Source organism: Mycobacterium bulgaricum, from assembly GCF_041287165.2.
GTDB classification, from domain to species: Bacteria; Actinomycetota; Actinomycetes; order Mycobacteriales; family Mycobacteriaceae; genus Mycobacterium; species Mycobacterium bulgaricum.
Genome location: NZ_JBGGKV020000008.1, coordinates 169,452 through 265,024, shown reverse-complemented (window position 1 = coordinate 265,024; position 95,573 = coordinate 169,452). Strand labels below are relative to the sequence as shown.

At 66.9% G+C, this 95,573-nt stretch carries 85 protein-coding genes and 2 tRNA genes (1 of these 87 only partly in view); 41 read left to right on the top strand and 46 right to left on the bottom strand.

The features are described from left to right. Positions 1 to 129 precede the first annotated feature (129 nt). Positions 130 to 741 carry a class I SAM-dependent methyltransferase gene (locus ACAG24_RS21440; protein ID WP_370474430.1) on the bottom strand — a complete coding sequence of 204 codons (612 nt, stop codon included), beginning with the start codon at positions 739 to 741 and terminating at the stop codon, positions 130 to 132. Positions 742 to 777: 36 nt separating this feature from the next. Then, entirely contained in the window at positions 778 to 1,845 is a 1,068-nt protein-coding gene (locus ACAG24_RS21435) for a glycosyltransferase (RefSeq protein WP_370474429.1), read from the bottom strand. 102 nt (positions 1,846 to 1,947) lie between these two features. Between ACAG24_RS21435 and ACAG24_RS21430 the strand changes: the two genes are divergently transcribed. Genes ACAG24_RS21430 through ACAG24_RS21420 form a run of 3 tightly spaced genes read left to right on the top strand, consistent with a single transcriptional unit; the run spans position 1,948 to position 5,257 of the window. Next, positions 1,948 to 2,901 (top strand): WcbI family polysaccharide biosynthesis putative acetyltransferase, encoded by a 954-nt coding sequence (locus ACAG24_RS21430; RefSeq protein ID WP_370474428.1) that lies wholly within the window; start codon positions 1,948 to 1,950, stop codon positions 2,899 to 2,901. Further along, positions 2,898 to 3,893: a glycosyltransferase family protein gene (locus tag ACAG24_RS21425; protein ID WP_370474427.1), complete on the top strand. Its 996-nt coding sequence runs from the start codon at positions 2,898 to 2,900 to the stop codon at positions 3,891 to 3,893. Before ACAG24_RS21430 ends, ACAG24_RS21425 begins: the two co-directional genes overlap by 4 nt. Beyond that, the gene (locus ACAG24_RS21420) at positions 3,890 to 5,257 is read left to right on the top strand and encodes a glycosyltransferase (RefSeq protein WP_370474426.1); all 1,368 of its coding nucleotides are present in this window, start codon (positions 3,890 to 3,892) and stop codon (positions 5,255 to 5,257) included. Before ACAG24_RS21425 ends, ACAG24_RS21420 begins: the two co-directional genes overlap by 4 nt. A gap of 5 nt (positions 5,258 to 5,262) precedes the next feature. Here ACAG24_RS21420 and ACAG24_RS21415 read toward each other — a convergent pair whose 3' ends face one another. Both ACAG24_RS21415 and ACAG24_RS21410 read right to left on the bottom strand, forming a co-directional pair. Then, positions 5,263 to 6,129 carry an alpha/beta fold hydrolase gene (locus ACAG24_RS21415; protein ID WP_370474425.1) on the bottom strand — a complete coding sequence of 289 codons (867 nt, stop codon included), beginning with the start codon at positions 6,127 to 6,129 and terminating at the stop codon, positions 5,263 to 5,265. A gap of 62 nt (positions 6,130 to 6,191) precedes the next feature. After that, a complete protein-coding gene (locus tag ACAG24_RS21410; protein WP_370474424.1) occupies positions 6,192 to 6,956 on the bottom strand; it encodes a TetR/AcrR family transcriptional regulator in 765 nt (254 codons plus the stop codon). A gap of 76 nt (positions 6,957 to 7,032) precedes the next feature. Here ACAG24_RS21410 and ACAG24_RS21405 point away from each other — a divergent pair, with 76 nt between their 5' ends. From ACAG24_RS21405 to ACAG24_RS21380, 6 genes are all read left to right on the top strand, one after another. Then, the gene (locus ACAG24_RS21405) at positions 7,033 to 7,443 is read left to right on the top strand and encodes a nuclear transport factor 2 family protein (protein ID WP_370474423.1); all 411 of its coding nucleotides are present in this window, start codon (positions 7,033 to 7,035) and stop codon (positions 7,441 to 7,443) included. 92 nt (positions 7,444 to 7,535) lie between these two features. Further along, complete coding sequence (locus ACAG24_RS21400) at positions 7,536 to 8,288, top strand: dienelactone hydrolase family protein (protein WP_370474422.1); 753 nt, start codon at positions 7,536 to 7,538, stop codon at positions 8,286 to 8,288. A 7-nt stretch (positions 8,289 to 8,295) separates the two neighbouring features. Further along, a complete protein-coding gene (locus ACAG24_RS21395) occupies positions 8,296 to 8,895 on the top strand; it encodes a class I SAM-dependent methyltransferase (protein ID WP_370474421.1) in 600 nt (199 codons plus the stop codon). Between the two features lie 6 nt (positions 8,896 to 8,901). After that, positions 8,902 to 9,663 (top strand): acyl-[acyl-carrier-protein] thioesterase, encoded by a 762-nt coding sequence (locus tag ACAG24_RS21390; protein WP_370474420.1) that lies wholly within the window; start codon positions 8,902 to 8,904, stop codon positions 9,661 to 9,663. Between the two features lie 94 nt (positions 9,664 to 9,757). After that, the gene (locus ACAG24_RS21385; RefSeq protein ID WP_370474419.1) at positions 9,758 to 11,095 is read left to right on the top strand and encodes a histidine phosphatase family protein; all 1,338 of its coding nucleotides are present in this window, start codon (positions 9,758 to 9,760) and stop codon (positions 11,093 to 11,095) included. A gap of 97 nt (positions 11,096 to 11,192) precedes the next feature. Next, entirely contained in the window at positions 11,193 to 12,035 is an 843-nt protein-coding gene (locus tag ACAG24_RS21380; RefSeq protein WP_370474418.1) for an IclR family transcriptional regulator, read from the top strand. Positions 12,036 to 12,041: 6 nt separating this feature from the next. On the opposite strand, the gene ACAG24_RS21375 is transcribed toward ACAG24_RS21380, so the two are convergent. After that, positions 12,042 to 13,154 carry an acyl-CoA dehydrogenase family protein gene (locus ACAG24_RS21375; RefSeq protein ID WP_370474417.1) on the bottom strand — a complete coding sequence of 371 codons (1,113 nt, stop codon included), beginning with the start codon at positions 13,152 to 13,154 and terminating at the stop codon, positions 12,042 to 12,044. A 59-nt stretch (positions 13,155 to 13,213) separates the two neighbouring features. Between ACAG24_RS21375 and ACAG24_RS21370 the strand changes: the two genes are divergently transcribed. Together ACAG24_RS21370 and ACAG24_RS21365 are read left to right on the top strand one after the other, a co-directional pair. After that, positions 13,214 to 14,020: a hypothetical protein gene (locus ACAG24_RS21370; protein WP_370474416.1), complete on the top strand. Its 807-nt coding sequence runs from the start codon at positions 13,214 to 13,216 to the stop codon at positions 14,018 to 14,020. Positions 14,021 to 14,024: 4 nt separating this feature from the next. Beyond that, positions 14,025 to 14,777: an enoyl-CoA hydratase gene (locus ACAG24_RS21365; protein ID WP_370474415.1), complete on the top strand. Its 753-nt coding sequence runs from the start codon at positions 14,025 to 14,027 to the stop codon at positions 14,775 to 14,777. Here the strand turns inward: ACAG24_RS21365 and ACAG24_RS21360 are convergent, their stop codons facing one another. Genes ACAG24_RS21360 through ACAG24_RS21340 form a run of 5 tightly spaced genes read right to left on the bottom strand, consistent with a single transcriptional unit; the run spans position 14,778 to position 20,776 of the window. Continuing rightward, positions 14,778 to 15,581, bottom strand: a complete 804-nt coding sequence (locus ACAG24_RS21360; protein WP_370474414.1) for an HpcH/HpaI aldolase/citrate lyase family protein — start codon at positions 15,579 to 15,581, stop codon at positions 14,778 to 14,780. Then, a complete protein-coding gene (locus tag ACAG24_RS21355) occupies positions 15,578 to 16,078 on the bottom strand; it encodes a MaoC family dehydratase (protein WP_370474413.1) in 501 nt (166 codons plus the stop codon). The genes ACAG24_RS21360 and ACAG24_RS21355 overlap by 4 nt, the downstream gene beginning before the upstream one ends. Continuing rightward, positions 16,079 to 17,239 (bottom strand): acyl-CoA dehydrogenase family protein, encoded by a 1,161-nt coding sequence (locus ACAG24_RS21350; RefSeq protein ID WP_370474412.1) that lies wholly within the window; start codon positions 17,237 to 17,239, stop codon positions 16,079 to 16,081. It lies immediately after the preceding gene. After that, entirely contained in the window at positions 17,236 to 19,218 is a 1,983-nt protein-coding gene (locus tag ACAG24_RS21345) for an ATP-binding protein (protein ID WP_370474411.1), read from the bottom strand. Before ACAG24_RS21345 ends, ACAG24_RS21350 begins: the two co-directional genes overlap by 4 nt. Before the next feature lie 7 nt (positions 19,219 to 19,225). Continuing rightward, positions 19,226 to 20,776: a carboxyl transferase domain-containing protein gene (locus ACAG24_RS21340; RefSeq protein ID WP_370474410.1), complete on the bottom strand. Its 1,551-nt coding sequence runs from the start codon at positions 20,774 to 20,776 to the stop codon at positions 19,226 to 19,228. A 93-nt stretch (positions 20,777 to 20,869) separates the two neighbouring features. On the opposite strand from ACAG24_RS21340, the gene ACAG24_RS21335 reads away from it, so the two are divergent. Then, a complete protein-coding gene (locus ACAG24_RS21335; protein ID WP_370474409.1) occupies positions 20,870 to 21,493 on the top strand; it encodes an SACE_7040 family transcriptional regulator in 624 nt (207 codons plus the stop codon). 3 nt (positions 21,494 to 21,496) lie between these two features. Here the strand turns inward: ACAG24_RS21335 and ACAG24_RS21330 are convergent, their stop codons facing one another. The 3 genes from ACAG24_RS21330 to ACAG24_RS21320 all read right to left on the bottom strand — a co-directional run bounded on the left by ACAG24_RS21330 (position 21,497) and on the right by ACAG24_RS21320 (position 23,807). Then, on the bottom strand, positions 21,497 to 21,652 hold the full coding sequence (locus ACAG24_RS21330) for a hypothetical protein (protein ID WP_370474408.1): 156 nt from the start codon (positions 21,650 to 21,652) through the stop codon (positions 21,497 to 21,499). 35 nt (positions 21,653 to 21,687) lie between these two features. After that, positions 21,688 to 21,891, bottom strand: a complete 204-nt coding sequence (locus ACAG24_RS21325) for a hypothetical protein (RefSeq protein ID WP_335331227.1) — start codon at positions 21,889 to 21,891, stop codon at positions 21,688 to 21,690. 89 nt (positions 21,892 to 21,980) lie between these two features. After that, positions 21,981 to 23,807, bottom strand: coding sequence for an alpha/beta hydrolase family protein (locus ACAG24_RS21320; protein ID WP_370474447.1), 1,827 nt, complete (start codon positions 23,805 to 23,807; stop codon positions 21,981 to 21,983). 133 nt (positions 23,808 to 23,940) lie between these two features. Here ACAG24_RS21320 and ACAG24_RS21315 point away from each other — a divergent pair, with 133 nt between their 5' ends. Continuing rightward, a complete protein-coding gene (locus ACAG24_RS21315; RefSeq protein ID WP_370474407.1) occupies positions 23,941 to 24,762 on the top strand; it encodes an MmpS family transport accessory protein in 822 nt (273 codons plus the stop codon). Between the two features lie 12 nt (positions 24,763 to 24,774). Here the strand turns inward: ACAG24_RS21315 and ACAG24_RS21310 are convergent, their stop codons facing one another. After that, a complete protein-coding gene (locus ACAG24_RS21310; RefSeq protein ID WP_370474406.1) occupies positions 24,775 to 26,097 on the bottom strand; it encodes an MFS transporter in 1,323 nt (440 codons plus the stop codon). 25 nt (positions 26,098 to 26,122) lie between these two features. On the opposite strand from ACAG24_RS21310, the gene cmrA reads away from it, so the two are divergent. After that, positions 26,123 to 26,929: a mycolate reductase gene (gene cmrA, locus ACAG24_RS21305; RefSeq protein WP_370474405.1), complete on the top strand. Its 807-nt coding sequence runs from the start codon at positions 26,123 to 26,125 to the stop codon at positions 26,927 to 26,929. Between the two features lie 4 nt (positions 26,930 to 26,933). On the opposite strand, the gene ACAG24_RS21300 is transcribed toward cmrA, so the two are convergent. Beyond that, complete coding sequence (locus tag ACAG24_RS21300; protein ID WP_370474404.1) at positions 26,934 to 28,499, bottom strand: helicase HerA-like domain-containing protein; 1,566 nt, start codon at positions 28,497 to 28,499, stop codon at positions 26,934 to 26,936. 93 nt (positions 28,500 to 28,592) lie between these two features. Between ACAG24_RS21300 and orn the strand changes: the two genes are divergently transcribed. The 5 genes from orn (at position 28,593) to ACAG24_RS21275 (ending at position 32,374) form a co-directional block, all read left to right on the top strand. Continuing rightward, positions 28,593 to 29,228, top strand: a complete 636-nt coding sequence (gene orn / locus ACAG24_RS21295) for an oligoribonuclease (RefSeq protein ID WP_370474403.1) — start codon at positions 28,593 to 28,595, stop codon at positions 29,226 to 29,228. A 30-nt stretch (positions 29,229 to 29,258) separates the two neighbouring features. Further along, a tRNA-His gene (locus ACAG24_RS21290) sits at positions 29,259 to 29,331 on the top strand. 364 nt (positions 29,332 to 29,695) lie between these two features. Next, complete coding sequence (locus ACAG24_RS21285) at positions 29,696 to 30,613, top strand: alpha/beta hydrolase fold domain-containing protein (protein ID WP_370474402.1); 918 nt, start codon at positions 29,696 to 29,698, stop codon at positions 30,611 to 30,613. Positions 30,614 to 30,714: 101 nt separating this feature from the next. Next, positions 30,715 to 31,563, top strand: a complete 849-nt coding sequence (locus ACAG24_RS21280; protein WP_370474401.1) for an SDR family NAD(P)-dependent oxidoreductase — start codon at positions 30,715 to 30,717, stop codon at positions 31,561 to 31,563. Positions 31,564 to 31,588: 25 nt separating this feature from the next. Next, positions 31,589 to 32,374, top strand: a complete 786-nt coding sequence (locus ACAG24_RS21275) for an SDR family NAD(P)-dependent oxidoreductase (RefSeq protein ID WP_370474400.1) — start codon at positions 31,589 to 31,591, stop codon at positions 32,372 to 32,374. An 8-nt stretch (positions 32,375 to 32,382) separates the two neighbouring features. On the opposite strand, the gene ACAG24_RS21270 is transcribed toward ACAG24_RS21275, so the two are convergent. Beyond that, positions 32,383 to 33,723 carry a PucR family transcriptional regulator gene (locus ACAG24_RS21270; protein WP_370474399.1) on the bottom strand — a complete coding sequence of 447 codons (1,341 nt, stop codon included), beginning with the start codon at positions 33,721 to 33,723 and terminating at the stop codon, positions 32,383 to 32,385. Between the two features lie 116 nt (positions 33,724 to 33,839). Between ACAG24_RS21270 and ACAG24_RS21265 the strand changes: the two genes are divergently transcribed. The 4 genes from ACAG24_RS21265 (at position 33,840) to ACAG24_RS21250 (ending at position 39,972) form a co-directional block, all read left to right on the top strand. Continuing rightward, positions 33,840 to 35,366, top strand: a complete 1,527-nt coding sequence (locus tag ACAG24_RS21265) for a WS/DGAT/MGAT family O-acyltransferase (protein WP_370474398.1) — start codon at positions 33,840 to 33,842, stop codon at positions 35,364 to 35,366. Continuing rightward, positions 35,363 to 36,970 (top strand): long-chain fatty acid--CoA ligase, encoded by a 1,608-nt coding sequence (locus ACAG24_RS21260; RefSeq protein ID WP_370474397.1) that lies wholly within the window; start codon positions 35,363 to 35,365, stop codon positions 36,968 to 36,970. The genes ACAG24_RS21265 and ACAG24_RS21260 overlap by 4 nt, the downstream gene beginning before the upstream one ends. An 11-nt stretch (positions 36,971 to 36,981) precedes the next feature. Further along, complete coding sequence (locus ACAG24_RS21255; protein ID WP_370474396.1) at positions 36,982 to 37,581, top strand: hypothetical protein; 600 nt, start codon at positions 36,982 to 36,984, stop codon at positions 37,579 to 37,581. A 63-nt stretch (positions 37,582 to 37,644) separates the two neighbouring features. Beyond that, a complete protein-coding gene (locus tag ACAG24_RS21250; RefSeq protein WP_370474395.1) occupies positions 37,645 to 39,972 on the top strand; it encodes an arylsulfatase in 2,328 nt (775 codons plus the stop codon). Between the two features lie 234 nt (positions 39,973 to 40,206). Here ACAG24_RS21250 and ACAG24_RS21245 read toward each other — a convergent pair whose 3' ends face one another. Then, positions 40,207 to 41,427, bottom strand: coding sequence for a L,D-transpeptidase (locus ACAG24_RS21245; protein ID WP_370474394.1), 1,221 nt, complete (start codon positions 41,425 to 41,427; stop codon positions 40,207 to 40,209). Between the two features lie 156 nt (positions 41,428 to 41,583). Between ACAG24_RS21245 and ACAG24_RS21240 the strand changes: the two genes are divergently transcribed. Then, a tRNA-Lys gene (locus ACAG24_RS21240) sits at positions 41,584 to 41,659 on the top strand. Between the two features lie 52 nt (positions 41,660 to 41,711). On the opposite strand, the gene ACAG24_RS21235 is transcribed toward ACAG24_RS21240, so the two are convergent. Beyond that, complete coding sequence (locus ACAG24_RS21235; protein ID WP_370474393.1) at positions 41,712 to 44,393, bottom strand: S15 peptidase family protein; 2,682 nt, start codon at positions 44,391 to 44,393, stop codon at positions 41,712 to 41,714. 419 nt (positions 44,394 to 44,812) lie between these two features. Continuing rightward, positions 44,813 to 45,187: a hypothetical protein gene (locus tag ACAG24_RS21230; protein WP_370474392.1), complete on the bottom strand. Its 375-nt coding sequence runs from the start codon at positions 45,185 to 45,187 to the stop codon at positions 44,813 to 44,815. A 373-nt stretch (positions 45,188 to 45,560) separates the two neighbouring features. On the opposite strand from ACAG24_RS21230, the gene ACAG24_RS21225 reads away from it, so the two are divergent. Further along, a complete protein-coding gene (locus ACAG24_RS21225) occupies positions 45,561 to 45,731 on the top strand; it encodes a hypothetical protein (protein ID WP_370474391.1) in 171 nt (56 codons plus the stop codon). A 6-nt stretch (positions 45,732 to 45,737) separates the two neighbouring features. On the opposite strand, the gene ACAG24_RS21220 is transcribed toward ACAG24_RS21225, so the two are convergent. Further along, positions 45,738 to 45,965, bottom strand: coding sequence for a DUF3618 domain-containing protein (locus ACAG24_RS21220; protein WP_064281971.1), 228 nt, complete (start codon positions 45,963 to 45,965; stop codon positions 45,738 to 45,740). A 164-nt stretch (positions 45,966 to 46,129) separates the two neighbouring features. Here ACAG24_RS21220 and bcp point away from each other — a divergent pair, with 164 nt between their 5' ends. Beyond that, on the top strand, positions 46,130 to 46,603 hold the full coding sequence (bcp, locus tag ACAG24_RS21215) for a thioredoxin-dependent thiol peroxidase (protein ID WP_370474390.1): 474 nt from the start codon (positions 46,130 to 46,132) through the stop codon (positions 46,601 to 46,603). Here bcp and ACAG24_RS21210 read toward each other — a convergent pair. The 5 genes from ACAG24_RS21210 to ACAG24_RS21190 form a co-directional block, all read right to left on the bottom strand. Beyond that, entirely contained in the window at positions 46,580 to 47,929 is a 1,350-nt protein-coding gene (locus ACAG24_RS21210) for a dipeptidase (protein WP_370474389.1), read from the bottom strand. The two genes, bcp and ACAG24_RS21210, sit on opposite strands and share 24 nt — an antisense overlap. 10 nt (positions 47,930 to 47,939) lie before the next feature. Continuing rightward, positions 47,940 to 48,776 (bottom strand): formate/nitrite transporter family protein, encoded by an 837-nt coding sequence (locus tag ACAG24_RS21205; protein WP_370474388.1) that lies wholly within the window; start codon positions 48,774 to 48,776, stop codon positions 47,940 to 47,942. A gap of 206 nt (positions 48,777 to 48,982) precedes the next feature. Further along, positions 48,983 to 49,375, bottom strand: coding sequence for a holo-ACP synthase AcpS (gene acpS / locus ACAG24_RS21200; protein ID WP_278041417.1), 393 nt, complete (start codon positions 49,373 to 49,375; stop codon positions 48,983 to 48,985). 22 nt (positions 49,376 to 49,397) lie between these two features. Beyond that, entirely contained in the window at positions 49,398 to 58,667 is a 9,270-nt protein-coding gene (locus tag ACAG24_RS21195) for a fatty acid synthase subunit beta domain-containing protein (protein ID WP_370474387.1), read from the bottom strand. A 660-nt stretch (positions 58,668 to 59,327) separates the two neighbouring features. Next, positions 59,328 to 60,065, bottom strand: a complete 738-nt coding sequence (locus ACAG24_RS21190) for a MerR family transcriptional regulator (RefSeq protein ID WP_370474386.1) — start codon at positions 60,063 to 60,065, stop codon at positions 59,328 to 59,330. 353 nt (positions 60,066 to 60,418) lie between these two features. Between ACAG24_RS21190 and ACAG24_RS21185 the strand changes: the two genes are divergently transcribed. Next, complete coding sequence (locus ACAG24_RS21185; protein WP_370474385.1) at positions 60,419 to 61,672, top strand: MFS transporter; 1,254 nt, start codon at positions 60,419 to 60,421, stop codon at positions 61,670 to 61,672. 7 nt (positions 61,673 to 61,679) lie between these two features. On the opposite strand, the gene ACAG24_RS21180 is transcribed toward ACAG24_RS21185, so the two are convergent. Beyond that, positions 61,680 to 62,894, bottom strand: coding sequence for a low temperature requirement protein A (locus ACAG24_RS21180; RefSeq protein WP_370474446.1), 1,215 nt, complete (start codon positions 62,892 to 62,894; stop codon positions 61,680 to 61,682). Between the two features lie 166 nt (positions 62,895 to 63,060). Between ACAG24_RS21180 and ACAG24_RS21175 the strand changes: the two genes are divergently transcribed. After that, complete coding sequence (locus ACAG24_RS21175) at positions 63,061 to 63,777, top strand: IspD/TarI family cytidylyltransferase (RefSeq protein ID WP_370474384.1); 717 nt, start codon at positions 63,061 to 63,063, stop codon at positions 63,775 to 63,777. Here the strand turns inward: ACAG24_RS21175 and ACAG24_RS21170 are convergent. The 6 genes from ACAG24_RS21170 to ACAG24_RS21145 form a co-directional block, all read right to left on the bottom strand. Further along, positions 63,743 to 64,405, bottom strand: coding sequence for an IspD/TarI family cytidylyltransferase (locus ACAG24_RS21170; protein WP_370474445.1), 663 nt, complete (start codon positions 64,403 to 64,405; stop codon positions 63,743 to 63,745). The genes ACAG24_RS21175 and ACAG24_RS21170 overlap by 35 nt on opposite strands. 26 nt (positions 64,406 to 64,431) lie before the next feature. After that, complete coding sequence (locus ACAG24_RS21165) at positions 64,432 to 65,091, bottom strand: hypothetical protein (protein WP_370474383.1); 660 nt, start codon at positions 65,089 to 65,091, stop codon at positions 64,432 to 64,434. Further along, positions 65,088 to 65,942: an Rv1363c family protein gene (locus ACAG24_RS21160; protein WP_370474382.1), complete on the bottom strand. Its 855-nt coding sequence runs from the start codon at positions 65,940 to 65,942 to the stop codon at positions 65,088 to 65,090. Before ACAG24_RS21160 ends, ACAG24_RS21165 begins: the two co-directional genes overlap by 4 nt. Positions 65,943 to 66,094: 152 nt before the next feature. After that, positions 66,095 to 67,567, bottom strand: coding sequence for a FadD3 family acyl-CoA ligase (locus ACAG24_RS21155; RefSeq protein ID WP_370474381.1), 1,473 nt, complete (start codon positions 67,565 to 67,567; stop codon positions 66,095 to 66,097). Then, positions 67,564 to 68,754: an amidohydrolase family protein gene (locus tag ACAG24_RS21150; protein WP_370474380.1), complete on the bottom strand. Its 1,191-nt coding sequence runs from the start codon at positions 68,752 to 68,754 to the stop codon at positions 67,564 to 67,566. Before ACAG24_RS21150 ends, ACAG24_RS21155 begins: the two co-directional genes overlap by 4 nt. 35 nt (positions 68,755 to 68,789) lie before the next feature. After that, entirely contained in the window at positions 68,790 to 70,358 is a 1,569-nt protein-coding gene (locus ACAG24_RS21145) for an AMP-binding protein (RefSeq protein ID WP_370474379.1), read from the bottom strand. Between the two features lie 127 nt (positions 70,359 to 70,485). Here ACAG24_RS21145 and ACAG24_RS21140 point away from each other — a divergent pair, with 127 nt between their 5' ends. The 7 genes from ACAG24_RS21140 (at position 70,486) to ACAG24_RS21110 (ending at position 75,406) form a co-directional block, all read left to right on the top strand. Next, positions 70,486 to 71,202: an enoyl-CoA hydratase/isomerase family protein gene (locus ACAG24_RS21140; RefSeq protein ID WP_370474378.1), complete on the top strand. Its 717-nt coding sequence runs from the start codon at positions 70,486 to 70,488 to the stop codon at positions 71,200 to 71,202. A 117-nt stretch (positions 71,203 to 71,319) separates the two neighbouring features. Continuing rightward, on the top strand, positions 71,320 to 71,754 hold the full coding sequence (locus ACAG24_RS21135; protein WP_370474377.1) for a Zn-ribbon domain-containing OB-fold protein: 435 nt from the start codon (positions 71,320 to 71,322) through the stop codon (positions 71,752 to 71,754). Positions 71,755 to 71,773: 19 nt separating this feature from the next. Further along, positions 71,774 to 72,919, top strand: a complete 1,146-nt coding sequence (locus ACAG24_RS21130; protein ID WP_370474376.1) for a thiolase family protein — start codon at positions 71,774 to 71,776, stop codon at positions 72,917 to 72,919. Between the two features lie 101 nt (positions 72,920 to 73,020). After that, positions 73,021 to 73,767 carry a hypothetical protein gene (locus ACAG24_RS21125; RefSeq protein ID WP_370474375.1) on the top strand — a complete coding sequence of 249 codons (747 nt, stop codon included), beginning with the start codon at positions 73,021 to 73,023 and terminating at the stop codon, positions 73,765 to 73,767. Continuing rightward, on the top strand, positions 73,764 to 74,510 hold the full coding sequence (locus ACAG24_RS21120; RefSeq protein WP_370474374.1) for a hypothetical protein: 747 nt from the start codon (positions 73,764 to 73,766) through the stop codon (positions 74,508 to 74,510). The genes ACAG24_RS21125 and ACAG24_RS21120 overlap by 4 nt, the downstream gene beginning before the upstream one ends. Next, the gene (locus tag ACAG24_RS21115; protein WP_370474373.1) at positions 74,507 to 75,115 is read left to right on the top strand and encodes a cytochrome c oxidase subunit 3; all 609 of its coding nucleotides are present in this window, start codon (positions 74,507 to 74,509) and stop codon (positions 75,113 to 75,115) included. Before ACAG24_RS21120 ends, ACAG24_RS21115 begins: the two co-directional genes overlap by 4 nt. A 3-nt stretch (positions 75,116 to 75,118) precedes the next feature. After that, on the top strand, positions 75,119 to 75,406 hold the full coding sequence (locus ACAG24_RS21110) for a cytochrome C oxidase subunit IV family protein (RefSeq protein WP_370474372.1): 288 nt from the start codon (positions 75,119 to 75,121) through the stop codon (positions 75,404 to 75,406). A 7-nt stretch (positions 75,407 to 75,413) separates the two neighbouring features. Here the strand turns inward: ACAG24_RS21110 and ACAG24_RS21105 are convergent, their stop codons facing one another. Then, on the bottom strand, positions 75,414 to 76,043 hold the full coding sequence (locus tag ACAG24_RS21105) for a TetR/AcrR family transcriptional regulator (protein WP_370474371.1): 630 nt from the start codon (positions 76,041 to 76,043) through the stop codon (positions 75,414 to 75,416). 196 nt (positions 76,044 to 76,239) lie between these two features. On the opposite strand from ACAG24_RS21105, the gene ACAG24_RS21100 reads away from it, so the two are divergent. Further along, positions 76,240 to 77,526, top strand: a complete 1,287-nt coding sequence (locus ACAG24_RS21100) for a cytochrome P450 (protein ID WP_370474370.1) — start codon at positions 76,240 to 76,242, stop codon at positions 77,524 to 77,526. A 43-nt stretch (positions 77,527 to 77,569) separates the two neighbouring features. Beyond that, positions 77,570 to 78,010, top strand: coding sequence for an Rv2576c family protein (locus ACAG24_RS21095; protein WP_370474369.1), 441 nt, complete (start codon positions 77,570 to 77,572; stop codon positions 78,008 to 78,010). A 10-nt stretch (positions 78,011 to 78,020) separates the two neighbouring features. On the opposite strand, the gene ACAG24_RS21090 is transcribed toward ACAG24_RS21095, so the two are convergent. Next, a complete protein-coding gene (locus ACAG24_RS21090; protein ID WP_370474368.1) occupies positions 78,021 to 78,449 on the bottom strand; it encodes a hypothetical protein in 429 nt (142 codons plus the stop codon). A gap of 77 nt (positions 78,450 to 78,526) precedes the next feature. Here ACAG24_RS21090 and ACAG24_RS21085 point away from each other — a divergent pair, with 77 nt between their 5' ends. Then, positions 78,527 to 79,051 (top strand): Rv2253/PknI dimerization domain-containing protein, encoded by a 525-nt coding sequence (locus ACAG24_RS21085; RefSeq protein ID WP_370474367.1) that lies wholly within the window; start codon positions 78,527 to 78,529, stop codon positions 79,049 to 79,051. 24 nt (positions 79,052 to 79,075) lie between these two features. Here the strand turns inward: ACAG24_RS21085 and ACAG24_RS21080 are convergent, their stop codons facing one another. Genes ACAG24_RS21080 through ACAG24_RS21025 form a run of 12 tightly spaced genes read right to left on the bottom strand, consistent with a single transcriptional unit; the run spans position 79,076 to position 93,638 of the window. Continuing rightward, positions 79,076 to 80,767, bottom strand: a complete 1,692-nt coding sequence (locus tag ACAG24_RS21080; protein ID WP_370474366.1) for an MCE family protein — start codon at positions 80,765 to 80,767, stop codon at positions 79,076 to 79,078. Next, positions 80,767 to 82,104 carry an MCE family protein gene (locus ACAG24_RS21075; protein WP_370474365.1) on the bottom strand — a complete coding sequence of 446 codons (1,338 nt, stop codon included), beginning with the start codon at positions 82,102 to 82,104 and terminating at the stop codon, positions 80,767 to 80,769. The genes ACAG24_RS21080 and ACAG24_RS21075 overlap by 1 nt, the downstream gene beginning before the upstream one ends. Then, on the bottom strand, positions 82,101 to 83,588 hold the full coding sequence (locus tag ACAG24_RS21070; protein ID WP_370474364.1) for an MCE family protein: 1,488 nt from the start codon (positions 83,586 to 83,588) through the stop codon (positions 82,101 to 82,103). The genes ACAG24_RS21075 and ACAG24_RS21070 overlap by 4 nt, the downstream gene beginning before the upstream one ends. Continuing rightward, positions 83,572 to 84,675 carry an MCE family protein gene (locus tag ACAG24_RS21065; RefSeq protein WP_370474363.1) on the bottom strand — a complete coding sequence of 368 codons (1,104 nt, stop codon included), beginning with the start codon at positions 84,673 to 84,675 and terminating at the stop codon, positions 83,572 to 83,574. The genes ACAG24_RS21070 and ACAG24_RS21065 overlap by 17 nt, the downstream gene beginning before the upstream one ends. After that, positions 84,675 to 85,700, bottom strand: a complete 1,026-nt coding sequence (locus ACAG24_RS21060) for an MCE family protein (RefSeq protein WP_370474362.1) — start codon at positions 85,698 to 85,700, stop codon at positions 84,675 to 84,677. The genes ACAG24_RS21065 and ACAG24_RS21060 overlap by 1 nt, the downstream gene beginning before the upstream one ends. Continuing rightward, positions 85,697 to 86,890, bottom strand: coding sequence for an MCE family protein (locus tag ACAG24_RS21055; RefSeq protein WP_370474361.1), 1,194 nt, complete (start codon positions 86,888 to 86,890; stop codon positions 85,697 to 85,699). Before ACAG24_RS21055 ends, ACAG24_RS21060 begins: the two co-directional genes overlap by 4 nt. 9 nt (positions 86,891 to 86,899) lie before the next feature. After that, on the bottom strand, positions 86,900 to 87,757 hold the full coding sequence (locus tag ACAG24_RS21050; protein ID WP_370474360.1) for an MlaE family ABC transporter permease: 858 nt from the start codon (positions 87,755 to 87,757) through the stop codon (positions 86,900 to 86,902). A gap of 6 nt (positions 87,758 to 87,763) precedes the next feature. Further along, positions 87,764 to 88,573 carry an MlaE family ABC transporter permease gene (locus tag ACAG24_RS21045; RefSeq protein ID WP_370474359.1) on the bottom strand — a complete coding sequence of 270 codons (810 nt, stop codon included), beginning with the start codon at positions 88,571 to 88,573 and terminating at the stop codon, positions 87,764 to 87,766. Further along, positions 88,563 to 89,726 carry a thiolase C-terminal domain-containing protein gene (locus tag ACAG24_RS21040; RefSeq protein WP_370474358.1) on the bottom strand — a complete coding sequence of 388 codons (1,164 nt, stop codon included), beginning with the start codon at positions 89,724 to 89,726 and terminating at the stop codon, positions 88,563 to 88,565. The genes ACAG24_RS21045 and ACAG24_RS21040 overlap by 11 nt, the downstream gene beginning before the upstream one ends. Further along, positions 89,723 to 90,898 carry an OB-fold domain-containing protein gene (locus ACAG24_RS21035; RefSeq protein WP_370474357.1) on the bottom strand — a complete coding sequence of 392 codons (1,176 nt, stop codon included), beginning with the start codon at positions 90,896 to 90,898 and terminating at the stop codon, positions 89,723 to 89,725. The genes ACAG24_RS21040 and ACAG24_RS21035 overlap by 4 nt, the downstream gene beginning before the upstream one ends. Positions 90,899 to 90,922: 24 nt before the next feature. Next, a complete protein-coding gene (locus tag ACAG24_RS21030; protein WP_370474356.1) occupies positions 90,923 to 92,131 on the bottom strand; it encodes a CaiB/BaiF CoA transferase family protein in 1,209 nt (402 codons plus the stop codon). Position 92,132: 1 nt separating this feature from the next. Beyond that, positions 92,133 to 93,638, bottom strand: a complete 1,506-nt coding sequence (locus tag ACAG24_RS21025) for an aldehyde dehydrogenase family protein (RefSeq protein WP_370474355.1) — start codon at positions 93,636 to 93,638, stop codon at positions 92,133 to 92,135. Positions 93,639 to 93,921: 283 nt separating this feature from the next. Here ACAG24_RS21025 and ACAG24_RS21020 point away from each other — a divergent pair, with 283 nt between their 5' ends. The 3 genes in view from ACAG24_RS21020 to ACAG24_RS21010 are tightly spaced (at most 35 nt apart) and all read left to right on the top strand, a layout consistent with a single transcriptional unit that may run on beyond the window. After that, positions 93,922 to 94,623, top strand: a complete 702-nt coding sequence (locus ACAG24_RS21020) for an SDR family NAD(P)-dependent oxidoreductase (protein ID WP_370474353.1) — start codon at positions 93,922 to 93,924, stop codon at positions 94,621 to 94,623. Between the two features lie 35 nt (positions 94,624 to 94,658). Next, the gene (locus ACAG24_RS21015) at positions 94,659 to 95,519 is read left to right on the top strand and encodes a mycofactocin-coupled SDR family oxidoreductase (protein WP_370474352.1); all 861 of its coding nucleotides are present in this window, start codon (positions 94,659 to 94,661) and stop codon (positions 95,517 to 95,519) included. 12 nt (positions 95,520 to 95,531) lie between these two features. After that, a protein-coding gene (locus tag ACAG24_RS21010; RefSeq protein WP_370474351.1) for a ferredoxin crosses the window boundary here: on the top strand, positions 95,532 to 95,573 show its 5' end (the start). The gene runs 153 nt beyond the window's last position; 42 of the gene's 195 nt are visible here — the first part of the coding sequence; the start codon lies at positions 95,532 to 95,534; the stop codon falls past the right edge of the window.

Here is a 95,573-nt window from a genome sequence, read left to right as displayed (position 1 = left end):
GCGGTGATGACCAGGCGAGCCTTCGACACCAGCTGAAACTGGCTGATTCACCTATGCCGATGTCTTGAGACACCCTATTCCGATGTCCTGAAACAGCACACTGCCGGGGGCGCTTCTGGCGCCTGCTGCCTACGGCTTGAGCCAGCGCCACTGCGCCGTGCACCACGGCGTGGCGCCGTCGAGACTGTCGGCAACGGCCTGCACCACGCCAGGCCAGTTCCAGCTGTCGTAGTCGTCACCGGACAGCCACCCGCCGGGCCGCACCTTGGGGCGCCAGGCCTCGATGTCCGCCCGGACACTGTCGTAATCGTGCCGTGCGTCGAGATGCACCCACGCCAGGGACTCGTCGGGGAAGAGTCTCGAGGCCGAGACCGAATCGTCGATCAGGAGATGGACCGAGTCGGCGGCACCGCAGGCGATCAGATTGCGATGCAGCAGTCCGGCCATGGTGCCCCCGCCGAACTCGACGGCGGGCCCGTGGGCGTTGACCTCAGCCGGGCCTTCGGGCCCGCTTCCGCGCGCCCAGTCGACGCCGATGATCTCGACGTCGAGACCGGCCGCACCCACCACCTCGGCCAGGGAGCAGATGCTGCGGCCCAGGTAGCAGCCCACCTCGACGAACCGGTCGCCGTCGGCGAAAAATTCTGCGGCTTCCTCCTGCCCTTCCCGCCACTGAAACCACCCGGGGATGTCCCGCCACGTCTGCACTGGTCGATCGAAACCTGACATCGCGTCATTCACTGCCGACACACCTTCCTGTTTCCCGGCCGCGACCGGTCACGCTGCGTTGCGTGCGGCCAGGGCACGCCGATAGATGTCGGCGACGTGATCCCGAACCACACTGCGCTCTCGGACCCGCCGATCTCGACGGGCACGGTCCTCGAACCCGTGCGCTGCGCGCACCGCTGACGCGGCATCCTCGACCGTCCGCCTCAGGCCGGCCGGATCGAACCTTCCGGGTCCGAACACGAAAGTGCCCGATGCATGCTGCTCGTCGAAGAACCCGCAATCGGGGACCACCGACAGGACGCCGGCGTCGAAACAGGCCTCCACCCAACCGGAATGTGTGCCGAACCGGTACGGAAGCACCATCACATCGATCTCGTGGAGGTAGTCGACGAGTTCGGCGTCGGCGAACGGCGGATGCACTCGCACGTCGACCCCGGCAGCGTCGTAGGCCGCCAACCGATCCGGCAGTGCCTCGTCGGCCCGCCGCGACCTCAAAGCATTCTCGTCCATGTCCAAACGCAGGGCGACAGGAGCGGCGGCCCACTCGGTGGCCACCAGCGCATCCATGATCGGCCACGGGTCGACGTTGGCGCGCAGGAACTTCGCGTGCACGGCGACCACCGGGGCCGCCCTCGTGGCCCGCCGCACCCCGACGCACTCGACCGGCAACAGGTGCGGGTGAGGTAGTACCACCGACTCGACCCCCCATCGCTGCGCGATGACACGTGCCGCTCCCCTGGTCAAGGTGATCACGGTGCCGGCTTCGCTCAGCAGCAGACCGAGTGCCGCCTCGTGCGTCGTCTGGTCGGCCAGGTGTGGGTTGGCCAGGTCGTGCACCGTGACGACAAGCGGCACCCGGTGTGCACGCAGCAGTCCGGTGACCGCGCGCAGGTCGCCCAGAGCGACGGCTTCGAACCCGAAATGGACGTGCAGAACGTCGATTTCGTGAATGTGCTCGCGCAGGTAGCCCGGGTCTAGCCAGCGCGGCGGCCACCACTGTCCGGCGAGCGTGGCGCCGGGAGGCACCGGATCGGGAAGCAGTGCGACGAGCCCGGGATCGGTCGTGGCGCGGACGAAGGGGTGGCCGGCGGGAACCGATGCCAGTCGAATCAACACATACCTCCGGCAGACGACCCGGGCAGAAACAACGGCCGCCGCTGTCTCGACGAATGCGTTACCAGAGATATACCACGGGCCGTCGACAAGTAACCTCGCTGCGTGACCTCCGACACCGGACGCCGGAAGCATTACGGCGTCTTCTACGGCGAGGACGACGCCGCGCCGGTCGACGACCGTCCGCTGTGGCTCGTCGTCGGCAACTGTCAGGCCGAAGCGCTCAGGCAGGTACTCGACGCCGTGCCCGACCGGCGGTACCGCACCGTGCGTATCCCGCCGGTGCACGAAATCGAGCGTAGCGATCTGCCATATCTGGACTCGCTGCTAGCCGCGTCGGCCGTGCTGGTGAGCCAGCCGATCCGTGCCGGCTACCGGGATCTTCCACTCGGCACTTCCGAACTCGCAGAACGACTTTCGTCATCAGCAACATGCATCCGGTGGCCGGTCATCCGCTATGCCGGGCTGTACCCTTTCCAGGCCATCGTCCGGCACCCCGCCGACCGCTCGGTGGTCCCGCCCGTGGTGCCCTACCACGACCTGCGCACCGTGGCCGCCGCACGGGCCGGCCTGTCACCGTCCTCGGTGTGGGACGTCGATGTGAGCGCGGACCAGTTGCGCGCCGCTGCCGAGGCCAGCCGCGACGAACTCGCGCGGCGTGAGCGGCGCGACTGCGACGTGGGCGTCTCGGATGTCCTGGGACCGTGTGGGGCCCAGGCCGCGCACACCATCAACCATCCCGGCAACCGTGTGCTCGAAACGCTGGCGCGCCGAATTCTCGATGCCGCCGACGTGCGTCTGTCGGTGCCCGCTATCAGCCGCACCCTCCTCGATTCCGTCCATGCGCCACTGGAACCGCGCGTGCTCACCGCACTCGGTCTCGACGCGGCGCCTCGCTACCACTGGGTGCACCACGGCGATCGTCTCTCTGTCGACGATGTCCATGCGGCACAACTCAATTGGTATGCCGCCAACCCCGATTACGTCGAGTTGGCGATCACCAGACATGCGCACATGATGGACATCCTCGGGCTGCTGAAAGTCTCCACGCCGTCGTGACGGTCACGCATCTTCTCGTCGGGCCGCGACCGCACGGGGTCGTCCGGTTCGGATGGGACCTGTACCGGCGCATGCAGCAGGATGGCTTCGACGTGCACCGGCAGTGGACCGCCCATCACGGCGACGTGTCGACGCCTTCGACCGCCGGCGTCGTCCATCTCCAGTTCACCGATCGGCTGTTCGGGGACAGTCCCGAATGCGCGGCCAGAAACGTCGCGGCACTCGGGGCGCGAACCATGGGAGCGATGACTGCGACGCTCCACGACGTGCCACAACCGTCCGACGGCAAGAACTTCGCCCGCCGGACCGCGGCATACGCCGAGGTGTCGGCCGCCTGCCGTGCAATCGTTGTCAGTAGCCACCACGAGCGTGAACTGTTGCGGGACTGCGGGATCGAGCCATCACGCTGCGCGGTGATCCCGCTTCCGGTCGGTCCGCAGGCCGTGGCCCCCGCCACCCGGGGCCCGGGCCGGACAGTGGGCGTGTTCGGTTATGTCTACCCCGGCAAAGGGCATGCCGAGGTCCTCGCGGCGCTCCCCGACCACGGCGGTGTCGAGATGCTCGCGATCGGCGAAACCTCCTCCGGCCACGACGATCTGGCGCTCGATCTGCAGGAGGCGGCCCGCCGCAAAGGCGTTAAGTTCACTCTCACCGGTTACATCGCCGACTCACGGGTGCAGCCGCTGTTGCAACGGGTCACCGTCCCAGTCGTCGCCCACCGGCACATCTCCGCGTCGGGCTCGCTCAATTCGTGGTTGTCGGCGGGCCGCCGTCCGCTGGCGCCCACCCACCGCTACACCGTGGAGTTCGAGAATCGGAATCCCGGCTCGCTGGCGCTCTACCCGGATACCGCCGACGGCTTGCGGTCCGCCATCGACAATGCTTTGGACGCCCCGGAATCGACGTGGCTCGAGGCCGGCATGCTTCTGAGCCCGGCGCCCTCCGACGTCGCCCGCCACTACGCCGACTTCTTCGCCGACTGTCACCCATGACCCGCGTAGAACTCTTGTCGTTGACCGACGGCCGATATGTCGTCCCAGAAAACCGCTGGGACCTGCTGGACGAGCGCCCGGCCCGTCAGGCAACCGTGGCGGTGGTGGTGCCCTACTACGAACAGCAGACCGAGCTCGACCTCGTCCTGGCCGCCCTAGCGATTCAGGACTATCCGCACGACCTCATCGAGGTCGTCGTCTGCGACGACGGTTCCGGGCAACCGCCCGATGTTTCAGCCGCGCCACTGCGATGCTCGGTGGTCAGCCAGCAGGACAAGGGCTTTCGCGCCGCGGCAGCCCGCAATCTCGGCGTCCGCCACACCGAATCCGAGGTCCTCTGCTTCCTGGACGCCGACACCGTGCCGGAGCCGCAGTACGTGAGCGCCGCCGTTCGGCTGCCGTCCGTGCTGCCCGACGCGCTCGTGGTCGGGCGGCGCCGCCACGCCGATCTGACCGGCTGGACGCCGGCGCGGTTGCCGCAGTGGTGGTCGGGACACAGCGTCCCGCGCGAACTCGACGAACCGCGCTGGCTCAGCGACGCGTACCGCCGAACCTCGAACCTGCTGAACATCGATCACCGTTCCTACCGTTACGTGATCAGCTCGGTGATGTGCTGCAGTCGCGAATTGTTCGACTACTGCGGAGGATTCGACGAATCCTTCGACCGGTACGGCGGCGAGGACTGGGAGTTCGCGCACCGCGCGCTCACCTGCGGCGCCGTACTGCACCATGCGCGCGACGCCGTCGCGTGGCACAACGGAGCCGATTGGGCAGGGCGCGACGTCGCCGACCGCGCCACCGCGAAGAACGCCGAAGCACTGGCCGTGGCGCGGCTGGTCCCCGACCCCGAGGCACGAGTCCACGGACTTCGCTACGACATTCCCGACGTCGCCGTCGAGATCGACGCCGCAGACCACGGCCCGGGGTCTCTGGTGCGCACCGCGGCGTGTTTCCTCGGCCAGGACGTGGGCCTGTTCGTCAACGGCGCGGGCGCAGAGACCCTCGTGGGCTCCCTCCGCACCGACGATCCGCGAATCCGCGTCGGCCCCGTCCCCGACGCGGTCCGCCGTCGCTGCCGTGTCCTGATCACGCTGAGCGGACGGCCGGTTCTGTCCAGGGAGGCCGTCGCCGACATCGTCACGCGCGCATCGGCACCCGGGGTGGCGGCCGTCGAGGTCCGCCACGATGCAGCCACACTGCTGTGCCGTGCCTCGTGGGCGATCCATCGAGCCGAAAGGTGGAGCACCGGAACGGTCCGGTTCCGCGACGAACGCGACCGGAGTCGGCTGGGCACGTCGCTCACTTATCGCGGCCACGCGTTCGACATGGATGTCGTACCGCGCGACGCGACCGTCGCCTGGTGACGCCCCTACCCTGCGGTGACCGCGCGCGAGGAAGGTTCTTCGGCGAGGAACGTCAGCAGGGCCTCGTTGAATTCGTCGGGGTGGCTGATCGGAATACCGTGGGGCCCACCGGCAATCACATGCAGGCGGCTGTCCGGGAGCGCCTCGTGTGTGCGCCGGCCCGAACCCTCGAACGGCACCGTCGCATCGCTGTCTCCATGTATGACCAGACTCGGGACCGTCACCTTCGGTAGATCTTCGCGAAAGTCGGTGCCGCCGAACGCCGCCATGCACGCGAGAGCGGCCGCCTTGCTCGCCTCGCCACACATCGCGAGGGCCCACTGCCGCTGCTCCTCCGTGATGAGCAGTCGGCCGTCTGCGGAGAAGACGTCGGTCATCATCTGCTCGTAGAAGGCGTCCTGGTTCGCGGTCAGCGACGCGGCCATCTTGGCGGCCTCGGCCTTGCCGAGCGGACCGTCAGGATTGTCCTTGCGGTGCTGCACGAACGGCGTGACCGACGCCGCGAACACGGCACTTCGGATGCGCTCCACCCCTTTGCGGGCACAGTAGCTCGCGACCTCTCCGCCGCCCATCGAGAAGCCGACGAGAGTCACATCCCGCAGGTCGAGTTCCTCCAACACCGCGGACAGGTCATCGGACAAACTCTCGTACGTATAGCCGATCAGCGGCTTGTCACTGCGTCCGAACCCGCGGCGGTCGTAGGTGACGACGCGGTACCCGGCGTCGCGCAACGCGTCGACCTGGGGGGCCCACGAGTCGGCGTTCAGCGGCCATCCGTGGATCAGCACCACGGGTCGACCGTCGCCTCCGGTGTCGTCGACATGCAGATTGGTGGTGCGCAGCGGCCCGCGGTAGGCGGTGATCGCAGTCATGAAGGCCGGGTCCTCTCCTCGACATGGTTTGTTGCACAGGTACCCACCCCTGCGCGACACCCTCACCCCGGTGTGCGGTCGATCACTGGCGCGAGCCCGTCCAGCACCCGCGCGAGCCCGAACTCATAGGCGTGATCCGCGCTGTAGGCGCTGTCGTACGCGCGCCCCGCTGCCGCGCCCACCCGCGCAGCCAGCGGGTACTCCTGTGGACTGAAAATTTTGGCCAGCAGCGGTTCGGCGCGTTCCCACCACGCGCTGTCGTTCATCCCGCTGTCGGTCTGGGCGTTGCGGGTGTCGATCGCGATGCGCGCCACTGCTGTCACGAATCCGAGCACGTACGTCAGAGCCGAATCCATTTCCAGCTCGCTGAGGCCTAGGCCGTCGAAGGCGCGCAGTTCGTGGTCGTACTTCGCGGACGTGCCGGGCCCCAGCGGCGGACGCGTGATAGCCAGCTGCACCACCCACGGATGTTTGTCGAGCATTGCCCGGTTCTCCGCGGCAATCGTGGAAACCCGTTCCCGCCAATGCAATTCAGACAGATCCGCGCGCGGCATCTGCAGGTAGACGGAGTCCAGGATCAGGTCGAGCAGTTCGGCCTTTCCCGGCACATACGTGTAGGTCGCCATCGGCGCGATCCCCAGTTTCGCCGCCACCGCGCGGATGGTCAGAGCCGCCAACCCGTCGGTGTCGGCAATCTCAATCGCCGCGGCGACCACCGCGTCAACCGACGTACGCGCCCTTGGCCCGCGGCCTGCCCGGACCTCGCCGGGGACTCTCCACAACAACTCCAGAGTGCGCACCGGGTCCCCGGCGCTGCTTCTCTCCACGCGAGCGATCGTAGCCCGTCCCGGCTCTGTGTACACTGTACGGTGTACTTTGTACGCAGATTGTGAGGAGAACGACATGGCATCGCTACCTGCACATGGTGGCTACGCACCATCGCCGGCCGACATCGACGCCGTGCTGGACTGGTTCACGCGGTACGACACGCTGGCCGTCGGCAAGGAGGTCGAAGCCATGGCCGACCAGGCGATGTTCCCACTCAACGAGGTGACCGACGGCTATGCGGCGTCGTGCGACCGCGAGAAGTTCGTGGCTCAGATGCGTGAACAACTCGGCGAGGCCGGGGACGTCTCGATGGATTCGGTACGCACACCGCATTTCATCAACGAGAACCTGGTATTCGTGATCACCGACGCCATCATCACAGCAGGCGAGCACAGCCAGCACGTGCGCTACGGCGACCTGCTGGTGAAGACGGGCGACGGCTGGAAGTTCCAGACGATGGTCCAGGGCGGCTGGGGCGAGTTCTAGCACCACGACCTTGATTTTCGGCGCGCGCATCCCGGTTCTGCGGGCAGCGAACGCCGTCGCGCGGCACCCGACGACGTGGAAACGTCAGCCCGGTGACGGTGCACCACACATCTTTGCGACACGACATCGACGGCAGCTACTTCGACTCGGTCCTCGTTCACGACGACACTCATGTCGACAATCACCACGACCTTCACGACGCGCAGACCCGTCCGACCGTGCTGGTCTTCCACGGCATGGAAGGGCGCAGCGACGCGCAGATGCAGTTCGCGACGCGCCTCGTCGAACAGGGTTACCAGGCCATCGCGGTGGATCTGTTCGGTGAGGACGTCAGCCGCGGCGGCATCGAGGCCACCGGCGCCGCGATGGCGGGCTTCGTCGAGGATCGTGTCGCGCTGGCCGCGCGTCTTGCCACCGTGTTCGAGACCCTGACCGCGGCGGCGCAGGTGGACCCGCAGCGCGTGGCCGCCATCGGCTTCTGCTTCGGCGGCCTGTGCGTGCTCGACCTGGCGCGTCACGGCCAACCGCTGGCAGGTGTCGCGAGCTTCCACGGGTTGCTGAAGCCACCTCCGGAGGCCGAGAAGCGCGACGTCACCGCCAAGGTGATCGTCTTCCACGGCTGGGATGACCCGTTCGCTCCCCCGGAAGACGTCGTCGCACTGGGCAGGGAGTTCTCCGGCAGGGGCATCGACTGGCAGTTGCACGCCTACGGGAACACGTTGCACGCCTTCATGGCGCCGTTCGCCGACGATCCGTCGCGCGGTGTGCTGTTCAGCGAGTCCGCCTCCGCGAGGGCGTGGACGTCGGCGACTCACTTCCTCGCGGAATGCTTCGGCGGCCGCTGAGTCGCGCATGGCCGACTACTGGAACCACAACACTGCCTACCACCCGTGGCTCACGGGTATCGCAGGCGAGCATCGCGGTGACGTCCTCGACGTCGGCTGCGGCGACGGCCTCCTGGTCGAGCGCCTGGCCCCGGTATCGCGGTCGATCGTCGGGATCGATTCCGACCCCGGCGCGGTACGACGTGCGAGGGATCGGCTCTGCGGCCGGGCGAACGTTTCGATCTCCGAGCACGCGTTCCATGCCTTCGATCCGGGCGACGTCCGCTTCGATCTGATCACGTTCGTCGCGACGATCCACCACATGGACCTGCGCGGCACTCTTGGCAGGGCCCGTGATCTGTTGCGCCCGTCGGGTGAGATCGCGATCGTCGGCCTCAGCGCGAACAAGACTGCATCGGACTGGGTTTGGGCCGGTTTGTGCCTGCCCGCCGTCCGCATCGGTTCCCGCCTGCATCGCGAGACACCCGACGTCGGGCTGGTGATGACGGACCCCCGCGAAAGCCTCGCGGAGATCCGCGCCGTCGCCGACGAGGTGATACCCGGAGCGACGGTGAGGCGCGCGTTGTACTACCGGTACCTGCTTCGCTGGCGCCGAACCGTAGGCTGACCGTCGATGGTTACCGAAGACGTGCACCGTCGCCTGGCTGCGCTGCCGGAATCCGGCTACGTCTATCGCACGGCGTGGCGGGTGGCCACCGGTGACATCGGCAGTGATCTGAACCTTCGACTCGACGGCGTGGCCCGCTACATCCAGGAGGTCGGCGCCGAGAACCTCGTCGACGCCGGTGAGGCCGAAGACCACCCGCACTGGCTGGTCCAACGCACGGTGATCGATGTGATCGAGCCGATCGAATTCCCCAACGAGGTCGCGTTCAGCAGATGGTGCTCGGCGCTGTCGACCCGCTGGTGCACCATGCGTGTCGACCTCGTCGGCAGCGATGGCGGGCGCATCGAGACCGAGGGATTCTGGATTGCGATCAACGCGAAAACCCTGACGCCGCAACGGGCCACCGACTCACTCATCGAGCGGTTCTCGACGACGACCGACGAATACCGCCTCAAATGGCGCCCCTGGCTCAAAAATCCGGACGGCGCCGACGACGCGATCCCGTTCGCGCTGCGCCGCACCGACATCGACCTTTTCGAACATGTCACCAACACCGCGTACTGGCACGCGATCCACGAGGTGATGGCTGTGGTCCCCGAGGTGTGCACACCGCCCTATCGCGCCGTGATCGAGTACCGCAAGCCGATCAAGTACGGCGAGCACGTGACACTCGGGTGGCGTCGGACAGGTGCGGCTGTCCCGGCCCTCGACATCGCCTTCACTGTCGGCGGCGAGGTCCGCGCGGCCGCTGTGCTGACAAAGCTCTGATCCGAGTCTCGCTGAGTGAGACCGCGCCTTGTTGCGTGTTAACCCACCGTTCACCGTGGGCGCTGTCCTGAACAACAGCGGGAGGAACTGTTCCATGAATGATGCGTCTTCGTCGGGCGCGGCACGAAGCAGAACGTGGCATCGCAACGCCCTGCTGCGCGTCCTAGGGGCGGCGGCCGTGGCGGCAGCCGTGCTGGTCGGTGCGGCTCTGCCCGCCTCGGCCGCCGAACTGATGCGGGTCACCTTCGTGCGCCACGGCCAATCCGCGGGCAATGCGTCGGGCCTGATCGACACGTCGACGCCGGGGCCGGTGCTGACCCCGACGGGCCAACAGCAGTCCCAGGCCATCGTCGGCGTCCTCGGCGACAACAACTACGACGCGATCTATGCCTCGACGATGGTGCGCACCCAGCTGACGGCGGCACCGATGTCCCAGTACCTCGGATTGCCCATCCAGGTGCTCGCGGGGTTGCAGGAGATCGAGGCGGGCGTCTTCGAAGGCACCCCCGAAAGCCAGGCACAGACCGGCTACGGCCTCTTCCCCCTTGCATGGGCGATCCAGGGCAACCGCGATCTACGCATTCCAGGGTCGATCGACGGAAACGAGTTCGACGCCCGGGTCGACGGCGCTCTGCAGACGATCTACGACAACGGCGACCGCAACCCGGTGATCTTCTCCCACGGTGGAGCCATCATGTTCTGGACGATGATGAACGCACAGAACCTCACCGCGGCCGAGAAGATCGACCTGCTGCGGACCGCACCGTTGAGCAACACGAACTACGTGATCGTCGAGGGCAACGCCGAGGACGGCTGGACCCTTGTCAACTGGAACGGCAAGTTGTTCAGCCCCGAGCCGACACTGAGCGCCGAGGTCCGCCGCCAGTGGCGGACGCTGAACCGTCAGCTCGCCGCCAGCGGCAGGGAGTTCTTCGAATCCTTCGCCTCACGTGATTTCGTCACCATCGCAACGGCGTTCAACCGCAGCGTCGCCGAGGCCAAGTTCTCGATCGCGAAGTACCACCGTGCGGTACAGGCCAAGATCATCAGCGATTGGAGCACGAAGTTCGAGCGGCCCGAACCCGAGCAGCCGGCCGCGACAGCGGTGTCCGCAGCGACGGTCGAGCAGGACGAGGCGACCGAGGTCGTGGAGGCCGACACCACAGCCGCGCCCGACGATGCCCAGCCGGCGCACCGATCCACCTCGAAGGCGGACGCCGACCGGGTCGGCGACGACGACAGCACGATCGACGAGACGAAACTCGACGACGAGGACGGCACGGAACCGGAATCGGATGAGATGTCCGATGCCGGCGATGCGAACGACGCTGATTCGGCCGAGGACGCCGATGAGTCCGCCGCGGAGGACTCATCGGAGGCTGACGACGCCGCTGACCGAGGCGGTGAGGACGCCCAGCGCGACGCCGCCTGACCGGCACTGACATCGGCCCCCTCCCACAGCGGGAGGGGGCCGATGCATGTCGGCCGTTTCGACTCCGCCGCACAGGCCGCGGCCCTACCGTGACCGGGTGGTCCTTCACGCTGATGCGCCTGCGTCGATGGTGGCTCGAGTCGCGCTGATCCTCGGGTGCTTCGACCAGGCCGGACGCGTGCTGCGACTCGACCAGGTTGCTGCCCGCGCCGGGCTGCCCCGATCGTCGGTGCACCGCATCCTCACCCAACTACACGGCGCGGGACTGCTGCAGCATCGCTCCGACGGATATTGCCTGGCCGCGTCCTCGCTGCCGGGAGCAGGCTCCGGCGATCACTCCGCCCTGCGTGCCGCCGCGGCGCCGGTGCTGGAACGCTTGCAGAGCGACACCATGCTCGTCGTGCAGCTCGGCGTGCTGATCGGCTCGGATGTCGTTTATCTGGACAAGTTCTCGGGCACCAGCGGCGTCGCCGTCCCGGTCGGTGTCGGGGACCGGACACCGGCCCACGCGAGCGCCCTCGGCAAGGCCATCCTGGCGACGCTTCCCGCCGAGACCGTGGACGAATTGCTCGGCTGCCCACTGCGCAAGAGCACTCCCGCCACGGTCGCCGACCTGCCGTCGCTGCACTCGGAGCTGGTCCGCATCCGCTCCCGGCACGGGCTCGCCTACGACGACCAGGAACTCGTCGCGGGCCTGGCCGGTATCGCAGCACCCATCCTGGGCGCGGACGGCCTGGTGGCCGGGCTCTCGCTGACGGGACCCGCGCCGGCCGAGCGCCTCACCCGGATGGCGCCGTTCCTGACCCGGGCCGCGCGCAGCATCGCCGAACGCATCGGATCCACGTCTCATGCCGCCGGCCGCCGTTCCGACCTCGCCGCCGTCACCGACGACATGCTGTCACGGGTGCTACGCACCCTGTCGTCGGACGACTGGGTGTGAGACCCGCTACCAGATCAGGTCATCGACGTTGAGGCCCAACGCAAATCGACCTGCGACGGCGAGCACCTGCTCGACATTGCTCGACACGTGCTTGCAGGCGGTCTGCATGTCACGCCATACCCGTTCGAGCACTTCGGCATCATCGCTGCCGCCCGTGTCGGAGACGACGGCGCCGACCGCCCGCAGTGCCCGTTCGCACGCCATCACCTGATCTCGGCGCGTACGCAGCACCATCTCTGCGTCTGGCTGGGCGCCGGAACGGACACAGTCGACCAGGTCGGCCACGTTGCGACGAATTTGGAGCAGCGACAGTTCGATATCGCTGTGGGACATCGCGACCCGGCTCAACGGCGCCGACCCGTTGTCGACGGCCTGGGTCGCCAGCACCCGCTGCGCCCCGCCGAGTAGCGGCATGGTTCCCGCGAGCGTGAACACGGTCGGTTGAGGAAGCCTGTCCAGGGGTGTCGCGGTAACGCTCTGCCCGCCATGCAGCCAGCTGAAGGTGCGATGGTCAGGCACGAACGCCCCCTGCACCAGAACGTCGTCGGCGCCGATACCCCTGAGTCCGAGGCCATTCCACGTCGGCTCGATGACGAAGTCGGTCCGCGGCACCAACACGGCCATGAAGTCCTGCGCCGCACCGTCGCCGCCGACGCGCAGTGCCGCAACGCTCAGCCACGCGCAGTGGCGTGCACCCGTGCACCTGGCCCATCGACCTGACAGCCGGAACCCCCCGTCCACGCGCTGCAGCCGGCCGGTAGGAGCGTACGACGAACAGAGCAGCGCCCGGTCATCGGCTCCCCAGATCTCTTGCAACACAGCCTCTTCACGGATCGACAGGCCCCAGCTGTTTACACCGAGCCACCCCGCCAACCAGCCGGTCGACATACACGATCTGGAAAGCTCGCGTGTCGCGGTCAGGTACACCTCCGGTGCGCTGTCGAGGCCGCCGAAGGCTGGCGGTTTCAGCAGAGAGAAGTATCCGGCGTCGTGCAGCGCGTCGATCACCTCCGGTTCGACCGCACCACTGCGGTCGACCGCGGCCGCGGAGGCGCTGATACCGGGAAGGAGGTCGCGCACCGCGCCGAGAACGGACTCCGGCGTCGGAGTTCGTCTCACTGTGCCGCGCTTCGTGCCACGATCATGCTTACCATCTGATGCGATCGGGAAGGATGCAGATGGCCGGCGCCGGTACCCGCGAGTTCGTCTCGCAAGTACTCGAACTCGCCGTCGCCGACAGCGCCGGGGCGTGGCTGCGGGTCGCGTTCGACTCCGACGCCGACGTCTCCGCTGCCGCAGGCCCGCATGCAGCGATCGCCGTCTGCAGGCACGGACGCGGTCGACTGGAGAACGGCAGGCTCATCGGCCGATGGACTACCGTCGTCGGCGCCCTGTCGGCGGACTGCGTGCTGCTCCCCGCCCATGAGATGAACCGGGGCGGGGAAGCGCGCCGAGTACTCGTATCTCGCGAAGATGCGGGTATCGAGGGCACCGCCGACGGGATCGCGGCGGGCGCCGTCGACGTGACCATTTCCGATCTGCGCGTCGACACCGCACGCATCTTCCAGGCCGACGACGCGCCGGGCATTCGCGAGGCCGTCGGAGTGTCCGCAGTGGTCGTCGGATCGGCCGACGGAATGCTGCAGCAGCACATCCGCCAGCTGCGGACGCAGCTCGCGGTGTCGTCGGGCGCGGCTGCAGTCACCGAGGCCGTTGCCGCGCAGATCGCGCGGGCGGCTTCCGACATCGATGCCTCGAAGCTACAGATCAACCAATCTCTTTGTGAAATGCCGGATTTGGAGATCGTCATTAGATCCTGCCGACAGGCCGTGGCCAGGGCGCGAGCGGCGGCCGATCACCTGCTCGAGCACAGCAGGCACGCGCTCGACGCCTCGGATCCCGCGACGCAGCGGTGGCGTGACGTCGATGCAGGCAGCCGCGTTGCCGTGCGCGTGCTCGACGGGCTGGGCGCGCCGTTAGGCTGACCGGGTGTCCGATCTTGTACTGACGCAGGTCGAAGACCGCGTCGCACTCATCACCATCAACGATCCCGACCGCCGCAACGCGGTGACCGCCGAGATCTCGGCGGCATTGCGCGCCGCGGTCGACGCCGCCGAGGCGAACCCGGACGTTCATGCCGTGATCGTCACCGGTGCAGGCAAGGCGTTCTGCGCCGGTGCCGACCTCACCGCACTGGGTGCCGCCACCGAGGACGGGCTCCGGGTGATCTACGACGGCTTCCTCGCTGTCGCCGACTGCACACTGCCGACGATCGCGGCCGTCAACGGCCCCGCGGTAGGGGCAGGCCTGAATCTGGCTCTCGCCGCCGACGTTCGGATCGCCGGACCCGCCGCGGTCTTCGACCCGCGCTTCCAGAAGCTCGGTATCCACCCCGGCGGTGGCGCCACGTGGATGCTGCAGCGCCTCGTCGGGCCTCAGGTCGCCCGGGCCTCGCTGCTGTTCGGCATGCGCTTCGACGCCGAGGCCGCGGTGCGCCACGGCCTCGCGCTCGAAGTCGCCGAGGAACCGGTGGCGACAGCACGCGCGTTGGCGGCGGGCCCCGCCGGCGCACCCAGAGAGGTTGTCGTCGCCACCAAGGCCTCCATGCGCGCCACCGCGAATCCCGGCACCGTGGATTCCGAGCAGCATCGGCTTGCCGTCGATGTCGAGATCGGCCCGCAGGCAACGTCGATCGAATCGCCTGAGTTCGCCGCCAGGTTGGCTGCTGCCAAACGCAAGTAGCTAACCGGCCAGCGCGACGATCCGCTCGGCGCGCCGGAGCACCGGCATGTCCACCATCTGGCCCTCGAACTGGAACACCCCACGCTCGTCGCGGGCCGCAGCCAGGACACGTCGGGCCCAGTCCGCTTCCTCGTCGGTGGGCGCGTAGCCCTCTCGGATGACGGCGATCTGGGTGGGGTGGATCGCGACTTTGCCGTCGAAGCCGACGGCCACCGCGTCGTCGACTTCGACCCGCAGGCCCTCGAGGTTCTTGATGTCGAGGAAAACCGAGTCGAAAGCCAACCGCCCGTAGGCTTTTGCGGCCAGGAGAGTCTGCGACCGCACGTGCCGGGCGACCTCGCGATAAGAGCCGTCCGGGTACCTGTTGGCCGTGCCGCCGAGTACGGCGAAAAGATCCTCGGCGCCCCACATCAGTGCGTAGGTGTTCTCCGCACGAGCGAGCTCCACGACATTGAGCGCGGCGAGGGGCGTCTCGATGAGGACGAAGACGTTCAGCGGCGCCAGCGCGGTCACCTGCGCGGCGGTCTCCGACTTGGCCAGCATCACCGTCGTATAGGCCGTCTTTGCAACGGCTTCGAGGTCCAGCTCGTGGTCGGGAGTACCGCTGGGGTTGACCCGCACCACCGTCCGCTCGGGGTCGAGTGGGGTGTCGATCAGCGCCTGACGCGCTGCGGGACGGTCCTTGGCCGCGACACCGTCCTCCAGGTCGAGGATCGTGATATCGGCGACCGCCGCGGCCTTCTGGTAGCGCTCCGGACGATCCGCCGGGCAGAACAGCCACGCGGTTCCGGCTGCCAGGCTCACTGGGCTTCCCCTTCAGGACGCTTGCGCACCATCGTCTTCCGCGACGCCGTCGCCACGATGTCGCCGTGTTGGTTGCGGCCGACGTGACTGAACGTGACGATCCCCTCCCCCGGCCGGCTCTTCGATTCGCGCTTGTCGGTGACCTCGGTCTCGGCGTAGAGCGTGTCGCCATGGAACAGAGGTTTGGGGAACGCGACCTCGCCGAATCCGAGGTTGCCGACGATCGTGCCCTGCGTCAGCTGCGCGACCGAGAGTCCAACCAGCGTCGACAGCGTGAACATCGAGTTCACCAGCCGCTGGTTGAACGGCGGCAACGCATCCGAGAACGCCGCGTCCAGGTGCAGCGCCTGGGTGTTCATGGTCAGCGTGGTGAACAGCACGTTGTCGGCCTCGGTGATCGTGCGGCCGGGCCGGTGCTGGTACAGCACACCGGTCTCGAACTCCTCGAACCAGAGACCCCGCTGAACCACAACCTTTTTCGGTGTCGTGTCGCTCATCTACAGGCCCAACTCGCGGCTGACCAGCATCAGTTGCACTTCCGTTGTCCCCTCGCCGATTTCGAGGATCTTGCTGTCCCGGTAATGCCGCGCCACCGCGTACTCGTTCATGAAGCCGTAGCCACCGAAGATCTGCGTCGCGTCGCGGGCGTTGTCCATCGCCGCCTCGCTGGCGACAAGCTTGGCGATCGCGGCCTGCTTCTTGAAAGGCTTGCCGGACAACATGAGAGCGGCCGCGTCGTAGTAGGCGGCGCGCGCGACGTGGGCCCTTGCCTCCATGCGGGCAATCTTGAATGCGATGGCCTGATTGCTGCCGATCGAACGGCCGAACGCCTCGCGCTCCTTGGAGTACTTGACGCTCTCGTCCACGCATCCTTGCGCCGCGCCGACCGACAGCGCAGCGATCGCGATGCGGCCCTCGTCGAGGATGCGCAGGAAGTTGGCGTACCCGCGTCCGCGCTCTCCCAGCAGGTTCTCCTGCGGCACCCGGACATCGTCGAAGCTCAGCGGGTGGGTGTCGGAAGCGTTCCAGCCGACCTTGTTATAGGCGGGCTCGGCGGTGAACCCCTGCGTCGGAACCGGCACCAGGATTGCCGAGATCTCCTTCTTGCCGTTGTTCTCCCCCGTGACCGCGGTGACCGTGACGAGCTTGGTGATGTCGGTACCGGAGTTGGTGATGAACTGCTTGGAGCCATTGATAATCCACGATGACCCATCCGATCTTGCCGTGGTTTTGGTCGCCCCGGCGTCGCTGCCGCCGCCGGCCTCGGTCAGACCGAACGCGCCGAGGGCCTTGCCGGAAGCCAGGAGCGGTAGCCATTCCTGCTTCTGCTCCTCGTTGCCGAACCGGTACACCGGCATCGCGCCCAGCGATACCCCGGCCTCCAGCGTGATCGCCACACTCTGGTCGACCTTGCCGAGTTCCTCCAGCGCCAGACACAGCGCGAAGTAGTCGCCGCCCATGCCGCCGTACTCCTCCGGGAAGGGCAGGCCGAACAGGCCCATGTCGGCCATTCCCGACACGACTTCGTACGGGAACGAGTGCTCTTCATCGTGTTTGGCCGCGACGGGGGCGACGACGCTCTGGGCGAAGTCGCGCACGGTCTTGGCCAGCTGCTCGTAGTGGTCGGGCAGCGTCCCGGTCGAAAGAAAATCAGTCACTGTGGCTCCTCGGTTGCCGTTATCCGGGCCAGTACCTGGCCCACCTTCACCTGTTCGCCCGCGCCGACCAACAGTTCCACCACCCCGTCGACGGGTGCGGTCAGCGCGTGCTCCATCTTCATCGCCTCGACGGTCACCACGACGGTTCCCGCCGTGACGGCCGCCCCGTCGTCGACGCCGACCGCGACGACGGCCCCCGGCATCGGACTCGCCAGTTCGGCGTCGCCGCCGAGCTCGTCGTCGGGACGCACCGGGGCCTCCCGCACCTCCTCGACCATCACGACGCGCCCCGCACCTGCCAGCCACACCTGCCCGCCGATCTCGGCGACCAGGTGGTCGCTACGCAGACCGTCGATCGTCACCGCCAACACGTCGCCGGCCAACACGGCTCGAAGCGTGCGGGTTTCGCCGCCTTCGACTGCGGCCGTGGCGTCCTCCGGCGTGCCGGTGAGATAGACGTGGTCGGTCCTCTCCCTGGCGCGCAGCCTCATCGGCGTCGCCGCGCGCCCGGCGATGCGCCAGCCGGACGGCACGTCCCACGGATCGGATGCCGTTGCCGGCCAGGACTTCAGCCACCGATACGCCGCCGCGGCCACCAGATCGTCGTCGGACGGCGGCGCGGGAACGAAATCGGGAAGCCGCCGGTCGAGAAGTCCGGTGTCCAGGTTCCCGGCCGCGACGTCGGGATCGGCGAGGAGGAAACGCAGGAATTCGACGTTCGTCGTCAGCCCGAGCACCGCGGTGTCGGCCAGTGCCGAGTCCAGAGCGCGCAGCGCCGCCGGCCGATCTTCGGCGTGCGCGATCACCTTAGCCAGCATCGGGTCGTAGTCACTGCCGACGACTGTGCCGCGCGCCAATCCGGAGTCGACGCGGATTCCGCGACCGACCGCCTCGCGAAGTCCGATCACGTCGCCGCCGGTGGGCAGGAATCCGCGGGCGGGATCTTCGGCGTACACCCGCGCCTCGATGGCGTGCCCGTCCAGGCGGATGTCGTCCTGGGCGATGGGCAGCTTCTCCCCCGCGGCGATCCGGACCTGCAACTCCACCAGATCGAGCCCGGTCACCATTTCCGTCACCGGATGCTCGACCTGCAGGCGGGTGTTCATCTCCATGAAGAAGAACTCGTCGGGCCGATCGGCGGACACGATGAACTCGACGGTGCCGGCCCCGGTGTAGTCGACGCTGCGTGCCGTGTCGCAGGCCGCGGCGCCGATGCGGGCGCGGGTCTGCGCGTCGAGCAGCGGGGACGGCGCCTCTTCGATGACCTTCTGATGACGGCGCTGGAGGCTGCATTCGCGCTCGCCGAGGTGCACCACGTTGCCGTGATCGTCGGCGATCACCTGCACCTCGATGTGCCTGGGATTCAACACGAACCGCTCCAGGAACAGGGTGTCGTCGCCGAACGACGATGCGGCCTCGCGACGGGCACTTGCCAGTGCCGCGGGGAGTTCCGACGGGTCGTGCACGACGCGCATGCCCTTGCCTCCGCCGCCGGCCGACGGCTTGACCAGCACCGGGAAACCGATGTCGGGGGCGCCTGAGATCAAGTCGTCGTCGGTCAGGCCGGGCCGCGAGATCCCGGGCACCACAGGCACACCGAATTCGGACACCGCGGCCTTCGCCGAAATCTTGTCGCCCATCGTCTGGATGGCGGTGACGGGCGGGCCGATAAAGACCACGCCGGCGGAACTCAGCGCGTCCGCGAATTGGGCGTTCTCGGAAAGAAATCCGTATCCGGGGTGTACCGCTTGGGCGCCGGTGCGCGCAATCGCCGAGAGCAGCGCGTCGATCGACAGATAGCTCTGACGCGCCGGCGCGGGTCCGATGTGTACTGCCACGTCGGCTTCGGCGACATGGCGGGCGTGAGCGTCGGCGTCGCTGAACACCGCGACCGAGCGGATTCCCATCGTGCGCAACGTGCGGATCACACGAACCGCGATCTCGCCGCGGTTGGCAACCAGAACTGTATCGAAGGTCACGAGAGACTCACATCCTGAAAACGCCGTAGGACACCGGCTCCAGCGGAGCCTGGCCTGCCACCGAGAGTGCCAACCCGACAACAGCTCTGGTGTCAGCGGGGTCGATGACGCCGTCATCCCAGAGTCGCGCGGTCGAGTAGTACGGATTGCCCTGATCCTCGTACTGGGCACGGATGGGGGCCTTGAACGCCTCTTCCTCCTCCGGCGCCATGTCCCCGCGCACGGTCGCCAGCACCGACGCGGCCTGCTCGCCACCCATCACCGAGATCCTGGCGTTGGGCCACATCCACAGGAACCGCGGCGAGTAGGCCCGACCGCACATCGAATAATTGCCTGCGCCATACGATCCGCCGATCACCACGGTCAGCTTCGGCACCCGCGCACACGCGACCGCGGTCACCATCTTCGCGCCGTGCTTGGCGATACCACCCGCCTCGTAGTCGCGGCCGACCATGAACCCGGAGATGTTCTGCAGGAACAGAAGTGGCGTGTTGCGCTTGTCGCACAGCTCGATGAAGTGTGCGCCCTTGACCGCCGACTCACCGAACAGCACACCGTTGTTGGCGATGATGCCGACCGGATGGCCGTGGATGCGCGCGAACCCCGTCACCAGCGTGGTGCCGTATTGGGCCTTGAATTCGGCGAAATCGCCGCCGTCGATGATGCGGGTGATGACCTCGTGCACGTCATAGGGCACCCGGGAGTCGACGGGCACGACGTCGTAGAGCTCGCGCTGATCGGCGACCGGATCGACGGTCGGGGCGACGTCCCACGGCGCCGAAGCCTTCGGTGCGAGTGTCCCGACGATCGTGCGGACGATGCGCAGCGCGTCGCGGTCGTCGTGGGCCAGGTGGTCGGTGACGCCGGAGACCTTGGAGTGCAGGTCGCCGCCACCGAGTTCCTCGGCGGTGACCACCTCGCCGGTGGCGGCTTTCACCAGCGGCGGGCCACCGAGGAAGATCGTGCCCTGGTTGCGCACGATCACGGCCTCGTCACTCATCGCCGGGACATACGCGCCGCCGGCGGTACAGGACCCGAGGACGGCCGCGATCTGGGCAATTCCCTTGGCGCTCATGGTCGCTTGGTTGTAGAAGATGCGTCCGAAGTGCTCGCGATCGGGGAACACCTCGTCCTGGCGCGGCAGGAATGCGCCGCCGGAGTCGACCAGATACACACACGGAAGCCGGTTCTGCAACGCGATCTCCTGGGCGCGCAGATGCTTCTTGACCGTGATCGGGTAGTACGTTCCGCCTTTGACCGTCGCGTCGTTGGCCACGATCATGCACTCGCGGCCCGAGACCCGCCCGATGCCGGCGATCATGCCCGCGCCGGGGCACTCGTCGTCATACATGCCATCGGCGGCCAGGGCCGCCAGTTCTAGGAACGGGCTGCCAGGGTCGAGCAGCCCATCGACGCGGTCACGCGGCAGCAGCTTGCCTCTGCCCACATGCCGTTCACGTGCCTTTTCGGGCCCGCCCAGCGCGGCCGTGGCGAGCTTCGCCCGCAACTGCTCGACCAGCGCGACGTGATCGTCGCGATGAGATGCCCGCGCTGCCATCGCTGAACCCACCTTAAGTTAATGGCGACTAACCGGATGGTATGTTAAGCACCATTAACTGATGCTGTCCACCACCGGCGGGAGGTTCACGACATGACCACTCGAACCGCCGACGCCGTCTCGTCACGGAGCAGGGCGAAATCCGACCGCCGCGGCCAACTCGCCGCCGCGGCGGAGCGATTGTTCGCCGAACACGGTTATCTCGCCGTACGACTCGAAGACATCGGTGCGGCCGCCGGTGTCAGCGGGCCCGCGATCTACCGGCACTTCCCCAACAAGGAGGCGCTGCTCACGGAGCTGCTGGTGGGTATCAGCACCAGGCTGCTCGCCGGTGCCACCGAGGTGGCAGGTGAGGCGACAGACGCCGATGGCGCGCTTGCTGCCCTGATCGACTTCCATCTCGACTTCGCGCTCGGCGAGTCCGACCTGATCCGTATCCAGGATCGCGATCTCGGCAACCTGCCGCCGGCGGCCAAGCGTCAAGTGCGGCGCAAACAGCGGCAATATGTCGAGATCTGGGTGGAGGTGCTGCGCCGCCGCGATGCCACCCTCACCGAAACCGACGCCCGCATGATGGCCCACGGAACCTTCGGCCTGCTCAACTCGACGGCGCACAGCATGAAGCCCGGCACGACGAAAACGGCCGAGGCCAACTCGCGAACCGTCCTCCGACAGATGACGGTCGCGGCGCTGACCTCGGCCGCTGAGCGCGATTAGGCGCTAGTACCAGGCTCTCCGACCTGCGACGGGGCGGCCGACCGACCCGAGAACCCAGAACACCGCGCCGATCACGAGAAGCACGACGCCGATGTACGTCAGGATCGACATCCCGAAGATGAGACCCAGGATGAGCAGGATCGCTCCGAAGACGATCATTTCCATTCCATTCCTCGCGACGACCAGTCAGCGGGCTACTGACTGGGTTCCGGGACGTTGCAATCCGTCACCTTCGGATTGACTCCCGCGTAGTTCAACGGCCCCGCCACCACCGTCAGCGCGATACTTCCCGCTGTGGCGCAATTGGCTTCGCCACCGGTGAAGTAGTCACGCTGATAGGCGGCGAAGACGCCGATCAACAACCAGACGAGCACAATGACGCCGAGAATTCCTCGCATGCCGTGCCTCCTCCGTCCGCGCACTCCGTAGTGGCGCGCGAAGAAGTTTTACCCCGCTGAAAATTCAAGTAAACCTCTGCGCGGGCAGGTCAATTGGCGAACGCGGCGGTGAGCCAGTCGCACATCGTCTTCCGCAGCACCGCACGGTTCTCGCGCTTGTCGATCTCGTGGCCGTCGTCCTCGAACGCCAGCATCTTGGTTTTTCGTCCGAGCGCTGTCAGCGCCTCGCACATCTGCTGCGATTCGCTGGGCGGGACATTGGTGTCGTTGAGTCCGTGCACCAGAAGCAGCGGTGCGGTGATCGCGTGCGCTCGCGGCAGCGGGGACAGCTTCTCCAGAAGATCCTGATCGCTGACCGGATGCCCGTATTTCGGATAGGCGGCGGCCGCGATCCACTGCTCGGTGTTGCGGTACCAGGTGTTCAGGTCGCTCATCCCGCAGATGCTGATGCCGGCCGCGAAGTCTTCGGGATGGAATGCCAGCGCAGCCTGTGTCAGGTAACCGCCGTAGGACCACCCACAGCACGCCACCTTGCCCGCGGGAGCGTGTCCGTTGTCGACGAGAAACCGCACCGCATCGGATACGTCGTCGATGGCGGCGAATCGGCGCTCACGGTCGTCGGCGTGCATGAAGGACCTGCCGAACCCTCCCGACCCGCGCACGTTGGGAAGAAATACGCAGATGCCCTCGTCGAGCAGTGCGGGAAAGAATTCGTTGTAGCCGGGGCGGCCCTGGCCTTCGGGTCCGCCGTGCAGGAACAGCATCGCGCCGATCGTCTCGACGCCGTCGGGCGGGCGGAACAGCCAGCCCGTGAACGTCAATCCGTCGCGCGCGGTGATGGTTTCCAACGTGGGGTCAGCCGACACCGGGCCGCTGCTCGGCTCGCGGTCGACGAGTTCCCACTCTCGCGTCCGCGGGTCCACGAGTTCGACGGTCGGCGGTTTCGACGGCCCTTCAACCGTGAGCGCCAGCATGGAGCCGCCCGCGCTGATACTGAGCTCACTGGCCACCATCCCCGGCAGCGGAATCGGGTCGTACAGGGTGCCGTCGGCGTATTCGAGGATCTGTAACTCGCTGGCGCCGTGCAGGTTCCACAGGATCGCCACCGTCGACAGGTCGTCGCTGACGGTGAATTCGTCGAGCTCACACCCGGGCCGTTCGGCGATCACCTGGTAGGACACACCCTCTGCCGAGACGGTCACCTCGAGCAGGCGTGCGTGCTCGGCACCGTTCTCGCTGCGGATCAGCGCGCGGACATAACCCTCGGTGCTGTTGACGCCGTACTCGTTGGCCGGGTGGTACAGCTCGGTGAGCTCTCCTTCTGGGCCCGACCGCAGCCGACGCGGGTGGTGGTCGTCGAGGATGACGCCGGTGTCGGTGGTCGATCCGGGGTCGTAGGGCAACAGGCCGACCTCGGTGAGCCCGCGCAGCATGATGAGATCGCGGTAGCCGCGCGGGCCGACCCGGACCAGTGACGCGCCGGCCCACGCGTCCACCAGCCTGCCGCCCGACCGTCGGTCCAGCACGGTGGTGGTATCGCCGGACGGGTCGATCAGACACGAGCTGCCGACGCCGTCCTCTCCGGTCAGGATTGCCGCGACCAAGGTGCCGTCCCAGCCGATCAGCTCGGCGGTTCCCTCCACACCCGTGGGCCAATAGTCGATTCTGCGGGCCGCACGGTCGTCGGGATCCGTTGTCACAACCCAGATCTGGCTGCGGGTGCCACCTTCGGGCGCCACCTGGCAGGCCAGCCAGTGGCCGTCTGCGGAGTGCATGACCCGCGTGACGGGACCTTCGATCGGCAGGTCGACATCGCGCGACGAGCTCGCCCGCCAGCCTCGCAGGAACCGCTGCACCGCCCTCGGATATCCGCCGTCGTCGACGAGATGGGCGAACGCGGTGGCGTCAGGAGACATCGACGCGCCGTAGATTCGACGGACCTGTTCTGCCACGGTTCACGATTGTGCACGGTCGGCGGCGGCCGTGACGGGTGGGCCGGTGCGGATGCACTGAGCGGCTGCACAGGTACCCTGCAGCCATGAGGTGGGCATGACGGATTCACCTGACCGCGGACGCAAGGAGCAGTACGGCCGGGGCGGACCTGACGACCAGTGGGGTTTCCGCGCACGCGAGGAGCAACCAGGCGGCGGCGGCGACCCCGGCTACCCGGGGTACTCCGATCCTGCGTACGCGAGCCAGGCGCCCTACGGCTCCCCGTACCAGCCGCCACGCCCGACCGAACGCCTCCCCGCGTACTCGCCGTACGGCTTCGACCCGTACGCGACCGGCCAGTATCCGCCCCAGCCCCCACAGGGTTACGGCTCGGAGCCGCCACCTGAGGGACCGAAGTCACCGCGCTGGCTGTGGATCGTCGCCGGTGTTGCCGTCGTCATGGTGATCGGGCTGGTGATCGCGCTGGTCATCGTGGGTAGTTCAGAGCAGCAAACGGTGAGGGCACCACTGCCCTCGCAACCCGAACCGTCCTACACTCCCTCCCCCACCACGACGTCGCGGACTCCGACCACGAGGCCCTCGACTCCGGTGCTCCCGCTCCCCACGCTGCCGAGTTCGCCCACCACACCGACCACACCGACGGTTCCCGGCGCCACCGACACCGTCGTCTACACGGTCGAGGGCACCGGCCGCGCCATCAACATCACCTACGTCGACACCGGCGGGCTGCTACAGACCGAGTTCAACGTGATGCTGCCGTGGAGCAAGGAAGTGTCGCTGCCCCAGCCGGGAGAGTCGTCGGCAAGCATCAGCATCATCAATGTCGGCCGTGAGGTGACCTGCTCGATCTCGGTCAACGGCGACCAGCTGGACATGCGGACGGGCGCAGGCCTGACGATCTGCACGCCGGAGGGGTAGCGGGTCGACGACTCACGCCGAGTCGGTCCGCCGGTGCGGCGCGTGCACGGGCAGGAACAGCACCAACCCGAGGACGAGCACGAGCACCAGCCCGCCCATTCCGGCGCGGTAGCTGTCGAAAACGTCGATGAACACCGAAAACAGCCACGGCGCCAGAAAAGTCGCGGCGCGCCCGGCCGTCGTGTAGAGCCCGAACGTGACGCCTTCCTTGCCGTGGGCGGCCATCCGCATCATCAGCGTGCGCGCCGATGACAGCGTCGGACCGATGAACAGGCACAGCAGCAGGCCGCACGCCCAGAACGCCATCACACCCGAAAGCACCATCAGAGTCAGGCCGACCACGATCATCGCCACCAGCGAGGCGACGATCACCGGCTTGGAGCCGACCCTGTCGTCGGCGCGGCCGCCGACCACCGACCCGAGCGCGGCGACGACGCACGCGGCGACCCCGAACAGCAGCACATCGGCCTCGGACACCCCGTAGACGTTCACGCCGAGCACGGCCCCGAAGGTGAACACCCCGGTGAGGCCGTCTCTGAACACCGCGCTGGCGCCCAGGTAGTAGACGACGTTGCGGTCGCGGCGCCACTCGGTGCGCACCTCCTGCCACAACCGTCGGTAGGCACCCAGGAAGCCGACCCGGGGAGGCTTCTCCTGCGCGCGGCCGGGCGTCAGGATCAGCAGCGGCAGAGCGAACAGCGCGAACCAGGCCGCCACGAGCAGCATCGCGGCGCGCACGTTCTGTCCGTCGTCGATTGACAGGCCCAACAGGCCACGGGTGTCTCCGTCGCCGGAGATGAACCCCAGATAGACGACGAGCAGCGCCAGCACACTGCCGAAATAGCCCAGTGCCAAACCGAATCCGGAGATCCGGCCCGACGTCTGCGGCGTGGACAGTTCGCGCAGCATCGCGTTGTAGGGCACCGTCGCCAACTCGCTGCACGCCGCAGTACAGGCCAGCAGGACCAGCCCCGGCCACAGATAGCGATGATCATCGCGGATCAGGCTCAGCGACGCGGTCAGCAGGACCACCAGTCCGGTCAGGATTGCCAGTGCTTTGCGCCGCCGGGACGGCGCGTCCACCCAGACCCCGGTCACCGGGGCCAGCAGCGCCACCACGAGTCCGGCCAGCGCCAGCGCACGTCCCAGCCAACTGGCCGGAGTCGTCTCACCCGGCAGATCGTCGCCGACCGTCGTCGTCAGGTACACCGTGAACACGAACGTGATGACGATCGCATTGATGGCGGTGGCCCCGAAATCCCACATCGCCCAAGCCACCACGCGCGAGCGGGTCGCGGCGGCGGGGGAACCGGTCGTGGGCGACACCTCGCTCATGAGCGCCCACGATATAGTCCGGCCCATGCCAGTACCCGCTCCCGGCGCGGACGCCCGAGCCGTCGTCACCGGCGCATCACAGAACATCGGCGAAGCGCTGGCCGTCGAGCTCGCACGCCGCGGCCACCATCTGATCATCACGGCGCGTCGCGAGGAAGTGCTCAACGCGCTTGCCGAGCGACTGCGCGCCGAGTACGGCGTGACAGTCGAGGTGCGTGCCGTCGACCTCGCCGACCCCGCCGCACGCGACATCTTCTGCGAGGAGCTCGCGGCACGCGACATCTCGATCCTGTGCGCCAACGCAGGCACGGCGACGTTCGGGCCCGTCGCCGCACTCGATCCCGCGGAGGAGCGAAAGCAGGTGCAGCTCAACGTCCTCGGCGTGCACGACCTCGTGCTGGCGGTGCTCCCCGGCATGGTCGGGCGCCGGGCGGGCGGGATTCTCATCTCGGGGTCGGCGGCAGGCAACTCCCCCATTCCGAACAACGCCACCTACGCCGCGACGAAGGCGTTCGCGAACACTTTCAGTGAATCGCTGCGCGGGGAGGTCAAATCGGCGGGCGTGCACGTCACCGTGCTCGCGCCCGGCCCGGTGCGCACCGACCTGCCCAACCCTGACGAGCAGTCACTCGTCGAGAGGTTGATCCCCGACTTCCTCTGGATTGACACCGAGTACACGGCGAAGGTCTCGCTGGATGGGCTGGAGCGCAACAAGATGCGCGTCGTGCCCGGTGTGACGTCGAAGGCGATGTCGGCGGCCAGCGGTTACGCACCTCGCTCCGTCGTCGCCCCGATCGTCGGCGCGGTGTACAAGAAGCTCGGCGGCGACTGACCTTTCAGCGCCTGCGCCTCCGGCGGCCTGTACCGAAGATGCTGCGGGTGATCTCGCGGCCGATGACGGTGCCCGCCGAGCGCATCGCGCTCTTGAATGCGGGGCTCTCCATCATCTGGTCGAGGAAGCCGGGTTCCTCCCGCTGCGCGGGCGCCGGCATCGGCGGCACCTCGACCGTCGGCGGCACAGAGACCGGCGGCTGCGGTGGCGGTGCGAGCTTCGCGGTCAGGCGTTCGTAGGCCGAGTCCCGGTCGATGGTCTGGCCGTACTCCGCGTAGAGCGGGCTGGCTGTGGCGGCGGCTGCCATCGCGTCCGGGCCGATGGTGTCCATCAGCGATCGCGGGGCGCGCATCCTGGTCCACGCGACCGGTGTGGGGACGCCGTTCTCGGAAAGCACGGTGACGACGGCCTCGCCGGTACCCAGTGACGTCAGCGCCGACTCCAGGTCGTAGACATCGCTTTTCGGGTAGGTGCGCACCGTCTTGGCGAGCGCCTTCTGATCGTCGGGCGTGAAGGCGCGCAGCGCGTGCTGAACTCGCGCGCCGAGCTGGCTGAGCACTTCTTTCGGGATGTCGGTCGGCATCTGTGTGCAGAACAGCACCCCGACCCCCTTGGAGCGGATCAGTTTCACCGTCTGCTCGACCTGCTCGAGAAACGCCTTGGATGCATCGGCGAACAGCAGGTGCGCCTCGTCGAAGACGAACACCAGCTTGGGTTTCTCGACGTCACCCACTTCGGGCAGCGTGGTGAAAAGTTCGGCGAGCACCCACATGAGGAACGTCGAGAACATCACCGGGCGCGTGGCCTGGCTGCCCAGCTCGAACAGTGTGATTATGCCGCGGCCCGAGCTGTCGACGCGCAGCAGGTCGCCCGGTTCGAGTTCGGGCTCACCGAAAAAGGCGTCGCCGCCGTCGGCTTCGAGGTTGACCAGGGCGCGCAGGATCACCCCAGCCGTCGTCGTGGAGACCGCGCCGAGTGCCTTGAGTTGCGGCTTGCCCTCATCGCTCGTCAGGTACTGGATGACCGAGCGCAGATCCTTCAGGTCGAGCAACGCGAGCCCCTGCTGATCGGCCCAGTGGAAGATCAGACCGAGCGTCGATCCCTGAGTTTTGTTGAGTCCCAGCACCTTCGACAGCAGGATCGGCCCGAAGCCGGTGATCGTCGCGCGGACTGGCACCCCGACTCCGGATGTGCCGAGCGACAGGAACTCGACGGGGTACGCGGTGGGTGTCCAGTCGTCGCCGGTGTCGGCGGCCCGCTCGGTGATCTTCTCGCCGGGCTCGCCTGGCCGCGACAGTCCGGACAGATCTCCTTTCACGTCGGCCATCACAACCGGCACGCCGGCCGACGACAGCTGCTCGGCGAGCACCTGCAGCGATTTCGTCTTCCCTGTTCCGGTGGCGCCCGCAACCAGACCGTGCCGGTTCAGCATCCCCAGCGGGATACGCACCCGCGCCGACGGGTCACACACGCCGTCGACGACGACCGCTCCGAGCTCCAGCGCCGCGCCGTCGACGGCATAACCCGCGGCGATCTGCTGCGCGGGAGTAGCCGTCGGCTCGGTCGTCATGCGACGAACCTTATCGGGGCAACGCCTCCTTTCGACGGGTGTCAGCGGCCCGTGTACAGCCCCGGGTCGAAGCGGGGCTTACTGTTGAGCGCTGTGCGCGATGAACTTGTGTGGATCGACTGCGAGATGACGGGCCTGGACCTCAAGTCCGACCGGCTGATCGAAATCGCTGTGTTGGTGACCGACTCCGAGCTGAACATCCTGGGCGATGGCCTCGACGTGGTGATCCACGCCGAGAACGACGCGCTCGACTCGATGATCGACGTCGTTGCGCAGATGCACACCAAGTCCGGCCTCATCGACGAGGTGCGCGCGTCGACCGTCGACCTCGCCACCGCCGAGGACATGGTGCTGACCTACATCCGGGAACACATCAAGACGGCCAAGACGGCACCGCTGGCGGGCAATTCGATCGCCACCGACCGGGGCTTCATCGCCCGTGACATGCCCAAGCTCGACGACTACCTGCACTACCGCATGATCGATGTCAGCTCGATCAAGGAGCTGTGCCGCCGCTGGTATCCGCGGATCTACTTCGGCCAGCCGGACAAGGGGCTCGCCCACCGGGCGCTGGCCGACATCCACGAGTCGATCCGCGAGCTGAGCTACTACCGGCAGACGGCCTTCGTAACGCCCCCGGGTCCGTCGACCAGTGACATCGCCGCGGTCGCGGCAGAATTGGGACCCGCCGCGACCAACGATTCGGCTCCGAGGGACTCGACCGGCTAGTATGACCAAGCCGCTTTCCGAGCGGCGATGGTGGCTGTAGTTCAGTTGGTAGAGCACCAGGTTGTGATCCTGGCTGTCGCGGGTTCGAGTCCCGTCAGCCACCCGAGGTGAGACATCGCCCCACCTGCACATTCGCGGGTGGGGCGGCGTCGTTCCGGGCCCATGTCATCGCGAAACCCGAGACGCATCGGCTGTTCTTCGGCACGTGGCGGCTGCCCTTGTGCAATCACCACAAGAGGGTCTCGTCCTCTCGTCCAACCAAGACAAGCCAACGCCGCGTACCTCACCCAACACTTGACGGGCAAGCGAACCCGAGCCCCCCGGCTCCGCAGAGATTCGAGTCTCGATGTCGTCGTACCGTTCAGGCCTGCCGACCCTTCTGGTAACCGTCGAAGCCGCCACCAACAGATGCGGAAACCGAATGAGGCCGGTACGCGAGGACAATCCGCGCCGGCGAAGCCACCGGTATGGCTGCTAATCCCCAGCGTCGGGTCGCTGCATGGGTCGGAGCTCACGCTGCACAACGTGTCCTACCCCTGGTCGCGGCGCCGCCGCGCTTCCGCCTCGCCAGCCGCCGCATCGCCGAACCGGAGTGTGCCGATGTGCCCACCCGACACGGCAAGGTCAAGTGCCTGATCTATCGGCCCAACCCCGAGGCCCCGCTGGCCCGAAGCGGTGTGGGTCGCCTTCCGGTCGATCTCCATCTTCACGGCGGTGCGTTCATCGTGCGCCACCCGCGGCACGAGGAGTACATCGCCGAGTACATCGCCTCGGAGGTCGGTGCGGTGGTGGTGCTGGCCGACTATGCGACCGCGCCTCAAATCCAGTATCCCGTCGCAGAAGAACAATGCTTCGACATCGCGCGCTGGATCCGCACCGCGGCGGGCGAGCGCGGCTGGGACGCCGCTCGGATGTCTGTGTCGGGAGCCAGCGCAGGCGCGAAGCTGGCGATCAACGTATGCCAGCAGGCACACCCTGGGCGCGAAATCCGGCTGCGGGCAGCCGCGTTGGCCTTTCCCGTCCTCGACCTGTCGCGCGCCGACCGGACCTCCGCCAAGAAGTATCCGCGCATATCGCGTCCGGTTCAGCGTCTCGCTATCGACGCTTACGTGGCCGACCCGCGCGCCCGTTCTCAACCTTTGGCATCGCCGGTGTTCGATGCAAGCCTGGCCGACGCCATGCCGCCGACACTGATCATCACCGGCGAGCTCGACACGCTGGGCCCCGAAGGTGACCGCCTCGCCCACGACCTGACCGGCCGGGGAGTCGCGGTCACGCACCACCGCCTACCATCGATCGATCACGGCTTCACCCGATCCCAGGCTTCGTCGGCGCACGCGGTCCTGCGGATGATCGGCTCCCACCTCATGACGAATCTCGCGTAGCGGCTTGGTTGAGCGCTTCTGTCGCGTTCGCACAATAGGCGTGGACCGTCTTGGCGCTTTCACACGAGCAGAAAACCATGGCTCCGCCGTACGTTTCCGGCATGCCCAGAAAATCAACCCGCTTGAGAACGGCGGATCTCACCGACCGCGTCGCGGTCATCACCGGCGCCGGCAGCGGTATCGGCCGCGAGCTGGCGCTGTTGTGTGCACGGCGCGGCGCCAACCTGGCCCTGTGCGACATCAACGACATCGGTCTCGCCGACACCGCCGCAACGGCGCACAGCTTCGGTGGCCGGATTGTGACCCGACGCGTCGATGTCGCTGACTCCGAAGCGATGTCGCGATTCGCGCAGGAGACGGTCGACCTTTACGGTGCGGTGGACCTGCTGATCAACAACGCCGGTGTAGGGCTGGTCGGCGGATTTCTGGACACCAGCGTCAAGGATTGGGACTGGTTAGTCGGCATCAACCTGATGGGCGTGGTACACGGCTGCAACGCTTTCTTGCCTACGATGATCGATGCCGGCCGCCCAGGTCACGTGGTCAATCTGTCGTCGGCTGCGGGTCTGCTGGCCAATCCGCAGCTGACTGCCTACAGCGCAACGAAATTCGCGGTGCTGGGGTTGTCCGAGGCACTGAGCATGGAGTTGGCCCCACATCGCATCGGTGTCACTGCGGTATGCCCCGGAGTCATCAACACTGCCATCACACAGAACAGTGCCATCCGCGGTGACGGCGACGCCGAGCAACGGCGCAACCGTCTGATGTCGACATACCAGAAGCGCGGCTACCCGCCGGAACGGGTGGCACACAACATTCTTCGTGCGGTTGACAGGAACCAGTCGGTCGCCCCCATCGCGCCAGAGGCGCATCTGATGTATCTGCTCTCGCGCGCCGCGCCGCCGCTGGCCCACTGGGCGGCCACCCGGCTCGCCGAGCTGACGAAATGACTTTGCAAGGGAAGAGGTATCGACAATGAAGCTCGACGGACGCAGCGTATTGGTGACAGGTGCGACCGGCGGGATCGGCCGCGCCATTGCCCGCGAAATGGCCTCACGGGGCTGCCGTCTCACGGTCACAGGTAGGCGGGAGCCGGAACTGCGCCGGCTGGTCGGCCTGCTCGGCCCTTCCGCCCGCGCGGTGACCGCCGACCTCACCGATCTCGACCAGGTACGCGCCCTGGTCGACCGCGCAGGGGCGGTTGACGTGCTCGTCGCCAACGCCGGCGTGGGCGTCCCAGAGGATCTCGGCATGTTGAGTGACGAGCAGATAGAGCATGCGGTCCGCGTCAACCTATTAGCCCCCGCGGCCCTCGCGCGCGCGGCGATGGAGCCGATGCGCAGGCGCGGCCGCGGTCACATCGTCTTCATCTCGTCGGGGGCCGGGCTCGTCGCGACATCGGGTAACGGCACCGTCTACACGGCCACTAAGTGGGGACTGCGTGGACTCGGGCTGGCCCTGCGGCAGGAACTCCGTGGCTCGGGCGTCGGTGTCTCGACTGTCTTCCCCGGACCGGTCCGCGACGCCGGCATGCTGGCCGATACGGGCGTATCACTCCCCCGACTATTCGGCACCAGCTCCCCGCAGGATGTCGCCCGTGCGGTCGCTGACGCGGTCGAGCGCGGCCGGGCGGAAACAACCATCGCGTCGGCCGGCCTACGGATGCTGGTGGGCATCGGCGCAATAGCGCCTCTGCTCATCGGCGACCTCGCCCAATGGGCGGGTGCGGGGCGGGTCCGCGATGCGATGTTGAACCGCTAGCTGGTCGATCACGACATCGGCAGTGCTGAACCAAGCCGGGTTTCGGCTCGGTCGATGCTGGCTATCGCTAAAGCCCCCGCCTGTTCCCCGACCAGATCGGCGAGAACCAGTGCCGCGCGGAGTTCGAGGGTGCGCTTGTCGATCGGACGGCCCAGCATCTCCTCCGCCTGCCGAATTCGGTACGCGACGGTGTTCTCGTGGACGTGCAGCCGCTTGGCCGTTCTGCCGCGACTGCAGTTCTCGTCGAGATACGTGCGCACGGTGGCAGCGAGCCGGCGGGTGGTTTCGTCCGTCTCGCCTAACCGGCCCAGTTCGCGCCGCACGAAAGTCCGGGTCTGTTCCACGTCGACCGTGGCGATCGCGCGCAACGAGACCGTTTGGTATCTGGTCACCGTACCCACCGGCCACTGCGCCAGCCGCGCAATCCGTTGCGCTTCAAGAGCCTCGACGTGACTCGATCTCAGGCCGGTCAGCCCGCGGCCGGGCTCGCCGATCGCAACACGGACTCCCGGTGCAGCCGTTGTGCGGAAGCGCAACTGATCCAACACCTTTGATGGAATTTCACTGTGCGTACTGACCCATGCCGCAACCGACAGGATGCCAAGGGGGTACAGCAGCGGATTCTGATTGCCGATCGCGGAACCGATGTCGCGGACCGCTGATTCGAGGATCGCCTGCGTATTCCGGCCCTCCTCGTGGGTATCGAGCCAGGCGATCACGGCCACGTGCCACCGGCGGACTTCGTGACGCAGCCGGCGCGTGGCCACCTCGGTGTCGATGGGTTGGCCCGCCAGGATCGTCCTGATGGTGTCAACTTGACTGGCCGCCGCGCTACGTACCCAGCGGTCGCGTTCGGCGGTGTAGACCTGCTCAGCCTGGCATAGGGCGGCGTCGACGTAAGCGAACATCCACGCCGAACCCAACTCCGCGGCCAGCTTTCGATCATCGGCGTTGTCCGCGTGCGCATCGAGGATCTCGACGAAGCAGCGCGCGATCGCGGCGTGCGCGAGTCGATAGCTGCGCATCAAGGTGGTCAGTTCGACGCCGTGTTGTGCACCGTCGCGGGCGTAGGCGAGGGTCGGCGCGGGCAGGTCGGCTGCATCAGCCGGATCGGCTCCGTCGATGAGCACCGCAGCGAAATCTCGAATACTCGCCTCGGTGCTCGAACGGTTCACTTCAATAGCCTCTGGGCTCGCGAGCAGCTCGGGCAGCCGTGCACTGGTGTGCTCGTTCGCCAAGGCGGCGATCTCTGCTGCGCGGTCGGCGAGTTCGGCACCCGCCGGCCGCAGCACCGCCGCCCATACGCGACGCTCGTCGTCGCGCTGGGCGCCGTCCCAGCTCGGCTCCATGACGTGCACGTTAGCGCTGTGACTTCCGGAGTAGTGCGGATATTCGACAACAGCGGGACACATCGTTGGCGACCACGGACAAGAAAAGGTTGCGCCCTCTGGCAGACCATCAATACATGCGACAACTGACCAGCCTCGACACGCAGTTCCTGGCGATGGAGAACGATCGGGTGCAAGGGCACGTCAGCGTTCTTGGAATCTACGACTCGGAGACCGATTCGGGCCGTCCGCTCGACGCGGCGCTGGTCCGTGAGCTGATCAGCCGACGCCTGCACCTGCTGCCCACGTTCCGTTGGCGGCTGGCTCAGGTACCGCTGTCCCTCGACTACCCGTACTGGGTCGACGACGGCACCTTCGACATCGAGTATCACGTCCGGGAACTCGCGCTGCCGGCGCCCGGAAGCGATCGCCAACTCGCCGAACAGGTTGCCCGGATCATCGGCCGCCAGCTCGACCGGGCTCGCCCACTATGGGAGGTCTACGTCATCGGCGGACTCGACGATGGCCGGGTGGCGGTGCTGACCAAGATGCATCACGCCGCTGTCGATGGGGTGTCGGGCGCCGAGGTGATGAGCATCCTGCTCGACGGAAGCGCCGACAGCGAAAGCCACCCGGCACCGCCCGTCGTCGCCGAGCCGTTCCCCTCGGATCTCGAGATGCTCGGCCGCGGTCTGGTCGGTCTGATGAGCCAACCGATGCGGGTGATGCGCGCAGGTCCGACCGCGCTGCCACATCTCGACGACGTCCCGACGATCCGGCATCTGCCGGGCGTAAAGCTCGTCGCGCGCACCAGCAGGGCGATCAAACGCGCGATACCTGCCCCGTCCAACAGGTTGCCGGCACCGGGCAGCGACATCACCGCGCCTCGCACCCGATTCCAGGCGCGGGTGTCTCCGCACCGTCGCGTCGCGTTCGGATCGATGTCGCTGCGCGAGGTCAAGGCGATCAAGAACACTTTCGGGTGCACCGTCAACGACGTCGTCGTCGCAGTCTGCACCTCGGGACTGCGTTCCTGGCTCGATGAGCGCGGCGAACTGCCCGCCGAGCCGCTCGCCGGCTTCGTACCGATGTCGGTGCGTACCCCGGAGCAGCAGGGCACCTTCGGCAATCGGGTGTCTGTGATGCTCACCGAGCTACCAACAGACGAGGCCGACCCGGTGCAGCGATTGGCTCGCATCACCAGCGCTATGCGAGCGGCCAAAGAGCGTCAGCGCGCGCTGCCGGCATCGTTGCTACAAGACGCCAACCACTTCATACCCCCCGCCCTGCTGGCCCAAGCTGCCCGCGCGACCTCCCGACTGGCGGGGATGCGCGGCCTGAATCAGCCTGCGAACGTGATGATTTCGAACGTCCCGGGCCCGTCGACTCCGCTGTATCTGGGCGGCGCCCGTCAGCACGCCCAGGTTCCGGTGTCCGGCGTGCTCGACGGAATCGGCATCAACATCACCGTGATGAGCTACCAGGACTCGCTGGAATTCGGCGTGGTCGTCGACCGCGATCTGGTTGACGACCCCTGGACGATTCTCGGCGCGTTGCGGGCCGGGCTGGCCGAACTCACCGAACACGCATCCCAACACACGGCGCCACCGCAAGTCACGGACCTGCGTACCGCGCCAACGACCCGCAGAAAGGCAAGCTCATGAACCCTGACATCGCCAGCGGCAGTATGGATCACCAACTCACGTTGACCGGCATCGTCGAACGGGCCGAACGGTTCCACGCCGGTCAGGCGGTGATCTCGCGTCGGCCATCCGGCGCGGTGAGTCGGACCACCTTCGGCGCCTGCGCGTCACGTGCTCGCCGGCTCGCCGCCGCACTGCGCTCGCTGGGCGTCGGCGTCGGCGACCGGGTGGCCACGCTGATGTGGAACCAGAGTGAGCACCTGGAGTTGTACTTCGCGGTGCCCGCAATGGGTGCCGTTATCCACACCCTTAACCCGCGGCTCTTCCCCGACGAACTCGGCTTTATCGTCAACGACGCCGGGGACACCGTGATCGTCGTCGACGAGTCGCTGCTGGAAGTGTTCGAAAGTTTCCGCGCCACACGCGATTTCGCTCACATTATCGTCGTGAACCACTCCGGCGAGGCGGCCGGAACCCTCGACTACGAGACGCTGCTCGCGCACGCCGAACCCGTCGAATGGTCTGCGCTCGATGAGCGTCAACCGGCGGCGATGTGCTACACCTCCGGTACCACCGGTCGACCCAAGGGTGTCGTGTACTCACATCGCGCCTTGGTGCTGCATTCGCTCGTCTCGGCACTGCCCGACCAGCTGGCGGTGTCGGCCAGGGATACCGTCCTGCCAGTCGTCCCGATGTTCCACGCCAATGCGTGGGGCCTGCCGTATGCCGCGGCTCTCGCGGGCGCCCGACTGGTGCTGCCCGGTCCACGCCTTGATCCCGAAAGCGTGCTCGACTTGTGCGCGAATGAACACGTCACCATGACGGCCGGCGTTCCCACCGTCTGGATGGGCATGCTCGCAGCGCTCGACGCCGAGCCCGATCGGTGGAAGCTGCCGGAATTGGACCGGCTGATTGTCGGCGGGGCGGCAGTCCCGCAGTCCATGTTCGAGGGATTCGACCGCCACGGACTGACGGTGGTGCAGGCATGGGGGATGACCGAGACCGCACCCTTGGGAGCAGTCTGCCGGCTGCCCGAGCACCTGGACACCGGCGGACAGGATGAACGGTACGGCTACCGCACGCGCCAAGGTGTCGCGAGCCCATTCGTCGAGATCCGCGCCCGCGACGACAACGGCGAGACCATCGCGTGGGACGACGCGGCCATGGGAGAACTCGAAGTGCGCGGCCCCTGGGTGACGGGCAGCTATCACGGGGGCCGGGGCGCCGAGAACTTCACCGACGATGGATGGTTCCGGACCGGCGACGTCGTTCGCATCGATCCGCACGGCTGCATTCGCATCTGCGATCGCTCTAAGGATCTCGTCAAATCGGGCGGTGAGTGGATCTCCTCGGTGGACCTGGAGAACCAGCTCATGTCGCACCCCTCGGTCGCCCAGGCCGCCGTGATCGCCGTGCCCGACGACCGCTGGGGCGAACGCCCGCTGGCGGTCGTGGTCTTACGGGACAACGCGACGGCATCGCCTGAAGAACTGCGCGACCACCTCGCCGAGGAGTTCGCCAAGTGGCAGCTGCCCGATCGTGTCGAGTTCGTCGCCGCGCTTCCGTGCTCTGCCACAGGCAAATTCAAGAAATCAGAACTGCGAACGATGTTCGCGACAGCCTGAAAGGAATCGATATGACCAGATTCGACATCACCCAGACCAACCGCGCGGTGGAGCGCCTGATCCAGACGACCGAGAACCCACGGCATCTCTACCTCTTGCACGCCTACAACCGGCACCGCTATCTGGAGATGGCCGGTCGCTACGAGGAAATTTTCGCGCCCGACATGACTGTCGAGGCGCCGGTCTACCACTTCACGATGCTGGGCAAGACCCTCACGCTCAACGGCGCCGAGGCGGTCAAGGCGGTCTACCACGAATGGTCGCAGTCCGCACAGTGCATCTTCTACGCCGAGGATGAGAAGTTGGCAGTCAGCGACCACATGATCGTGTCCACGTCGCTGATCTACCAGCAAACGCCTGGCCACATATTGGCAGCCGAGGGTGCGCCGGTCGATCCCAATGCCTACTACCTGGTCAAGACAGCGGAGCACATGATCTGGCCTTACGATGACCGCGGCCGGTTGATCGGCGAGGACGTCTGGGAGTACGACGACACCGTGCGCGAGATCATCCCGCTGTACCCCGGCGACGTCCTCAGCGTCGAGCAGTCGGCCAAACTGCTCGATCCGCTGATCAAGCCGCTGCCGTCACGCAATCCCTTCCTCGACTGACACCACGACACGATGTGAGTTCCCTACAGTGACAACGCAACCGAACACGGCGAAGGGACGACGATGACCAACGATGTGGTAGCCCCGAAACTGCCCGGTGGTGAGACCCTGCCGTTCGCGCCCGTGCCCTCGGCCAGTGTGGCCGGCCGCACTCTGCAGGACTCCACGTACGCCCAGCGCGTCGTTCCGCGGCGACTGGGCGACGGAGCCCCCAACGTGGTGATCGTGCTGATCGACGACGCAGGGCCGGGTCTGCCCACCACGTTCGGCGGCGAGGTCCGCACCGACACCATGGACCGAATCTGCTCGGAGGGTGTGTCCTACAATCGCTTTCATACCACCGCGATGTGCTCGCCCACTCGGGCGTCGCTGTTGACCGGGCGCAACCACCACGAGATCGGCAACGGCCAGATCGCTGAGCTGGCCAATGACTGGGACGGTTACGCCGGCAAGATCCCGCGCAGCAGCGCGACGGTGGCCGAGGTACTCAAGCAGTACGGCTACGCCACCTCGGCGTTCGGCAAGTGGCATAACACCCCTGCCGAAGAGACGACGGCGGCCGGTCCGTTCGAGAACTGGCCCACCGGGCTGGGATTCGAGTACTTCTACGGCTTTCTCGCCGGTGAGGCGTCGCAGTACGAGCCGCATTTGGTGCGCAACACCACCGTGGTCGCTCCCCCGAAGACGCCGGAGGAGGGCTACCACCTGTCCGAGGATCTGGCCGACGACGCCATCAGCTGGCTGCGGCGGCACAAAGCCTTCAATGCAGACAAGCCGTTTTTCATGTACTGGGCCAGCGGTTGTCTGCACGGACCGCACCACATCATGAAGGAGTGGGCCGACCGCTACGCCGGCAAGTTCGACGACGGCTGGGACGCATACCGGGAGCGGGTGTTCGCCGCCGCCAAGGAGAAGGGCTGGATTCCACAGGACTGCCAGCTCACCGAGCGCGATGCCACACTGGCCTCCTGGGACAGCATCCCCGAGGACGAGAAGCCCTTCCAACGCCGGCTCATGGAGGTGGCGGCGGGCTACGCCGAGCACGTCGATGTGCAGGTCGGCCGCATCGCCGACGAACTCGACCGACTGGGATACGGGGAGAACACGCTCTTCGTCTACATCTGGGGCGACAACGGCTCCTCCGGCGAGGGTCAGAACGGAACCATCGCAGAGCTCTTGGCGCAGAACGGCATTCCGACCACCGTTCGCCAGCATATCGACACCCTCGAAGAGCTGGGCGGCTTGGACGCGCTGGGGTCGCCGTTGGTTGACAATCAGTACCACGCGGCATGGGCGTGGGCGGGCAGCACGCCGTATAAGGGCATGAAGCTGTTGGCATCCCATCTCGGCGGCACCCGCAATCCGATGGCGATCAGGTGGCCGGCCAAGGTCGATCCTGACCCGACGCCTCGCGACCTGTTCCTGCACTGCAACGACGTCGTGCCGACCATCTACGACATCATCGGAATCGTGGCGCCGCGCACGGTCAACGGAGAACCGCAGATCCCGATAGCCGGAGCGAGCTTCGCCGGCACGCTGGTCGACCGCCACGCGCCCGGTGGGAAGCCGACGCAGTACTTCGAGATCATGGGCAGCCGGGCGATCTACCATGACGGCTGGCTCGCCTCCGCGCGCGGCCCTCGGCTGCCCTGGGTCCCTGGTGCGCCCGAAGGCATCGAGTCGTGGACTCCCGACAACGACCAGTGGGAGCTTTATCACCTCGACGACGACTGGTCACAAGCGACGGACCTCGCCGAACAACACCCCGACAAGCTCGTCCAGATGCGCGAGATGTTCGCGATCGAGGCCGCTCGCAACTCGGTGCTGCCCGTCGGCGGTGGGCTCTGGGTCCCCGTCTACCACCCTGAACTGCGCATCGCGCCGCCCTACCGGGAATGGCAATTCTCCAGCGACACCATCCGGATGCCCGAATTCTGTGCGCCCGCTCTGGGAAACAAGAACAACACCGTGACGATCGACGCGGATCTGCCCAGCAACGCCAACGGCGTCCTTTACGCACTCGGGGCGGCCGCCGGCGGGCTGACCTGCTACCTGGACGACGGCTATCTCTGCTACGAATACAACCTGTTCATTCTGCAGCGCACCAAGATCCGGTCGGCGACGAAGCTTCCCCCGGGATCAGCGACGATCGTCGTGGAAACCCGCTACGCCGAGCCGCGACCCGCGGGCCCGCTCGACATTGCCCTGCGTGTCAATGGCGAGGTGGTGGGGCAGGGACAGGTACCCGTCAGCGCACCGCTGCTGTTCACGGCCAACGACTGCCTTGACATCGGAATATGTCTCGGATCGCCCGTCTCACTGGACTACCGCGAGCGGGCCCCCTTCCCCTTCGAGGGTCACATCCACGGCGTCCACGTCGCTTACACCTGATCCGGATCAGAGCGCTTCGCGATTGGTCATCTTGACGATGGCGGGCCGCTTTTGAGCCGCTGCACAACGTGGGCTAACGGCCACGTACACCGACGAGTCCCCCGCGCGGGGTCGAGTCCCGTCAGGCACCCTGTGTACGGGAATGCCGTCTACTCAGGTAGCCGGCGTTTCTGCAATCAGATATGTGCCGTGGCACTCGATCACCCGGCCGGCGGCGTCGATCACCGGAGGGCGTCAGACGTTGGCGTTGCCGGCCTTCCACTGGTCCCACGGGATGTTCCAGTCGCCAAGGCCGTCGGTGCCCGACAGCGGCGAGCCGACGGTGTTGACGATCTCGACGATGTCACCGCGCTTGGAGTTGTCGTAGAACCACTGCCCGTTGCTGGTGCTGACGTTGATGCACCCGTGGCTGACGTTGCTCTCACCCTGGCTGCCCACCGACCACGGGGCCGCGTGCACATAGATGCCGCTGTAGGAGATCTGGGTGGCCCAGTCGACCTCGGTGCGATAGCCGTTGGGAGAGTTGGTCGGAACGCCGTAGGTCGACGAATCCATCACCATGTGCGACCGGCGGTCACCGACGATGTACACCCCGTTGTTGGTCGGCGTGCTGTTCTTGCCCATCGACACCGGCATGGTCTTGATGACCTCGCCGTTGCGGCGGACCGTCAGCGTCTTGGTGTTGTCGTCGACGGTGGTGATCATCTGGTCGCCGATCGTGAAGTCGGTCGAGACGTTCTCCTGGCCGAACAGGCCGTCGCCCAGGTCCACGCCGTAGGTGTTGACCTGAACCTCGACCGTGGTGCCGGGCTTCCAGTATTCGGCCGGGCGCCAACGGACTTCGCGGTTGTTCAGCCAGTAGAACGCGCCCTCGACGGGCGGGTTGGTCTTCACCGTGATGGCGCGCTGCGCGGCGAGCCGGTTCGGGATGTTCTCGTCGAACTGGATGGCCACCGGCTGCCCGATACCGACGACCTCGCCGTCGTTGGGCAGAACGTAAGGCATCGTGAGGTTTTCGGGCGAATGCGTCTCGAACGTCATCTGGCGGCTCGTCACGCCGCCGAGGCCCAGCGACTGCGCGGTCAACGTGTAGCGCTTGTTGTAGCCGAGCGGCTCGGTGGTCGCCCACGTCAGCCCGTCCTCGGACAACTCACCCGACACGGTCTCGTCGTCCTCGTTGACCATCGTGACCGCCCCGAGCACGCCGTCCTCGGCGCTGACGGTGACCGGTGAGCCCGCGCTGACGCCGACCGCCCCGTCCTGGACGGAGGCCGTCAGCTTGGGGATCAGGAGATCGCCGAACGGGGTGCCCTTGTCCGTGATCACCTGCGGCTCGGGCGCTTCGGCGTTCCCGCCGCATGCCGACAGCCCGAGCACGATCGCGGGAACGAGCGCGGCAGCGATCAGCAAGGACCGCTTCCGGCGCCCCCGGGTCACCGAGTTGACCTGCCACATAGTCCGCTCCACCTCGCATACAGGGCTGTGCGCCCACGGTTCGTCGGCGACAATTCTACGGTCAATTTCGAATGGAGACCCGACGACGGCGTCGGCTCCGGCCGCGGTTCAATGCGATTTCATCCTGCGCCGCGGGCCTGTTATTGTCTCACACGCGCGCCGTTAGCTCAGTTGGTAGAGCAGCTGACTCTTAATCAGCGGGTCCGGGGTTCGAAACCCTGACGGCGCACCACACGAAATCCCTGCTCAGGCGGGGATTTTGTCGTTTCAGGGCCCTTTCTCCCCTACGCCGCGGTCACCCCGACGGCGAGCCCTGCCAACGCCGCGTCGTCGCTGACGCCCGTCGCGACGGTCGGTAGCGAGATGGTCACGCTTTCGACGTTGATGTAACCGACCTGTATCAGGTCGAGATACGGAGTGGCGAAACCGGCGAGCTGCAGCTTCAGCGTCGCCCCGGGCACCATCGTGTACGCGATCTGCTCCAGATCGACCGTGACCGTCTGGCTGCGCCCGTTGAGCGTCACCGGGATCGGCGTCACGAGATTGCCCAGCACCAGACCGGTGGTCTCGTCGACGAGCTGCCCGTAGATGTGGCTTGCGGTGCCGAGCCCGGAGTAGGTCAGCGTGATCTCCGGTGCGCCGACGATCTGGACCTCGTCATCGGGTGCCGGGATGTCCAGATTCAGCGCCAGCCACGCCTCCGACGCCGTCGCGATCGACAGCAGCAGCGGTGTCGGCGGTTTGGTCTGTGGGCCGGAGCCACCGATCAGCGGAATGATTGGCAGGAAGCCTCCGTCGCCCTCGGTGACCAGCGGGTCGCCGTAGAACTCCGGATCCGTCGGCAGCAGGTCGGAGAAGTGGTAGTCGCCGAACTGGTCGAACCATTCGAACCGGGGCCCGGTCGGGATCAGTTCGTTGCCGCGGACATACCGGTCGAGCCAGTCGATCGTCGAGTTCACCAGCAGAGGCTGCTGGATGGGATTGAGCGGATCCAGGCAGATGCCGTGCCCGCCGCAGGCCCAAATCATTTCCACCGGAACGCCGTTCGCGTCGAGCATCATCGCATTCGTGACTGCCTGGGCGAGCGTGAACAACCCGTCGGCGGTGCCTTGGATCAGCAATGTGGGCGCCGTGATCTGGTTGACGAGTGTCGTCGGGCCGCTGCTGGTGAGGATTGCCTGCTGCGACTCGGTGAGGAAACCCAGGAGCAGGCCCTGGAGGATCGCGGGGTAAATCTGCGAGTTGATCCGAGCGCCCGCCTCCAGCAGATCCAGCGCCAGCAGAGTCGACCAGCCGGACTTGAACGCGTCGTTCGGGTAGAGCGCCTCGTTGAGCGAGTTCCAGGCGATGACCGGGACGATCGCGTCGACCCGGCGATCGATGCCCGCCACCACCAGCTGGATTCCTCCGCCGTAGGAACCGCCGACCATGCCCATGGTCGGATCGCCGGGCGCATCAAGCTCTGTCTCCGGACGCTCGGCGACCCAGCTGATGATGGCCTGCACGTCGCGGCCTTCAAAGAACGGGTTGTCGAGCTGAAGGATCCCCCCGGATGCGTATTCGCCGCGGGGGTCCCACGTCACGACGTTGTAGCCGGCATCACGAAGCGGCGCGAGACCGGGGACGAGATTGCCCACCTGGATCGTCGTGGTCGGGTCGATGGTGCCGGCGCTGCCCAAACCGGGACCGTTGAGCACCGTCGGGGCGGTCTCACCGAATTCCAGCCCGGTGGCCGGGAAGAAGTTCGTGCTGATCTGCGTCCCGTCGAAGGACGTCACCATGGTGGTGAACGCGACGGGAGCCCCGACCGGCACGAGTTCGTCGATGTCGACATCGAGGGGGGTGATGACGCGGTAGCCGATGATCGGTTGCAGAAGGGCGCCCAGGATCGGCACCCGCTGCAGGCCGAGCACGATGGGCTGCACGAAGTCGCCGACGATCGGGATCTGCTCCAGGATCGAGACCAGCACGCTCTGCTGACTGACCATGACGGTGAAACTTTCGACACCGCGAGAATCCACGACCGACAGGTCGGGCAGGAACGAGAACGTGCCGTCCGGATTGAGGGTGACCTTCCCGCCTTGGTCCGGGCCGTCGAGAAGCGTGTAGATCAGCGGCCGGCTGCTCGTGCTGGTGGCCCCGACGGAGCCGTAGATCACGCCGTTGTCGAAATCGAAGGTCGGATCGACCGAGATCGGGCCGCTCGCGAGCAGCGCCTCGCGGCGGGCGGCCGCCGCCATCGCCCACGACAGCGGCGAACTCGTCGGAAGCCCCGCGGGGCCGTCACCGGCGAAGGGATTGAAGATGCTGTCGATGAGTTCGAGCAGCGGGCTGGACACCGAGGCTGTCGCGGTGTTCGTCGCCGACGCCGTCACTGCACGTCCGGCGGTGGCGGCGGGACTCGACAGCCACTTCAGCGCCGGCGTCTGCCCGCTCGTTGGCGGCGTCGGGGTACTCCCGGCCGGAGAACCTTCGGCGTCAGGGGCGGGGTCTTCTATCGTCGACGGCGCCGGGTCTGCGGCCTCCGCGCCGGTGTCCGCCGACACGTCCGCGCCCGGACTTTCGGCGGCGTCGGACGACGAGACGCCCCCACCCGCCGACGGGGCGACATCGTCATCGACGTCGTCGACGCTATCGGCGTCATCGTCGGAGTCGCCGTTCGCGTGGGTCGGCTCGCCTTCGTCGTCGGCCGATTCGTCGGCCGGTTCGTCGTCGGCCGGTTCGTCACCGGGCTCGTCGTTGCCGGCAGTGTTGTCCCCGGAAGCGTCGTCGCGGCTCGCGTCGCGTTTCGTCGTCGAGCTGTGCGAGCTCGGGGAGTCCTGGGCTCCCGCAGAGGAGGCACTGGGCCCGGACTCGCCGGACGAGGGTTCCGCCGAGGCGATTCCCTGTCCGGTGAGGACAGCGGTGCCCACCCCGAAGGCCACTGCGAGACCACCGATACGGCCGATATGACGTGCAGCGCTCATGATTCCCCCGTTGGACGACGAGCAATGCAGCAAACTATATGCACGTGCCCCGGCCGCCCGTTCGGCAATTGACGGATCTGATTTGTTACGTGTGCAGAGGGGCGTCACCGAATCGTAAATCGTCAAACTCGGTCAAGATCATCCATTTTCAGGCCGGCCTACGCGCCGATAACCCCACCGGGCTTCGCCGTCACCCGGCCGAGGCGACCACACAGCCTCGGCGGGTCGGCAACACCACCCCGGCGGCGTCGGGTGCGACGAAAGTCAGCCACGGCGGGCGCAACCCTGCCTCAGTGGGCGCGAGCCGACGGCGACGAGGCGCCGATGTACGACACGATCGTTGGCGACCCGGCCCGCCCATGTTCTTGCAACCGGGCGGGTGACCCGCACGTACGCGGACGATCCTGCGAAAGGCGCGTTCAGCGGCGAGGGCCACCCGGGCCGGGCTGGCCGAGCAGAGGGTTGACCGAGCCACCTTGCGCGGCATGTTCGCGTTGGTGCTGCTGCATCGCCTGGACCAAGGGATTTTCCTTGATCAACTGACGCTTGTCCTCTTCGGACAGCTCATAGAACGTCCACATCCCCCACGCCGCAGGGCGGACGTAGAGCGTGACCTTCTGACGTTTCCTCGCGTTCTGCGGAAGCATCGCCGGGATAGCCACCACCCGGTCCAGCGTCACCGCACTGGCCAGTTCCGCAGCGAGCTTGTCGACATCCGTCGTCTCTTGCAGCTCGTAGACCGAAGCCTGATGGCTCGGCTGAGCCGGGCCTTGCAGGGCGAGAAACCACGCCATCCGGCGTCTCCTTCGCTGTCGCTCGTCGTGGGTCAGCGTCAGCGTAGAGGACACGACCCGCTGCGACCGGCGGCCCCCGCACGTCGACACCGCCAGCAGCTACTGGCAACGTCGGTGCCGACATGAATTAACGGCACTGAACATTTGGTGTGTTTTCGCCTGTTGAGACCGTCTCATGTGCTAGATGTCACACGCCGGTGACCATGGTCTATTCCACGGCGATGGAGCGTGCAGTAACGGTTCCGAGCTCTTGCATGGATCTTATGGTCATTGCGCTGGGCAAAGGCGGCGGGTGGTGTTATGGTGCAGTTAGCTGACACGCTCGGAGCGAACCCCGCTCAGAGCCTAACGGCGGAAATCGAGGAATTTGCTGATGTCAAGCCCGGTCGATTCGGTTGTCACCGAAGCCGATGGCGAGGACTCGGCTCGCGGCGTGGCCACGCAACAGCCGCTGGCCTTGCACAACTGCAGCAGGCTCGGCCGTGTCGCCAACCCGCCTGGCTTCTCGCTCGCCGACTGGTTCCGGGCCGGCCGCCGTCGCTGAGGTCGGCTAGGGCCTACGTGCGCGGCGGATGACCACCACGATCACCACGGCGCCGAGACCGGCCAGGGAGATGGCCACCGGAGGCTTCGTCACGAACCGCAGCACGCCCGCCTTGATGTCGTCGGCAACGCGGCGAGGATTCGCCCGCTCAGCAAGTGAGTCGACGGTCAGCGCGAGCTGTTCGCGCGCCACATCGATCTCAGCCTTGATGGTGTCGGGATCCCGGTCCGCCACGTCTACCTCCAATGCCTTCAGCGCATTGCGCCGGCCGCGCCCAACCAACGGGCCCCAACAAACAGTTCTCGTCGAACTACCCTAGTTGAGCCGGAGCGCACCCGAGCGCCCGGTCGACGCAACGATCCGCATCCAGCAGGGACCGTCCGGAGGTACATCGACCCATGCCCCAAACCCCTCGTCTCGAGGCCGGCGACAAAGCACCCGCGTTCAGCCTGCCCGACGCCGACGGCAACACCGTCACGCTCTCCGACTTCAAGGGCCGCAAAGTCATCGTGTACTTCTACCCGGCCGCCTCCACACCGGGCTGCACCAAGGAAGCGTGCGACTTTCGCGACAACCTCGCCGTATTGAACGACGCCGGCCTCGACGTCGTGGGGATCTCCCCCGACAAACCCGAGAAGCTCGCGAAGTTCCGCGACGCGGAGAAGCTGACGTTCCCATTGCTGTCCGATCCCGACCGGTCGGTTCTGGAAGCATGGGGTGCCTACGGCGAGAAGACGATGTACGGCAAAACCGTGAAGGGCGTCATCCGTTCGACGTTCGTCGTCGACGAGAAGGGCAAGATCGAGGTGGCCCAGTACAACATTCGCGCCACCGGGCACGTCGCCAAGCTACGACGGGACCTGTCCGTCTAGGTCAGCCAGCCGGGCCAGCAGTAGCGCCTCTGCGGTGGCCGCATGTTCCAGCACGCCCAGGTGCAGGCTTTCGTTGATGCTGTGCGCCTGTGTATCCGGGTCTTCGACACCGGTCACCAGGATCTTGGCGTCGGGGAACGCGGCCGCGAACTCGGCGATGAACGGGATCGACCCGCCGACCCCGGTGTCGACGGCGTCATGTCCCCACGCCTGCCGGAACGCACTGCGTGCGGCGTCGTACACCGGTCCGGTGGCGTCGATCGCGTACGGCTCGCCGACGTCACCGGGGGTGACTGTCACGCGGGCACCCCACGGCGCGCGGCTCTCCAGATGACGGGTCAGTGCCGCGAGGTGCCCGGCGGCGTCGCCACCGGGCGCCACCCGCATGCTCACTTTCGCGCGCGCCCTCGGGATCAAGGTGTTCGATGCCTTGCCGATCGGCGTCGTGTCGATTCCGATGACCGTGATCGCAGGCTTGGCCCAAAGCCGTTGCGCCACAGACCCTGAACCGATTTCCCGAACACCGTCGAGCACACCGGTGTCGGCCCGCACCCGCTCCGGCGGAAAATCGACATCGGCGGCCGCCGCTTCGTGCAGACCTTCCACAGCGACGTTGCCGTCGTCGTCGTGCAGGCTGGCCAGCAGACGCACGAGCGCCGTCAGAGCGTCGGGCACCACACCACCCCACATGCCCGAATGCAGGCCGTGGTCGAGCGTCGCGACTTCGACGACGCAATCGGCCAGACCCCGCAGCGACACGGTCAGCGACGGGATCTCGGTGCTCCAGTTGTCGGAATCGGCGATGACGATGACGTCGGCGGCCAGTACATCGCGGTGGGCGGCCAGCAGTGCGGACAGCGACGGCGAGCCCGACTCCTCCTCGCCCTCGACGAAGACCGTCACCCCGACCGGCGGAGCGCCGCCGTGTGCGCGGAACGCGGCCAGATGCGTTGCGATACCGGCCTTGTCGTCGGCGGTGCCGCGTCCATAGAGGCGCCCGTCGCGTTCGGTGGGTTCGAACGGAGCCGTCGCCCACTGGTCGGGGTCGCCCTCGGGCTGCACGTCGTGGTGGGCGTACAGCAGCACTGTGGGCGCTCCCTCGGGCGCCGGGTGTCGCGCGATGACAGCCGGGGCCCCGCCCTTTTCGACGATCCGCACGTCGTCGAATCCGGCCTCCGACAACAGCTTCGACACGGCCTGCGCCGACCGGTGCACCTCGGGACGCCGGTCGGGGTCGGCCCAGACGGATTGGATCCGCACCAGGTCTTCGAGGTCGGCACGCACCGAGGGCAGGACGTCGCGGACGCGCTGCACGAGATCGCTCATGTCCGCCACGTTAGCGGCGGCCGCTCGCATCGCTCCCTTCGGCGTCACGTCGCTCCTCCTGCAGACGATCCTTGCTGCGCACCAGCCGCAACAACGTCACCAGCAACAGTCCACCGACGAGATTGCCGACCGCGGTGTAGCTGAACCAGCCGAGCCAGTCCAGATATCCGAACGGCGCCTTGCCGGTGATGAGCGCGCCGAAGATGAGCAGTGAGTCGAGTACGGAGTGGAACAACTGCAGACCCGCGAGCAGAAAAGCACCGGCGACAGCGGCGGCAATCTTGGCCGGCATCGATTCGGTGCCGTGCTGCATGCGCGTCATCAGCGTGATGACCATGCCGCCGAGCAGAGACAACGCCGCTGTCTCGATCGACAGTGGTGCTGTCGCGTAATGAGCAGCAGATTCGATGGTCTGCGCATGCAGCTGGGGCAGCGCCGTCATCATCAGCAGCATCAGCAGCCAGCCGCCCGCCAGGTTGGCGATCAGCGTGCCGGACCACAGCTTCATCAGCTGGCCGAAGCTGGCGCGCTTGGCGGCAACCGTCGTGACTGGAATCAGGAATCCTTCGGTGAACAGTTCGCTGCGCCCGAGTAGCAGAGCCAGGAACCCGACCGAGAACGCCAGTCCCGCCAGCAGCGGCTGGTGCGTCGCATTCAGCACCGCCAGGTAGGCCAGTACACCCACCGCGATGTCGGTCCCCCCGAAGAAGCCGGTGGCCAGTACCTCCCGCCAGCTGCGGTGCAAACGTTGGGTGCCTTCGTCGACCATCCGCCTGAAGGCGTACTCGAGTGCATCCTCGATGGGACTGTCCGACTCTCCGAGCTGGCGCTGATTCGTTTCCGGCATCGACCGGCGCCCCCTTTCGATGTGGCGCGTGGACTGCCGGCTCGCCGGCTGAGCGAACCGGCGGAGTACCCCGATCGACGGCCGTCAACCCGCAAGAGTCGATGTGTTGGTCACCCTCGATCAGGGCGAGCGCGCGCGTACGCACGGTGTGCACCGGCGTGGCGCCGTGCAGACACGCGCGCTCGCGGTGCGGGGGGACCCGCTGCTCAGCGTTCCTCAAGGACGGCGACCGCGGCTGCGACGTCGGCCTCGTGGGTCAGCGACAGATGGATGGTCACCTCTTTGAGGTGCTCGGCGACCGCGCCGGTCAGCCGAACCCGGGGACGGCCCCACATGTCGGTGACCACCTCGATGTCGCGGTGGATCGCCTCGGGCAGCACGGGTCGCTTCGAAAACCTCGAACCCGACCACGCCTTGATGACCGCCTCCTTGGCCGCCCATCGCGCCGCGAGGTGGCGCGCCGCCGACGAACTCTTGTCGGCGGCGTCGCGCCGCTCGCCCGGCGTGAACGTCTCGGCGAACACCGTGCCGGGCCGGTCGACCTGCTCCGCAAACTCCGGAATGGAGACGAGATCGATGCCTATCCCGACGATGCCCACGCGCAGCACGCTATCTCACCGGTCAACGCCGATACACGCCGCTCTCGTCGAGCCGGGACGCCACGTCGACCAACATCGCGGCTTCCTGAGCCTTCTCCGGATGGTCCTGGTCGAAGCGCCGGTCGGCGGGCCGCTCGTACATCGGGCGGCCACCCGCGATCGCCGACGCCAGCCTCCGCTGCCCGGCCAGAGTGCGTTCCTGCGCCTGCACCGCGTACGCGGTGCGCTGCTCGGGCGTCAGGGTGGCCAGGAACGCCTGCGGGTGCACCAGCGCGATCAGACCGGACACGTGACCGAACCCCAGGCTGGTGACCAAGCCCGCCTTCAACGGGTACTTCTCACCGAGCCGCAGGGTTTCGCGCGGCCACACGAAGTGCGCCGAGGTCGCCAGCTCGTCGTCGACACAGTCCAGGCTGCGGTTCGGCGGGATCACGCCGTCGCGCAGCACCTGGCACAGGCCCATCATCTGGAAGACCGCCGCGCCGCCCTTGGCGTGTCCGGTCAGACTCTTCTGGCTGATGATGAACAGCGGTGCGCCGTCCGACCGACCCAGCGAGTCCGCGAGCCGCTCGTGCAGCTCCGTCTCGTTGGGATCGTTGGCCAGCGTCGACGTGTCGTGCTTGGAGATCACCGCGATGTCGTCGGCGCCGACCCCGAGCTTGGCCAGCGAACGCGCCAGCTGCGACTGCCTGCCGCCGCGGCCTGCGCCCAGCGCACCGAGCCCCGGAGCCGGGATGGACGTGTGCACGCCGTCGGCGAACGACTGTGCGTAGCCGACCACCGCGAGCACCGGTAGACCCATCTGCAGCGCCAGGTCGCCGCGTGCCAGCAGCACCGTGCCACCACCCTCGGCCTCGAGGAACCCGAGTCGGCGACGGTCGTTGGCGCGGGAGAACTTCGAGTCGCTGATGCCCTTGGCCCGCATCACTTCGGTGTCGGCGGTGGCCGCCATGTCACCGAAGCCGATGACGGCCTCCAGGGTCAGGTCGTCGAAACCGCCCGCCACGACGAGCTCGGCTTTGCCCAGGCGAATCTTGTCGACACCCTCCTCGACCGAGACCGCCGCGGTGGCGCATGCGCCGACCGGGTGGACCATCGCGCCGTAGCCGCCGACGTAGCTCTGCATCACGTGTGCGGCAACGACATTCGGCAGGACCTCCTGCAAGATGTCGTTCGGCTTGCTCCGGCCGAGCAGGTTGCCGTGGTACATGGTCTGCATCGACGTCATGCCGCCCATGCCCGTGCCCTGCGTGGACGCCACCAGACTCGGGTGCACCCAGCGCATCAGCTCGCTCGGGGTGAAGCCCGACGACAGGAACGCGTCGACCGTGGCCACCATGTTCCACAGCGCCACCCGGTCGATGGACGTCGCCATGTCGGGGCTGATCCCCCACACCGTGGGGTCGAAGCCGGTGGGGATCTGAGCGCCCACCGTCCGCGACAGCTTGGTCTTGCGCGGCACGCGAATCTCGGTGCCCGCCTTGCGGATCACCTCCCAGTCGCCGGATTCCGGGATCGGGCGGGCCAGCGTGTGCTCCGGATCGAACTGGACGAACGCCCGCGCATCGGTCTCGCTGGAGACCACGAAGCGGAAGTCCTTGTCCAGGAACACGCTGACGAGCAGCGGCGAGGCATGATCCCCGTCGATGGCGCCGTCGTCGACGAATTCGCGGATGCCGCAACGGCTGACGACCTCGTCGTGGTAGCGCTCGACGAGCTCGGACTCGTCGACCAGCTCGCCGGATTCGGCGTCGTACCAACCCGGTTGGGGATCGTCCTCCCACTTGATCAGTCCGGTCGTCCACGCCAGCTCCAGCACGCCGGCCGCGGACAGCTCGTTGTCGACCTCCATCTCGAAACGGGTGCGCGACGAGCCGTACGGGCCCAGTTCGGCACCGCCCACGATGACGACGAGCTCGGAGGGATCCACGTCGAGGTCGGCCCACTCGGGTGCGGGCGCCCCTACGGCCGGCCGCGGCGGCGACGGCAGCGCGGCGATCATGTGATCGGCTGCTGCTTCCTCACCCTCGTCCTCGGCAGGGGCCTCGGCGGCCTCCTCCCGCGCCTTGGTGGCCAACGCCGACAGGTCGAGTTCGACCTCGGCCAGGCCGCCGGTCAGGTCGGCTTCCACGGGCTCGCGCGCCGCGGCCACCCTGTTCTCGACGTCGCAGAGATCCAGCAGCATGCTTGCCATCTGCTCGGTCGAATAGGTGGTGACGCCCGCCTCTTCGACCGCGTCGACGATGACGTCGTTGTGGCCCATCAGGCCGGTGCCGCGGGTCCAGCCGATCAGCGCGTGAGCCAGGCTGACGCGCTGCGCCCAGGACGTCTCCGCCTTCCAGCGGGACACGACCGCATCCAGTGCCGCCTTCGACTCGCCGTAGGCGCCGTCGCCACCGAACATGCCGCGGTTCGGTGAACCCGGCAGCACGACGTGCAGGCGGGCTGCGATGTCGCGATCGGCCCCGATGCGGGAGAGCCCGCCGATGAGCCGCTGTACGGCCCACAGCAGAACCTTCATCTCCATCTCGGCGCGCGCACCCGCCTCGGACAGGTCACCGCCCACCCGCGGCGCTGCGAACGGGAACAGCAGCGTCGGGGTCAGCGCGTCCTTGATGTGGATCGACTTGGGCCCGAGGCTCTCGCTCTGCTCGGTGCCGATCCAGTCCACCAACGCGTCGATGTCGTTGTAGGAGGCCATATTCGCGGGCAGCACCCACAGCTTCGCGCCGAAGCGGGCGTTGTCGCGGTAGAGCTGGCGGTAGAAGCCCAGCCGCGCGTCGTCGAGCTTCGACGTCGTCGCGACGACCGTCGCGCCGCCGTCGAGCAGCTGCGCCACCACCGATGCGGCGATGGAGCCCTTCGACGCGCCCGTCACGACCGCGACCTCGTCGCTGTAGCGACCCTTGCCCGGGTTCTCGGCCCCCGCGGCGGCGCGGGCGTAGAGCGAGGCGTGGACATTGCGTCCGGCGGCCAGCGCCTTGCCCTGCCAGTAGGTGGCCTGGGTGCCCACGACGTGGCCGGTGCCCTCGAACCGCTCCGAGAGACGGGCCCAGTCGGTGTCGATGTCGCCCTCGTCCATCAGCCAGATCCGGACGAGATCCTCACGGGCGCTGGCCCAGCGGTCGTCGAGCACGACGGCCTTGCGGCCGTCGAACACCGGCGCCACCAAACGCGGCCAGTCCGAACCCAATTCGGCGGTGACAAGGTCGATGAGCTCGGCATCGGCCGTGGCGTCGGGGGTCACGAACGCGTTGCCGAGGCCCAGCTGGTCGAGGATGGTGCGGGCCGCCGACGCGAGCACGCCGTCGGGTCCGGTGACCTGCTCGGCGAACTCGCCGAGCGCCGCGGAGTCCACGACTCCACCACCGCCACCGGCAGCGGACGGCAGCGACACGGGAACCCCGCGCCGCGCGCCGACCGCGGCCACCGCGGCGTCGATCGCCTTGTCCACGGCGGCGGCGTCGGCCAACGCACCGTCGTGCAGGCCACCCAGCGCTCCCCCGCGGACGCTGGATCCCTCGCGGGTTCCCAGCGCCACCTCGACGGTGGCGTGCTTGGCCCAGCCGTCACCGAGCTCCCAGGTCTTCTTGATCCGCTCGGCGATGTAGGCGGGCCGCTTGCCGGACGGTCCGAGGACCGTGCGCAGTTGGTCGTTGATCGCGTCGGACAGCACCGGACCGAACGGCTTGTAGGTACGAGCCAGCTTGGTGACCTGTCCCTTCAGCCCGGCCAGGTCGGCCTCGGCAGCACCGTCGATGGCGCCGAGGTTCAGCTCCGAACCGAGGTCGACGAGCATCTGGTTGCGTCGCGACGACGCACCGTCGGTGATCGACTCGATGGAGTCCAGCGCCTCGATCTGGTCGATGCGGATCTTGGCCGACAGCGCGATGAGCGCCATGGTCGCATCGGCGGCATCAAAAGCGATGTCGTCCGGGCGCGGGCCACCCGACGGCGCTGCGGCCGGAGCGGCGGGGGCTGGGGCCGCCGCTGCCGCGGGGGCCGCCTCGGCCACCGGAGCAACTTCTTCGGCGGGCTCGTCGTGTTCGGGCTCGGGATCGGTGTCGGTCGCGAACAGCACCGCGGCATCGCGCTCGGCGTTGAGCACCTCGGTGGTGTTGTGCGAATACTCCGGCAGCTTGAGGGTGTTGGTGGCCAGACCCGCGACCGTCGGCGCCGACTTCACGCCGATCTCGACGAACCGCTCGATGCCGAGACCGCCCGCGGCCTCCTCGATGAAGAGCAGGTCCTGCGTCTCGATCCAGCGCACCGGGCTGGCGAACTGCCACGCCAGGAGCTCGATGACGATCTTGCGGCACAGCTCGCGCGGCCTTTCGTTCCGCCACGTGTCGTAGTCGGCGAGGATCTCGTCGAGCGGCTCGGCCGGCACCAGATCGCGGATCTCCTGGATGAAGTCGCGGTCCATTGTGAACGGCCGCGGCACCAGGTTCGGGATGTAACGCCCGATCAGCAGCTCCGGGTCGGCATCGGTGGGCATGACGCGCTCCAGGGAGCGGCGGAAGTCGGCGACACCGACCCGCAGCACCGAGGAGTGGAACGGCACGTCGATGCCGGGGACCAGGATGAACGAACGCTTGCCGCCGCTGATCTCGCGACGCCGCTCGACCTCGGCCTCCAGCTCTTCCAGACCGCGGACGGTACCGGCGATGGCGTATTGCGCGCCGCGAAGGTTGAAGTTCACGATCTGTAGGAATTCGCCTGTGCGCTCGGCGATCTCGGCCACGAAGTCGGTGACGTCGTTGTCGTCGAGGTCGATCTGCGACGGGCGGATTGCGGCGAGCCGGTAGTTCGAGCGGCCCTGGGCGTCGCGCGGCACGATGTCGTGCATCTTGGAGCCGCGGTGGAACACGACCTCGAGGAGGGCTTCGAGCTCGTAGACGCCGGAGACGCACGCCAGCGCGGTGTACTCACCGACCGAGTGGCCGCAGGCGATGGCGCCCTCGACGAAGGCACCCTGCTCGCGCATCTCGGCGACCTGGGCGGCCGCCACGGTCGCCATCGCCACCTGGGTGAACTGCGTCAGGTACAGCACGCCCTCGGGGTGGTGGTAGTGCACACCAGAGGCGATCAGGCTGGTCGGGTTGTCCCGCACCACGTGCAGAACCGAGAAGCCGAGCGTGTCGCGCGTGAACTTGTCGGCGTTGTCCCACACTTTGCGGGCTGCCTTGGAGCGAGCGCGTACGTCCATGCCCATGCCCTTGGACTGGATGCCCTGGCCGGGGAAGGCGTAGACGGTCTTCGGCGCGGCCAGCTGCGCCGTGGCCGACATGACGAGCTCGCCGCCGACCTTGGCGGAAACCTCGACGATCTCGGCGCCGCGGTCGATGCCGACGCGGTCGACGCGGAACTCGATCTCGTCACCGGGCAGGACCATCCCGAGGAAGCGGGAGGTCCAGCCGACGAGCCGGGCCGGCGGGGTGGCGCGACCGTCGGTGGCGGTGACGGCGTGCTGCGCCGCCGCCGAAAGCCACATGCCGTGCACGATGGGGGTTTTCAGTCCGGCGAGCAGCGCGGCGGCCCGGTCGGTGTGGATCGGGTTGTGGTCACCGGAGACAACCGCGAACGCACTCATGTCGACGGGCGCGGTGACCACGACGTCGCGGCGCCTGCGGCGTGGCGTGTCGGTGGCGTTGTCGGTGATCGCCCCGCCGGCACGCGGCGGATCGGTCAGCTCGAGTGCGCCGGTGCGTCCGCGGATCGCGAAACGCTCCTCGAGCGTGGCCAGAACCGTGCCCTCGGTGTCGGCGATGGTGACAGAGACAGGGACGACGCGCCCGACCTCGGTGTCCGTCGCCTCCGAAGCCGTTGCCTTGACGGTCAATTCGGACTTCGCGGCGGGCATCGACTCGAGCAGGTGCGCGGCGTGGTCGAGGTGTACCAGGCTCAGCAGGCCTTCGACGACCGGGAAGCCGTCGGCGGTCAGCGCCGATCCGATGGCGGAGAACACCGCGGGCCAGCACAGGCCCACCAGCGCGTCGGGAACCAGCGTGAGGCCGGGGGCCAGCGGGGCGCCGAACGTCGCGGTGACGCCGGTGTGGTCGGCGACCTTCTCGGGGTCCCACTCGACGTTCACCGTGGACACGTTGTCCTCAACGGGCGGAAGCGATTCGGGCCCCTCGACGCCGGCGGCGATCGCCAGCACCGCGCGCATCGCCTTCGACGCGTCCTCGACGGTGACGATCGGAGCGCCGCCGTCGACCGTGGTCGCGGGCAGGGTGAAACGGATGTCGATCCAGATGTCGGACAGCGGGACACTCAGCGTCACCGAGATGTTGCCTGCGCTGTCGGCACTCTGCTCAAGGCGCGCACCGGTATTGGGATGGGTGGCGCTGGGCTTGCCGGGCACGTCGTTGACCTGCCACTCGCCCGGAGCGCCGATGCGGTGCACCGGGTTGATCGCGGTGCGTCCCGCCCACAGCACGTCGGGTGAGTCGAGCACGACGGCGAGCGGTCCACTGACGTCGGAGCGAGCCTGACGCCGAGACACCACCGGGAGCGGCTTCGCGCCGGAGGCGAGCACGCGGTCGACGATCTCCTGCTCGAAGCGGTCGAGCAGTTCACCGACGGGCTCGTCGACGCGGGTGATGCCCGCGACCGCCTGCGTGCCGGGAATGATGCAGACCTGATCGGCGGTGTAGCGGGCGTCGTGGGCCTGCCACAGCGAGTCGGAACGCCACCAGCGCCGCACGTCTTTGTCGATGACGGGCACGAAGTTGACCGGCTTGCCGGGCTTCTTGCACAGGGTCACGAAGAACGGAACGTCGGCGGGATGCAGCTTGACGGTCTCGGCATCCGGGTAGCGGGCCAGCAGCGCGGCGATCGCGGTGTCCGGATTGTCGAGCAGCCCCTGACCTTCCGCGCTGGAGTCGAACAGCGACTCGATCGGGCCGGAGTCCTTCTCGTTGAGGCGGGCCTCGGCGCGCTTGAGCATCTCTTCGAAGCGGTCGCGCCAGGTGTCGGCCAGCCACGGGCTGCCCGGGGCCGCGGTGTCGGCGGTGCTGTCGCCGTCGCCGATGGCCAGTTCGATGTAGCGCTGCAGCCACTGCAGGTAGGACATGTCGGCGATGTCACCGAAGTAAGGCTTGGCGGTGTTCGCCATCGCGGCGATGATCTCGTCGCGACGCTCGGCCACGGCGTCGGCGTCGCCGGCCACCTCGTCGAGCAGTCGGCCGCAGCGCGACGCGGTGTTGTCGATCTCGTGGATGTCGGCACCCAGTTGGCTACGGCCGCTGGCCATGCCGTTGATGGCCTTGCCCGCGCCGACCCAGGTGTCGGTGCCGTTGGTGTCGACGAGCATCTGCTTGACGGCGGGCGAGGTGGTCGCCTCCAGCGTCGCCATCGCGGCGGTTCCGACGAGGATGCCGTCGACCGGCATCTGGGGGAATCCGTAGGGCTTGGCCCATTCACCGGACAGGTACTCGGCGGCCCGCTCCGGGGTGCCGATGCCGCCTCCGACGCAGATCGTGACGTTGCTGTACTTGCGCAACTCGCCGTAGGTGCTCAGCAGGAGGTCGTCGAGGTCCTCCCAGGAATGGTGTCCGCCGGCGCGGCCGCCCTCGATGTGGACGATGACGTCACGCTCGGGCACCTCGGCCGCGATCTTGATGACGGACTTGATCTGGTCGACCGTGCCGGGCTTGAACACGACGTGGCTGATGCCGACGGTGTGCAGCTCTTCGATCAGGTCCACGGCCTCTTCGAGGTCCGGGATGCCCGCGGTGACGACCAGACCGTCGATCGGGGCGCCCGACTGGCGGGCCTTCTGCACCAGGCGCTTGCCGCCGACCTGCAGCTTCCACAGGTAGGGATCCAGGAACAGCGAGTTGAACTGCACGGCGCGGCCCGGCTCCAGCAGCTGGGTCAGCTCGGCGACGCGCGCGTCGAAAATCTCCTCGGTGACCTGGCCACCGCCGGCGAGCTCGGCCCAGTGACCGGCGTTGGCCGCGGCGGCGACGATCTTGGCGTCGACCGTGGTGGGGGTCATGCCCGCCAGCAGGATCGGGGACCGCCCGGTGAGGCGGGTGAACTTGGTGGCCGACTTGACCGAGCCGTCGGGCAGGGCGATGGCCTGCGGGGCGTAGCTCGACCAGGCGGGCGCGACCGCGGGCGCGGCGCCCACGGTGAACAGGCTGCGCTGGCCGGCGCGCGTGGCGGCGGGAACGATGCCGATGCCGAGCCCGCGGATCACGGGTGCGGTCAGCCGCGTGACGGTGTCGCTGGGACCGAGGTCGACGATCCACTTGGCGCCGGTCGCGGCGAGGCCCTCGACCTCGGCAACCCAGTCGACCGGCTTGACGAAGATGGTCTCGGTCAGCTCGCGGGTCAGCTCGCGGTCCAGGCCGGTGCGCGCCGCCCACTCGTTGACGAGCTCGACACCGCCCGCCAGCCGCGGCGTGTGGAAGCCGACCTCGACGTTGAGCTGGTTGAAGATCGGGCGGAAGATCGCGCCGCCGCGCGTCTTGTTCTTGCGCTCGGCCTCTTCCTTCTCCGTGATCTTCTCGCAGTAGAGCTCGAAGCGGGCGAGCTGCTCGGGGGTGCCGGTGATGACGACCGAGCGCCTGCCGTTGCGGATGGACAGGGCCGGGGGCAGAACGGTGCGGACGTCCTGGGCGAACTCGTCGAGCAGTTCCGCCATCCGGTCGGGATCGACGTTGAGCACGGAGACCATCGGGGCCTTGTCGCCGCGACCGACCATCCCGCAGCGGCGGGACACCAGTGAACCGCCTGCGCCGATCAGCTGACCGATGGCGAGCAGCTCGACGTCACGGGCGCCGCGGGCCTTGAGCGATTCCACGGCGGTGACGCCCTGTGAGTGGCCGGCGATGGCGACCGGGGGATGATTGTCGAGGTCGAGGCCCTGACGCTTGAGGGCCCGTTGAGCGGCCATCTGGGTGAGCAGGATGCCGGGCCCGGAGATGGCCGCGGTGGTGAGGTCCTTGGCCGAGGGCAGCGGCTCGTCGGCCGCCAGCGCCCGTATCCACTTCATGGGCTCGAACCCGATCGGGCGGACCACGACCAGTTCGCGCGCCAGCGGCTCGAGCAGCAGTTCGGCCTCGGCGACCAGCTGGCTGATCTCGGATTCGATCCCCGCGGAGTTGACGAGCTCTTCGAGGTTCTCCAGCCAAGGACCACCCTGGCCGCCGAACGCCACCGCGTACGGCTCCCCGGAGTGCAGTCGATCGACGAGTGCGTGCGTTCCGGTCAAAGGTTCGAAGGCCTGATCGGCCTCGTCGGAGCCGGCGGTCGCACGGTGCTGGTCGTTGATCGTCACGTCTTGTGTTCTCCTTGGTGCTGTTCCGCGCTCAACATCGCTCATGGTGAGGCTCGGTGCTGTGCGTTTTCGCGGGTGCTTGCCTGAGCACCCGGCGTAGGCCTTGCGATTCGGCGTCGAATCCGGCTGGTCTCGTCCGCGGCGCTCTGGGTCGCAGTCGTCGCGTGCCGGGAGAGCCCGTGGGCGGACACTCCAGCCGTAGTAAGAGTGTCATAAGAGACTGACCCAGTTTGGCGCCTCAAATGGTTACTGGCGAGTTCTACGCATCGGTAACAGCGCGTTGCATAACGCGCCGTTCATGAGAGCCGCGAGCTATCCGGGACAAACGTCCTGCATGCAGGTGGTTACGGTCGAGTAAGAAAGAATCGCAGTTCAAAGCAGTATTGTTATCGAATCGTTATCTGAAAAATTTCGTTCGCACGTCGTGTCCAGATGGTCAACCTGGGGACGACAAGATCGGTGGAACTGTCTTGTCGTGGTTTCGCTGCTCGGACACAAGTTTGCTGTCAAAACCTACTAATCAGTAAGTCCGGCGCCGGAACTACCCCCCGCCCAGCTTCTCAGCCCGACACCGCGGCCCGGGAACGGTTGGTGTCGGTCCCTCGGGCCCACCATCGACACGAGCGCGGCCACCCGTGCAGCGATGGCGCAGTGCTGCGCCTACGCGCCTCGCCGGGGCTCCCACACTCCGCCGAGGAGGATTCCCGCGGTGTAGCCCGACGCAGACGTGACCATGTGGCGCCGCATGGCCTGGTCGAAGCGGGACGCCATCACCTTCTCCCCCAGCGCGCGGTAATCCTGCACGACCTGCCGGATCTCATCCATTTCTTCGGGGCGCGGTAGGTGGTTGGCGCCGACTCGGGCCCGATACAGCTCGACGAGACTGTCCACGAACGCCTCCGCGAGGTCATCGACAGATTCCGCGGCGGCCTCGACGAACCGCAGGAGCGCCCGCACGCAGAGCATCTGGTCGGGTGACCGTTCCAGGACTTCCGCGGCCACGCTGTCGACGACCATGATCTTGCCGCCGACAACTTTGGCCAGCCCGTATTCGATGAGCTTGCGGCCCTCGTCGCTGTCGGGGTGGATGCCCATCGACGTGCCGTTGGCGTGCGGGTCCTTGGACGGGCCCAGCACGGCCTGCTGCAACCCGAGGATGTCCGCCAGGTCGGTTCCCTGGCGCATGCTCGCGAAGAACTCTGCGATGTGGGCCGAGTTGTAGCCCTTGCGCAGTAGTTGGCTGATGGTGTTGAGCTGGGACAGGTGGTAGTCGTCGTACAGCGCGGACCGACCGACCCGGCGAGGCGCATCGAGCAGCCCGCGCTCGCGGTAGGCGCGGATGTTGCGGGCACTGACTCCCGATACCCGAGCGAGGTCTTCGAGGCGATATTCAGCCATGCAGCGGCGTCTCCACGGGTGCGGCGTCGCAGGCCGGTCGGAGGCCTGAGCGGAACATGCACACACTGTAACTGCTCGCGGTGCAAAACGAGCGAAGTATCCTCTTCATCTTCTTTCAGCACACCCCCTGCTCAATAGGAACTTCTATCAGGGCGAATAATGCACATGCAGTCAATTTGCCAACATCACCGTGCAAATTCAGCCAACTTCGTCCTCACTGGCACTCGGATTCCGACACCCAGGGTGTGAGCAAATCGATTGGCGCGAGACACCAGAAATGCGCGACGATGGGAGCGCCTGCCAGTTCGAGCAGGACATTAAGACAAAGTCAGCTAATTGTGAGGTGCCCGCTCGTGCGTCCCTGGATTGTCTGGGCGACCGGGCTGCTCGCATACGTCGTCGCCGTCCTGGACCGGACCACCCTGGGCGTCTCTGGCCTCGCGGCGGCGGACCGCTTCAGCACGGGCCCCTCGTTGTTGTCGACATTCGTCGTGCTTCAGGTCGTGGTGTACGCAGGTGCCCAGATCCCCGCGGGGCTTTTGCTCGATCGATTCGGGTCGCGCGCGCTGATCGTCGCCGGGGCGTCGCTGATGGGCTCCGGTCAGCTCGTTCTGGCCTTCACCGAGTCGCTGCCCGCAGCCATCGCCGCCCGCGCGGTCGTGGGGCTCGGCGATGCGTTCACCTTCATCTCCGTCCTGCGTCTCGTCCCCCATTGGTTCGGGCCGCGGCAGATTCCGCTGGTCACGCAACTGACGGGAATCTTCGGCCAACTGGGCCAGGTGCTGTCGGCCGTGCCGTTCCTGGCGCTGCTCCACGCCGCCGGATGGTCGGTCGCCTACGTGTCTGCCGCAGCGCTCGGCGTGCTGTCGATCGTGCTGACGCTGCTCGTGGTGAAGAACACCCCGGACGGCGCGGCGGCGACCGTCGAGGCGATGTCGGTTCGCGAGACGCTGCACAGCCTCAAGACGGTGTGGCTACGTCCCGGGACCCGCCTCGGCTTCTTCACCCATATGGGGACGCAGTTCTCCCTCACCGTGTTCGCGCTCATGTGGGGCGTGCCCTATTTGACGGAAGCGCAAGGTCTTTCGGCCGGTGTGGCCGGTGCGTTGCTGAGCTTGTCCGTAGCCACCGCGGTCGGCTTCGGAGTGCTGATCGGTTTCGTCACCGGCCGCTACCCGCACCGCCGGTCCCGACTGGTGCTGGGCATCATCGCCAGCAACGCCCTGGTGTGGACCGTGGTGCTCGCGCTACCCGGCCCTGCACCGCTGTGGCTGCTCATCGTGTTGATCACGGTGATGTCCTTCGGCGGGCCCGGTTCCATGGTCGGATTCGACCTCGCGAGGACGTTCAACACCCGCGCGACATTGGGCACGGCGCAGGGCATGGTGAATATGGGCGGGTTCCTCGCGTCCCTGCTGTTGATGCTTGCGATGGGGCTGACCATGGAGGCGACCGGCGGCATCTCCTTCGAGTCGTTCCGGGTGGCGTGGACGCTTCAGTACCTCGTATGGGCGGTTGCGATCACCGGCATACTCATCACCCGCCGCAAGGCCCGCAGGCAACTCGTCGCGGACGACCCGGTCGCGCTCGCGAAGATCCCGACGTAACCGGAGATCACGAGGAAGTCGACGTGTTCCTCTCCACCGCCGCGGCAGCGTGCCGGTGCCCCACCAGTTCGTGGCCCACGACGGACACCACCGGGGCCAGCGTGACGACGAGCAGACAATTGGCCATCGAGATGCCGCCGGCGGCCAGCAACACCGCGACGGCGAGCACCGCCACGGTCAGCAGCAGCAGAAGCACATGCAGGGCCTCCACCGTGTGCGCCAGCAGCGAGTAGAGCACGTAGATCGCAAGGATGTAGATGCCAACCGGGATGACGACGGTGAGCACCGTCGCGACCGACGACAGCTCGGAATGGTGCTCGATGTAGTACGCGGCGGCGTGCAGGCCCGCACCGGTCGCGACGATCGAGGCGAACACGATGATGTGCAGATAGCCGAACCAGAAGGAGCGTTCGCGGCGCGCGTGCAGGATGTCGGCCTGCGGCAGCACGAAATACGTCCACCACATGCCGAATGTGAGGCCGGTGCCGGCAATGGCGACGAACACCGCCTCGACCGACCAGCCCTGCTCGCCGACCAGCGCCGTCAGCGATGCCACCGTTCCCACGACCCCCTCACCGAGGGCGATGATCGTGAACAGCCCGTACCTCTCGGCGATGTGGTGGGCGTGCCACGGCGTGCCACCCTGGCGGAACTCGGCGATGACGGGCCCCATGACCTCGACCAGCACCAGCGACAGGACGATCGCGATCGTGGCGGGCACCGAGGTGTGGACGAAGATCGCAACGATCCAACCGATCTGAGCAACAGTGATCCACAGCGCGTACGTCAGGCAGGCTTTGCGGCGTGGGGGATCCTGCCTGGCGGCCCGCAGCCACTGGGCGACCATCGCCACGCGCATCACCACATAGCCCGCGACGACCACGACGTTGTCGACGTGTCCGCCGTGCTCGATCGACGCATACATCTGGGGTAGTCCGAGGGCCAGGATGATGACGCCGACCATCTGCAGCATCGTCGTCAGCCGGTACACCCAGTCATCGGTGTCATAGGCCGAGGCGAACCAGCTGAAGTTGATCCAGGCCCAACACACCGCAAACATCGCGAAGAAGAACCCTGCGAGGCCGGCCGCCACGTGTCCTTCGGCGAGCAGGTGCGCGAACTGCGACGCCGCGATCCCGAACGCGATGACGAATGTCAGGTCGAACAGCAGCTCGAGCGGGGTCGCGGCCCGCCCGGCCTCGTGCGGGTCGCGGCCGGTCATCTGCTTGATCCGGTGCAACTGGCCGAATGATCGCTGCGGTTGGTCGCTCACTGCTCGTCCCCTTTCCTCCGCCGGGCAGAGCGTAGCGGTGCACGGGGCTCGACGCGTCCGCCGAAGCCCCGGCCGCTTCGTCAGGCTGCTGTCCGCTGCGCGATAGGGTCGCGTCATGGACGCCGTCGGTGTGGTGCTGGCCGCGGGCCTCGGTACCCGGGTGGGCGCCGACGGGAACAAGGCATACCTGCCGTTGGCGGGCCGGAGCATGCTCGCGTGGTCGCTGGACACGTTGACCCGGTTGCCGGAGATCGCGAGGACGGTTCTGGTGTTCCGCAAGGGTGAGTTCGATCTCGCTCGCGACACCGTCAGCCGCGAACTCGGCGACGCGGCAATCGAATTGGTCGAAGGTGGGGACACCAGGCACGGTTCGGAGACCAATGTCGTGCGATATCTGGCCGGCGACATCGAGTCGGGCAGCGTCGACGTCGTCGCCATCCACGATGCCGCGCGGCCGCTCGCGGGTCCGGAAATGTTCCGTCAGGCGATCGCGCTCGCTCGCGAATTCGGCGGCGCATTGCCCGCCCTGCCGGTCGAGCACCTCGCGGCGGCCGGCGACGACGGCCTCAGTTCCGTGTCCGGTCGTCCGGCACTGGTCAGAGTCCAGACGCCGCAGGCCTTTCGCGCCCGTGACCTGCTGCACGCGTATCGCTGCGCGGAGCGCGACAGGTTCGAAGGCACCGACACGTCATCGTGCATCGAGCACTACACCGATGTGGAGGTGCGGACGTTCGACGGCGACGCCGCCAACCTGAAGGTGACCTATGCCCGCGACGTCGCCGTCGCGCAGCATCTCCTCAGCGACCGGGGCCGTCACTCCGGCTCTCGATGACCGCTGCGAGATAGCTTGCGTCGCGCGGCAATTGAACTGAAACGGTGTCGGTGTCGCCCTCGATCGACGTCACCGGTATTTCCGAGCGCAGCACGGTGTCGAGTTCGGCGGATCCGGCGCGGGCCACCAGACCGGACAATGCGTCGGCAGCGAAACCCCGCGGGTACTGCACGGTGCGAAGCGGGGACCGCTCGACGGTCGCCGTCACCGCCCCCTTCGCATCGACGGCTTTGATGCTGTCGGTCACCGGACACACCGGCAGCACCGCTGTCGCGCCGTCGTTCAGTGCGACCATGACACGCTCGAGCGTGGTCGGCGAGACCAGCGGCCACGCGATGTCGTGCAGCAGCACCGGACCCGAGCCGCCGAGAACGCGCAGCGCTGTAGCGACGCACTCGGCCCACGAGCCCGGATCGTCGGCGATGCACACCTGCGCCCCTGAAAGGTGCAGTGGTGACAGTGTTTTCCGCACCTCGTCGGCCAGTGGGGCGGCTGCTGCGACGACCACGTCGGCGACGGAGGCCAGTGCTGTCACGATGCGCATGAGCGGCGACTGCCCCGCAACGGGCGAGAACACCGCCTCGGGCCGGGAAACCAGGCTCTGCGGCACGGGCAGGATCGCCGTCATGGTCACGGCGTTCGAGGCTATACGGCCTACACCGGGTCGAACGACTCGATCAGCCAGTTGCCGTCGATTTTCGTCAGGCCCACCTTCACGCTGCTGGCCGCGAAAGCGCCGTCGGGGTTCTCCTTGCTGGTGGTGGTCTGGTTGATGAAGACCAGCACCTCCGCGGAATCGGGCGCCATCTCCGACACGGCAGCCCGGACCACGGACGCGGCGGTCTTGACGGACTTTTCCCGAGCTGCGGGCGTGACGATCTGCTCGGTGAATTGTGTGTAGTAGGAGAGGAAATCACCCGTCAGTTTCGATTTGGCGTTGGCGAAATCCTGGTCGAGCGATTCCGGTGAGTAGGACAGCAGCGCGACGGTGCCTGTCTTGGCGGCGTCGAGCGCGACCTGCTCCGCTGCGGGATTGGTCTCCTGATCGGGCCGGTAGTCGTTGAAGTAGAGCCAGCTGGTCAGGCCCGCGGACGCGGCGAGCAGAACGAACGCCAGCACCGCCCCGACGGCCAGTGCCCGCCCCGACCGTCGACGCGTCTTCGTGGGCGATTCGGCGGACCGATCGGTCTCTTCTTCGCCGGACACGACCTCGTCGGACGTGTCGTCGACAGTTTCCTCGACGGCGGTCTCGTCAGCGTCGGTGGGATCCGTGGTTTCGGTGACGCGCTCTGGTGTGCGCTCTTCGTCGCTCACGGCACGAACTCGACTTTCGCCATCTTGATCTGACCGTTCTCGCGCTCAAGGCTCACGCTGAGGCGCCACGTACGTGGCTCCTGGTTGGCTCCGGCGGTGTTGGTGACGCGCGATGCGGCTGCGACGAGCACCTCGGCCTTGTCATCGGACATCGACTCGACAGCGGTGGAGTTGACCGTGACCTCGGTGACGACCTTCGAATCCTGGGCCACCTTCACGAAATCGGCCGCCTGCGACTCGAAGTCGGACTTGAACTGGCCCGTCGAGTTGTCGATGATGCGCTGGACATCGGCCTCGGCGTTGTTGAAGTCCAATGACATCAGCGTGACGACGCTTTGCCGGGCGGCTGCCGAGTACTCGGCGGTCTGCTGCCGGACCTTCTCGGCATTTCGGTGCTCGACGATCATGTAGCCGCTTGCGGCGAGCAGAGCCACCGTCCCCAGGATGGCCACGAGGATCGCCGCGATGCCAACGCCGAACTTCGTCGGCTTCAACCGCAGTCTGCGGCGCTTGCGCGGCGTCACCGCGTCCGGCGCCTCGTCGATCCCGAGTTCGACTCCGGTCGACTCGTCGTTGTCGGCCTTGACGACGTCCGTCTCCGCCTCGGCGGCCGGGGCCTCGGCGGTACCCGGCGCGGTTTCGGTGGCGGCGAGGGCCTCGCGGCGGAGTCTCGCGGCGCGGGCCCGCGCCTTGGCGGCCGCGGCCATCGCGTCGGCCTCGGCGGCCTCTGCTTCGGCTTCCTCGGCGAGCGCCCGAGCCTGTTCGGCGTCCGTCGGACGGTCAGGTTCCGCGGTCGATTCTTCGACGCGATCGGCGTCGATCACCGAGTCGCGGCGCCTGAAAGACGGCACACCGACCTCCTTGTCTGCTGCGTCATCAACCTGTCGTCGTTATGAGAATGTCGTTCTTCTTTTTTGAGTATCGCCTATGACAGTACCCCCGTTTTGCGCGTCCGGACAAAAGGTCTGTCAGCGGAAATGCTGTTTACGCGCTGTGCGTCCGCTCAGCGCCCGAGGTTCTGCAGTTTGTCTTTCATCACCTTGCCGGTCGCATTCAACGGCAACTCGTCGAGGAACTCTACATACCGGGGCACCTTGAAACCGGCCATTCGGTCGCGACACCAGGCGATCAGATCGTCGCCGTCCAGCCCCGCCCCCGAGCCGTTCGGGCCGGCCTTGGCCACGACGAAGGCCTTGCCGACCTGCCCCATGCGCTCGTCGGGGACGCCGATGACGGCGGCCTGCGCCACGGCGGGGTGCTCCAGCAGAAAGCCCTCGATCTCGGCGGGGTAGGCATTGAAGCCGCCCACGATGAACATGTCCTTCTTGCGCCCGACGATCCGCAGCCTGCCCGCGTCGTCCACGGTGCCGAGGTCACCGGTGTGGAGCCAGCCGTCGTCGTCGATGGTCTCGGCGGTAGCCGCCGGGTCGTCGAGGTAGCCCTGCATGACCGTGTAGCCCCGCACCAGCACCTCGCCGTCGTCGGCGATGCGCATCTCGACACCGTCGCAGGCGACTCCCGCGGTGGTTGCGATGTCCTCGAACGAATCACCGGGCCGCGACAGTGTGACGGTACCGGCCTCGGTGAGGCCGTAGCCCGTCGCCAGGGTCTGGAACGGCAGCTCTTCGTGCACCCGCCGAATCAGCTCGACGGGGATGTCGGCCGCACCGGTCACCCCGGCCCGCAGCGTGGCGAGCTTCGACTTGTCAGGCAGGGACAGCAGCGAGTGGTACAGCGTCGGCGGGCCGGGAAGCATCGTGATGCGTTCCGCCGCAATGAGTTCCACCACCCTGTCGACGTCGAACACCGAAATCGGCAGCATCGTCGCACCGCGGATGAACGACGCGATCAACCCGGCCTTGTAGCCGAAGGTGTGGAAGTACGGGTTGACCATGAGATAGCGGTCGCCCCGGCGCAGGTCGGCGAGGTCGCACCACTCCTCGTAGAGCCGCAGGTTCTGCGCGTGATGCATCATCACGCCCTTGGGCCGCCCGGTGGTACCCGACGTGAAGATGATGTCCGAGATGTCGGTGGAGGTCACCGGCCTGCTGAACGGCGCGCCGCTGGAGAGGAAGTCCGATTTCAGGTCGATCACGGGCACCCCGCCGGGTGCCACGTAGTCGACGCCGAGGAAGCCCTGCTGGACGAGGACGGCCTTGGCGCCGCTGCGGGCGATGATGTCGCCCGCCTCCTCGGTTTTGAACCTGGTGTTGACCGGAACCAGTACACCGCCGGCGGTGAGCAGACCGAAGGCGGAGATGATCCACTCGGCGCTGTTGGGCGCCCAGATCGCGGCGCGATCCCCTTTGTCGATACCGAGGTCGGCGAACGCGCCTGCGGCACAACGGATCCGCTCGACGAGTTCGGTAAAGGACAAACGCAGCGGACCGTCGACGACAGCTTCGCTGTCGCCGAACCGGTCCGCCGCGCTGGCGACCAACTCGGGGATGGTCTGCCATCGAGCTTGGTAGGTCACGTCGTGACGAGACGTCCCAGGTTGCCGCCCATGATCTTGGCCTGATCCTCCACCGAGAGGTGCTCGAGCGCCGTCACGTAGTGGGTGGGCTCGGCCAGACCCTCGGGGTGCGGCCAGTCGGAACCGTAGAGCACCTGGTCGACACCGATCAGGTTGATCAGGTCATCGATGCCCTCTTCGTAGAACGGGCTGACGTAGATCCGGTTCTTGATCTCTTCGATCGGGTTGCCCAGGAAGGCCTCGGGAGCCTTCTTGTACACCTCGGCCATCGAATCCAGCAGCGGGAACATCCACTTCGAGCCGGCCTCGACGATGCCGACCTTCAGCTTCGGGAAGCGGAACAGCGCGCCGTGAATCACCCACGACGCCACGGCATCCTGAATGGGTCGCCACTCGTTGAGGATCGACATCGCGTTGGTCTGGAACGGCAGCATCTCCTGGGCGGCGCCGTCCCATTCGGACGTGTAGCGCGAGTAGCCGCTGTCCGAGGAGTGCATGCCCACGAAGATGTCGTGGTGTACGACGCGCTCCCAGAACGGATCGAACTCGGGCAGCGCGAAGGAACGGGGTCCGCGGAACCCTGGCACCGGCGCGGGCCGGATCAGGATGGCACGGGCGCCACGCTTGACGCACCACTCCAGCTCCTCGATCGCCTTCTCGACAATGGGCAGCGTGATGACGGGCGTGGTGAAGATGCGGTTCTGGTAGTTGAAGCCCCAGACCTCGTGCAACCACTCGTTGAGCGCGTGGATGATCACGTGGATCGCGATGGGATCGTCAGAGAGACGCTCCTCGATCAGGCTTGCCAGCGTCGGGAACATCAGGCTGCGGTCGACGCCGAGCTCGTCCATCACCTTGATGCGCGGCTCGGGCTCGAAGAACGCCGGGATGGCCTTCATCGGCTCGCCGAACAGCTCACGCTTGCTCTTGCCGTCAGGGTTGCCGAACTTGAAGTACTCCTCCCAGGCACCCGGCTTGGCCACCACCGAGAACGTGGGGTTCGGGATGTAGTTGGAGATCTGGCCCTTGAGCGCGATCTTGGTCCGCCCGTTGACCTCGACGTACTGGACGACGTCCTTGTACTCCTTGGGGAGGTACTTGGTCATCGCCTCCGGCGGCTCGTAGAGGTGGTTGTCCGCATCGAACAGCGGGAACGGGATATCCACCCGGTGCGACAGTTGTCCCATGAAAGACTCCTTTTCCTATCCAGAGAATCGTATTCTCATTTTCGGTGGGCCGCAACGACCCCGCCGGCCGCGACCTGCTGCCGGATCACGTACTTCTGGACCTTCCCGCTGGCGGTCCTGGGGAAGTCCTGCCCTTCCGGAACCCGGTGCAACTCCTCCGGCCACTTCTGGGTCGCGACGCCTGCGCCCCTGAAGTGCGCACGAACGTCGTCGAGGCTCGGCATCGGGTGACCCTCGCGTATGCGCAACACCGCGGCTGTCCGCTCCCCCAGCCGTTGGTCGGGCGCGGCGACGACGACCGCCTCGGCGACCTCCGGCATCGACAACAGCACCTCTTCGACCTCCAGGGCGCTGATGTTCTCGCCGCCGCGGATGATGACGTCGGCCTTGCGGTCGGTGATGGTCAGGTATCCGTCGGCGTCGAGCACCCCGATGTCGCCGGTGCGGTACCAGCCCTCGTCGTCGAACGCCCGGTCGGTGAGCTCGTCGTCGGTGTAGCCGAGGCACAGGTCAGGGCCGCGGCTGTAGATCTCCCCGTCAGGCCCCAGCTTGATCTCCACCCCGGGTCGCGGGTCACCGTCGGTGAAGAGTCGCTTGGCCTCCGGCGCACTCGGGCGCGATCCGGTGATCGAGGGATGCTCGGTGCTGCCGTAGGAGCGGAACACGAACATGCCCAAGTCTGTGAGCCGCTGAGTCACCGCAGCGGGGACCGTCGAGCCGCCCAGCCCGACCGCCTTGAAATGGCGGAGATGATGGGGCTTGCAGTCAGGGTGATCGAGCAGGCTGGTGACGAAGTACGGCGGGCCTCCCCCGATGGACAGACCGTCGCTTTCCATCAGCTGCAGGACCATGCCGGGGTCCCAGACGTCGCACAGATCGATAGGCGAACCCTCGAGAACCGGGATCAACAGTGCGCCGACCATCCCGATGAAATGACCGACCGGGGTGGCCGTGAGCTGACGGCCACGGTCCGGCGGATAGTTCTGTAGCAGCTGGCGGGTCTCGAAGCTCAGAGTCTGGTGGCTGTGGATCACGCCCTTGGGGTCCCTGGTGGTCCCCGAGGTGAAGGCGATCAGGGCCGGCGACGCGGGATCTGCGGAGATCGTGCCTGTCAACGGCTCGTCGGCGAGCAGTTCGTCGAAAGAGTTATCCCCGACCAGCCCGACGATCGGCACGTCTGCACAAAGATCGGGCTGGTGGCGCATCCGACCGAACTCCTCGGTCGTGATGAACACGCGCGGCTTCGCCACGGACAGGATGTGCCCGATCTCCTTGCGGCCGTAGAAGTGCACGATCGGGACGATCACGGCACCGAGGAAGGACGACGCCCAGAACGTGACCGCCGCCTCGCGCCAGTTCGGCAACTGCAGCGCCACCACGTCACCGGGCCCGACCCCGCGCTCCCGCAGCCCGGCCGCCAACAGCCGGGCATCCCGTTCGACCTCGCCGAACGTTCCTTCGTAGGGCCGCAGCGAGGAGTGCACGCAGAATCCGGTGTCGGGGCTGTCCGCCAGCCCGCGGGCCAGCAGGTCCCCGAGCGTCTCCCTGGTCCAGTGCCCCTCCTGCTCATAGCGCCTGACCAGCTCCGCAGGAATCGTCCGCATGGCTGCCGGCCACCCTTTCCCGTCCGCGAGGAGATACCGTCCACGAGGACTTGGAAATCCTCGCGATTCGAGGGTGATGCTATTCTCCGCCTGCGAGAATGCCAATACCGCAGAGGGAGAATGCCCGATGGTCGACCTCGAAATCGACGATGGTCTGGCGACCATCACCATCGATCGCCCGCACGCGCGGAACGCGATCTCCCTCGAGACCATGGACCAGCTCGACAAGGCGCTCGACGGCGCTGCGGGCGCGGCTGCGCTTGCGCTGACCGGAGCCGGTGACAAGGCCTTTGTCTCCGGCGGGGACCTCAAGGAGCTCAGCGCCCTGCGCACCGAGGAACAGGCTGCGGCGATGGCTTTCCGGATGAGGTCGATCTGCGATCGCATTGCCGGGTTCCCCGGCCCGGTGCTGGCCGCCCTCAACGGCCATGCCCTCGGCGGCGGCGCCGAATTCGCCGTGGCCGCCGACATCCGGGTGGCCGCCGACGACATCAAGATCGGCTTCAATCAGGTCGCTTTGGCGATCATGCCCGCCTGGGGCGGCGCCGAACGCCTCGTCGAGCTGGTCGGATACAGCAGAGCCCTGTTGCTGGCAGGCACCGGACGCATCCTCGCGGCCACCGACGCCGAGCGCATCGGCCTCGTCGACCAGGTCATCCCGAGGGCGAGTTTCGACGAGCAGTGGCGGCTGACCGCGCGCCTGCTGGCCGCCGCACCCGCCGGCGAGGTCAAGCGGGTGATGCGGGGCGTCCCGACCACCGAGGCCGTCGCGGCGTTCGCGCGGCTGTGGGTGTCCGACGAGCACTGGGCCGCCGCCGACAAGGTGATGAACAAGGGCAAGTAGCCCCGGGCCAGATCGGGAGCTCGCGAATCGGGCCTCTGCCGTCCAGCCGGCCTGAACGCACGCAATTCATGCATTCACAGGAGATGTTCTCTCTAGACGAGAACGTCATTTCCGATTATGTTCAACGACGTGTCGACATCGCAGCGGGCGCTGGCGCCCGAAATCTCCACCTGGCCCGCCGAGAATCCACAGCTGATCGGTAGTGAGTGTGGCGCGTGCGGGGCCACCGTGTTCCCGGTACAGGACCACTGCCCGAAGTGCAGCAGCGCCGAGATGGCCGAAGTGTTGCTTCCCCGGCGCGGCACCGTCATCGCGTGGACCACGCAGGGCTTTCCCCCCGGCGCGCCCTATGCGGGCCCCACGGGCAAGGACTTCGTGCCCTTCGGCGTGGGGCTGGTCCAACTCGGCGACACGATCCGCGTGGAGGGCCGCCTCACCGAGAACGACCCGGCGAAGCTGACTTTCGGCCAAGAGGTCGAACTCACGATGATCCCGTTCACCACTGACGCCGACGGCAACGAGGTTGTCACGTTCGCGTTCCAGCCCGTCTAGTTCGAAGGACAACACAGACATGACCAACGACGTCGCCATCATCGGCGTGGGACTGCATCCGTTCGGCCGCTTCGACAAGCCGGCGGTCCAGATGGGCGCCGAGGCGATCCGGCTCGCGCTCGCCGACGCCGGCGTCGAGTGGAAGGACATCCAGTTCGGCTTCGGCGGCAGTTACGAAGTGTCCAATCCGGATTCGGTGACGCGCCTCGTCGGCCTGACGGGCATCACCTTCACCAACGTGTTCAACGCCTGCGCCACGTCGGCCAGCGCCATCCAGCAGACGGCCGACACGATCCGGCTGGGCAAGTACGACATCGGCGTGGCGGTGGGTCTCGACAAGCACCCGCGTGGTGCGTTCACCGACGACCCGGCCAAACTCGCACTGCCACAGTGGTATGCCGAGAACGGCCAGTTCGTGACCACGAAGTTCTTCGGCATGAAGGCCAATCACTACATCCACAAGCACAACATCTCCCAGGAGACGCTGGCCCGGGTCGCCAACAAGAACTTCCGCAACGGGGCGTTGAACCCGAATGCTTTCCGCCGCAAAGAGATATCGGTCGAGGAGATCCTGGCGTCGCCGGCGCTGAACTATCCGCTGACCCAGTACATGTTCTGCGCACCGGACGAGGGTGCGGCTGCGGTGATCATGTGCCGTGGCGACATCGCCCATAAATTCACCGACAAGCCGGTGTACGTGCGCGCCAGCGAGATCCGCACGCGGACCTTCGGCGCCTACGAGGTGCACGCGACGTCCGCACCGCTCGACGAGGACTCGTCGCCGACGGTATACGCCGCCAAGGCCGCCTACGAGATCGCGGGTATCGGACCGGAGGACGTCGACGTCGCCCAGTTGCAGGACACCGATGCCGGCGCGGAGGTCATCCACATGGCCGAGACCGGGCTCTGCGCCGACGGCGAGCAGGAGAAGCTGCTCGCCGACGGAGCCACCGAGATCCACGGTTCGATCCCGGTCAACACCGACGGCGGCTTGATCGCCAACGGCGAACCGATCGGCGCCTCGGGGCTGCGTCAGATGCACGAGCTCGTCCGTCAGCTCCGCGGTGAAGCGGGTGACCGCCAGGTACCGGGCCAACCGCGGGTCGGGCTGGCCCAGGTCTACGGCGCGCCGGGCACGGCATCCGCGACGATCCTGTCCCTGTAGGGATTTCGCGGACCCCTGGAGGTTTGGTAGCCGATCGGCTACTGTCGCGGGAGGGCGAGTAGCCGATCGGCTACTCACATTCCCGCGATCAGGGAGGTCGGATGCAGATTCTCGCCGAGGCCGAGGACCTGCCCAAGACGGCGAACATCAGAACCCAGCTGATCAGCTTGTGGACCGCACCGATATTCGGCGCGGTCCTGTTGATCGCGTTCGTCGCGTTTCCGGGCTTCCTTCCGCCGATGTCGCCTCAGATGACGGCCGATCAGGTCGCGGCGTTCTACGCGGACAACACCGCGATGATCCGGTTTTCCATGATCACCTACAACCTCTGCGGCATCATGCTGCTGCCGTTCTTCATGGTGATCGTCGTCCAGATGAAACGGATGACGTCCCAGAGCCACGCGCTGGCCTATTGCTATCTGACCGCAGCGGTCAGCGGCGCAACACTTTTCGCACTGGCCGACATCTTCTACCTCGTCGCGGCGTTCCGTCCCGACCGCAGCCCCGAATTACTCCTGCTGCTCAACGATCTCGCATGGATCACCTTGGTGGCCCCCGTCGGCATGCTCGTCGCCCAGAATCTGCTCCTCGGCCTCGCGATCTATCTCGATTCGGGACCGAAGCCCGTGTTCCCGCGCTGGGTCGGCCATTTCGCGGTCGTCACCGGCCTGGCGATGGCTCCGGCCGCGGCCGCCGCGGTGCTGCGCACCGGTCCGTTGGCCTGGGACGGGGTCATCTCGTTCTGGCTGCGCGGCGGTGCACTGGTCGTGTTCGTGTCGGTGATGTTCTTCGTGCTGCGCGCGGCGCTGCAACGGCAGGCGGTCGAGGAAGGGGTGTCGGCACGGTGAGCGCCACCGTCTCACCGCCGGCCACCGATGCGCCCACGCGGCCGGTGAGCAAGCGCGACATCTGGATCGTCTTCACGATCGTCCCCGCGTTCTACACGGCGTTCGGCATCATCTTCTTCGCGCTCGCCAGGACCATGCCGCCACCCCGGCCCGACGTCACGACCGCGCAGAAGGTCGAGTTCTTCGCCGAGCACAACCTGACGATCCAGATCGGATTCGGCATCCTGATACTGATCGTCGGCGGGGCGGGCGTGGCCAACGGCATCGTCGTCTATCACATGAAACGCATGACATCTGGGTCGGTGATGGCCTACGTCTACATGGGCGGCATGGCTGTCGGCGCGCTGCCCGGTTGCCTGCTCGTCGCGTTCTGTTTTCTGGCGGCCACGTTCCGCCCGGATCGCGACCCCGAGGTCATGGCGTTGCTCTATGACCTCGGATGCCTGTCCTATGTCGGTTCGCTCGGCTGTTTCACCACAGCGTATTTCGGCTTCGCCATCGCAATCCTCTACGACCGCAACAACATCTTCCCGAAGTGGCTTGCCTACGTGACGGTGTGGCAGATCGTCACCGAGATCCTGGCCGTTCCGGTGTTCGTGGCGCCCGCGGGCCCGTTCTCGTGGAACGGCTCGATGTCGTTCTGGACCGGGACCGCGATCTTCGGATTCTGGCTGTCCTGCGTGATCTTCTTCCTCAAGAAGGCCAACGAAGAGCAACCAGCCGACCAGGCACCGCTGCCGTGACCGACACTCGGGCACAGCCACTCCGGGCCGACGAACGGGCCGGACGCGATCACCTTCCGGGCGACAACGCCATCTGGGTGATGGTCCTCGGAGATCTCATCATCTTCGGCTCCTACTTTGTGATCTTCATGGTCCACCGCGCCATGGCGCCGCAGCAGTTCCTCGAGGCGCAGCAGCATCTGAACCTCACCATCGGTGCGCTGAACACCGTTGTGCTGCTGACCAGTTCGTGGTTCGTCGCACGCAGTGTGCTGGCTGCCCGCGCCGGGGACATCGCCGCCGCTTTGCGGTTGACCTACCTCGGCGGCGCCTGCGGGGTGGCCTTCATCGGGATCAAAGCCTACGAATGGTCCGCCAAGATCGCTGCGGGGCAGACGATGGGCGGCCCCTCTCATTTCGACGAGTTCTTCAACTTCTACTACATGCTCACCGGAGTCCATCTCTTCCACGTCATGCTGGGCCTGCTGATCTTGGGAATCGTGGTGCGCGAGTTACGGAATCCGCGCAAGCGCAGGATTCCGATGATCGAGTCCGTCGCCGCCTACTGGCACATGGTCGATCTGCTGTGGGTGGTCATCTTCGGTCTGCTGTACGTGATGAGGTGATCGATGACGACCAGGGTCAGTGTCAGTGACGGCCGCGCCATCACCGTCGTGTGGGTGGTTCTTTCGGCGATCACCGTGGCGTCGTGGTGGCTGGCGCCCGGCCATTCCGGCGGTCACGTCGGGGCGAGCATTCCGATCACCGTCGTGGCAATCGTGCTGGGCTTCATCAAGTGTCGTCTCATCATCCGCTATTTCATGGAGGTGCGGACAGCGCCGACGTGGTTGCGCCACAGCACCGACGCGTGGTTGCTCACGCTCTGGACCGCGGTGCTGGTGATCTACCTGTGGTGACCCACGGTCATACGCGCGCTGACGAGGCGTTCCAGCCTTCGGCGAACTCGGGCAACGGGTCGCCTTCCAGACGCCGGATCCACTGCTCGCAGAACGCGAACGTCTCGGCATGGCCGGTGCTGATCCCGAGCGCACGCTCCATGACCAGCGCCTGCGACACGCTCGTCGCGAACACCGTCCACACCACGGGGGGCACGTCGTTCGACACCATCCCGTAGCGCTGCAGCGCCTCGTTGATGGCCCGGTTCTGTTCCTGGCGGAAACGCTCGGCGTAGTACACGATTTCCGCCCGCAGCGCTTTGCGGTGATTCGCCAGCCCCATGAATTCCATCGTGAGCCTGGTGGCCTCCGGGGCCGTACTGAACCTCCACAGTGCCCACAGCGGCTGCGGCGATTGCAGCGCGGTGGACAGCACTGCGAGGCCCTCTTCTGCTCTGCGGTGAAACACCGCGAGGAACAGGTCCTCCATCGTGCGGAAGTAGTAATGCACCAGCTGGGGCTTCAATCCCGCCTGATCGGCGACCCGGCGCGACGTGACAGCCGCATAGCCCTCCTCGATGAGAAGCTGCTCGGCGGCGTCGAGCAGCACGACGCGATTTTTCGCATCCGGTGCCCCGATCCGCCGCGGCGATGACATGCTGACCTCACTCCTTTGCTGGTGTACGCCCCGGTGCCGCCCGGAGCGATCTGCGTCGGCACTCAGATCGCGACCCGCGCGTCGCCCGAGATCCTTGACCCTAACTCTTACACCATGCTAAGCAGGTGCTCAGCATTTTTGAAACGGTGGTCGAGATCACTCGCCCGCACGACCCGTAGCCCGGGAGGCCCAGGACATGAGCGACTTCGACACGATCGACTACTTCACCGATCCCTCGCTCGTCCCCGACCCGCACCCGTACTTCGACCACCTGCGCAGCAAGTGCCCGGTCACCAGGGAGCCGAACTACGGGGTGCTGGCCGTCACCGGCTATGAGGAAGCCGCCACCGTCCTCAAGGACGCCGATACGTTCTCGTCCTGCATCGCGGTGGCGGGCCCGTTCCCGCCGCTGCCGTTCACTCCCGAGGGCGACGACATCACCGATCAGATCACCGCGCATCGGCCGCAGATGCCGATGTTCGAGCACATGGTGACGATGGATCCGCCCGACCACACCAACGCCCGGTCGCTGCTGAACCGCCTCCTGACGCCGAGCAGGCTCAAGGAGAACGAGGACTTCATGTGGCGACTTGCTGACGAGGTGCTCGACGACTTCATCGCCGCAGGGCGGTGTGAGTTCCTCACCGCATACGCGAAACCGTTCTCGCTGTTGGTGATTGCCGACATGCTTGGTGTGCCGGAGTCCGATCACGACGAGTTCCGCACCGTGCTCGGCGCGCCCCGGCCCGGCGCGAACGTCGGCTCTCTGGATCACAGCGACCTGGTCGGCGCCAATCCGCTGGAGTGGCTGGACGAGAAGTTCATCGGGTATCTGGAGGACCGTCGCAAGGAACCGCGCGACGACGTCCTCACCGCACTCGCGACGGCGAAGTACCCGGACGGCTCGACCCCCCCGGTGATCGAGGTCGTCCGTTCGGCGACGTTCCTTTTCGCTGCCGGGCAGGAGACCACGACGAAGCTGCTGTCCGCGTCGATGCGTGTGCTGGGCGATCATCCGGACGTCCAGGAACGGTTGCGCCGCGACCGCAGCCGCATCCCGGTTTTCGTCGAGGAGGCGCTGCGGATGGACGCACCGGTCAAGAGCCAGTTCCGGCTCGCCAAGAAGAACACCAAGGTGGGCGACTTCGATGTCCCCGCCGGCACCACGCTGATGGTGTGCCCGGGTGCGGTCAACCGGGATCCCGGGCGTTTCGAGCATCCGCACGAGTTCGACCTCGACCGCAAAAACGTGCGCGAGCACATCGCCTTCGGCCGCGGCGTGCACTCGTGCCCCGGTGGACCCCTGGCCCGCGTGGAGGGTCGCGTGTCGATCGAGCGCATCCTCGACCGGATGGGTGACATCAAGATCGACGAGGAACTGCACGGCCCGCCGGGGGAACGGCGCTACAACTACGAGCCCACGTTCATCCTCCGCGGGTTGACCGACATCAACATCACCTTCGACCCGCTGCCTCCGGTCTAGCGAATCCCACACGGGGCCTATAGCGCCGTTCTAAAATTCGGAAATGGTGTTCTACAAGACGCTTCCGGTTCTCGCTGCCTCGGTGGCGGGAGCCTTCACAGCGACCGCGGTCGTCACAGGCGGCACGGCCGCAGCCCAGCCGCCCCTGCATCACGTGAAGTACACCGTGGGCGCCAGCCAGGACATCGCGAACGCCGAGATCTACTACCGGCAGAACGATCCGCCGAATTGGGGCGAGTACAGCCATAATCCGTACCTGTACACCCCGAACGTCGAGGCGAACCTGGGCCCCAACCAGCCCTGGGTGTTCGAGACCTGGCTTGCCGACCCGAACGAGTGGTCCATGGTCGTCGTCGGACTGCCCTCGTCGATGACGCCTCCGCTGGCCGATCCGGGCTTCGTGTGCGAACTGCGAGTGGACGACGTGGTGGTCGCGACGGATTCGGGGACCAAGGGCGCGCTTTGCTCGCAGCGCCCCTGGTAAATCCCGCAGGCTACTGCGGGGGTGGGTTGCCCCCACCGACCGAGGCGTCGCCGCGCGCCCAGTAGGAGCGGTTGTCCTTGGCGATACACGTCAGGAAGAGCCCGTCGGGCGCCTGTGCCACCTGACCGTCGAGGGCCGGGCACAGGTCACCCTCGTTCTTGACTCCGTGCATCTCCGGTGAGCGGAACCAGCGCGGTTCGTACCGCCGCGGCGAGCCGCAGAACACCAGACGTCCCCAATCCGTAACGCCGAACGCGTAATACGTGGTGTTGGCGCAATAGGAGCCGAGGACCACGTTCGGCAGGATCCCGGGGGTGCAATTCGGGTAGTTGCATTCCCCGCCGGGAGGCGGTGGAGGCGGCTGGGCCGCTGCGGGAGCCGCGGTCATCAGGACGGCAGGGGCCGCGACGGCAGCGAAAGCTGCGACGAGAGATCGCATCCGCCCATTTTTCCATGCGGCGGAACGAAATTCTCGCTTTTGAAGAGCTGTACTTCTGGCACCGTTAGGCTGGACCCATGCGTGCTTCACGTCTGTTCACCGGCCTTGCCGCCACCGCGATCACCCTGCTGGGAAGCGTGGGTCTTGCCCCCACTTCTGCGGCGGACAAAGAGGAATGGGGTGTGAACCTCACCGGAACATGGCGGGTTTTCTCCGACGGCGAGTGGGCCCGCACCAACGAGGTGAAGATCAAGGAACGGTCGGTCCTCGAAACGTGGACAGTCAACATGACCTGCCTGAGCCCGATCGAGTGCACGGGTGAGGTGAAGAGTTCCCTCGGGTGGACCGGATCGGTGCGGCTCGACGACTTCTACTTCGTCGAGCACGTCGTTCCGAACTGGATGCCTTGTCCCAACGGCACCTTCGCGACCGGCTACCAGAAATTTCAGCTGTGGGGCGTCGACACATCGACGCAGCATCGGATCAAGCGGAACATGACCACCATCGCGGGCCGCAACGTCACCAAGAGCGACAGCGGCGCCTGCGGCGTCAACAAGTCGAAGGTGATCGAGCTGCCGGTGCGGATGGACAGGATTTCCTGAGCCGCACCGGCTCCGCTCCATCGATCACATCGGTAGCAGGTCCTGCCAGGACTTGGGTGCCGCTCCCGTCGCCACATTCGTGACCTGGTGCATCGTTCCGTCTGGGGCGAGGTACTCCCCCGTCTGCGGGTTGTACTGCGCCGTGCCGACGGTCGGCACACCGGACCCGTTGCCGCCGAACGCGCTTGGTGCGGCAGGGATTGCGCCGTTCGCCGGCGCCGGAGCCACTGGGACGGCCTGACCCGGCAGCAGCGGACCCTGCCCTGCCGGCAACGGTGCGGGCGGGAGAATCGGAGGCTGCGCCGGTGGCGGTGCACCCGGAACCATCGGGGCGGGGGCACCCACCGGGAACGGCGGGGTGCCCGGCGCCGACACGGGTGGTGTGCCCGCCCGCACGGCACCCGGGGGCAGTGGCGTTCCCTCGACCGGCGTGTAGATGCGGTCCGGCCCTTCGACGAACGAGTCGATCGGGACACCCTGGGACACCAGGTTCGGGTCGAACGGATACGGCCCGGTGATGTGGTTGCGAATCGCGGTGGGCACGAATCCTCGTGGGTCGTTGCACAATTCGACGGTCGGGGCGCGCTTGCCGGGGTGTTCGATGCACGGGTAGTTGCGCGCGCCACGGACGTTCATCGGGGAGTCCTGCGGCAGCTTGCAGTACAGGCCGTCCGGGGTGTCCACGGTCGTCTCGTCCTCGGGAGACCGCCACTGCGTCGACGGCAGGAACCCGACGGTGCACGGATTCGGATCGCTGATCGTCAGCGCGAAGTCGCCCATCGGCAAGCCGGTGGGGCTGTTCTGCGGAAGGCCGAAAGACTGCTGGGCGGCAATGATTCCCGGGAAAAGCACCAGCAGCTGTTCGATCGCGGGGTTGTAGGTGAGCAGTGTCTGCCCCACCGTGCTGAGGTTCGCCAACAGAACCGGCAGCGTCGGTTTGAGCTGGTTCAGCAGCGTGCTGACCTCCTGCGCAAAGCCCGGGCCCTGCTGCAACAGCGCGCGCACCTGCGGGTCGTTTTGCACGACCTGCGCCGAGATCCCACTGAGGCTGCGCGCCCATGTCCGGATCGCGTCGGTGGTCTCGGCCTGCGAATCGATCAGCGGCCGGCTGTCGTCGATCAGCGAGCGGAATTCGCCGGACACACCGTTGGCGTCCGTGGTGATCTTCGAGGCGGAGTCGAGCAGCGAGCCGAAATCGGGCCCGGCGCCGTTGAATGCCTTGAAGGTCTCGTCGAGCAGATCTGGAATGCGCTCCTTCGGCAAGCTGTCGACCAGAGCGCTGAGCTGATCGAGCATCGGTCCCACCTGCTGTGGAACCGTGGTCGCGGTGACCGGGATTCGTGACCCGTCCTCCAGGTAGGGCCCCTCGTCGGTCTCGGGGAGAAGCTCGACATACTGCTCGCCGACCGCGGACACACTGCGGACCTCGGCCCGCAGATTCGCGGGGATCTGAGGCGAGGTGTCAAGGGACAGTGTGGCTTCCGCGCCGTTCTCGGTGAGCGCCACCCCGGTGACCTTGCCCACCTGGACGCCGCGATAGGTCACGTTGCTGAACCGGTAGAGGCCGCCCGATTCGGGCAGCTCCAGCGTGACCGCGAGCCGCCCGATGCCCAACAGCGTAGGCACCTGCATGTAGGCGAACAGCATCACCGACACGCCGACGATCGACGCAATCGTGAAGATGATCAACTGGTTCCGGACGAAGCGGGTGAGCATCAGCCACCTCCTCCAGGTGTCGGCGCGGCGGGCGAGGGCGGTGCGGCCGGTGGTGGTATCTGCGCCGCGTACGGGCCGGCGAAGATCTGGTCACCGCGCAGCGGTTGGGCCTGCGGAAGCCAGGGCGCCGCAGGCGGTGGCGGCACCACAGGCAGAATCGGTTCGGCGGGGATGACGGGCGCCGGCGGCGGCGCAGCGCCTTCGGCGGCGGGTGTCACAGGCGCTTCCGGTGGAGGCGCGACACCGAAGTTCAGCGGGTTGTAGGCGTAGTTCAGGTAGTACGGATCGCCCGGTGCGGGAATCAGTTTGGCGTTCTGGTCCCCCCACCGCGTTCCGGCGAGCAGCGTCTTCTTCAACCGTGGATAGGTGATGTCGAAGATCGCGTACAGGTTGATGTAATCGCCCTTGGTGATGCGGTCGGCGAACGTCGGCCCGTACGGGAACGCGCTGGCCCACAGCACCGCCTCGTTGAGGTCGGGTCCGATGTCGGCGAGCGCGCCGAGGACGGGACCGATGTTCTCAAGGTTCTTGACCAGGTCGTCGCCGGCGTCGTTGACGAGTTGAGTGGCCGTGTCGCTGAACGTCCCGAGCCGCTGCAGCGCCGTGGTGAAGGTCGGCCGTTCCTTGATCAGCACGTCGATGGCGGGCGGAATCTCCTTCAGCGCCCGGTCGATCACCTCACGCTGGTTGGCGAATGTGCCTGCCACCCGGCGCAACTGCTGCATCGAGGCGATGATGTTCTCACGCTGTTCTGCCAGGACACCGACGAAATTGTCCAGCCTGGTGAGCAACTCTCGAGCCTCGGACTCGCGCCCCGAAAACGCGGTGTTCATGTTGTGGATGATGTCGCCGATCTGACCGAGACCACCGCCGTTGGCAACCGTCGACAACGACGACAGCGTCTGCTCGGTGGTCGGATAAGTGGACGACGAGTTCAGCGGCAGCGTACTTCCGGGCTGCAGCTTGCCGGTCGGCGACTCGCCCAGTGGCGGGTTCAGCGACAGGTGCATCGACCCCAGCAGGCTGGTCTGCCCCACGGTTGCCACGGCGTTGGCGGGGATCACCACGTCGGGCTTCACCGAGATCTCGACGTCGGCATGCCAGTTCTGCACCGTCATCTTGCCGACGCTGCCGACGACGACGTCATCGATCATGACGGGCGAATTCGACTCCAGCGTCGCGACATTCGGCACCTGCACGTTGTAGGTGACTGCGTCTCCCCCGCGTCCCACCGCACCGGGCAGGGGAAGCGAGTTCACACCTTCGAACGCACAACCCGAAAGTGAGAGCGCTGCAGCGCAACCCACGATCGTCAACGACTTCGCTGCGCGGATCATGATGGCGGCATCCCTTCTGCGGGCAGCAGGGGCCCCGCGGGCGCGGGCGTGGGCGGCAACAGCAGTCCGTCGACAGTCTGCGGCTGTGGCTGTGGCTGTGCCGGGATGTTCGACAGGATGTTGGGCGGGCCCGGCAGCGGCGCACCGGGATACAGCGCCGGGGACGGCGTGGCCGGGGCGTCAGAGTCCGGCTGGTAGATCCCGGGCGGACCGGGGGGTGCGCCCCAGCCGGGCGGGGGCGGGATGTCGCCGGAGCCCGTGTACGCCGAGACAGTCGGTGGGATCTCGGCCGGATCACCGGGGCCTGCGCCGCCGGGCGCGAGTTTGGGATCGGTGTAGATCGTGCGCTCGGGACTCACCGCGGGCCGCAGGTAGGCGTTGATCGGGAACGGCAGGTTGTGGATGGGGACCGAGCGCAGCGCGGGCCCGAGGTATTGCGCGCAGAGCTTCGCCGTCTCGGGCGCGGTCGTGTTCGCGACGCCGCCGATGAGGCCGCAGACGAACCACACCGGGTTGGAGAAGTTCGACACCGAGAACGCGCCCGTGACCGAGCCGCCGTTCGGGTAGTAGATGTTCTCGAAGTTCGCGATCGCATTGGGCGTGATGTGCAGAACGTTCTCCAGCGCCAGTTTGTTGTCGGCGAGCACCTGCATCACCTGACCGAGGCTTCGGACCTGCTCAGTCGTCTGGTCCCTGCTGCCGACGACGAATCGCTGCACCTCGCCGATGGCGAACGACAGATCGGTCAGTGCGGCGTCCAGGTCTGACCTGTTGTCGTCGATGACGCTCGTCAGTGTGGCCAGGCGGTTCTGGAACATCACGATCTGCTCTTTGCTGTCACGCAATGCGGAGACGAAGACCTGGAGGTTCCTGATGATGTCGACGATGTTGCCGCTGCCCTCGGCGAAAATTCTTGCCACACCCGACAGTTGACGCAACGTCTCGCGCAGCTTCTCGCCGTTGCCCTCCATCGCGTTCGCGGCGCTGTCGACGAAGCGCGAAATCGACGTTCCGTCGACACCGGTCTGCGGCCCCAGTTCCTCCGAGAGACGCATCAACTGGGTCTTGACCTCATCCCACTCGACGGGGACGGCCGTGCGGGTCTCCGGAATGGAACCGCCATCGTCCATCGTGGGGCCACCGCCCTCACGGTAGGCCGGCGTCAGCTGCACGTAGCGGGCGGCGACAAGGTTCTGCGCCACGATCACGGCTTTGGCGTCGGCCGGTACGGGCACCTCGCTGTCGACGTGAAGCGTCATCTTCGTCCGCGTGCCTTCCGGCTCGATCTTGTCGATCGTGCCGACCTTGACGCCTGACACCCGGACCTCGTCACCCGGATAGATCGCCGTCGCGGTCGGGAAGTACGCCGTGATCGTCTTCGGCCCGAAGAACACCTGCCGGACAAGGAAAGCCGCGCCGGCGATCAGAAGGATGGCCAGCAGGATTGCCGTGCCGGCCACCAGCCGCTTACGGGTTGCCATCATTGGGGAGGTCTCCAGGCTGCGGAAGGCTGTTGACGGGGAACGGAAGCTCGGCCCGCGGTCCGGCGTTGTCCGGCGGCTGGCCCTGTTCGACGCCGCGCCGGTACCCGAAGGCGTACTCCAGGAACGGCTGCAACAGCTGTGAGGGTTGAATATTCGGGATCAGGGCGTTGTAGTAGGCACCGTTGGACACGATCTCGCCCTGGGTCAGGTAGTACTTCGCCGCACCCGGGAGCATCTTGGCGAGGTTGTCGCGGTTGCGCTCCAACATCCGCGTCACGTTGTTGAGCCGTTCCAGCGCGGGTGCGAGCTCGGCCTCATTGTCGGCGACCAGGGCCGACAACTGCTGCGACACCGCGGAGATGTTGGAGAGAAGGCTGGTGATGGCGTAGCGGCGTTCGTTGAGTACCGCGAGCAGGTCGTTGGCATTGAGGATCAGCGCGTTGACCTGCCTGCTGCGCTCGGAGAAGATGCCGGTGACCTCGCCCGCGGTCCGGAGCAGTTCGGCCAGGCTCTCGTTGCGGCTGTTGAGCGACCGGGACAGTCGCGACAGGCCGTCGAACGTCGGACCCAGTTGCGGCGCAATCTGATCCAGCGTCGCCGACAGTGTGTCCAGCGACTGGTTCAGCGATGCGGTGTCGGTGTTGGCGGTGTTGCTGGTGAGCTCGCTGACCGCGTCGGTCAGCGAATACGGCGACGACGTCCGACTCGGCGGTATCACCTGTTGGGGATCGAGGGTGCCACTGCCTGCCGAGTCCAGCGCCAACACTCGCTCGCCGAGCAGCGTGCCGGTGCGGATGTGGGCGGTGGTGTCCGAGCCGAGCGCGTACTTGCCGTCGATCGTGAATCCGACGAGGGCGTCACCATTGTCGAGTTCGATCGAAGAAACCGATCCGACCTTGATCCCGGACACGGTGACGTCGTTGCCGACGGTCAGACCGCCCGCTTCGGTGAACAGCGCTTGGTAGCGCACGGCAGTGGCCCACTGCAGCAGGCGTTCGGGCTGCAGTCCGACGGCGATGACGAGGATGATCAGGACAACGCCGATGAAGCCCGCCCTGGCCAGTTGAGAACCACGGTATTTCAGCATTATTCGTCCACGCACCTTCCCTCTTCTTGCTTGATCCAGGGGAAGACGACCGTGCGTCCCTCAAGATCACTGGCGCGGAAGGAGATGCCGCAGATGTAGTACGGGAACCATGCGCCGTACGAACCGACGCGGGCGAGCTTGCGGTAGATCTCGGGCAGCCGCTGAAGCGTTGCGTCGAGGCGATCGAGATCGTTGTCGACCAGCGGCGCGAGCCGGTTGAGCTCGTCGACGGTGTTGGCCAGCGGCGCCCGGCCCCGGCCCAGCAGGTCTGCGATCGAGGCCGTGCCGTTGTCCAGCGACGTGATGGCGGTGGCGATCGGGTCGCGGTCCGCCGACAGTCCGCTGACCAGCTGCTCGAGTTTGTCGATGGCTCCGGAGAATTCGTCTCCGTCCTCGGCGAGGGTGTCGAGCACCGTGCGCAGGTCGACGATGAGCTGCTCGATGACCTGGTTGTTGTCGGCCAGCGAATTGCTGAATGAGGACGCCTTGGAGAACAGCGAGTCGAGCGTTCCGCCCTGCCCCTGCAGGATCTGGATCAGAGACGTCGTCAAGCCGTTGACGTCTTCGGGATTGAGGCCCTGGATGACGGGCTTGAGCCCGCCCAGCAGGACGTCGAGGTCGAGCGCCGGTGCTGTCCGGTCCTCGGGGATCTGACCGCCCGCCGGAACGATCTGGGTGGAGTCGGGGGTGTCGACGAGTTCCAGATAACGATCGCCGACCAGGTTGAGGTAGCGGATCGCGGCCTGGGTGCCCGTGGTCAGCACTGTCTTCTTGTCGGCGTCGAAGGTGACCAGCACGGACCTGTCAGCCTGCAGTTCAACGTCTTTGACGGTGCCCACCCGGATGCCGGCGATACGCACGGTATCCCCCGTCTTCAGCCGTGAGGCGTCTTTGAAGACCGCGGAATACTCGTTGGCCGCCCCGGTCCTGCTGTCGCTGAACACTAGGAACAGGAACGCGGTGAGCAGCGCCATCACGAGGCCGAAGATGGCGAACTTGATGAGGGTCGAAACGGAGCGCGTCATCCGGGCATTCCGATCTGTGCCGTGTTGCGCGGCGGACCGTCCAGGGGGCCGAACAGCCAGTTCTTCAGGCCCTCGGAGTTGAGGAGGATGCCCTGGTTGCCGTACTGGGCGGGGTTGGACCCGACGTCGCCGACGATCAGGGGCGGGATGAATTCGGCGGGCATCTCAGGCAGGCCGAGCTCCGTGCAGTAATCGCGGCCGCCACTCTTGGCCGCCACCTTCGGCAGGTCGCCCGGATAGCGGTACCGCTCCACGCCCAGCGTCAGGCCCGCCGACACGAAGATGCCGGAGAACTGCGGCGGCGACTTCGCGAACGGCACCAGGCCGCCGATGCCACACCACAGCGACTTCTTGTACAGGTTCAGCAGACCGGTGGTGGGCTCGAGCCTGTCGAGCACGGTGGTCAGCGCCTCGCGGTTGCCTCCGATGACCTCGTTGCCGAGGTCGGCCAGACCGATTGAGCTGATGAGGAACTGGTCCAGATTGTCCTGCTCGTCGACGATGGAATTGCCCAGCGTCGTGGTGTTCTCGACGGTGGACACCAGGTCGGGCCCGGCGTCGGCGTATGCCTGCAGTGCGGGCACCGCGGCCTCGATGTCATGGGACAGGTTCGGCAGACTCGGTTCGATCTCGGCCAGCAACGCGTTGAAGTCCGAGAGGGTCTGGCCGAACTTCTCACCGCGGCCGTTGAACGCCTGCGAGATCGCGCCCAGGGTTTCGTTGAGCTTGGTGGGGTCGACGCTGTCGAGCACCTCGACGAGCTGCTGGAACACGGTGTTGATCTCGACGGTGACGTGGTCGCCTTCGAGGACCTGACCGCGTTTCAACTCGCCGCTCGGATTCTGCGGCGCCTCGAACTGGACGAACTTCGCGCCGAACACCGTCGACGACGCGATGTCGACGGCGACGTTGCCGGGGATCAGGTGCATCTGCGACGGATCGAGGTCGAGCTGCAACTGGGCCTTGCCGTCGGGCAGATAGGAGATCGACTTGACGGTGCCCACCTGGACACCGCGCATCTTGACCTTCGCGTCGGGGTTCATCACGAGGCCCGCCCGATCCGAGATCACGGTGACCGGAACGGTTTCGGTGAACTTGCCTGCGAACAACCCGATAGCCAGCGCGAGGACCAACCCCAGTGCGACCACGAGGCCGAGACCGGCAAGCGGCCGTCCGTAGCTCTTGCTCACATCCTCCTCCTAGCCCGACAGGTTGAAGTTGCCGTTGGAACCGTAGATCGACAGCGACACAAGCAGTGTCACCGACACGACCACCACCAGGGAGGTGCGCACGGCATTGCCCACCGCCGCGCCGACACCCGAGGGCCCGCCGGAGGCGAAGTACCCGAAGTAGGTGTGCACCAGCAGGATTGCTATCGCCATCAGCACGGCCTGCAGGAACGACCACAGCAGGTCGATCGGGTTGAGGAACGTGTCGAAGTAGTGGTCGTACAGTCCGCCGGACTGCCCGAACAGGACCACGGTCGTGAACTGGGAAGCCAGGAACGACAAGATCACCGCGATCGAGTACAGCGGCGTGATCGCGACCATGCCGGCGACGATGCGCGTCGAGACCAGATATTCGACCGGCCTGATGCCCATCGATTCCAGTGCGTCGATCTCCTCGTTGATCCGCATCGCGCCCAACTGCGCCGTCACACCGGCGCCGAACGTGGCGGCCAGCCCGATCCCGGCCACCACGGGGGCGGCGATACGCACGTTGATGAACGCGGCCAGAAAGCCCGTCAACGCCTCGATGCCGATGTTGCCCAGTGAGCTGTAGCCCTGGATCGCCAGTGTGCCGCCCGCGGCCAGGGTCAAGAAGCCGACGATCACCACGGTGCCGCCGATCATCGCCAACGTGCCTGCACCCATGGAGATCTCGGCGATCAGCCGGATGATCTCCTTGCGGAAGTGGACCGCGGCGTGCGGAACCCCGCCGAGTGCGCGGCCGTAGAACAGCACATGGTCACCGAGCCGGCTCAGCAGCGAGACCGGTCGGCCGAGGTAATCGACCAGCCGCGGGAACCGCGACCTGATAACCGTAGAAGTACCCATGCCCCGCTATCCCGTCGTCATCCGGATGCCGATGGCGGTGACGACCACGTTGATGACGAACAGCGCCATGAACGCGTACACCACCGTCTCGTTGACCGCGTTGCCCACCGCTTTCGCACCGCCGCCGGTGATCGTCAGTCCGCGATAGCAGGCCACCAGCCCGGCGATCAGCCCGAACAGTGCGGCCTTGACACACGAGATGATGACCTCGGGGACCCCGGTCAGCAGCGTGATTCCCGCTGCGAACGCGCCCGGGTTGACGTCCTGGACGAAGATCGAGAAGAAGTATCCGCCAAGGATTCCGATGATCACCACGAGGCTGTTGAGCAGCAGCGCCACCAGACCGGCCGCCAGCATGCGCGGGGTGACCAGACGCTGCACCGGGTTGATGCCCAGCACCTCCATCGCGTCGATCTCCTCACGGATGGTGCGCGACCCGAGGTCGGCGCACATTGCCGTCGCTCCCGCGCCGGCCACGATGAGTACCGTCACCAGCGGCCCGACCTGGGTGACCGCACCGAACGCCGCACCCGCACCGGAGAGGTCCGCGGCGCCGAGTTCGCGAAGCAGGATGTTCAGGGTGAACGACACCAGCACGGTGAACGGGATCGCCACCAGCAGCGTCGGCGCCATCGACACCTTCGCCACGAACCAGCACTGCTCCAGGAACTCGCGCCACTGGAACGGCCTGCGGAAGACGTAGAGCACCGCATCCATCGACATCGAGAAGAACCCGCCGACCGCCTGCATCGCACCGGAGAGGCCGTTGGGAAGCGCGATGCCCGTCGTCCACCGCTCAGGTCCCTTAACCGCCATGGGGTGCCTCCAGAATGGTCACTGCCGATACCGCGGTCGGTCCGCCGATGTTGTGCGCCAAGCCAATCCGCGCACCGTCGACCTGGTTGACGGCCTCTCCGCGTAATTGTCCGAACAATTCGACGCATTGCGCGACGCCCGTCGCACCGGGCGGATGACCTTTGGCCTTGAGCCCCCCGCTGGGATTGACCGGCAGCGACCCTCCCACGGAGGTCACTTCAGCCTCCAAAAGCTTGTAGCCGCCCAGCCTTTCGGCGAAGCCGAGGTCCTCGTAGCTCATCAATTCGATTCCTGTGAGGAAGTCGTGCACCTCGGCGACATCCACATCTTCGGGGCCCAGACCCGCCATCGCGAACGCCTGCTTCGCGGCCTTGGTGGTGGCCGGGAACGTGGTCAGGTCCGGCTTGTGCTGGTGCATCACCGAATCGAGACCCAGCCCGACCCCCCGAACCCAGACGGGCCGGTCGGTGAACCGATCGACGACCTCGTCGGCGGCAAGGACGAGCGCTGCGGCACCGTCGCTCTGCGGTGCGCAGTCGTACAACCGGAACGGGGTCACCACCGTCGGTGCGTTCAGGGCCTGCTCCATCGTGATCTCAAAGCGCAAGCGCGCTTTCGGGTTGTTGACTCCATGGCGATGGTTCTTGACCGCCACCATGGCTAAGTGTTCTTCAGTTGCCGGAGATTCGTGGAGATATCGACGAACATGTAAGGCAAATCCTGCCGGGGCCACCAAACCCAGCGGGTAGTCCCAGGCCATGTCGCGTGCCATGGCTTCCCATTCCCAGAGCATGTCGGCCGAGGTGGTGTCGCGAAGCTTGTCGGCGCCCATCACCAGGGCGACGTCGAACGCACCCGACGCAATACCGAACAGCGCGTTGCGAATTGCGTCATGGCCGGTTGCGCAGGAGTTTTCGACACGTGTCACGGGCACGTCCGGCAGACCCAGCGTGTCGGCGAGGATACCTGACGGGAAGCCGTCCGCGGTGCCCATCGCGCCGAACCACGCCGCCTGCAGATCGTCCTTGACCAACCCCTTGTCGACGCTGGCCGCGCACGCCGAGAACGCCATGGGGAGCAGGTCTTTGATCCCCAGAGCGAAGTGTTCGGCGAACGGCGTCATGCCGGCGCCGACGATGGCCACCCGCCTCATGCGGCGACCCGATCGGGCTCGAAAGCATAGCCGTAGTCCGGAACCCCTGATCGCACGGCGACCCGGCGCAGTGCCATCCGGCCGCGATCCCCGATGTCGACCGTGCCCGGCGTTGCGCCCGTGACCTTCACCAGGGCTCGCACCCCGACGTGGTCGAGTTCGACGATCACCAGCGAATACGGCGTCGTCAGACCGGGAACCGGAATGTGCACCGTGGTCTCGGTATAGACCACGCCGGTGCGTGGCAGCGGAACCAGCTCGTAGTCGGTGGCCAGCGCGCCGTCGGCCCCGACCCGGTAGCGCGGCGGAAAGTCGAGTTCGTCGGAGCCGGCGAATTGCCCTGCCTCCCAGCGGACCTTCGCCTCGAACGCGCGCTCGTAGGCTGCCAGCGAGATCGGGATGTTCGCGTCGGAACCGGAGGTTCCCTGGGGCAGCGGACGGGGTCGCGGCTCCCTGCGGTGGGTGTGAGCGGACCCGCCGCTGACGCTGATCCCCGACAGAATAGCCTGCTCGACCGCCACCAGCGGGCCGGTCTTGCCCTGTTCGGCCAGGCCCGCCAGAGCAAACAGGCTCGCGCTTGCTCCGACCGTCGGCAGCACCGGCGGATCTCCCAGGCACAGCTCGACCGCCCGCTCGTGGTCGACGCCGGCCACCGCCACCGGGGTGTCGAGCCACGCCGCGGCCAACGACGCGATCAGGCCGCGCTCGTGCAGCAGCCGAGGGTCACCGTAGTCGTGGATGTCTCCGGTTGCTCTGCGCGTGCGCACCGGGAGGCTGCGCGCCACCCGCGCCGCGGTGCGCACCTGCAGACCACGTTCGGCAGTCAGGATCGCGGCCGCTCCGGCGGGCGTCAGGTCGGCCCCGATGATGAGCGTCCGCGGGCGCGCCGAACTCAGTGCGTCGACGGTCGCAGGCGCGCCGCCGAGACGTTCGTCGACCTCGAGTTCGGGATCGAGCCCGAGTCCGGCCAGCAGGACAGCGGCGTTGCTGCTCTCCAGAAGGGGTAGATCGCGGCTGACGAGCACAACGCGCTCGACCGCCCCGCCGCCGGTGAGCGCCGCCCGGCCCGCCTCGACGGCCATCGTCACGGCGTCCTCGTCATCGCCGGCAACCCGCTGCAGGGGCGATCCCCAGCAGGGCAGGTAGGTGCCGACAGATGCGACGTAGGGCATTCGGTGTCTCCAAATATGGGACCGTCAGGTGACGGCGCCCGCCGTCTTGAGCTCGATGATGCGGTCCCAGTCCAGGCCGAGTTCGACGAGGATGTCGTCGGTCTGCTCGGCGAAACCCGGCGCCGGACCGGAGGTGGGTGCGGCGACGTCGAACTGCACCGGGTTGGCGACCAACTCGAGTTCGCCTGCCTGCACCAGGTATTCGTTGGCGCGGATCTGGGCGTCCTCGACGGCCTGCAGGGTGTCCTGCACCGGAGCCCACGGCCCGGCCAGCGTCGCGAAGCGCTCGCTCCATTCGGGCAGCGACCGCTTCTGCATGGCCTCGGTCAGGATCTCGTTGGCGGCCGCGGTGTTCTCCGCGATGGACTCGGCGGTCGCAAAGCGCGGGTCGTCGATGAGGTCGTCGAGTTCCATGTGCCTGCACACATCGGCCCAGAACTTGGTCGGCTGCATCATCACGAAGGAGATGTAGCGGTCGTCGGCGGTCGGGTACAGCCCCACGAGCGGATTGAACGGCGACCCTTGCGTTCCCGGCGGGAACGCCTCCATGCGCTGGCCGAGGTGTTTGGTCAGCGCCACCGTGTGGCCCATCGACCACAGTCCGCTGCCGAGCAGTGACACGTCGACGACCGAGGGCTCTCCGGTGCGCTCCCGCTTGAGAAGCGCCGCGGCGATGCCGCCGGCGAGGTTGGTGCCGGAGATGGTGTCGCCGTAGGCGGGTCCGGGCGGGCCGACCATGCCGGGCGTGCCCGGCGGCGTGATCGTCGCCGCTGTGCCCGCGCGGCACCAGAAGGCCGTCATGTCGTAGCCGCCCTTGACCGCCTCTTCACCTCGCGGCCCCAGTGCGCTGCCGCGCGCGTACACGACCGACGGGTTGACGGCCCGGATGTCGTCGACGTCGATGCCGAACTTCTGGCGGTGTCCCGGCAGGAAGCTGGTCAGGAAGACGTCGGCGCGGCGCGCCAGTTCGAGCAGCACCTCGCGGCCTTCGGGCACGGACATGTCGAGCCCGATGCTGCGCTTGAGACGGTTGGCGTGCTCGATGTTCGGGTTCGGGTCGCCGTCGACGCGCAGCAGTCCGGTCTGACGCAGACCGCGCTGCGGATCGCCGGTGACGGCGTGCTCGACCTTGATGACGTCGGCGCCCCACTCGGCGAGCACCGCTCCGGCCGACGGGACGAAGCCGTACATCGCGACCTCGAGGACGCGGATTCCGTCCAGGGGCTTGCTCAACTCAGTTCACCTCCGAGACGACTTCAGCGAACGTCTTGCTCTCCAGGAACTCTTCGAGTCCGGCTTTGCCCATCTCCCGGCCGATGCCCGACTGCTTGTATCCGCCGAACGGACTGTCCGGGCTGAAGTAGTTGCCACCGTTGATGGAGAAGGTGCCGGTGCGGATCCGCCGGGCCACGGACAGCGCACGGTCCTGGCTGCCGAACACCGCGCCGGACAGCCCGTAGATCGAGTTGTTGGCGATGCGCACGGCGTCGTCGTCGTCTTCGTAGGCGATCACGGCGAGGACGGGCCCGAAGACCTCTTCCTGGGCGATCTCGCTGTCGGGGTCGACGTCGGCCAGAAGCGTCGGTGTGTAGAAGTAGCCCGGGTCGACCTTCTCGCCGCCCGTGACGAGCGTGGCCCCCGCCTCGACGGCGCGCGTGACCATGCCGTCGACCTTGTCGCGCTGCTTCTCGCTGATCAGCGGGCCCATGTAGGTGCCCTCGGCCTTCGGATCGCCGTACCTGACCAGACCGAAGTTGTTCTTGATCATCTCGACCAGCTCGTCTTTGTGCTTCTTCGGGACCAGCAGCCGCGATGTCAGCGCGCACCCTTGGCCGGCGTGGGTGACCATGCTGAACGCGGAGAACAGTGCGGCGGTGTTGAAGTCGGCGTCGTCGAGCACGATCGCGGCCGATTTGCCGCCGAGTTCGAGGAACACCTTCTTCAGGGTTCCGCTGGCGGCGGCCATGATCGCGCGCCCGGTCGGGGTGGATCCGGTGAAGGTGACCATGTCGACGTCGGGACTGGTGGTCAGCGCCGCGCCGACGGCCGGGTCGGCGCCGGAGAGGACGTTGACGACGCCCGCCGGGATGTCGGTGTGGTTGGCGATCAGCTCACCGAGGGCGAGCGTGACGAGCGGGGTGTCGGGCGCGGACTTGAGCACGACGGTGCAGCCGGCCGCAAGCGCGGGCGCGAGCTTCGCCAGGGCGAGCTGGTTCGGATAGTTGTAGGCGATGATCGCGGCGACGACACCGCCCGCCTCTTTCTCGACCCAGCGGTGGTGCTGCATGCCGCGGCTCTCGATGTTGCCGAGGTCCTCGGTCAGCGGATAGGCCTTGAGCAGGTCGGCGTAGTACCGCACGATCTCGATCGGCTGGTCCAGCTGCGCGCCCTGGCACAGCGCCGGGGTGGCGCCCACCTCGGCGATCGTCAGCTCGGCGAGTTCGTCGCGATGATCGACCAGCGCGCTGTGCAACTGCTCCAGGCACCGGATCCGTAACTCGGTGTCGGTCGCCCAGCCGCTGTTGTCGAATGCGTCGCGGGCGGCCGCCACGGCTGCCTCGGCGTCGGCGACGCCGGCGTCGGGCGCGTAGCCGAGCACCTCACCGGTCGCCGGGTTCAGCGACGGAAACGTCCGGTCCGCCTCGAGGAGTTCTCCGCCGATCAGGAGGCGGCGGCTCACGGCCTGTCCCGCCTGCCCGGCTCCCGCGGTCTCACCCGAGATCGTGGCTGTTTCCGGCATCGTCCTCCTCAGTCCAGGCTGCTCGAATGGGTGTGATGTGGGCTAATGTGATGGAAACTGCATTCTCATCCCCGGCGAATCATACATTCGTAGGATGAGAACTCAAGAAAATGGACAGAACGGTCGCTGCCTGCGAAGAACGGTGCGACAATCCACGCTCGAACGTCTCACCAGTGCGAACACACCGCGTCCGCTGTCTTGCGATCCGGCATAATGCGAGAGTACGGTTCTCATAATCGGAAGGATGATTCTTGATGGTCGAGGATATGGCCGGAGCCCGCGCATGAAGAACGCTGTGGTTACCGGCGGAGCTTCGGGTATCGGCGCCGCCATCGCGGAACGCCTGCGCGGGGACGGTCTGCGCGTCGCCACGATCGATCTCACCCCCGGCGACGAAAAGTTCTCGTACACGGCCGACGTCACCGACCGCTCCGCCGTCGACGCCGCACTCGACGAGATCCACGCCGAACTGGGCCCTGTGACAGTGCTCGTCAACGCTGCGGGACTCGACCGTTTCAAGAAGTTCCTGGACCTGACTTTCGACGAGTGGCAGAAGATCGTCGACGTCAACCTCAACGGTGTCTTCCACTGCACCCAGGCCGTGCTACCCGACATGATCGAGGCGCGGTGGGGACGCATCGTGAACATCTCGTCGTCGAGCACGCACTCGGGTCAGCCCTTCATGTCGCCCTATGTCGCGGCGAAGTCGGCGGTCAACGGGCTCACCAAATCCCTTGCGCTGGAATACGGCGAGTTCGGGATCACCGTGAACGCCGTCCCGCCCGGCTTCATCGACACCCCGATGCTGCGCAAGGCGGAGAAGCGGGGCTTCCTCGGCGACACCGAGAAGCAGATCCAACAGACCCCGGTGCGCCGCATGGGGCGCCCCGAGGACATCGCCGCGGCATGTGCCTTCTTCATCTCAGACGAAGCCAGCTACATCACCGGCCAGATCCTGGGCGTCAACGGCGGCCGAAACACCTGACGAGCCAGCAGATTTCAGCGAAAGGACGGGATTTCATGGGACGTGTTCAAGGCAAGGTCGCGTTCATCACCGGAGCGGCACGGGGGCAGGGGCGCAGCCATGCGGTCCGCCTCGCCGAAGAGGGCGCCGACATCATCGCCGTCGACATCTGCAAGGACTACGACACCGTCGGCTATGCGATGGCCACCCCCGAAGATCTCGAAGAGACCAAGAATTTCGTCGAGAAGACGGGCCAGCGCATCGTGACCGCCAAGGCCGACGTGCGCAACGAGGCTGAACTGCGCACAGCTCTGGAGGCCGGTCTCGCGGAGTTCGGCAAGGTCGACATCGTGGTGGCCCAGGCCGGTATCGCCGCCATGAAGGGCCAGCCTGCGATGCAGGCCTGGACCGACGGCATCAACACAAACTTCGTCGGCACCATCAACGCCATCCAGGTGGCGCTTCCACACCTCAAGGAGGGCGCGTCCATCGTGGCGACCGCATCGGCCGCCGCGTTGATGGACGCGCACAACAAGCCCAACCCGGGCGGCGATCCCGGCGGCATGGGCTACATGATCTCCAAGCGCCTGATCTCGGAATACGTGCACGCGCTGGCCACCGAACTGGCAGTGCGCGGCATCCGAGCCAACGTCATCCACCCGACCAACTGCAACACGGACATGCTGCAGAGCGAGCCGATGTACCGGTCATTCCGACCGGACCTGGAGAACCCGACCCGCGCGGACGCCGAGCCCGTCTTCGGTATCCAGCAGGCGATGAAGGTCAACTACATCGAGCCCGAGGACATCAGCAACGCGGTGCTGTGGCTGGCCTCCGACGAGTCGCGCTACGTCACCGGCATGCAGTTGCGCGTCGATGCCGGCGGCTACCTCAAGTGGTACGACTACCACGTCTAGGAAGGCACGCACGTGAAGGTTTTTGTCGACTCGGGTCGGTGCCAGGGGCACACG

Excerpts from the sequence above, each read along its gene's own strand:
- ACAG24_RS21420 (WP_370474426.1), top strand. The coding sequence starts at position 3,890 with ATGACCCGCGTAGAACTCTTGTCGTTGACCGACGGCCGATATGTCGTC.
- ACAG24_RS21415 (WP_370474425.1), bottom strand. The coding sequence starts at position 6,129 with ATGACTGCGATCACCGCCTACCGCGGGCCGCTGCGCACCACCAATCTG.
- ACAG24_RS21405 (WP_370474423.1), top strand. The coding sequence starts at position 7,033 with ATGGCATCGCTACCTGCACATGGTGGCTACGCACCATCGCCGGCCGAC.
- ACAG24_RS21395 (WP_370474421.1), top strand. The coding sequence starts at position 8,296 with ATGGCCGACTACTGGAACCACAACACTGCCTACCACCCGTGGCTCACG.
- ACAG24_RS21390 (WP_370474420.1), top strand. The coding sequence starts at position 8,902 with ATGGTTACCGAAGACGTGCACCGTCGCCTGGCTGCGCTGCCGGAATCC.
- ACAG24_RS21385 (WP_370474419.1), top strand. The coding sequence starts at position 9,758 with ATGAATGATGCGTCTTCGTCGGGCGCGGCACGAAGCAGAACGTGGCAT.
- ACAG24_RS21370 (WP_370474416.1), top strand. The coding sequence starts at position 13,214 with ATGGCCGGCGCCGGTACCCGCGAGTTCGTCTCGCAAGTACTCGAACTC.
- ACAG24_RS21355 (WP_370474413.1), bottom strand. The coding sequence starts at position 16,078 with ATGAGCGACACGACACCGAAAAAGGTTGTGGTTCAGCGGGGTCTCTGG.
- ACAG24_RS21340 (WP_370474410.1), bottom strand. The coding sequence starts at position 20,776 with ATGGCAGCGCGGGCATCTCATCGCGACGATCACGTCGCGCTGGTCGAG.
- ACAG24_RS21335 (WP_370474409.1), top strand. The coding sequence starts at position 20,870 with ATGACCACTCGAACCGCCGACGCCGTCTCGTCACGGAGCAGGGCGAAA.
- ACAG24_RS21330 (WP_370474408.1), bottom strand. The coding sequence starts at position 21,652 with ATGATCGTCTTCGGAGCGATCCTGCTCATCCTGGGTCTCATCTTCGGG.
- ACAG24_RS21325 (WP_335331227.1), bottom strand. The coding sequence starts at position 21,891 with ATGCGAGGAATTCTCGGCGTCATTGTGCTCGTCTGGTTGTTGATCGGC.
- ACAG24_RS21320 (WP_370474447.1), bottom strand. The coding sequence starts at position 23,807 with ATGTCTCCTGACGCCACCGCGTTCGCCCATCTCGTCGACGACGGCGGA.
- ACAG24_RS21315 (WP_370474407.1), top strand. The coding sequence starts at position 23,941 with ATGACGGATTCACCTGACCGCGGACGCAAGGAGCAGTACGGCCGGGGC.
- ACAG24_RS21310 (WP_370474406.1), bottom strand. The coding sequence starts at position 26,097 with ATGAGCGAGGTGTCGCCCACGACCGGTTCCCCCGCCGCCGCGACCCGC.
- cmrA (WP_370474405.1), top strand. The coding sequence starts at position 26,123 with ATGCCAGTACCCGCTCCCGGCGCGGACGCCCGAGCCGTCGTCACCGGC.
- ACAG24_RS21300 (WP_370474404.1), bottom strand. The coding sequence starts at position 28,499 with ATGACGACCGAGCCGACGGCTACTCCCGCGCAGCAGATCGCCGCGGGT.
- ACAG24_RS21285 (WP_370474402.1), top strand. The coding sequence starts at position 29,696 with ATGGCTGCTAATCCCCAGCGTCGGGTCGCTGCATGGGTCGGAGCTCAC.
- ACAG24_RS21280 (WP_370474401.1), top strand. The coding sequence starts at position 30,715 with ATGCCCAGAAAATCAACCCGCTTGAGAACGGCGGATCTCACCGACCGC.
- ACAG24_RS21275 (WP_370474400.1), top strand. The coding sequence starts at position 31,589 with ATGAAGCTCGACGGACGCAGCGTATTGGTGACAGGTGCGACCGGCGGG.
- ACAG24_RS21270 (WP_370474399.1), bottom strand. The coding sequence starts at position 33,723 with ATGGAGCCGAGCTGGGACGGCGCCCAGCGCGACGACGAGCGTCGCGTA.
- ACAG24_RS21265 (WP_370474398.1), top strand. The coding sequence starts at position 33,840 with ATGCGACAACTGACCAGCCTCGACACGCAGTTCCTGGCGATGGAGAAC.
- ACAG24_RS21260 (WP_370474397.1), top strand. The coding sequence starts at position 35,363 with ATGAACCCTGACATCGCCAGCGGCAGTATGGATCACCAACTCACGTTG.
- ACAG24_RS21255 (WP_370474396.1), top strand. The coding sequence starts at position 36,982 with ATGACCAGATTCGACATCACCCAGACCAACCGCGCGGTGGAGCGCCTG.
- ACAG24_RS21250 (WP_370474395.1), top strand. The coding sequence starts at position 37,645 with ATGACCAACGATGTGGTAGCCCCGAAACTGCCCGGTGGTGAGACCCTG.
- ACAG24_RS21245 (WP_370474394.1), bottom strand. The coding sequence starts at position 41,427 with ATGTGGCAGGTCAACTCGGTGACCCGGGGGCGCCGGAAGCGGTCCTTG.
- ACAG24_RS21235 (WP_370474393.1), bottom strand. The coding sequence starts at position 44,393 with ATGAGCGCTGCACGTCATATCGGCCGTATCGGTGGTCTCGCAGTGGCC.
- ACAG24_RS21230 (WP_370474392.1), bottom strand. The coding sequence starts at position 45,187 with ATGGCGTGGTTTCTCGCCCTGCAAGGCCCGGCTCAGCCGAGCCATCAG.
- ACAG24_RS21225 (WP_370474391.1), top strand. The coding sequence starts at position 45,561 with ATGTCAAGCCCGGTCGATTCGGTTGTCACCGAAGCCGATGGCGAGGAC.
- bcp (WP_370474390.1), top strand. The coding sequence starts at position 46,130 with ATGCCCCAAACCCCTCGTCTCGAGGCCGGCGACAAAGCACCCGCGTTC.
- ACAG24_RS21210 (WP_370474389.1), bottom strand. The coding sequence starts at position 47,929 with ATGAGCGATCTCGTGCAGCGCGTCCGCGACGTCCTGCCCTCGGTGCGT.
- ACAG24_RS21205 (WP_370474388.1), bottom strand. The coding sequence starts at position 48,776 with ATGCCGGAAACGAATCAGCGCCAGCTCGGAGAGTCGGACAGTCCCATC.
- ACAG24_RS21190 (WP_370474386.1), bottom strand. The coding sequence starts at position 60,065 with ATGGCTGAATATCGCCTCGAAGACCTCGCTCGGGTATCGGGAGTCAGT.
- ACAG24_RS21180 (WP_370474446.1), bottom strand. The coding sequence starts at position 62,894 with ATGACCGGCCGCGACCCGCACGAGGCCGGGCGGGCCGCGACCCCGCTC.
- ACAG24_RS21175 (WP_370474384.1), top strand. The coding sequence starts at position 63,061 with ATGGACGCCGTCGGTGTGGTGCTGGCCGCGGGCCTCGGTACCCGGGTG.
- ACAG24_RS21170 (WP_370474445.1), bottom strand. The coding sequence starts at position 64,405 with ATGACGGCGATCCTGCCCGTGCCGCAGAGCCTGGTTTCCCGGCCCGAG.
- ACAG24_RS21150 (WP_370474380.1), bottom strand. The coding sequence starts at position 68,754 with ATGGGACAACTGTCGCACCGGGTGGATATCCCGTTCCCGCTGTTCGAT.
- ACAG24_RS21145 (WP_370474379.1), bottom strand. The coding sequence starts at position 70,358 with ATGCGGACGATTCCTGCGGAGCTGGTCAGGCGCTATGAGCAGGAGGGG.
- ACAG24_RS21140 (WP_370474378.1), top strand. The coding sequence starts at position 70,486 with ATGGTCGACCTCGAAATCGACGATGGTCTGGCGACCATCACCATCGAT.
- ACAG24_RS21135 (WP_370474377.1), top strand. The coding sequence starts at position 71,320 with ATGTTCAACGACGTGTCGACATCGCAGCGGGCGCTGGCGCCCGAAATC.
- ACAG24_RS21130 (WP_370474376.1), top strand. The coding sequence starts at position 71,774 with ATGACCAACGACGTCGCCATCATCGGCGTGGGACTGCATCCGTTCGGC.
- ACAG24_RS21125 (WP_370474375.1), top strand. The coding sequence starts at position 73,021 with ATGCAGATTCTCGCCGAGGCCGAGGACCTGCCCAAGACGGCGAACATC.
- ACAG24_RS21110 (WP_370474372.1), top strand. The coding sequence starts at position 75,119 with ATGACGACCAGGGTCAGTGTCAGTGACGGCCGCGCCATCACCGTCGTG.
- ACAG24_RS21105 (WP_370474371.1), bottom strand. The coding sequence starts at position 76,043 with ATGTCATCGCCGCGGCGGATCGGGGCACCGGATGCGAAAAATCGCGTC.
- ACAG24_RS21100 (WP_370474370.1), top strand. The coding sequence starts at position 76,240 with ATGAGCGACTTCGACACGATCGACTACTTCACCGATCCCTCGCTCGTC.
- ACAG24_RS21095 (WP_370474369.1), top strand. The coding sequence starts at position 77,570 with ATGGTGTTCTACAAGACGCTTCCGGTTCTCGCTGCCTCGGTGGCGGGA.
- ACAG24_RS21090 (WP_370474368.1), bottom strand. The coding sequence starts at position 78,449 with ATGCGATCTCTCGTCGCAGCTTTCGCTGCCGTCGCGGCCCCTGCCGTC.
- ACAG24_RS21085 (WP_370474367.1), top strand. The coding sequence starts at position 78,527 with ATGCGTGCTTCACGTCTGTTCACCGGCCTTGCCGCCACCGCGATCACC.
- ACAG24_RS21080 (WP_370474366.1), bottom strand. The coding sequence starts at position 80,767 with ATGCTCACCCGCTTCGTCCGGAACCAGTTGATCATCTTCACGATTGCG.
- ACAG24_RS21075 (WP_370474365.1), bottom strand. The coding sequence starts at position 82,104 with ATGATCCGCGCAGCGAAGTCGTTGACGATCGTGGGTTGCGCTGCAGCG.
- ACAG24_RS21070 (WP_370474364.1), bottom strand. The coding sequence starts at position 83,588 with ATGATGGCAACCCGTAAGCGGCTGGTGGCCGGCACGGCAATCCTGCTG.
- ACAG24_RS21065 (WP_370474363.1), bottom strand. The coding sequence starts at position 84,675 with ATGCTGAAATACCGTGGTTCTCAACTGGCCAGGGCGGGCTTCATCGGC.
- ACAG24_RS21060 (WP_370474362.1), bottom strand. The coding sequence starts at position 85,700 with ATGACGCGCTCCGTTTCGACCCTCATCAAGTTCGCCATCTTCGGCCTC.
- ACAG24_RS21050 (WP_370474360.1), bottom strand. The coding sequence starts at position 87,757 with ATGGGTACTTCTACGGTTATCAGGTCGCGGTTCCCGCGGCTGGTCGAT.
- ACAG24_RS21045 (WP_370474359.1), bottom strand. The coding sequence starts at position 88,573 with ATGGCGGTTAAGGGACCTGAGCGGTGGACGACGGGCATCGCGCTTCCC.
- ACAG24_RS21040 (WP_370474358.1), bottom strand. The coding sequence starts at position 89,726 with ATGAGGCGGGTGGCCATCGTCGGCGCCGGCATGACGCCGTTCGCCGAA.
- ACAG24_RS21035 (WP_370474357.1), bottom strand. The coding sequence starts at position 90,898 with ATGCCCTACGTCGCATCTGTCGGCACCTACCTGCCCTGCTGGGGATCG.
- ACAG24_RS21025 (WP_370474355.1), bottom strand. The coding sequence starts at position 93,638 with ATGCCGGAAACAGCCACGATCTCGGGTGAGACCGCGGGAGCCGGGCAG.
- ACAG24_RS21020 (WP_370474353.1), top strand. The coding sequence starts at position 93,922 with ATGAAGAACGCTGTGGTTACCGGCGGAGCTTCGGGTATCGGCGCCGCC.
- ACAG24_RS21015 (WP_370474352.1), top strand. The coding sequence starts at position 94,659 with ATGGGACGTGTTCAAGGCAAGGTCGCGTTCATCACCGGAGCGGCACGG.